This window comes from Bacillus sp. 5mfcol3.1 (assembly GCF_900114335.1).
Lineage (GTDB): Bacteria > Bacillota > Bacilli > Bacillales > Bacillaceae_G > Bacillus_A > Bacillus_A thuringiensis_S.
In genome coordinates, this window is sequence record NZ_FOST01000003.1 from 195014 (window position 1) to 310356 (window position 115343).

Below are 115343 nucleotides of genomic sequence, written 5' to 3' on the forward strand. Positions count from 1 at the left end.
CAAGAAATAGTAAAGCCTAAAGAAGAGGCAAAAGTCAAAGAAGAAGTAAAAGTTAAAGAAGAACCGAAAGCGCAAGAAATGGTAAAGCCTAAAGAAGAAGTAAAAGCTAAAGAAGAAGAAAAAGCGCAAGAAATAGCAAAAGCTAAAGAAGAAGAGAAAGCAAGAGAAATAGCAAGAGCTAAAGAAGAAGAGAAAGCAAAAGAAATAGCAAAAGCAAAAGAAATAGCAAAAGCAAAAGAAATAGCAAAAGCTAAAGAAGAAGAGAGAGCAAGAGAAATAGCAAAAGCAAAAGCTAAAGAAGAAGAAAAAGCAAGAGAAATAGCAAAAGCTAAGGAAGAAGAAAAAGCAAGAGAAATAGCAAAGGCTAAAGAAGAAGAGAGAGCGAAAGAAGTATCACAAAACAATATACAGTCTGCTAAACGTGAATTAACGGTAGTAGCGACAGCGTATACTGCTGATCCAAGTGAAAATGGTACATATGGTGGACGCGTTTTAACTGCGATGGGGCATGATTTAACGGCAAATCCGAATATGAGAATTATCGCAGTTGATCCGAAAGTAATCCCATTAGGATCTAAAGTATGGGTAGAAGGTTATGGAGAAGCTATCGCTGGTGATACTGGAAGCGCAATTAAAGGTAATCGTATTGATGTATTAATGGGGTCAAAAAGTAAAGCTATGAATTGGGGAAGAAAAACTGTTAAAGTAAAAATTTTATAGTAACTATAATGATCCAAATAGAAGTCAGTTCTCTTTATTGAGGCTGGCTTTTATTTTTTTAGTGGAAGTATAATAGGATTTTTAAATGACTTATTAATAAACCTGTAATAAAACATAAAAATTGTCTCATGTTTAGAAAAACTATTAAGAATGAGGTAAGGAAGTAGAACAGAAGGTTATTGAGAAGTAGAGAAGAATAGTATGTTGAAAACGAAGGGTTAACGTATAATGAAATATATAAATCGGATCAAATCGTTTACTAAACACTTTCACTCATAATAGTGTAATTAAGTTCAAAGGATAGGTGTATTTCATGAAAGAAGTAAGAGAATATATTGAAACAAAGAAACAAGGTGTATTGGAGTTGCAAATAAAAGAAACGGAAGAAAAGCTAGGTGCTGCTTTCCCAAATCAATATAGGGATCTTATTAAATTAGTTAATAATGCTGAAATAGGGGAATGGATACTATATCCGATTAAAGATAATAGAAATGTAACGAAAACTTGGGATGATATTGTTAGACAAAACATTGACATGAGAGATGAGTCTATACCAGAAAATCTTATCATAATTGGTGACGATGGTTCAGGGGATAAATTGTGCTTTAAAATAAATAATGGAAAAATGGATGATAAAATATATATTTGGTATCACGCGGATGACGAAATGGAAGAAATATCTCCGAGTTTAAAAGAATTTATTATGGAAACTATTCAGGAAGACGATGTTTTTTAGTCTTAATTATTATCATTTTGTGAATCATTCTTATAAAGGCGAGGATAGAATATGACAATAGAATTATATGGCGCACATTGTAATGAGCGGAAAGGGTATAGAGTAATTGAAGGAAGAGGTTCATATAATCATTACTTTGGCGGTCAAGATTGTAATTTGCCAGTATGTAAGTTATGCGGTGAGAAGATGCATCAAATTCTCTGTTTTGATTTAAAAGATGGGAGACTTGCTGAACTTAAAAGTAATGAACTAAATATTTTACCATTCGTTTCATGCTTGAACTGCGCGATGGTGTGGGAACCGCAATATTTTCAGTTAAGTGATGGAGGTAAAACAGTTCAAATCATAAAGCAGCAAAATACAGAAGAATGGATAATGGAAGAGGAAGATAAGTTACCAGTTTCATTACCAAAAACAACGGTAAAGCTTATAAATATGAAAAATGAAGATATACCTACAGATGAAGATAGTTACTGGGAAGCTTTTGACTTGTTCGGTTCTGAATATGTATGTAGATTATTAGGGGCACCATTATATGCGGATCTTCCAGAGCATTTGGCGTGTCCAACTTGTTCTAAAGAGATGAAGTATGTTGCTACAATTACACAAGATATCGAGGAACGTGAACTTATTTCAGTAGTTGATTTCCAGTTTGGGGAAATGAATATATACTATTATTTATGTAAAGATTGTTCAATTATAAAAACGGAAACACAAAGTACATAACAAGACTAACATATTATATTAGTCTTGTTTTTGTATCGCAACATCATTAAGAATCGCATCAAATATATCTTTTTGCGTAAAGTTATCTGTAAAAATAGTTTCTCTGGCAACCTCAATTGTATCGTGCGGATTATACCATTTTTGGAGGGAATCTTCACCAAATTCATATCGTTTGTCCCTTGTGTTATGTCGTCTAATAGTTTCCTCTAATGATAAATCAAAATAATATGTAAATGCATTTTCATCAAAATAACGAATTAATTCTTTTAACATCTCACCATACCTGCGACTGTCCAATATACCTTCTAAAATAACAAATTCACATTTTCCTTTTCCGTACTTTGTAATTTCAAATAGTAAATCATGTGATAAATTACCCATTGTGTCGTGTACTCTAAGCATATCTCTACGCACAACATCCTGTGATACTAAAAGTGTACCTTGTCCGAAATGTTCTTGTAGTTGCTTTGCAATCGTTGTTTTACCACTTGCGGAGTTTCCTCTAAGAATGATTAAAGTGGATGTAAGTATAGGTTTAGACATAATGTATTCCCCCAACGGTATTAATTATATAGAAAATTTTAACAAATAAAGTGAGGAAAGTGTATAATTAATATGATGGATATTTAAGGAGGGGATTAGATGGGGGATATATTAAAAAATGCACAACCTATATGGAAACGGACTTGGTTTCGTTATCTAGGGGCATTTTTTATTGTTCAGTTACTGTTTATTTTGTGTGAAATAACTGCGTGGGCACCAAACTTTAGGCCAGGCGGAGAGTTTTTTAATAGAATATTAAATTCTCAATTTTTCACTGAATGGTTCACACTCTATACAATCCCGCAATTTAACGTATTTACAGCATTTTTTGCGATTACATTACTACCATATGCATTAGTAGGTGCAATGAAAGATGTAACATCAAGAAAAAATATAAAGGAATAATAGAGGTATAATATGCTTTTTCAAAAAGAAGGTTTATTGATTAGATACGTAATGGAAAATGATGCAGCTATCATTTCTAAATGGTTAACGGACCCAGCAGTCCTGCGGTATTACGAAGGGCGAGATAATCCGCAATCTGTAGAAAAGGTGCTTGATCATTTTATGCATAATCCAAACAGTAATGAAAATAGATGTTTAATAGAATTTGATACCGTTCCGATTGGTTACATACAAATGTACCCAGTTGATTCAGAGTGGAAAGCGATATATGGCTATAAAGAATCACAAAATGTATGGGGAATGGATCAATTTATCGGTGAACCAGTCTATTGGGGAAAAGGAATTGGACAAAAACTCGTTCAGGCAGCAATTACATACATTATGGGTGAAATGGGAGCAGAAGCAATCGCAATGGATCCGAAAGTAAATAATGAACGAGCGATAAAGTGTTATGAAAAATGCGGATTTAAAAAAGTAAAGATTTTAAAGGAACATGAGCTGCATGAGGGGGAACTAGAAGATTGTTGGATGATGGAATACAAACAATTATAATGAATATGCAATGGCTTATATAAACGAAGGGAGCTGTGTGAAATGAAAAAAGCATTAATCGTAATTGATGTGCAAGCCGGTATGTATACAGCTGGAATGCCAGTACATAATGGGGAAAAATTTTTACAAACATTGCAAGAGCTTATTGGGGAATGTCGTTCAAATGATATTCCAGTTATTTATGTCCAACATAACGGTCCTAAAGACCATCCGTTAGAAAAAGGTACGGATGGATGGCGAATCCATGCAACAATCGCTCCGCAAGAAGGGGATGATATTGTTGAAAAGACGACGCCAGATTCATTCCATAAGACAAACTTAAGCGAAGTGTTACAAGAGAAAGGAATTGAACACGTTATTCTTTCGGGAATGCAAACAGAGTATTGTGTAGATACGACAACGCGCAGAGCATGTAGTGAAGGATATAAAGTAACGTTAGTTAGTGATGCGCATAGTACATTTGATGCAGAAGTGTTACGTGCTGAAGATATTGTGAAACATCATAACGCAGTATTGGGAGCGTTTGCGGATGTTGTTGCATTAAAAGACTTGAAAGTGGCTGCCTCTAAATAAGAGGCAGTTTTTTTATTAGAAAAATAGCGTCAAATATTGTTGGTAAGTCGATATTTTGAAATAATCGTTTATATAATTTCACGTACCATAATAAAAATATACAAAAAAGGAGCACCACATAATTAAAAAGGGCGCTCCTGCATTAAAATGTTACTTCTTCTTGTCTTTATCCAATATATTTTGTTCTTCAGCAAACTCCGTACCATATGCAAAGCGGCGATTAATACGAATGTTATCATTGTTGTGCCTTGTATGAGAGTTAGAGAAGCGATGAACGATTACTTCAGATAAAGTGAAGACGATGGCAGAAAGGATACTGCCCCATGCAATTTGCATATAGTTGTCTAATAAAATATTACCGAAAATCCATACGCTTAAATATGTTAATAAGAAATCCGACATAATGGCACCAGTATTGCCAATTCGATTTAAAATAATTTTATCAACGAACATGTAGGATACGATTGTAACAAAGAGACTGAATGAAATAATTTGAACAAACGTTGCAGGGAAAAATAAAGCAAGCCCAATGCTAAATGCGATAATGCACGATATAAACTTGATAAGCACTACTGTGAAATCATTCAAAATTTACACCTCCGATTTATACATAGTTTTGCAATAAATTCTGGAGTTCATACATTGTAACGGATTTATTTACATAAAACTTTTTCATGTTCGGAATTTAGTCTAAATATTATAAAAATAACGAAAAAATGTTATAGTAAAATGAGAGTGTATGACATTTTTAGGTAAGGGGGAATCCAGGATGTGGATTACTTCAGAAGTAGAAATTCCAGATGAGTTAATTGATCACATTGAGCAAGGAAAGTTAGTGTTATTTGTTGGAGCGGGAGTTTCTATGAAAGGGAAATCAAACTTACCAAATTTTGATGATTTAGTTGATGAAATTGCAAAAACGTTATATGTCGAAAAGCGTGAAATAACAGAACCACATGATTATTATCTTGGTAAAATTGCGAAAACAAAAGATGTACATCAAGTCGCAAGAGATCTTGTTCATATAGAGAAATCAAAACCGAATCCATTACATTATGCAATTCCAAGGTTATTTCCTTTAGATACAGATATCCGCATTGTAACAACAAATTTTGATCAACATTTTACAACTGCAATTAAAGAAATAAATAGAGATATCAATGTTTATTACGCTCCAGCTTTACCGACTGGGAGAGCTTTTAAAGGTCTTGCTTATATACATGGTAATGTAGAACAGGAGAAAGAGGCTTTAATTTTAACAGACGGTGATTTTGGAAGGGCTTACTTAACGGAAGGGTGGGCGAGAAGATTTTTAGTCGATCTATTCTCAAATTACACCGTTTTATTCGTTGGATATAGTCATAATGACCCAGTAATGAAATATTTAGCAACTGGTTTACCACCAAGTACAAGACGATTTGCTTTCGTCGCACAAGGAGAAAATACGTACCACTGGGAACATTTGGGGATAAGACCGATTGTGTATCCGAATAAAGTGAATAATCATCAATCCCTCGTAAAAGCGGTAAAACGCTGGGCGGAATTAATGGGTGATAATTATATTACGAAAAGAATGCGTATTCGGGATATTGTAACGGTTCCCCCGTCAGTAGAACAGGAACAATTATCATACATAAAGCAATCAATTAAAAAAATTGAAACAGTTCGTTACTTTGTGGAATTTGCTCACGATTATGAATGGGTCGAATGGTTAGAAGCAGAAGGTAAATTACAAAATTTGTTTATGCTTACGCCAAACTATAATGAAGTAGATGAATTACTTGCAGAATGGTTAGTGGAACAATTTCTTTTTAGTCATCAGATAGAATTATTTCAATTAATTTATAAAAACTATTCTAAAATATCACCGTTATTATGGAGAACAATTTGTAACTACTTAAACGAAACGAAGAGTAAGATGGACCCATTGTTGTTTGCCAGGTGGACACTCCTTTTATTAGAAACTGCTGAAAAAGATAGTAGCTCTATAGAAAAGATTTCTAAGTTACTGCAAAAATGTTCTTTTCCTGAGCATAAGGAAATTGCGTTATTGTTACTAACTTTTATTTTAGACGGAAAGCTGAAGTTGAAACGTGTAAGAAAATGGGGAAATGATACGCAAGAAGCAATAGAACTCGAGGAATCGAGTCGCTTACCAGTATCAACATTTTCTCATGTGGAGCAAATTTGGAATGAAAAGATGAGGCCATATATCGCCTATTATGCTGTTCCAATTATGATGATTGGATTAGAAAAATTGAGAATGTTGTCATTAAGACAAACGGCACTGAAAAAAAGAAATACGGAAGATGTAGAAAAAGAGTTTCATCAAAATGATCTTGCATTTTTAATACAAATTGTAAAAGAGTGTCTAACTTATTTATGTGAAAACAATGAGAAAAAAGCGGATTATTATATTACAGAAATGATAGAAGCGAATAGTGTACTTCAAAAGCGAATTGCAATTGATGCGATGAATAAAAATATTTTTGTTCGTGTAGATGACAAAATGAAATGGTTGTTACATGAAGGACTTCTTTTAGATTTCACTTATAAACACGAAGTTTTCCAACTTTTAAAAAGTTATTATGCAAATTGTTTGGAAAAAACAAAAGAAGAAGTCACTCGAACTGTAATAAAGCGTCTTACAGAAGAGAGAGTATTTGATGCATGTCTCGTATTAGACTTATTATTCAAGTGTGATTCAAATAGTCCATCTACGGCAAATGGGTATGAGTTAATGAAGCAAAAGCATCCTCATTTTCATTCTGAACAATACAGTGTACAAAAGAAAGAGGATACAGCGCAAAGCATTACTTGTAATGTAACAGCTGACGGATTATTGCAGCTGAAAGATGTTGAAATTATGAAGCAAGTTCGGCAATTTTCGCAAGATGGTGTTTTTGAACAACGCCATTTTTTAGAGATGTTATCAAAAGCATGTAAATTGAATACGGAGTGGAGTATTTCATTCGCATATCAATTAGTAGGAGTGCAAGAAATAAGTAATGAAGTATGGTTTGTTTGTATTAGAGAATGGCGAAATAACAGAGGATTGACAAATGATCAAATCCAAAAAATTATTCCGTTATTGCAGAAATTTGTTAGAAATACTGCTTTTCATTGGTTAATTAGTAGTTTTCTATATGAAATTAGTAATCGACTAGAAGAGTTAGAAGAGAATAGTATACGTGTTGTAAAACGCTTTGCTTTTTCAGTGTTTCCTCAAGTTATGAAGAGTGATACGGATTTTAAGCTTGGAAAACAAGATTTTTACAATGAATCAATTCAGCATCCTGTTGGAAAAATGACGGCTGTATTATTAAAGTTGTTATCATATGATCATTTATACGATCGTAATGTATATGAATATTTATTTTTATTTGAAGAACAAGTAAGAGTTAATTCAGTACGAACAAACTTTATGTTTGCTCGTTTAATAGCAGATATTACATTTCTATATCATATTGAAAAGCAATGGTGCCGAAAATATTTGTTACCATACTTAGATTTAAAAAAACAAAATGAAATTACGGAATATGCATGGGCTGGTTTATGTTACACGCAAATAAATTTACCTTTATTTACAGAAATGAAGCGTTTTATTAAGTATGCGATAGAACATTTGGAAGTATTACATCCGCATACGAGGGAAGCTTTCTTGAAGTGGCTTAGCTTTGTATTTATTAAATGTGTACTATATTGGGAGCAAAAAACAGATTGGTTATACCCTTTACTCGTATTAGAAAATGAAGAAAATAAAATTAAATTTATGCAGTTTTTATGCTATTACGTCAAAACATTAAGTGTAAAAGAACAACAAAAATTTTGGACAGCTTGGCTCAGTGTATTTTTGCGAGAACGACCAAAAATGGGTGAGATAACAGCGAGAGAATATGTAATGCTTTTACGTATTATTTTATACATGGATGAAATATTAGAAAAAGGATTATGTATTATGTCTCGTGCATTTTCAAGTGTAAATGGTAAATGTACAGGTGAGGAAATGAAGCAGTTATTGATTGAAATGCTTCATAAGAAAGAAAGTATGAAAGCGCATAAAGAAATGTTTGCAAATGTGTTTTTTATTTTACTACAAACATGTCAAGAAGCCGTTTTATTTGAAAAAGAAATCATAAAAATAAAAGAATTATTAGTTCAGTATGGAGTAGAGGAATATGTTTTACATTTACTAGAAAATGAAATAATTCGCATAGGAATTGTAATGGGTGATTTACAAGAAGAATTATAGGACGAAAGTGGAATTTTAAAAAATATATAAAAAGTTGTTGACAGTGTTTTGAAAAGCGTTCTATAATACGAATCATACTTATTCAATTTCAAAAACATTTGAATAAACAAAGTGCAATGAAGAGATCACAGTAGTGGTTAGTCTTACTGTAACAGAGAGCTGGTGGTTGGTGTGAACCAGTACAGGGATAATCATGAATTACAGTCTTGGAGCATCTTTTTCGTAATAAAGATAGTTTGTCTTTATGAGGAAAAAGCGGTCAATTGATCGTTAACAGTGAAGAGAGGTAGACAGAAAGTTAGTCTACAACTAGGGTGGTACCGCGATAAATATCGTCCCTACTGATTTATTCAGTAGGGACTTTTTGTATTTTAGTGGTCCAACTTGAAAATAAAATAGTCATGCATTGAAAGGAAAAGCAGTAGTTGTTGTTTCCCTGTAACAGAGAGCTGGTGGTTGGTGCGAACCAGTACAAAAACAAGAGCGAATTACAGTCCTGGAGCATCTTTTTCGTAGTAAAGATAGTATTGTCTTTATGAAGGGAAAGACGGTCAGATGATCGTTAACAATGAAGAGAGGTAGACGAAAGAAGTCTACAACTAGGGTGGTACCGCGATAAATATCGTCCCTACTGATTGGATCAGTAGGGCTTTTTTGTACAAAAAAGTGGCTTTTTAACTAGTAGTTCATGTCTTTGTACGAATTATTAGTTTAAAATAAGAAGAGGTATCGATTCCACTATAAATTTGTATAATTAACCAGTTCAGAAAATAGAGAATCTTTTATTCTCTTACTATACTTTTAAAACATTAGAGGAGGATTTCCAAATGGCAAATCATGAATTAGATCAATTACGTAAACAGGTAGATGAAATTAACTTACAACTATTACACCTTTTAAACAAACGTGGTGAAATCGTTCAAAAAATTGGAGAACAAAAGCAAGTACAAGGTACGAAACGCTTTGATCCAGTACGTGAGCGTGAAGTACTTGATATGATCGCAGAGCATAACGAAGGACCATTCGAAACATCAACAGTTCAACATATTTTCAAAACGATTTTCAAAGCAAGCTTAGAGTTACAAGAAGATGATAACCGTAAAGCGTTACTAGTATCACGTAAAAAGAAACAAGAAAATACAATCGTTGATGTAAAAGGTGAATTGATTGGAAACGGAACACAAACGTTCATCATGGGACCTTGTGCAGTAGAAAGCTTAGAGCAAGTTCGTCAAGTAGGGCAAGCGATGAAAGACCAAGGCTTAAAATTAATGCGCGGTGGTGCATTCAAACCGAGAACATCTCCATACGATTTCCAAGGTTTAGGAGTAGAAGGACTACAAATTTTACGCCAAGTAGCAGACGAGTTCGACTTAGCAATTATTAGTGAAATTTTAAATCCGAACGATGTTGAAATGGCATTAGACTACGTTGATGTAATTCAAGTTGGCGCACGTAACATGCAAAACTTCGATTTATTACGAGCTGTAGGTAAAGTTAACAAACCAGTATTATTAAAACGTGGATTAGCAGCAACAATTGATGAGTTCATTAATGCAGCGGAATACATCATTGCGCAAGGTAACGATCAAATTATTCTTTGTGAGCGTGGTATCCGCACATACGAAAGAGCAACACGTAACACATTAGACATTTCTGCAGTACCAATTTTAAAGAAAGAAACACATTTACCAGTTATCGTTGATGTAACACATTCAACTGGACGCAGAGATTTATTATTACCAACAGCGAAAGCGGCACTTGCAATTGGCGCAGATGCAGTAATGGCTGAAGTTCATCCAGATCCAGCAGTTGCATTGTCAGATTCTGCACAACAAATGGACATTCCAGAATTCCATAGATTCATGGATGAGTTAAAAGGTTTCAAAAATAAATTATCTTAATTCCATATTATATATGCGTTGAAGAGGAAACAGTAGTGCTTATCTCACTGTTAAAGAGAGCTGATGGCTGGTGTGAATCAGTACAAAGGTAAGCATGAATTACAGCCTTGGAGCATCTTTCTCGACAACTTATGGAGGGGAAGACGGTCAAACGATCGTTAAAGAAGAAGAGAGGTAGACGACAGTTGTCTACAACTAGGGTGGTACCGCGATAAACATCGTCCCTACTGAGCGCTCAGTAGGGACTTTTTTGTACAAAAAAATAGTAAAGGGGCAAGAGAAATGAGATACATTACAGCTGGAGAATCACATGGACCGCAGTTAACAGTTATTTTAGAAGGTGTACCAGCAGGTTTGACACTTACGGCGGAACATATTAATAAAGAATTATTAAGAAGACAAAAAGGTCATGGACGCGGAAGACGCATGCAAATTGAAACAGATACAGTTGAAATTGTAAGTGGTGTTCGTCACGGGATGACACTTGGATCACCGATTACGTTAATCGTAAAAAATGATGATTTCAAACATTGGACGAAAGTAATGGGTGCTGAGCCAATTTCTGAAAAAGAAAGTAAAGACATGAAACGTACAATTACAAAACCACGTCCAGGACATGCGGATTTAAATGGAGCAATTAAATATGGTCATCGTGATATAAGAAACGTATTAGAGCGCTCATCTGCAAGAGAAACGACAGTTCGTGTAGCTGCTGGTGCAGTTGCAAAACAAATTTTAAGCGAATTAGGCGTAAAAATTGCAGGACATGTTCTTGAAATTGGTGGAGTAAAAGCAAAACATATTTCAAACTTACCGATTGAAGAAATTCAAACGATAACTGAAAACTCACCAGTTCGATGTTTAGATAAAGAAGTAGAGCAAGAAATGATGGATGCGATTGACAACGCAAAAAGTAGCGGAGATTCAATCGGTGGTATTGTGGAAGTTATTGCAGAAGGTATGCCAATTGGCGTTGGTAGTTACGTTCATTACGATCGTAAATTAGATGCAAAACTTGCTGGTGCAATTATGAGTATAAATGCATTTAAAGGTGCTGAAATTGGCGTAGGTTTTGAAGCGGCAAGACAACCAGGAAGTAAAGTGCATGATGAAATTCTGTGGGATGAAGAAAAAGGATACACGAGAAAAACGAATAATGCCGGCGGTTTAGAAGGCGGTATGACAACAGGTATGCCAATTGTCGTAAGAGGCGTTATGAAGCCAATTCCTACATTATACAAACCGTTAGCAAGCGTTGATATTGATACGAAGGAAGCATTCCAAGCGAGTATTGAAAGATCTGATAGTTGCGCAGTACCAGCAGCGGGTGTAGTAGCTGAATCTGTTGTAGCATGGGAACTTGCAGATGCACTAGTCGAACAATTCGGAAAAGATCGTATGGAATTATTAAAACAAAACATTATGCAACACAATAACTACGCAAAAGAATTTTAATAAAAAGGTGGGTTTAACGTGCAAGTAAAAGATCAACTATCATCATTACAACCATATAAACCAGGTAAATCACCAGAACAAATGAAAGAAGTGTACGGAGATCATTCGTTTGTGAAATTAGCATCGAATGAAAATCCATTCGGTTGTTCACCGAAAGTTTTAGAAGAGTTGCAAAAATCTTGGTTGGAACATGCTTTATATCCTGACGGAGGTGCTACGACGCTCCGTCAAACAATCGCGGATAAGTTGCATGTGCAAATGGAACAAGTACTTTGTGGTAGTGGTTTAGATGAAATCATTCAAATAATAAGTCGCGCCGTATTACGAGCGGGAGATAACATTGTAACAGCAGGTGCAACATTCCCGCAATACCGTCATCATGCGATTATTGAAGGCTGTGAAGTGAAAGAAATTCCTTTAAATAATGGTGTATACGATTTAGACGAAATTTTGTCAGCGGTAAATAATAATACGAAAATCGTATGGATTTGTAATCCGAACAACCCGACGGGCACATATGTGAATGAGCAAAAATTAACTCAATTTATTGAAGGCATTAGTGAAAATACGTTAATTGTCATTGATGAAGCGTACTATGAATACGTAACAGCAAAAGATTTCCCTGAGACATTACCGCTTTTAGAAAAACATAAAAACATTCTTGTACTTAGAACGTTTTCTAAAGCATACGGATTAGCTTCTTTCCGCGTTGGATATACGATCGGACAGGAAGAGCTAATTGAGAAATTAAATGTCGTACGTTTACCATTTAACGTATCTTCATTAGCGCAAAAAGCAGCGACGATTGCTTTTGGTGATAACGAGTTTATTGAAGAAATAGTTCACGTGAATACAGAAGGATTACAGCAATACGAGAGTTTCTGTAAGGAAAACGAAATACCATTTTATTCGTCACAAACTAATTTCATCTTCTTACCGGTAGAGAATGCTGGAGAGATTTATGAAGCTTGTGCACATGCAGGGTTTATTATTCGTCCATTCCCAAATGGTGTCCGTATTACAGTTGGAACAAGGGAGCAAAATGAAGGAGTGATTTCAGTGTTAAAACAACACTTTGAAAACAAAAAAAGTAAGTCTCGAGATGAGACAAATGCGTAAAAAGGTAGTATTAATTGGAACAGGTTTAATAGGAGGCTCTCTCGCCTTAGCAATTAAGAAAGAGCACGATGTAACGATAACAGGGTACGATATATTTCAAGAGCAAGTAGAGCGTGCAAAAGAATTACACGTAGTAGATGAAATAGCAGTTGATTTACAGCGTGCATGTGAAGAGGCACATTTAATTGTTTTTGCTTCTCCAGTTGAAGAAACGAAGAAGCTATTACACAAACTTGCGTCATTCCGTTTACGAGAAGATGTTATAGTGACTGATGTTGGTAGTACAAAAGGGTCTATTATGAACGAAGCGGAAACTTTATTTTCAAAGGAAGTTTCTTTCATTGGGGGACATCCGATGGCGGGTTCTCATAAAACGGGAGTTGAAAGCGCAAAGGCGCATGTATTTGAAAATGCATTTTACATTTTAACACCGATGAATCATATACCAAATGAACAAGTGGAAGACCTTAAAGTATGGTTAAAAGGAACAGGATCTCATTTTCTTGTTTTAAATACAGAAGAACATGATTATGTAACAGGGATTGTTAGTCATTTCCCGCATCTTATCGCAGCAGGTTTAGTAAAGCAAGTTGAGAAACATGCAGGAGATAATCCGCTCATTCATCAACTCGCTGCTGGAGGTTTCAAAGACATTACACGTATCGCATCTAGTAGTCCTAAAATGTGGAGTGATATTGTAAAGCAAAATCGAGAGCATTTAATGGTATTATTAAAAGAGTGGATCTCTGAAATGGAAGGTTTATATAAGACAGTTTCTACCGGAGATGCAGGCGAGATTCAAAACTATTTTGCAGATGCGAAAGAATACCGTGATTCTTTACCAGTAAGAAAGAGTGGTGCAATTCCTGCCTATCACGACTTATACGTTGATGTATTAGATAAGGTGGGGGCATTGGCTCATATTACGAGTATTTTAGCGCGCGAGGAAATTAGTATTACGAACTTGCAAATATTAGAAGCGCGTGAAGGACTGCTTGGGGTATTACGTATTAGTTTCCAAAGGGAAGAAGATCGTATGAAAGCAAAGCTAGCGCTTGGAGAAGAAGAATACCAAACTTATGAAACAATTTAAATGAGAAGGTGAAAAACGTGAAAGAAAGAACAATACAACCTGTTAATAACGGATTGAATGGCAATATTACAATCCCAGGTGATAAATCCATTTCACACCGTGCTGTTATGTTCGGTTCGATTGCAGAAGGGAAAACAACAATTAAAGGTTTCTTGCCCGGTGCAGACTGTTTAAGTACGATTTCATGTTTTAAAGAAATGGGAGTAGAAATTACGCAAAACGGTGATGAAGTTACTGTAGTTGGTAAAGGATTAGAAGGTTTACAGGAACCGAAAGCTGTATTAGATGTTGGTAATTCTGGTACAACAATTCGATTAATGTCAGGTATATTAGCTAACACACCATTTTTCTCTTGCGTACAAGGTGATGAGTCAATCGCAAAAAGACCGATGAAGCGTGTAACAAACCCATTAAAACAAATGGGTGCAAACATTGACGGCAGAGAAGAAGGAACATTTACACCGCTAACAATACGTGGCGGAGATTTAAAAGCAATTGAATATATTTCTCCTGTTGCAAGTGCACAAGTAAAGTCAGCTATTTTACTTGCAGGTCTTCGTGCAGAAGGTGTAACAGCTGTTACAGAACCACATATTTCACGCGACCATACGGAAAGAATGCTTGAAGCATTTGGTGTTAAAGTAACTCGCGAAGGGAAAACAGTGAAGCTGTCAGGTGGACAAAAATTAACAGCAACAGACATTCAAGTGCCAGGTGACGTATCATCAGCAGCATTTTTCTTAGTAGCAGGTGCAATCATCCCAAATAGTAAACTAGTATTACAAAATGTAGGAATGAATCCAACTCGTACAGGTATTATTGATGTTTTAGAGAAAATGGGTGCTACGTTCACTGTAGATCTAATTAACGAAGGGGCATCAGAACCAGCTGCAAATATTACAATTGAAACATCTTCATTAAAAGGAATTGAAATTGGCGGAGATATTATCCCTAGATTAATCGATGAGATTCCTGTAATCGCATTAGCGGCAACGCAAGCGGAAGGAATTACAGTAATTAAAGATGCACACGAATTAAAAGTAAAAGAAACAAATCGTATTGATACAGTCGTTGCTGAGTTAACGAAACTAGGAGCTCGCATAGAAGCAACTGATGACGGCATGATCATTTACGGAAAATCAGCTCTAAAAGGCAATACAGTAAATAGTTATGGTGATCATCGCATCGGAATGATGCTTGCGATTGCTGGCTGCCTGGCAGAAGGAAAAACAATTATTGAAGATGCAGAAGCAGTAGGTGTATCATATCCTACATTCTTTGATGAACTTCAAAAGTTAGCTAAATAATAAGGATGGAAAGCAGATACGTGATGTATCTGCTTTTTTTGTTAAAACGTCTTTCTAATTTCACTTACCGAACTACAATAGAAAGAATTGTGATACAATTCAAACAGGGAATGGAGGAGAATTATATGAATGTCATACAATTAAAAGAAGATAAGTTCAGAGAAGCATTATGTTTATCAGAATACGCTTTTCAATATAAAGTAGATGAGGAACGATTACAGCAGCAACTTACAAAGATGAAGGAAAGTCATGAAATATACGGCATTATGGAAGGGGAAGACTTAGCAGCAAAACTACATCTTATTCCGTTTCATATTTACATAGGTAAAGAAAAATTTAAAATGGGTGGCGTTGCAGGGGTAGCGACGTATCCTGAGTATAGAAGAAGTGGGTATGTAAAAGAGCTACTTCAATATTCACTTCAAACGATGAAAAAAGATGGCTATACAGTCTCTATGTTACATCCATTTGCGGTTTCATTTTACCGTAAATACGGCTGGGAACTTTGTGCGAATTTAGTCACATGTCATATGACTAAGAGCGATTTAGTGATGAAAAAACAAGTAAATGGCACTGTGAAACGTTTCAATAAAGAAAATCATCCAGAAGAAGTCGAGAAGCTCTATGAAGCATTTGCAGAACGTTTTTCAGGTATGTTAGTTCGAGAGAAGAACTGGTGGTTTCAAGCGGTTTATGATGATTTAACATTAGCGATTTACTATGATGAAAATAAAAAGGCAGCCGGTTACATGTTATACAAAATAGAAAACTATAAAATGACAGTAGAAGAATTTGTACCACTGCATAATGAAGCACGAAATGGTCTGTGGAACTTTATTTGCCAGCATGATTCTATGATTAAAGAACTTGAAATGACAGTAAGTGAAAACGAACCGTTGCTATATTCATTGCAAGAGCCACGCGTGAAGACAGAAATAAAACCATATTTTATGGGAAGAATTGTAGATGTAGAGCAGTTCTTAAAACAATATGAGTTGAGCTGGAACAATGTACAGCAAGAAGTGATTCTACACATTACAGACGCATTTGCTCCGTGGAACAACGTATCAGTGAGGCTTGCGAATCATGAAATAACAATTATGAAAGAGGAAACAATAGATAAAGGAATTAAGCTGGATATTAACGCATTATCTACAATAATGTTTGGCTACAAGCGTCCGTTAGAACTTAATGAACTAGAATTCATTAGCGGAAGCGAAGAGGAAATACAAGCATTTGAGAATATAGTTCCAGTACGTAAAGCTTTTATTTATGATTTCTTTTAAGCTTTAAATAGGAAATGGGGCTGTCCCAAACAAAATTTGGGACGGTTTTCTCTTTGGTTCTCGTTTTTGTCGGTAAGTGGATGTATTCTAAAAACCGCTGATATAAATTGATTCACAAACAAGGGATTAAAATTGCAACTATACGTAGTTACGCACTTGACTTTTAGTCCTTGTAATTTATAATTAAAAACGGAATGAATTTTCATTCCTAAAAATAGAGGTGGAAAAAATGGCTAAAAACAAACAAGAGGATATTTTTGATGCTGCGATGCAACTTTTTGCAGAGCGTGGTTACGATGGTACGACAATTCCAATGATCGCTGAAAAGGCAAAAGTCGGTGCGGGTACTATTTATCGCTATTTTGAAAATAAAGAGGCACTAGTTAACTCATTATTTTCAAAAAGTATGTTAGAGCTTTCTGAAATGATAAAAACAGATTTTCCTGTTGAAGCAAATATTCGTGAACAGTTTAGTCATACGTACAACCGTTTATTTGAATTTGCGAGAAACAATGTGGACGCTTTTTTATTTACAAATTCTCACTGTGACAGTTATTTTCTTGATGAACAAAGTAAGAAAATATTTGACGATTTTATAGGCTTCTTTATGAATATTATTGAAGATGGAATCGCAAAAGGTTTTCTTCGTCCATTGCCTCCAGTTGCTTTAATTATTATTGTATATCAGCCGCTAGAAGCATTAACGAAAGTAATTGCAACAGGGCAATTAGAATACTCGAAAGAGTTAGTAAAAGAATTGGAAGAAAGCTCTTGGAATGCTATTAGAATCATTTGATTCTATAGCTTTATAAGGACAGGAATGAATATTCATTCCTAAATAGATTTAAAAAATGAAAGTAGGAGAGGGTATTTGTGCAACCAAAGGAATGAACATTCATTCCGGAAAAGATTAGTTTAATAGGGTCTATAGAATAAATCAATAGAATGATAGGAATGAACGTTCATTCCTAAAAATAGTTTCAAAATAATAGGAATGAATATTCATTCCGGAACTAACATTATACTTTCAAAACGGGAGATGATTAAAATGAGTAAGCTAAAAAATTGGAGAAGTTTATCTTTTCTATTATGGATAGTTATTACTATTACAATGATCGTAACGATGCCTAATATGGATAAATTAGTGAAAGAAAAAGGGCATATTACGATTCCGAATACAGAGCAAAGTAGTATCGCTGACAAAATGATAAGAGAGATGGATAAAGACGGGACAGAAAAATATGATGTTATAGCTGTTTTTAATAGTGGAAGTAAAGCAGCTTTAACAACTGAGCAAAAAGATGAAATAATAAAAACAATCAACGCTTTACAAAATGAAAAAGAGCAATTAGGAATTAAGGAAGTTGTTTCACATTTAGATAATAAAGACTTGGAAAAACAATTGATATCTAAAGACAATACGACCATTTTAACGCAAATTTCTGTAGATAAAAAACATGGTGAAATATCAAAAATTGCAAATGGGCTTCATAATAAAATTAAACCGAAGGGAGTTAAAACGTACTTAACAGGAAGTGATTTAATAGCGGGTGATTTTCTTACATCCTCTCAAGAGGGAGTGAAAAAGACAGAAGTTATTTCTATCATTTTCATTTTAGTTGTATTAATCATTGTATTTCGTTCACCAATTGTTCCAATCGTTTCTCTGCTTACAGTGGGTGTATCATATTTAGTTTCAATGGGGATTATTGCCCATCTAGTAGATCAATTTAATTTTCCGTTTTCTAACTTTACACAAGTGTTTGTAGTTGTTGTCCTGTTTGGGGTTGGAACAGACTATAACATTTTATTATATACAAGGTTTAAGGAAGAATTAAGTAAACAAGAAAATTCATTTTTAGCTACGAAAGAAACGTTTAAATCGGCAGGGAAAACCGTTTTATATAGTGGGATAGCAGTACTAATTGGTTTTGCATCTCTTGCTTTAGCGAGTTTTAAATTATATCAATCTACTTCAGCCGTAGCAATTGGTGTCGCAGTATTATTACTCGTATTAACTACGTTAAATACATTTTTTATGGTGCTTTTAGGAAAAGGAATGTTTTATCCAGTAAAAACATTTAAAGGTCATGAGGATAGTCGTTTATGGGGATTTCTTGCGAAAAACTCAGTAGTAAGACCATTCGCAGCTTTAATCATTGTATTTGTGATATCGATTCCTTTCCTAATGAAATATTCTAACACACTAAATTACAATGATTTATTTGAAGTAGATAATAAATATGAATCGAAAAAGGGGATTAACGTAATAGAAGAACATTTTCCACCTGGTTTTTCTTCACCAAGTACGTTAGTCATTCAATCGGATAACAAGTTAGACGAGGCGAGTTCTCTTCAAACTTTAGATGAACTAACTGATAAGATTTTGAAAGTGAAAGGTGTGTCAGAAGTATATTCACCGACGCGTCCAACTGGGGAAAGGATAAAAGAACTATATATAAATAAACAAGCTGGAGAACTAAATACGGGGTTAGGAGATGCCAATGGTGGTATAAAGGACATTAATGATGGGTTAACTGCTGCGAAAGATAAAATGGGTAGTAAAGACTCAAATAGTCTTGCAAACGTTCAAAAGTTAATTGATGGAACAAACGAAGCGAAAAACGGTGTAACGGCATTAGGAACAGCTTTACATCAACTATCAAGTGGTATAAATGACGGAGCACAAGGTGCGCAACAAATTGAGGGTGGATTAACTTCAGTAAATGAAAATATAAATGTTTTATCTAATGCAACTTCACAACTTCATGCTGGTTATGCACAGTTAGAAAAAGGTTTAAGCTCTTACGATCAATACTTTGGAAGTATTTCTCAAGCAATTGATGGTGCGAAAAAAGGTTATGAACAAATTGAAGTGTTAATGACCAATTTTATTCAAACGAAACCAGAATTAGCAAATGATCCGAACATACTACAAACGATAGGAATTGCTAAAGAGGCTCAGAAGCAATTAGGTGTGCTTTCAAATGAATTAAATCAATTAGCAACGCATCATAAAGCGGCGATGGGCTCATTTAAAGAAGCGAATCAATCGTTATTGAAAGTGGATAACGGTTTAAAAGAAATGAACAATGGAGTTACTAAATTACAAAAAGGAGCAGCTGATCTTAAAAATGGATTAGATGAAGGTGCTTCAGGTTCTAAACAAATTGCGAACAAGTCATCTGAGTTACAAACCGGATTAACAAAAATAAATGATGGGCAAGGCCAGTTATTAACCGGGCTGAAAGACTTGCAAGAACAGATGGGGCAATTACAATCAGGATTATCTAAAAGTACAGAAGGGCTCGAAAAGATAAGTAACGGACTAGGGGATGCTCAGAAATATTTAGGAGAATTGAATGAATCAAAAAGCTCTGAGAAATTTTATATTCCAAAAGAAGTTTTAGAGGGAGAAGATTTCCAAAAAGCATTGAATACGTACATGTCACATGATAGAAAGACTGCTAAAATGACAATCATTTTAGACGTAAATCCGTATTCAAAAGAAGCGATGCCAATCATTGAAGAAATTAATAAAACGATAGACGGTACATTAAATGGTACAGAATTAAAATCAACAAAAAAAGCGATCGGCGGTACAACAGCAAGAAACGTTGATTTAAAAGAAGTAACGGGCCAAGATTTCTTACGTACAGCTACAATTATGTTAATTGGAATTGCGGTTGTATTACTCGTTATTACACGGTCATTTTTAAATACAATCTTCATTATTGGATCTTTAATATTAGCTTATTTTGCATCACTTGGTATAAGTGAACAAATTAGTACACACATACTAAACGTAGAGTCATTGAGCTGGAATGTACCATTCTTTAGTTTTATAATGATAGTCGCTTTAGGTGTGGATTATAGCATTTTCGTAATGATGAGATACAATGAGCTAGAGGGGGACCCAGCAACGAAAATTGTAAATGCATCTCGTCACATAGGAGGAGTCGTATTATCAGCGGCACTTATTTTAGGTGGTACATTTGCTGCATTAATCCCTTCAGGTGTATTGACGCTTATACAAGTAGCATCTGTTGTTGGTGTTGCACTGTTATTATTAGCTATTATTGTGATGCCAATATTGATACCTGCGTTAATAGGGTTAACGAATAAAATGAAGAATTATACGAAAAAATTAAGTAAAAGAAAGTAAAGAATCCCCTTTTAAAAGGGGATTCTTCTTATTTAATAAATTTGTCCATCACATCTTTATATTTTGCGAATTTTTCATCTTTCATATCTCTGTTCATTATGAAATATGCTTCTATATAATATTATTTCGTTAAAAACGTACATTTTATTCAAGATAGAAAAGGGATGAATAGTAATCAACCGTTGCTATTCATCCAGCTTCTACTATATAATAGCTATAGTCTACAATAATTGAGTCGTAATATGCGATTTTTTAAGACAATCGGTGAGAAAACGCTGAAATAAGCGGTATTAGTAGGAGGACACAAATGATTACAGTAAGTAACGTTAGTTTGCGTTTCGCGGATCGCAAATTATTTGAAGATGTTAACATAAAATTCACGCCAGGTAACTGCTACGGTTTAATCGGAGCAAACGGTGCTGGTAAATCAACATTTCTAAAGATTTTATCTGGAGAAATTGAACCATCAACAGGTGATATACATATTACGCCAGGTGAGCGTCTAGCAGTATTAAAACAGAACCACTTCGAATATGAAGAGTTCCCAGTATTAGAAACAGTAATTATGGGTCACACGCAACTTTACAAAGTAATGCAAGAGAAAAATGCTATTTACATGAAAGAAGACTTTAGTGATGAAGATGGAATGCGTGCTGCAGAACTTGAAGGTGAGTTCGCTGAGCTTAACGGTTGGGAAGCTGAGTCAGAAGCTGCAATCCTTCTAAAAGGTCTTGGTATTGGTGAAGATCTTCATGACAAAAAATTATCAGAATTGACTGGTGCAGAGAAAGTAAAAGTATTACTTGCTCAAGCATTATTCGGTAAACCTGATATTCTATTACTAGATGAGCCTACCAACCACTTGGACTTAAAAGCGATTCAATGGTTAGAAAACTTCTTAATGAACTTTGAAAATACAGTAATCGTTGTATCCCATGACCGTCACTTCTTAAATAAAGTATGTACGCACATGGCTGATCTTGATTTCGGTAAAATTCAACTTTATGTTGGTAACTATGACTTCTGGTATGAGTCAAGCCAATTAGCTTTAAAATTAACACAAGATGCTAATAAGAAAAAAGAAGAGAAAGTAAAAGAGTTACAAAACTTCATTGCACGCTTTAGCTCAAACGCATCTAAAGCGAAACAAGCAACTTCTCGTAAAAAATTATTAGATAAAATTACATTAGATGATATTAGACCATCATCACGTCGTTACCCATTCGTTGGCTTCACACCTGAGCGTGAAATAGGAAATGACTTATTAACTGTTGAAGGCCTTTCTAAAACAATTGATGGCGAAAAAGTGTTAGATAATGTGTACTTCACTTTAAATAAAGGTGATAAAGTTGCATTTATCGGTCGTAACGATATCGCGATGACAACATTATTTAAAATCCTTATGGGTGAAATGGAGCCAGATAGCGGTTCATTCAAATGGGGTGTTACAACATCTCAATCTTACTTCCCAAGAGATAACTCTAAATACTTTGAGAACAGTGACTATAACTTAGTTGATTGGTTACGCCAATTCTCTCCACAAGATGAGTCAGAAAGCTTCTTACGTGGTTTCTTAGGCCGTATGTTATTCTCAGGTGAAGAAGTTAAGAAGAACGTTTCTGTATTATCTGGAGGCGAAAAAGTTCGTTGTATGTTATCTAAAATGATGTTAAGTGGTGCGAACGTAATCACACTTGACGATCCAACGAACCACTTAGACCTTGAGTCTATCACTGCATTAAACAACGGTTTAATTGCTTTCAAAGGTACAATGTTATTCACATCTCATGACCATCAGTTCGTACAAACAATTGCAAACCGCATTATCGAAGTAACACCAAACGGTGTAATCGATAAAGAGGCAACTTACGATGAGTACTTAGAAAATGAAGAACTTCAAAAACAAGTAGATGCAATGTACAAAGGTCAATAATATATCATGAAAAAACTCGCTCTTTTTAGAGCGAGTTTTTTTGTCGAGAAAACATAACACCACTGGTGGGGCAAATGAATAATTATTCAAATATAATATTAGTGAACATGAGGATTTTTCATGTACGGAAGAGATGTAATGACTTTAAGATTTAGTTGAAGCAGGGGAATGTAAGGTGAGCAATATAATTAAATAACATTATTTTGTCATGTGAAATATGTACCAAAATTGGAGATAGAATAGTTTGCGAATGAGTTTATAAAGGTATATAGTATGGGATGTCATAATTAGTGGATTAATCTTGGGAGAAAACAGGAAATGTTACAAATTTATTTTGTTAAATAGAAACCAAGGTCAAAATGTTTAAAAAGAAATAGTTGAATAAATACTAGCTTCAAATTATAATTACTAATATTCTTCATATAGTTAAATAAAGATAATCTATTTGAAGAAGAAAATTTGAATAGAGAGACAGACTTATAAAAAATAAGCCTTGGATGATTAAAAGAGGTGGAGAAATGAAACAGTTCTTATTAAAGAGCAAAAGTGTGTTAAGCAATCATTTTGGATTCTTTCTGTTTGCCGTTATTTTATTTTGGCTCAAAACATATGCCGCGTATGTAACGGAATTTAATTTAGGAATTTCAAACACAATCCAAAAATTCTTGCTGTTTTTCAACCCGCTTAGTTCAGCAGTTCTATTTTTAGGACTTGCATTATTTGCAAAAGGGAAACGATCTTATATTTGGTTAATCGTTATCAACTTGTTATTGTCGATTCTTTTATACGCAAACGTAGTATACTATCGCTTTTTCAGTGACTTTATTACGTTCCCGACATTAACACAAACGAATAACTTTGGAGATTTAGGTGGTAGTATTCTTGCGTTGCTACATCTTTATGATCCACTATACTTTTTAGACACGATTATATTAATTGTGTTAGTCGCAACAAAATTTGCAAATCCAAAACCAATTCGTGTTGCGAAGCATAAATTATCTCTAGTATTTGTAGCAGGTATTTTATTATTCAGTGTTAACTTAGGTCTTGCAGAGTCTGACCGTCCTGAATTATTAACAAGAACGTTTGACCGTAATTATATTGTAAAATATTTAGGGGCATACAACTACACAATTTATGATGGAATTCAAAGTGCGAAAGCATCGACAGAACGAGCATTAGCTGATGGCGATAATATGACAGAAGTACGAAATTATTTAACCTCAACTTATGCAAGTCCAAATCCTGAGTATTTCGGTAAAGGAAAGGGAATGAACGTAATTTATATTCATTTAGAGTCATTCCAAAACTTCTTAATTGATTACAAATTAAATGGTCAAGAAGTTACACCGTTCTTAAACTCATTTACAAAAGATGCGAATACACTATACTTTGATAACTTCTTCCATCAAACAGGACAAGGGAAAACATCTGATGCGGAGTTTATGTTAGAGAATTCAATGTTTGGTTTACCGCAAGGTTCTGTCTTTACAACGAAATCTCATAATACGTATCAATCAGCACCAGCTATTTTAGGACAACAAGGATACACATCAGCAGTATTCCACGGTAACTACAAAACATTCTGGAACCGTGACGATATTTATAAATCATTTGGTTTTAATAAATTCTTTGATGCGTCATACTACGATATGAATGAAAAAGATGTAGTAAACTACGGATTAAAAGATAAACCGTTCTTTAATGAATCTATTCCGTTATTACAAACGTTGAAACAGCCTTTCTATACGAAGTTTATTACGTTATCGAACCATTTCCCTTATCCAATCGATAAGGCAGAAGCAACGATTGAACCAGCAACAACAGGTGATTCATCAGTAGATACGTACTTCCAAACAGCACGCTATTTAGATGAATCTGTAAAAGGCTTCATCGATTACTTGAAACAATCTGGTTTATATGATAACTCAATTATCGTTATGTACGGAGACCATTACGGTATTTCAGATAATCATAATGCAGCAATGTCAAAAGTAATGGGTAAAGAAATGAACTCATTTGAAAATGCACAGTTACAACGTGTGCCTTTAATCGTTCGTGTACCAGGGGTGAAAGGTGGCGTACAACATCAATATGGCGGTGAAATTGACGTTCTTCCTACGTTATTACACTTACTAGGTACAGATACGAAAAACTATGTTCAATTCGGTTCAGATTTATTATCACCAGAGCATAAACAAGTCGTTGCGTTCCGTAACGGTAACTACGTAAGCCCAACTGTTACTGCACTAAACGGCAAATACTATGATACAACAACTGGAAAACCTGTAGAATTTACAGATGAAATAAAGAAAAATGAACAAATGGTTCAAAACTCACTAAAATACTCTGACCAAGTCGTAAATGGTGACTTATTACGATTCTACACACCGGAAGGATTCACTCCAGTAGATCGTTCGAAGTATAACTATAACAATCGTGATAAAAACAAAACGAAGGTAAAAACGACTCCGGAAGGGGAAGCTAAATAATAAAAGGCGCTATTCATATGAATAGCGCTTTTTATTTGTAAATATACCATCATTATTAGACAGAACTAGCTGTTGCTTTTTGTTTTGCTTTTCCGAAGAAAACTACACCGACGATGATAATAATGATAAATGCCCATTTAATGAAAGGGTTACTTTCGAAAAATCCAGCAAACCATTTCTCATCTACAATCATTTTTGCAGCAGTATAAGCTAAAACGGCTGCTCCAATCGTAATGATGACAGGAAAACGATCCACCCATTTTAAAATCAATGTGCTGCCCCATACGACTACAGGAATAGACACTAATAATCCAATGATTACTAAAGAAAAGTTACCATGGGCAGCTCCTGCAACAGCGAGTACATTATCAATGCCCATTAACGCATCAGCGATAATAATGGTTTTAATAGCAGACCAAAATCCTTCTTCGGCTTTAATATCATGATTTTTACCCTCAGCAATCAACTTGTAAGCGATCCATATAAGAAGTATACCGCCAATTAGGAGTAAACCAGGTATTTTTAATAACCAAACGACAACTAAGGTAGCGAGGGCTCTAATAGCAATCGCCCCGACAGTACCCCATATGATAACTTTTTTTTGTTGGTCTTTCGGTAATCTTCTTGCTGCTAATCCAATTACGATGGCATTATCTCCGGCTAACACTAAATCGATTACAATGATGGCAAGCAAGGCAGACAAATATTCAGATGAGAGAAACTCCATATACATATCACTCCTTATGGTTAATATGTGCTAAAGTGTTGATAATATAAAAAGGGTTGAAATTTTATATTCAATCCATAATTTCTTAATATATTTTGATAAATCTGTTTTAATTTCGTATAAGTCGCTTTTGCAATCTTTTTTGTTTTTCGATTCTTTTTCTTAATTTTCGATTCATCTTTTTAATACGGTTTTCTTTTCTACTATCCCAGTTATCACTTCTGATTTCATTAATAGATGTATCTTCCTTAGCGCGAAAACGCCTTACTTTTTTTACGAAGGAAAGGGAGATGTTGCCGATAACACCTTGTTTTTCTAACGAATCCTCTTTACCTAGACACCAATCAGGATGAGATAATAAATAATCGAAATCAAATATTATCTCGTATTTTTTATCCATATATGTATACCATTCATCTAAAGTACACTTATTTTTTGTATGTAAATATATTGATCCATCAGTCATAGCGCAGCACCAATAGTCAAAATAGCTCCATAGTACCCATTCTTTCGGTACATCTAGTGTTAAAATTACCATTTTTGAATTTGTTCTACCCCAAGCTTTATGATTTCGATTTGGGTGATTATTTGCTTCCCAGACCCAAATAGGATAGTTACCTTCGTAATGAGGCAATCTTGTTTTAGCAACGCGCACCATCCAGTCATATGAATATAAATCGTCTGGATCGATGAATTCTTTATTACCTTCTAAATAATCAAGTTTCTTAAATTGTTTCCAAGCTTCTTCAGTTTGTACTGTATATACGATCATATGGCACCTACTTATTTAAACTAAATTTTAGTATAACATGTGATTTTGAATTTTTATTGATATTAGAGAAGGGGGAATTTGAGTCGAATATACGAAGAGAAATTCCCAAAACGACAAAAAGACTTGATTCCCAGCTAAAGGGAATCAAGTCTTTTCATTACATACGATTATCATGCCAGAAGTTTAATGGGAAATGTTCGTTCTCATTATATGCTTCTAATTCATATCCTTTTTCTTTCAGTCCTTTAATAATTCCAGGTACTGCTTTTACTGATTGTGGATGAATATCATGCATAAGGATAACTTCTGTTGGATTTGTAGCACCATGTAACACGTTCTCTACAATTTTAGCAGATGCAGCATCAACTTGCATTTTGTTGTATTTCCAGTCTAAAGAATCAATTGTCCAATCCCAAACTTTTAAGCCATTTTCTACAACTTTGTTGCGAAGAGCTTCGTTTAATCCTGGCATAGAGCCGTAAGATGGACGAGTTAATACTGGTGATTTACCTAAAACACCAGCGATTAAGCCTTGGTCTTCCTTCATTTCATCTACGTAATGACCTTCTGTGTAAAGTTTCTTGTAGTTATGAGTCATACTGTGCATCCCAACGTAGTGGCCTTCAGCATCTTCGCGTTTTACAAGATCAGGGAAAGCTTTTACGTTTGAACCAATTAGGAAGAATGTTGCTTTTGCATTTTCTTTCTTTAACATATCTAAAAGCTCAGCTGTGTATTTTCCAGGACCATCATCAAATGTTAAATAAGCGACTTTTCTAACTTGCCCGTTATAATGTTTAGGAGCTTCTTTCGGAGCAAGAGATGTTTGAATCTCACTTACAAGTTGAACAGATTTTGCTTCATCCTCTGTACTAGCTAGAGCAGTATGTACTGATCCCAAAGCCGCTTCGTATGTGAATAATACCCCCGCACAAACTAACATAGCCCTTTTTACTAAAGTTGTCATTCGAATTCCATTGTGCATAATTTTCCTTCTCTCTATAAAAGTTCTACTCTACTATATTAGCAATTATAGGTAGGGAAATGCAAAAAAACTTTTTTACAAGTGTAAAAAAGTTTACTCAAAAGTATGCAAGATTGTATATCAATTGCAGTTTTGAAAAATAGGATGAATTTAAACTTTATTATTTAAACTTTCAATCATCAAATTTAAATCTTCTAATAAGGATGCATGCGCTTTTTTAGGAGAACCTGTATCAAAGGGAGGCTGAGGGTCGTATTCTAACATGAGTTGAACTGCTTTGCTTTTTTCATCTCCAAATTCCCAAGCTATTAACTGAAGGGCCATATCAATACCTGCAGATACACCAGCAGCTGTTATAATTTTTTCATGGCGCACGAATCTCTCTTCAGTTGGAACAGCTCCGAGAGAACGAAGTAAGTTAAAACAGCTCCAATGACTAGTAGCATTAACACCATTTAGTAGACCAGTAGCACCTAAGATTAAGGAGCCCGTACATACAGTTGTAGTCCACTTTGTCGTTTTATGTATTTGGAGAATCCAATTAAGAGTTTCTTCATCCTTCATAAGTTGTGTAAAGTTTGGTGGACGACATCCGGGAATAATAAGAATATCTGCTGAAGTAATTTCATTAAAATTGTAATCAGCATGTAAATAGCCCATTTTCGAATCTAATTTTATTAATCCCTTCGTTTTAGCAACAAATTTTATGTTGTTGTTGCTTTCTGCAGCAAATACTTCGTATGGACCAATAGCATCTAATGCAGTAATTCCATCATAGAGCATAATAACGATTTCCATTAAAACCTCTCCTTTATTTGTTACGAATTGAATCTAGTAACGATAAGGAAGATAAAATTATTGAATATTCTTTTATCGTTACTTTAAATATACTATACCCCTAATGTGTATCGCTTAGTGCAACTGTGTCAAAGGTGTGACGAAATCTATGAATAGGTTCATTTATTTTGAAAAGATGTATTCACTTATTTAATGGGTAAAAGTTTAATTTACTTGGAATTTCTATTAAAAACGATATGCAACTTTCACAGAAAGAAGAAATGAAAAATATAGTACTTAGGCTAAAGTCTTAAAACGAAAGGAGACTAATCATACTTTCGTATCATTTCATTTTCGTTCCAATTATTGATTCGAATATTTTTGTTTTTTATTAAAATATTGGTAAAGAAACAATTACATGAAAAAAGGAGTGGGAATATGGATAATTATATTTGCACTACATGTGGAGTACAGTATCCCGAAAATGAAGAAGCACCTTCTCGCTGTAAAATTTGTAATGAGGAAAGACAATATGTTAATCCAATTGGGCAGTCATGGACAACATTAGAAACGATGCAAAATAGCAATTTATACAAAAACGAAATAATAAAAGAAGAAAGCGGTTTGTATAGCATTACTACTAAACCTAAATTTGCGATTGGACAAACAGCATTTTTAATACAAAGTAAAACTCTAAATGTTATGTGGGATTGCATTAGTTATTTAGATGATAAAACGATACAACGTATATATGATTTAGGTGGTATTCAAGCAATAGCACTTTCTCATCCACATTATTACTCTACACAAGTTAAATGGGCGGAAACATTCAATGTACCTATTTATATTCATGAAGATGATAAAGAGTGGGTGGTTCGTCCGAGTAAGCAAATTAAATTTTGGTCTGGGGAGCATCTGATATTATCGGAAGAACTTACATTGCATCGCTTAGGAGGCCATTTTAAGGGGGGAACTGTTATACATTGGAAAGACGGTAATGAAGGGAAAGGCATTTTGTTATCAGGTGATATTATACAAGTAGTTTCGGATCGAAAATGGGTAAGTTTTATGTATAGTTATCCCAATCTCATTCCATTACCAGCGAATAAAGTTAGAGATATGGCAGAGAAGGTAAAAGATATCCAATTTAGTCGACTATATAATGCATTTCATGGTGTGGTGGAAGATGCGAATAAAGCTGTACAAAGATCTGCTGATCGGTATATAAAGGCCCTGCAAGGAGAACTATTTCATACGTAATAGCTTGTAATTCATCTCTACATTTATATAACTAACTTTATATGAATTTTATACTAAAGTCCTATTGTTTATTAACTAATAGGTCTTTCAACTTAGGAAGTTCACACTAATGAGGGATGTTAAAGGGAATATATGTAACCTATACTAATTACTATAAAGCTTTGGAAAATGAAAAGGAGGAGATTTGCATGAAGAATTGGGTTCAATTTAGAATTGCAAGACCAACAGATAAATTTGAAGAAGTGATAAATTTTTATGAAACAGGATTAGGTTTAAAACGTATAGGGGAATTTCACAATCATGAAGGATATGATGGGGTTATGTTTGGCTTACCAGATGAAGAGTATCATTTGGAGTTTACTACACATGTTAATGGAAGTCCATGTCCGGCACCGACAAAAGATAATTTACTAGTTTTTTATATGCCTAATAAAGATGAAATTGAAAAGATAGTGAATCGATTAAGTAATATGGGCTATCATGAGGTGGAACCAGAAAACCCGTATTGGATAGAGAAAGGAACCACAATAGAGGATCCAGATGGTTGGAGAATTGTGCTTATGAATGCATCTGAATAAAGAAACTATTTTCATATGAAATAGAGTGTAACAAAATGATTTAGACATAAATCCCTACAGTGTTTGTAGGGATTTTTATATAAGAAGATCTTATTGAGAGAGTTATTAAAATGTAGAAAGTATTTTGGCTAAGAACAAATGTAATAAACATAATTTATGAAGGAGGTATAAAAGTATGATAGTAAACCATTTTGAAGAGTTTTCTAAACATGTTGGAAATACACCTCTCATGAAATTAAAATGCGAAGAAACGAAGGATCTTTCTATCTATGCTAAATGTGAATGGCATAACCCTACAGGGTCAATTAAGGATAGGGCAGCACTTGGAATGATTAATAAATATTTACAAGAAGCGGACAAAAAACAAAATATTTTAGAGTATAGTGGTGGAAGCTTAGCGAGGTCAATTGGGTGTATTTGTAATTATTTAGGGATTCAATGCACGTTAGTTTTAAGTTCTGGAACCGGTAAATCTCTATTAAATGAACTTGATCGTTATGGTGCTAACGTAATCTTAGTTGATAAATGTAAAGGGTTCTACGCAGTAATTGAGAAAACAATAGAGATTAGCAAACAAAAGCCAGAATTATACTTTTTATTCCAACATTATAATAATGCAAATCTAGTAAGTCATATAGAAGGTACAGGGCGAGAAATTATTGCACAAATGAATGGAAAACCAATACATGCATGGGTAGCATCTGCTGGTACTGGTGGGACTCTAATGGGAGTCTATACAGCAATAAAGAATTATACAAAAAATGTTGAACTACATTTAGTAATGCCTGCTGAATTGCCTTATGGTTCGGAACAACCACCAAATGATTTAAAGAAATATGCTGGATCAGGTGGGTTCGGCTTAGGAAGGAAACAACATTTCATAGAACAGGAAGAAAATTTGATAGAAAAACAATGGACTTATTCATATGAAGATACCCTGTATGAAATGGCACGTTTTTACAAAGATACTGGTATAAAAATAGGAACTTCTGCGGCAGCGAATTTATTAGCAGCTAAACAAATTGGGAAAGAAAAAGGTGCGAATTTTAATGTAGTTACAGTTTTTCCGGACGCAGGGTCAATAGAAGAGTGGTCAGATGTAAAAAATTTAGTTGAAAAAATAGGTGATTGAGAGGACCATTAAAAGTTCTTTCGTAGTTTATATCTTATTCTACGCAAAATTGATACCATCAAAAAACTGTATGTTTAACATGTACAGTTTTTTAATGGTATAGCTGTGCAATGTTTAGAAATTTCACATACCGTATTTTAAAAATAAATATAGGAAAAACAAAAAGTAATGTAGAATATATCGTACATACATATATACAGTCAACATAAAAGATAAAGAGGTGGGTATATGTTACTTGAGGAAGTAATGCAGCAACTAGAGGAATATGGAACAGAACAAAATCGAAAAACGTATAAAAACCACGGAGCGAAAGAGCCATTATTCGGAGTTAGTTTTGCGAATCTAAAATTGTTAAAAAAGAAAATAAAAAAAGATCACGATTTAGCAGTTGAATTGTGGGAAACAAAAAATATGGACGCGATGACATTAGCAACTTATATTTTAGACCCGAAGAATATAACAGCAGAACAGCTTAATAGTTGGGTTCAGGATGTTGATTATTACTGTTTAATGGATGTTTTTATGACATCTATATGTACTTCGCCAATTGCAATAGAAAGAATGGAAGAGTGGACAAAGTCTAATGATGAATGGATTGGAAGAGCTGGCTGGTCTTTATTAGCAAATATATCGATTAAAAATAAAGCGTTACATGATGATTTCTTCTCTCCATACTTAGAAGAGATTAAAGAAAATATACATAATGAAAAAAATAGAAAAAAAGAAGCGATGAATAGTGCTTTAATCGCAATAGGAATTCGTAATGAAGACTTAGAGCGACAAGCGATTGAAATCGCACGTGAAATTGGAAAAGTAGAGGTTGATCACGGTACAACATCATGTAAAACACCAGATGCAGAAAGCTATATAAAAAAAGCGAGAGAAAGAGCTGAAAAAAGAAAATGAAATAAGAAAAGAGGAACGGCTATGAAACCCATTGAAGCAGCACAAGGCATAATTACATCACAATTTCCGAATTGTGATGTAGCTTTACTCGGCGGAAGCGTTGCACGAGGAGAAGCGACGAAAACATCTGACCTTGATATTGTAATAGTTGACCAAAGTTTAACTTCTTGTTATAGAGAATCTTTCTATAGTAATGGATGGCCTGTTGAGGTGTTTGTTCATAATTTTACAACATATAAAACCTTTTTCAAAATGGATTGTGATCGAGGGAGACCGTCGTTACCACAATTAGTTTCAGAAGGGGTTGTATTAAAAGGGGAAAAGGAAATTGTTGAGAAATTAAAAAAAGAAGCGAATGATTTACTACATAAAGGACCAGCTAAATGGACCGAAGAAACGATTAAGCAGAAGCGATATTTTATTACGGATACTTTAGATGACTTTATTGGTGCAACAAAAAGAGAAGAAGAATTGTTTATCGCTAATTTATTAGCGGATTTAGTACATGAATATGTATTAAGAGTAAATGGTAGGTGGCTTGGGAGTTCAAAATGGTTTATTAGAGTGCTAAGAAGATATGATGAGCAATATGCAAACAAATTTGTAGCGGCTTTTGATCATTTTTATAAAACGGGAGAGAAAAATGAATTAATTCATTTTATAGAAATGACGTTAGAACAGTATGGTGGAAGAGTGTTCGAAGGATTTTCTATTGGTAAATAAAAAGGGGAGAGAAAATGAATGTACCATATGTTCAATTAAGAGAATTGACACTAGATGATGTAGAAGATCGCTATCAATGGTCGTTAGATAGCGATGTAACAAAGCATTTAGTCGTACCAGACCAATATCCTCCGTTCACTCGTGGAGATACGAGAATCTGGATTGAAGCTTGCATAAGCCGAAAAAATGGTTATGAACAAAGGGCGATCGTTACTGAGAAAGGTATACATATTGGATGGGTAGACCTTAAAAATTTTGATAAAACAAATAAAAATGCAGAACTAGGAATTGCGATTGGAAATAAAGACTATTGGGGTAAAGGATTTGGAATGGCAGCTCTAAACAGCATGTTACAAATAGGTTTTTCCCAGTTTGAATTGGAGAAAATTTGGTTACGTGTAGATGAAGATAATACACAAGCTAAAAAGAGTTATGAAAATGCCGGATTTGTATGCGAAGGGTTAATGAGAAATGATCGATTGAGACAGGGAAAGTTCATTCATCGCTATCGTTACAGTATATTAAAAGAAGAGTATGAATTAAAAAATAATAACCTATAAAAATATTATGTCAATTAAAAAGGGGAAGATAAAATGATTCGATTACTTACAAAAGCGGATGCAAAACAATATTGGGAGTTACGTTTACAAGCACTACAAGTAAATCCAGAAGCATTTGTAACGACTTATGAAGAAGCAGTACGTCAAGAAAACCCTCTTGAACGCGTTGCTAGTAATCTTTCATCCAACAGTAGTTTTACATTTGGTGCTTTTAATAATGAAAATCGTTTAGTTGGGGTTGTTACTTTATTAACAGAAGAAAAGGACGCATATAAGCATAAAGGGCATATCGTTGCAATGTATGTAGATACTGAAAATCGAAGAAGTGGTCTTGCACGTGATTTAATACGTAAAGCAATTGAAAGGGCAAAAGAGATGAAGCTAGAGCAATTGAATTTAGGGGTTGTGTCAACGAACGAACCAGCCAAACGATTATATGAATCAATGGGATTTAAAACGTACGGAATTGAAAAAAGGGCTATAAAAATGAATGGTGTGTATAGTGATGATGAACATATGGTGTTGTTCTTTTAAGAGAGGAAGTTTTGTATGAAAGATCTCCATTTAGAAAGAAATCTGGACCCTCAAGTAGCGATTTTGTATGCGACGGTTGCTGATACGTTTAATAGATTGCAAAGGTTAGTAGAAGGTACTGAAGAGAACGAACTATCCTATAAAGGGTCTGAAAATAATGAAAATAGTATTGGGCAGTTACTTCAGCATTTAGCAGTTGTCGATTTACATTGGGTGTATCGTTTCAAGGGAGAAGATGTTCCAACAGCATTTGAAAATAAATATGGTCCTATGTTGAATGAAGTAGGAGAAATACCGAGTTTAAGAAAATACACGTTGCAAGAGTTAATGCAAGATTATGAAGCAGTGCAAAAATTGTTTTATGAAGAATGTATGAAACTAACAGAAACTGATTTAACGCGGGAAGTTTTGTATGAAAAAGGGGAAAATGCGACTATAAGATGGGGAATTTGGCATATAGCAGATCATAATCGGTATCATCAAGCACATATAAGTCGATTGAGGAAATTATATAGAGAATATAAACTACATATTCTTTAATTTTTGAATGAACAAACGCCCCTAAATAATAATTAAAGGAGGCGTTTATTTTTATTTGTTTGCTTTTCTTCCCAAGCTATCATTAAATTTTTATGATAATCTTTTGGTTTTTCAATAGAAAACCAGTAAATTGAATGTGCAATAGTTGGTAGTCATCTTTTATGGCGGATTCGTATATTTTCATGGTGAGTATAGTGGGTCGAGATTAAGGTAGATTTTGACCCTTAAAAATTTTGGTATGTAATATCCTTGATTTCATACCAATACACTTTATTCCCATGCAAATCTACTACAATTCTTTCATCATCCCAATAGGAACCTATATCGTTTGCACGTGTTTTCCATAAGGTTAGGGCATACTTTAGTAGCCATAAGGAGAAAAATATTGAAATAATTCCTAGTAAATCAAATTCTTCCATTAAAGATAAAACACTTATTAGAAGGAAAAAAACTCCGAAAGAAAGAACAAATAAAATAGATTGTATAGAGGCTCTGTATATTTTCAGTGTTATCACATCCATAGAAGTAACTTATTTTTAAAATTATTTCTGTTTAATGTTTTTATATTAAGTATAATAAATGAATGTATTATTATCTTTTTCATTGCAAGTGAATGGAAAGTGAAATGTAAGTTTGTATGTAGATTTTTCATCGCGTATACTAAAATATATGTTATAGAGATTAAAAATTAAATACAAGGGGTTTTACAATGAAAGCAATTGTTATAGGGATACTGGCATCATTTTTCTTTGCCTTTACCTTTGTTTTAAACCGGGCAATGGACTTAGAAGGTGGAAGCTGGATTTGGAGTGCATCATTACGGTATTATTTTATGGTTCCAATGCTATTACTTATTGTTATGTATAGAGGGAACTTAAAGCAACTCTTTCAATATATGAAAAACAATCCGAAAGAATGGTTAGTATGGAGTATCGTTGGATTTGGTCTCTTTTATGCACCGCTTAGTTTTGCTGGAGCGTTCGGACCAGGTTGGCTCGTTGCATCAACATGGCAAATTACAATCGTTGCAGGGATTTTGTTAACACCATTTTTTGCGGTGGATCCACTACATAAAAAACTTCCGATGAAGGAATTAGTTATGTCGGGCATTATTTTATTCGGTGTTGTTCTCATGCAAGTAGAACATGCTTCTTCATTAGGTATTCGTGAAACCGTTTTATGTGTAGTTCCTGTACTTATTGCAGCATTTGCGTATCCTCTTGGAAATCGAAAAATGATGCAAGTTTGTAAAGGGGAATTAGATGTATTTCAGCGAGTACTCGGTATGACATTAGCAAGTTTACCATTTTGGTTTTTATTATCTGGTTACGAAGTATTAACTGGCGGATTACCGTCAAGTAACCAAGTTTTTCAATGTTTTATTGTAGCAGTTAGTTCTGGGTTAATCGCGACAATATTATTTTTCTTTGCAACAGATCTTGTAAAAGATGATCCACAAAAACTAGCAACAGTGGAAGCGACGCAGTCTGGTGAAGTTTTATTTGCGCTAGTAGGAGAGCTGATATGGTTATCTGCACCAATTCCGTCATCTTTATCTTGGGTTGGTATGAGTCTCGTTATTATTGGAATGATACTTCATAGTTATGTGGCTGTCGTTGTAAAAAAAGAAGAAAAAATAACGGCGTAATGAGATTAGCTCTTTTTATTAAGAGTTAGTCTTTTTTCATAGAAAGGGATGAAAATATGAATTTACAGCGTGTTGAACAAATTGAAAAAGATTCAATATTAAATGTGCTACAATATGCGGTCGGTCCAAATGAAATAAGCTTAAAGAAGGCAGTAATATTTTATCAAAGTAATAAAGGGACTTTGTACAAATATGAAGAAAAAGCTTGTATAGGTATTGAAGTAATCGGAGCAACTAAAGCACGAGTATGTCATATAGCAGTGGCTTCAGATTATCGTCAAAAAGGAATTGCACTGCAAATGATTAAAGAAGTGGTAAGGATATATCAATTGACTTATATAGAAGCAGAGACAGACGATGGGGCGGTAGAATTTTATAAAAGAATTGGTTTTCAAGTTAAAAGTTTAGGAGAAAAATATATGGGAATCGAAAGATTTCATTGTTATTTGGAAAAATAGTATAAAAATATGCATATGGAGTATAGCTTGAAAAAATAAGATTTACATTTTTCTTCATTTAATAAAACTCTCGCTTATCATTCTCTACGATTTTAATAGAGTTTTGAGGCTTCAGTACACCCATATACATATTTTTGTAGTAATGAATATGATTAAGTTAAAAATTAAGAAAAATATGATAATATATTTATATAAAAGTTTAAATTTACGTGGCTAGTGAGGGAACCAATATGAAAATGAATGAAATAGTAGCAAGCACACAATTTCCAAATACAATCGAAACAATAACAAAAGATTTAAAAGCATTAGGAATCGAAAAAGGAATGACAATTATCGTTCATTCATCACTAAGTTCTATCGGATGGATATCTGGTGGTGCGGTTGCCGTAGTAGAAGCATTAATGAAAGTTGTTACGGAAGAAGGAACGATAATAATGCCAACGCAATCTTCGGATTTGTCCGATCCGAAACATTGGTCAAGACCACCTGTACCGGAAGACTGGTGGCAAATTATCCGAGATAACGTCCCTGCATTTGATTCACGTATAACCCCAACAAGGGGAATGGGTGAAATAGTTGAATGTTTTCGTACATATCCGAATGTAGTACGTAGTAATCATCCGTTAGGAAGTTTTGCTGCATGGGGAAAACATGCAGTAGAGATAACAATGAACCATTCATTATCAATGAGCTTTGGAGAAGAATCTCCATTAAGAAAAATATACGATTTAGACGGGTACGTATTATTAATTGGTGTTGGATATGATTCAAATACGTCTGTTCATTTATCCGAGGTGCGTACTGGTGCATGTGAGTTAATACAAGTAGGAGCACCTATTATAGAAAACGGTGAAAGAGTGTGGAAAGAGTTTGTTGAAATGGATTACGAATCTGAGAAGTTTGTAGAAATTGGTGTGGAGTTTGAGCGAAAAGGAACTGTAAAAAACGGGAAGATAGGTAATGCAACGTGTCGTCTAATGAAACAGCGTGATATAGTTGACTTTGGAACAGAATGGTTTCGTAAGAAAAATTAGTAAGGGATGGTTACAATGAAGGGGAAAAAGGTATTAATTACGAGCGGTGGTTGTCTAGAAAAATGGGATCAAGTACGCGGGCATACGAATATGGCTAAAGGTACAATCGGAAGGATAATCGCAGAAGAACTTCTAGCTAAAGGGGCACATGTTATATATTTACACGGTTATTTTGCGGAGAAACCGAGCGATGTACATAGAGGGTTAGAATTACATCCATTTGAAGGGATTGTTGATTTACAAGATAAAATGAAAAGTATCATCACACATGAAAAGGTTGATGCGGTTATTATGGCAGCGGCTGGATCAGATTGGATTGTGGAGAAGATCTGTGATCAAGATGGTAATGTTCTTAATATGAACGGAAAAATTTCAAGTGATATAGCACCGATTATTCACTTTCAAAAGGCTCCAAAAGTATTAAAACAAATAAAAGAATGGGACCCAGAAACAGTACTTATTGGTTTTAAACTTGAAAGTGATTTAAATGAAGAAGAACTGTTTGAAAGAGCGAAAAATAGAATGAAAGAAGCAAGGGCGAATGTAATGATTGCGAATTCACCACATTCTTTATATTCGCGCGGAGCTGTGCATTATGTAATTGGACAAGATGGTAAAGGGAAGTTGTGTAATGGGAAAGATGAAACAGCGAAAGAAATTGTCAAAAGCTTAGAGGTATTATGTAATCGTGTCACTGCTTTTTAAAATTAAGTTTTTAGATAAGAATGAATCCGCATAGTAATAAGTAAGCGAAACTTTAATTGGTGGGAATTTTACTTTTACACGAATGTGAAGCGTATATCAATCAAGAGCTATACACAGAATAATTGGTGAGGAGTGGATTCTATGGAACATTTATTAAAGCAAGCTATTAAACTTAGAAACGAAAAGAAATATGCGCAGTCTAAAGAGATGCTTATAGGATTAACAAACTTTACAAAGGATGCAGAAGTACTGTATCAGTGTGCGTGGATACATGATGTAATGGGGCTAGAAACAGAAGCAGTTCCGTATTATGAGCAGGCAATCGCAAATGGACTTGATGGCGAATCCCTTTGCGGTGCTTATATTGGTCTAGGAAGTACATATCGTTGTATAGGGGAATATGAAAAGGCAATTACAGTATTAGAAGCTGGGGTGAAAAAATTCCCAGAGAACGATCCGATGAAAGTATTTTTATCATTAGCAAAATATAACGTAAACGATCACGAGTCAGCGATGAAATTATTACTTGAAACTGTCGTGAAAGTAGAGGAAGTAAAAGAATTTGAACGTGCCATTTCATTTTATAAAGACCACTTAAATGAGGTTTTTAAATAAAGGAGTGAACGTATGAATGTTACACTATCGCGAAGGCGAAAAGGTATTTGGATTGGACTCGTCTCTTTAATTATGCTATCAAACTATTTATTGTATGCTCTTCCAATAGTACCAGCTGCGCCGAAAGAAGTTGTACTTGGGTCATTATTAGATTGCATGTTTGTCATTCCAATCATCACGTATTTCTTCATTATTCGAAAAAGGTACTCGTTAACGTATATAGTTCCTGTTGTAATAGCTGGTTATATTTTTGCAAGATTTATTATTCCAAGTGACTATTTACAAGATTTTTCATACGTTTCTTATATTATAGTTGCAGGAGAAATTGCTTTTGTATGTTTAGAGTTATTCCTTCTATATAAAATTGTTAGAAAGCTTCCTACCATAATAAAAAAATATAAAGAATATAAAAGTGAGTACTCTTCATTTTCTTATGCAATTGATGCTGCGTTTGACGCTACTATGAAAAGAAATAAATTAATAGATATCATTGTAACGGAGTGTAAGTTAATCTATTATGCATTTTTATCGTGGCGTGAAAAAGTACCAGAAGGTGAATACGTATACTCATATCACAAAAAGACTGGTGCAATAGGTGTATATATCATGATCATCCATGCGACCTTAATAGAAAGTATTGGTTTTCATTATTTGCTACACCAGTGGAATCCAGTAATAGCATGGATTTTACTTATTTTAAATGTATACGCGATGATTTATTTTATAGCTGAAATACAAGCGATGCGTAAAAATCCACTTATCGTAACAGAAGAACAAGTAATCATTCAAATTGGATTAGGAAAGAAAATTGTTATACCATTTACACAAATTGATAATATTGCGTTTTACAAGGATGAATTGCTAACGGCAAAAGAAGGGAAACAGGTATTGGATGCAACTGTTATGGAGTTCATAAAAGAACCTGCTACTTTTGAAATAACATTAAAAGAGCCAGTGAAAGCACAGTTGTTATATGGATTTTCTAAAACAGTAAGTCGTGTGCACTTAAATGTTGATGAAGAACGAAAATTTTATGATGCGGTTAAGGAAAAGTTAAAACATGAGTAATAGTGCTGTTAGTTACATAAAAACAAATGAGTTTCCGTTAGAAGTGAAAAAATATGAAACATGGATAGTGAAAAACTCTTTCTAAATAAGAAGGAGTTTTTCTTGTGTACTTGTATAAATCATTATATAAAGAAGTATGTAATTGAGGATAGAACTAGTATGAGGGGAAACAAAATAATGAATAAGTTACTTACATCGAAAAGTGAAATTATAGAAAGAAAAATCCGGTATAACTCAACAATAGTAGATCACAATTGTTTATTACTTGAAAAGCAATCACAAAGTATCGTTTTATTTCACGAGGTGCAGTATTCATTTACAATGACTGCAAAAGATACTAAGTTAACAATCCCAAAAGGAAGTTATACAATCGCATATTATTGGAAAGATCGTCCGTACAATTTATACGTATGGAGAGATATAAAAGGGAAGTATTTAGGTTCCTATTTTAATATCGTAAAAAACACACAAATAAAAGACGAAGTGGTTTCCTTCGAAGATTTAATCATCGATATTATGGTACTTCCAAATGGAGAATACTTCCTATTAGATAAGGATGAATTACCAGAACCATTAGGAAATTTCGAAGGTGGTTATGTGAACGAAGCTCTTCATTTATTAACGGATACAATTAAAACGTTCCTTCCAAAAATAATAAAAGGGACTGCTGATATCTTTAAAAATAAATAATGTTCGCTAAAACCTAGTTGACTTATCGGAAATATTTGTATAATATGTACTTAATTCCATAACGTATTGCTGATTGGAGAAACCAAAGGCATTTTATCTGTTGATAAAATGCCTTTGGTTTTTTTATTGCACAAATACTGAATCTGTTCATTTATATGAATCATTTTAAGGAGGAGAAGAAATGACTGTTTCAATTGATGGGGTATCAAAATATTTTTTGAAACAAACTGGTACTGTTCAAGTATTAGAGAATATTAATTTTCAATTAGAGAAAGGGGATTTTGTTACAGTAATTGGTCCGAGTGGGTGCGGAAAAAGTACATTACTAAAAATTGTTGCAGGTCTAGATAATGATTTTGAAGGTGAAGTTATTATTGACGGGGAGCCTATCTTAAAAACGAGCAAGAAACAAGGTTTTATTTTTCAAGAGCATAGGCTTTTTCCATGGTTAACAGTTGAAGAAAATATAGCGGCAGATTTGTCGTTAAAAGATAAGTATGTGAAAGATAAGGTGAGAGAATGGGTTGAAATCGTTCGGTTAGATGGCTTTGAAAAATCGTATCCGAAAGAAATTTCAGGCGGGATGTCACAACGTGTTGCGATAGCGAGAGCGTTATTAAGAGATCCGAATGTATTATTACTTGATGAACCTTTTGGAGCGCTGGATGCTTTTACTCGAAGTCATTTACAAGAAGTATTGCTGAATATTTGGGAGCAGAAGAAAACAACAATGATATTCGTTACACATGATATAGACGAAGCGATATATCTTTCAAACCGAATTATCATTATGAGTGCAAAACCAGGGAAAATACATAAAGTGATTGAAAATAATTTGCCTTATCCGCGAAATAAAACTTCTCAATCGTTCCAACAACTTCGAACGAAAGTATTACAGCAGTTTGAATATGGAGGGTTGATTCAAACAAGTATATAGGAAAAGGGTGATTTTATATGTATAAAAAATTTAAAATTCTTTCTTTTGCTTTAGCTATATCAGTATTTTTATTAGGATGTGAAAAAAGTACAGTAAGTAGTAAGAAAGAAGATGTAACAATACAAATTGGTATACAACAAGGATTAAGCCCGCTATTACTAGCAAAGAAAAAGGGGTGGTTTGAAGAGGAGTTTAAAAAAGAAGGAGTTAAAGTGAAATGGACAGAGTTCCAAAGTGGACCTCCTTATTTTGAAGCAATCGCATCAAACCGATTAGACTTTGGTGAAGTAGGGAATTCTCCAGTCATTTCAGCGCAAGCAGCAGGTATTGGATTTACCGAAATCGCCAATACAAGTTATGCGAGAAAAGGAACTGGAATTCTCGTTCAAAAAGATAGCAAAATTGCGAGTGTAAAAGAGTTAAAAGGTAAAAAAATTGCAGTAGCAAAAGGAAGTAGTGCTTTTAATTTATTGTATCGAGCACTTGATAAAGAAGGTATTGATGCAAAAGATGTAAATGTCATTCAATTACAACCAGATGAAGCTCAGCCTGCATTCGAATCAGGATCAGTAGATGCATGGGCGATTTGGGACCCTTTCATATCATTACATACGTTAAATAAAGGTGCGAAGGTGATTGCAGACGGTGAAACATTAAATGTCTCTTCACCAGAATTTTTAATTACGAGAACAAAATTTGCGAAAGAACATCCAGAATTAGTTGAGAAATTCCTCAAAGTTTATGAGAAAGCACGTGTATGGCAAGATGCTAACTTAGATGAAGCAATAAAAGTATATACTTCTGTAAAAAAGATAGATGCGAAGATCGTAAAAGAAGTGTTTAATCACGACAAACCAATTTTAGTTCCAGTAACGAAGGAAATAATAGCAGAACAACAAAAGACAGCGGATTTTCAATATAAGCTCGGTTCTATAAAGAAAGAAATTAAGACGGAAAAAGTTGTAGATAATTCTTTCGTAGAAAAAGCATTGAAAGCGAAGTGAAAAGAGGTTTTGTAAAGTGGAAAATACGAAAGCTGTTATGAAACCAGCGAGTATAACGATTAAGAAAAATGACATAAAGAAGGTACGAAAGTTAAATGTAAAAGTTTTAGTAAGGGCGATTACTATACCGGTTATTATATTAATAATTTGGCAGTTGGCTGGCGTATTCGGTCTTGTTTCTAAAACAGTTTTACCAACACCATTAGATATTTTTCTAGCTTTCCAAGAGCTTATTAAAACAGGAGAGTTATTCGGCCATTTAAGTATTAGTGTATTCAGGGCTGCGGCTGGTTTCTTTATTGGTGGGGGCTTAGGAATCATTTTAGGAACAATTGTTGGATTTTCAACGAGAAGTGAGCAATATTTAGACCCATCTGTGCAAATGTTAAGAACTGTACCTCATTTAGCTGTTGCGCCGCTTTTTGTATTATGGTTCGGTTTTGGTGAAACATCGAAAGTGTTATTAATTGCAGATGGTGCATTTTTTCCTTTATACGTAAACGCATTTTTAGGTATTAGAGGTGTGGATTCAAAGTTATTTGATGTTGCGAGAGTGTTAGAGTTTAGCAAAAGAAAACTAATTACGAAACTAATTTTACCATCTGCATTGCCTAACCTTTTACTAGGAGCAAGGTTATCGTTAGGTGTTGCATGGGTGAGTTTAGTAGTAGCAGAACTTATGGGATCTACAGAAGGTATTGGTTATATGATTATGGATGCAAGGCAATTTTCAAATACAGATATCGTATTTGTCGGCATAATTATCTTTGCATTTGTTGGGAAGTTTTCTGACTCTCTAGTACGTTTACTAGAAGTGAAGTTTTTAAGATGGCGAGATAATTTTAAAGGTGAGACTGGGAATTAACATATAAATTATTAGGGGTAATTTATATAGAATTTGTTAGTATACGTTTCAAAATAAATAAGGGGTGTGTAAAGGTATGGAATTATTATGGTTTATTCCGGCTTATGGAGATGGTCGATATTTAGGAACGACAAAACGAGGAAGAGCAGCTGAATATGGTTATTATAAGCAAGTTGCTGCGGCAGCTGATTATTTAGGATATACGGGTGTTTTACTTCCAACTGGTCAAGGATGTGAAGACCCTTGGGTGTTAGCTTCAGCTCTTGCTGCTGAAACAGAAAAACTAAAATTTTTAGTAGCAGTGAGACCAGGACTAATGTCACCTACAGTTGCAGCGAGGATGGCATCTACATTTGATAGAATTTCAGATGGGAGACTACTTATTAATGTAGTAGCTGGAGGAGATCCAGTTGAACTACAAGGAGATGGATTATATCTTGAGCATGATGAAAGATATGAAGCAGCGGATGAATTTTTAAAGGTTTGGAAATCGACATTGCAAGGTGAAACGATCTCTTTAGAAGGAAAACATATTCAAGTTACAGATAGTAAAGTTGTATTCCCGCCAGTTCAAACACCATATCCTCCTATATATTTCGGAGGATCATCAGCTGCTGGAAAAGAAGTAGCAGCTGAACATAGTGATGTATATTTAACGTGGGGAGAGCCACCAGAGCAAGTGAAAGAGAAAATAGAAGAAGTAAGAAAACTTGCAGAAGAGAAGGGAAGTACAGTACGATTTGGCATTAGATTACACGTAATTGTAAGAGAAACAGAAGAAGAAGCGTGGGAAGAGGCAGAACGTTTAATTCAATATGTGGATAATGAAACAATTGAGCTTGCTCAAAAGACATTTGCAAGATATGATTCGGTTGGTCAAAAGAGGATGACACATTTAAATAAAGGTACGAGAGAGTCGTTAGAGATAAGCCCTAATTTATGGGCTGGAATCGGACTTGTAAGAGGTGGGGCAGGTACTGCACTTGTAGGCAATCCACATACAGTAGCAGAAAGGATAAAAGAATATGAATCGTTAGGAATTGATACGTTTGTTTTATCAGGATATCCGCATTTAGAAGAAGCGTATGAGGTCGCAGAATTGTTATTCCCATTATTGAAAGACGAGAAGAAAGAAGAAAATAAAATTGTTGGTGAAATGATTGCTGATGCATATGCATTAAAAAAATAGTGAGAAATAAAGTTTCACATATTTATTGCTTTATTTTGTTCACTGCCTGTTAATACGGGATAAAAAACCCGCAAGTTATTCGCTTGCGGGTTTTCATCGTAAATTATTAGAAAATATGGTAAAATTAAAGGGTAACTTAAGGTGCGGTTGGTTGTTCAATTATCACTTCTCCGAGTAGGAGGGGGGTGATAATACGTGAGTGAAATAGCGTTGCTACTGCAAGGTGGACTGTTTCTCGTTGCATTGTTAACGTTCGTCGTCGTTTTAATAGACAAGCTCAAAAAATAACAACCCACCTATGCTTATAGAATGTGGGTTGTTTTGTTTGTAAGAAACAAATAGGATAAATGAACAATCCAATCTGCTAAGTTACGTGGACTAGTGTGTAGCCGCACACTAGTCTTTTTTATTTATATACAATTTATAATTGGTTTATGTGATTGTATTGTTCTTTTCATACTCATTATAACACAGTGTCTTTTCATCAAGAAAGGAGACCGTATGTTCTGGTTCCTGTTATATAGTAGGTGCTTTTTCTTTAAACAGCCCATCCATATACTGTTTTAAACTTTGGACATAAAATTTCTGCGTATTCACATTATTTACACCGACAATCGGCGATGGAAGGTCAAATCTTTTTTCTGATAAATGAACGACAACATCAAAGATGTCAAACAAACGAATGAAGCAAAACAGGCCGTCTTTATCGCTAAGTAAAATAAAGTAATGATTTTCACTACTTGTATTTAGCGTATTCCATAAAGAACTTTTGCTTAAATCACGTACAATGCTTTTTTCTTTTAGTTCCACGAAATCTGCATTTGAGAGAATGGTAGAAATATCAATTGCATCTTGATCTTCAAAGTAGCCATCAACTGTTTGTACAGCGAATGTATAAGCCATTTTTAATACACTCATTTTATATTTACGGTTATCTAATAGTAATTCACGTTGAATAGAACTCGCTACTTTCGTTACACGTTCCTCCTTCCAAATTTCATTATGTAAGGAAATATCGTGCTTTTTACATAGTTTCATAATTAATGCATTAGAATAAAGAATCTCGTCGCTTACTTCGACAACATCAGTCTCAGCAGCCGCAAGTTCCTCACCGTGCTCATTCGTATAGAGTGGGGAATCAATTTGTCTTTTCATTTGTTCAATCTTAAATTGACTCAATTTATGCCTAATTAAAGGACGATCAATATCTGTTGTCATTTGTTCATGACAAGTATCACAAATTGAGTTTGTGAAATAATATCCACATAATATTTCTGGAATGACATATTGTTCACTAAGTTCTTTCGTATCTTTTCTGCAAATGATGCATTGTGTCATTTTTATCACCTTTACCTGCAAATTTGTATGTAATCTCATTGTAGTGTATTTATTGGTATTTTGGAATATTGTAAAGGAAAATATTATGTGAAATTCATACTTATTTTGGTACAATGAAGAGAAGTGCTAGTTTAAAGGAGGCCGTTTTTTTGAAATCAAAAGTGCACTTTTGGACATTAGAAGTGCTAATGGTTGTAGGAATCATATTTATTTGCACAAAAATATCATTTTTATTTCAACCGATTGGTATCTTCATATCAACATTGTTTTTCCCAATCTTAATCGCGCTTTTTTTATACTTCATATTTAATCCTGTATTAATCTTTTTGGAGAATAAAAAAGTACCTAGAAATTTAGCGATATTACTGTTATATCTTTTTATCATAACATTAACTGCGGTTGGCGTTGGAGTAGTTGTTCCTACGATTTCACAACAGCTAATGGACTTAGTAAAAAATATGCCAGGCTACATAAAAGAGGGGAAAGTATACATACAAGAATTATCACATCATAGGTTGTTTGAATGGTTATCTACACAAAACTACGTTTCCATTGAAACAATTGAAAAAAATGCGATTGAATACTTAAAAGATATTCCAAATACAATTACGTCGAGTGCAACGGCTTTATTTGGTATTATCACGAACGTTGCATTAGTTGTATTTACAGTACCGTTCATTTTATTTTACATGTTTAAAGATGGACATGCCTTTCCAGGAAAAGCGGTAAGTTTATTACCTGAGTCTTACCGTGAAGAGGGGCTTCGTATCATTAAGGAAACGAACGAAACATTATCTGCATATATTCAAGGGCAAGCGCTCGTTTGTATATTTGTAGGTGCGTTTACTTTTATCGGTTATTTAATTATCGATTTACCGTATGCTTTTGTTTTAGGAATTATTGCAGCATTTACAAACATCATTCCTAACTTAGGGCCATTTATTGGGGCAGCACCAGCTGTTATTGTAGGACTGTTCGTTTCTCCGATGCAAGCCTTATACGTAATTATTATCGTAACAATTGTACAACAGTTTGAAAGTAATATTATTTCACCGCGTATTATGAGCTCGAAATTAAACATTCACCCATTAACAATTATTATCCTAATTTTAGGGGTAGGTAATTTTGCTGGAATCCTCGGAATGATTTTAGCAGTACCAGTTTATGCAGTAACAAAAACTGTTGTTTCGAACTTAGTGAGATTGTTTAAGACAAAGAGAAGTAATCGGAAATAGTGAAACCTGAGAAAGATACACCGCTTTTTAAGTGGTGTATCTTTTGTTTATAAATAAATAATTAAAAGTGGGTTGATTTGATTTTATTATATATTTTTTATACATCAAATTCAGTGATAAACTTGTGTGATATAAGCTCTATAAAACTATGTGGAATCCCTCTGAACTATCCAAATCATTTCCTTACAGCGTGCTATCAACATCATAATCGACTCCTTTCAATTCTATATAGTTAAACGATTAAAGGTGAGTGTAGTATTTGCTTCTACGATCTCGAATTTCATCAATAACTTGTTTATATTGTCTTTCTTGTTTTAATTCATTTTGAGATATTGTTTCTTTTTGAATTGTAATCGTTAAAAAGAAAAGGTGAAACTTCATATGTGAATTCCTCCTTTCGAATTGGAATTACAGATGACTACAGTAATGACTTTGTCTTTCTTTTACATGATCTATAGCCTGATTAATTTGTCGTTCATGAAACATTTCAGACTCAGAAAATGTATTTTTTTGAATGGTAATGGTTAAAAAGAATACTTTAAATTTCATTAGATAATTGCCCCTTTATAAGTGATTTAGAAAAAACGAGTGTAATAAGAAATTACAGATGACTACAGTAATGACTTTGTCTTTCTTTTACATGATCCATAGCCTGATTAATTTGTCGCTCATGAAACATTTCAGACTCGGAAAATGTATTTTTTTGAATGGTAATGGTTAAAAAGAATACTTTAAATTTCATTGGATAATGACCCCTTTATAAGTGATTTAGAAAAGACGAGTGTAATAAGAAGATTGGCGCTCTTTTACTTCGTCCATAATGTTTTGAATGTGTTGCTCACGTAAAATCTCTTTCTGTGAAAGTTTACGTTTTTGAATAGTGATAGTTAAAAAGAATGCTTTAAATTTCATTAGATTTATGACCCCTTTATAAGTGATTTAGAAAAGACGAGTGTAATAAGAAGATTGGCGCTCTTTTACTTCGTCCATAATGCTTTGGATGTGTTGCTCACGTAAAATCTCTTTCTGTGAAAGCTTACGTTTTTGAATGGTGATTGTTAAAAAGAATGCTTTAAATTTCATGAATATATTGCCCCTTTAAAATATATTTTTAATACATTTGAGTGTAGTATGAACTTTTAATGTCAGTTATTTTATCAGTCAGTTGTTTTAACTGTTGTTTACGATTGATTTCAGTTTCAGATAAAGTATTTTTTTGAAGCACAGTCGTAAAAAAGAAAATATGAAAAGTCATAAATGAATTCCTCCTTTCGAAAAGGAATTACAGGTGATCACAGTAAAGTGCTTGGCGCTCCTTAACATCATTCATAGCTTTTTCAATTTGCTCATTATGAAGAATTTCCCCTTTGGAAATTGTATTTCTTTGAATCGTAATACTTAAAAACAATACGCTAATAGTCATTGAATGTTGCTCCTTTCTTAGAAAAATAATGTAAGAGACTAAAAAACCGCGCAAAAAAACCACAGGAAGATACAGTTCTCCTATGGCTGGGCGTGAAAAAGCCACAGGAAAGTATACGACCTCCTGTGGCGAATTTATGAATTAAATGAAATAAAGTACGATTTTCAATTCTCCATTAGGGTGGTCGAATTCATATTTAATTGTCCAGAAAACACAGGTGCAGTTAACGCTAAAGTTAATGCATGTAATTGTAATTTCATCATTTCCTTCGACCTCCTTTTAGAATTTTTTTCTTACGTTAGTAAGTATATACAATTAATGGATAATTGTAAACATAAAAAATGAAAATTTTTAATTTTGATTAAAATGCGTATATTTAAAAAGGGATTTGAAAGTAAATATTGTAATTAACGAAATATCGATAAAAATGGGGGATGCTAAATGAAATATATGCATCATAACATAATCGTTATGCTAACAATTTTTTTATTTATTACGGCTTGTTCTAATGGAGAAAGAATAAAAGATATATATGATGTTAGTTCAGATGATTTTAAGAAATATACTGGGACATACGTTGGTAATAATTCAGATGTGGTTGCAATTATTAATCATTTACCCGGTGGTGGAACAGTTCAAAGTATAAGTTTAGAAAATGAAAATATAAAAGTGAACTATGGCGCAAAAGAGAGTGGGGCTCTTACAGAAGAAATGATTGAGACGTATTGGTTTGATGAGAAAGATACGATGAAGAAGAATTTTCTCTTTAACATTATTTATCTTGTAGTTTTAGTGCCAAATGCAAACAGTTACGAGTTTCAGGTAGAGAATATAAAATTTATGATGAAAAGGGAGGAAATCCTATCAATCTTGCATGGAAAATTTGATGATTTTCCAAAAGAAGATGATATATGGGATAAAAAGAAAGTAGTAAAGTTTCTTAACGATAATAATGAAAAAATTAAAATGCTTGTGGAAGATAAAGATTTTCGGAAATCTTTATTTGCTAAATATCCAGTGAGCCAGTTGAAATAATGGAGGGGAGAAGATGGAGTTAGTATACAAAATTTCTTATCATAGAATACAGGACCTTTATTACAATTTTTGAAAGAAGACATTCCGTACATCCCGCATGTAACAGTTGGAAGAAAAGAAAGTGTCGCGTTAGCTGCTGAAGTAGTGAAGGAGATTCCTAGTTTTCATGGGAAGTTAAATTGTGTGATTGATAGAATAAGCGTGGAGCGAATTGGAGAGAACGGGGAATCAATTATTGAATTTGAAGTGCCATTTCTAAAAAGCTGACAAAAGTCAGCTTTTTATTTCGTAGCATGAAGTAATGCACCAATTGCACCGCTATTACCACCATCTTGTAAAAAGATTGGTGTTTTATTTTGATATTCGGTGTAGCTACTAATAATATGTTGAAGTTGTACGTTATTACATAAAGTCGAACCAATATAAATAATATGTTCAATGTTTTTTGTTTCAGCGAATTGAAGGCTTAATGCAGTAACGACTTCACCGACAAGTCCTTGTACAGTAGCTAGTATATCGGAGCTACTATTATTTGATTCTGTAATGGCTGCTTTTCCGAAGTTACTAGCAGTTAAGTTATTATCGATAGGGGAAAGAATACCACCATAAATATCTCCAACCGTAATATCTAGTTCTTTTCTAGATCCTACTTTTGTTAGAGGGATTACATCTTCAAAATGATCTATATTTGTTAACAATTTTGAAAGTCCCATAATAGTCCCACCGCCAACTCCGGTTCCACCAGCGCGAATATATTGTTCATTATAAACGTAATGGATAGAAGTACCTGTACCGATATTGGTTAAAATAAAATTGCGTATAGCATGTTTTTCTTCTTTTAATATGTATTGGACACCTGCAAGAGTAGCTTCAAATTCGTTTAGCTCTATTATTTTATATGAACTTGTAAGCAGTTGCTGTAATAGTTTCGATTTACCACCCGTAATACATATTTGTTTTATGCCATTGTTGTTTTTAATCCAATCTATTATTTTATGTTGTTCATGCGAATAAAATTTTTCAAAAGTTAATAGCCTTTTTTCGTTAAAATAAGCTATTTTAGTTAATGTGCCTCCAGCATCGATACCGATAGTACGTTCCATTTTCCTGCTCCTAACTACGTAATATGTTTTCCTATTTATTTTTAATTGGTTGAGAATAGATATTCCCAACTGATATAAGGAACAATTTAATCTGCTTGATATATTAATAGTTTTTCTATAGTTACAATAGGCTGGTCGTTTACAGTTGCAATACCTTTACCAAGAACAAAACCTCGGCGATTGCGCGTTAGTTCATAATGTAAATCAAGTTTATCACCGGGATATGCTTTTCCTTGGAATTCAACTCCATCTAAAGAGGAGAGGAATCCTAGTCCTTCAGAATCACTTGTATGTACAAATGCACTAAGCTGAGCAAGTGCTTCTACAATTAACATATGAGGCATATGTTTTTGATTATCATTTATAAACCATTCGTTATTTGTAATGAGTTTATATCCTGTAACGGATTCACCTTGTTTTACATTTGTTACTTTATCAGTCATTAAAAATGGATAACGATGGGGAAGAGTGTCTTTAATATGCATATGAAAGTACCTCCAATTAATAATACCCCTGCTAAATTTAAGCAGGGGAGTGGGAACTAATTTTTAACTAATTCATTTACTTTTTCAAGAGTGAAAATGCCGCTATTTCTAATGTTTTCAACAACTTGTTGCAACACTTCTTTATCTTGAACGAGTGCAATACGTACGAAGCCTTCTCCGTGAGGTCCAAATGCATGACCAGGTGTAACAACGACATTCGCACGATCCATTAATGCATAAGCGAAGTCTAGAGAAGTCCATCCTTGTGGAATTTCAGCCCAGACAAACATACTACCAGCTGGCTTATCGACATTCCAGCCAAATGTTCGGAATCCATCGACTAAAGTATCTCTCCGTTCTTGATAAATATCGCGGTTTTTCTCACAAAATACAGCGCCATTTCTTAGTGCTGCAGATGCCGCTTTTTGAATTGGTAAAAATACACCGTAATCGGTATTAGATTTAAATTGAGTAAGTGCACGAACAATTTCTTCGTTTCCAATCATATATCCAATACGGCTACCTGCTAAACTATAACTTTTTGACAAAGAATTGATTTCTACACCAACTTCTTTAGCACCATGTACAGAGAGGAAGCTAATTGGCTTATTACCATCGAAATAAAATTCAGCATAAGCAAAATCATGGACAACGATAATATTATGCTTTTTCGCGAATGCGATTACTTCTTTAAAGAAATCTTCATGAGCCATTGCTGGAACGGGATTCCCTGGGAAGTTTAAAATCATCATCTTCGCTTGATCGGCAATTTCTTCAGGGATGACTCCTAAGTCTGGTAAGAAATCATTCTCTTTCTTTAAAGGCATGTAGTAAGATGTTGCACCAGCCATTTGAATACCTGTTTCATAAGCTGTATATCCTGGATCAGGAACTAATATAATATCACCTGGATTTGCATAAACCATAGGTAAATGAACGAGCCCGTCTTGTGAACCCATTAATAATAAAACTTCTTTATCCGCATTTAATAAAACGTTATGAGTGTTGTTGTAATATTCAGTTACAGCTTCGTGAAATTCTTGAATACCTGATAATGTATACCCGTAGCTCTCTTTCTCACTCGCTGTATGTACCATTGTTTCTCTTACAAAATCAGCGGGCGGCATATCAGGATTTCCGATGCTCAAATCAATCATGTTATGACCTGCTGCAATTTTTTCTTTTTTATAGGCTCCTAATTCACTAAATATAGAAGATTGGAATGCTTTCATTCTAGTTGCTAACGTGTAAGTCATCAAAACCCCTCCTAAAACAGTGCTTTCATTCTGCGTTTTTAATTATTCTGAAAACACATGTTTATATTTTATCATTTTTTTATGAAAATTAAAACGATTGACAAATTTAGAGGAAGGATTAGCCTATTTTGAAAAGTATCGATGTAAATAACGTAGACGTGTTAATTGAAATGTCTATTATAGGATTCATTTTATATAACTTAAGTTATTTTATAGTTTTTATTAAGTATTTGTGGAAGATTTCTAAAGTGAAATAACGCAGAAAATATTTTCTGCGTTTCCTCTGAAATGTAATCATTTCTTTTTATACGTGCATAATTTTTCAGCTGTCAAAAAGTATACATTTAATGTACCGTCGGCAACTTTTAAAGTTTGCTCTGATGTAAATGAATTACCATAATCAATGTGATATACATTAGAATTTTTGACAAATGAGCCTTTATATAAATCGTCTTTATTCTTTGTGGTTTGCATTTCTACTAAATTTTGCACAATTTCCTCTTTATTTTCTTTTTTGACAACTGTTTCAAATTTATAATATACAGGGCATTCACCATTTTTATTGTCAACGACTTCCCAAGAACCGTATATATCGTTATTGCTGCATCCACTAAGTAGGATGATTAGTATAGGAATTGTAAGTAGAACCTTTTTCATTTTGTGCTCCTTTCTTTTAAATTTGAATAAACGTGCGAATACGATAGGGATATTATAATAAATAAAGTTTAAATTTTTTTAAAGAATTATTTAATTTCATATAAAAATTTAGGAGAAATTAAATAAGCATGAATCTAGTGTAAAGTCAGATTCATGCTAGTACTATAGCCTATGTTATGTCTTTTTTGAGGATATATAAAGAGGAAAGCAGAAGCACTATTCCATTTATTATATATACGCTTGCGATCATAAAGGCTAACGTACCTGCGCCAAATCCTGCTTTATCGAATATAGAAGCAAATGTTGCGATAGTCAAAAAGATAATGGGAGTCAGTAGTAAAAATATGAAACCTGCCACGATTCTTTTTTTAAAACTATGTCCAGATAAGGAAATGGCTAAAAAGTTTAGGATGCTAAACAGAGCAATTGCAAAGAGCAGGACAATAAATACTTGGATGCCATCAGACATTTTACCACTCCTTTTATAAAGAGTACTCTTTATAATCTATTCGAAATAAAAGAGGGCTACTCCTTTAGATAATTTCAATAAACGTAATAAATAGGCGTATTATAAAACAAAGAAGTATGGATTCAATATTATATCCATACTTCTTTGTTTATTTTATAAATTCGCAGATTGCGAATGCTGTTTTTCATAATGTTTCTGCTTAGAAAGGGAAATAGAAATAATCAATAATGAAACGACTCCGAAGATGAGAACCATATATTGTAACCCAATTGTATCTAAGAAGAACCCTGTGCCAAGTAAGACGATTTGGAACATAACCCTCTCAAACATATTACGGAATGAGAAGAGGCGACCGTGATAACTTTTTTCAACTTTCGTTTGGAAAATTGTCGACATAATAGGGAAGAAGCAGCCAACGCTAAACCCAAACAAACCAAATGATGTAAGAGCCATCCATTTTATATCGCTAAAGAACAATGAAAGGTGTGCAAAAGCAGTACAAACTGCGAAGAAATATAGTAATTTTTCAGGTTTGAAATGATCAGATAGACGTTTAATTACGAAGGCACCTAACATAAATGCGACACCTTCAATTGTATATATGAACCCTTTAATCGTAGGATCATGTTGCATTTCGCTAATGTTAATAACCATTAAATTAAACCCAGCTATAAATAATAGAGGGATAATACTTAATATAAGTGCTGTAAAAGCAATAGGAATTCCTTTTAAAATACGAAATACTTCCATAAAGCTATTATCTTTTGCAGCTTGTTTACTTGGTGTTGTTGATTTCTTGTCTTCGAATTGTAGGAAGAAAGTCGAGAGGAATAATAAGGCGTATGCTGCCATTGAGAAGGCATACATGTACTGTAAACTCATCACAACTAAAAGAATTCCACCTAGTGAAGTACCTGCAATACGAGCGATTGTACCAACATTCATATGTACACCATTCATTTGTAATAACTCATGCTCACGTACGATGAGTGGAATTACAGATTGTAATGCAGGGAAATAAAATGCTGCTGAAATTTGAAGAGCAACCATAAATGCAATCATAAATGCGATACTTTCAAATTGAATAGCAAAAAACATGAAAATAACACTTAAAACTCGACCAAACCCAGCGTAAAGAAGAACTTTTTTCTTTTCATACTGATCGATGACACGGCCAGCCATAGGTCCAACTAGAACACCGGCTAATAGTCCGATAAATAATATAACTGATTTCATGAAATCAGAAGGGACATATTTTTGCATAAATTCAAGGTTGCCAAGAATACCAAGCCATAATCCTAGACCTGCAATAAACTCCCCAATTAAAACAATCCAAACGTTTTTATTACGCCACATAACATAAAACCTCTCCGTCTTTTAAAATGAAAAACTCGTATATAAAACCTCCTTATTTATGTAGTATTTTTATACGAACTTTTTTAGAGTCAGAGTCTATATTACGTGTTTCATAATTGGATTTCAATCTTTTTGATTTGTCAAAAATTTGATGCGTTAATTGATGAAATAAGTGAATTAAAACATAAAAAATTTATGATTAAAGCTAATAGAAAGTAAGGGTACATATAAAAAAGCAAGAACGTATAACTACGCCTCGCTTTTCTCAAGTACAAACTTAAATATTAGATTCACTTAGCAACATTTACGCTCTTGTCCAATAGCTAAAGCGCTAAAAGATAGTGGGCCAACAACTTCTGCGCTTGCACCACTAGTAAGGTTTTCTACAGTTAATGAATATTCGTGTGTTCCACTGCTAACGTTTTGATCTATAGCTTGAAATGTTTGTACGTAGAATTGTTCAGAATCTGTAGATTCAATACCTACTTGTGCATTAAAAATTTCAATATTATCACGGAAAATTCGGAATAAAACTTGTGAAGTCTCAGTTATACCTTCTACACCAATTGTAGCGATTAATTCTACTCGATTATTACGTGAATCTCTACTTGAAATTCGCAATTTCAAATTTGCTAAAATTGCTTTATTTGGAGAAGCTGGGATTGCAAAAGTTGTTTCACCAGTTTTACTTATAGGCTGAGTAGCTTGGTAATCAATGATATGAGTCATATTCTTCACCTCCTCATATACTAGAATATGAAAATAGTGAATAATTAGTTTGGACAAATACTAGATTATTTAATAGAGTCAACAATAATTATTGAAAAGAAGAAATTCACATAAAAGCATTAAGAATATATCACAATAAGATGATATTTTTCTTAATGCTTTTTGTAATTAAGCAGAATATTCTTCTTTACGTACTTCAAAAAATTCATTACGTCGTAAGTAATTATAAATTTTCTCTGAAACCTCTTCTTCTTCAGACACTAAGAAACGATGATCAAAAGCGTAGAAAGATTGACCTTTAATTAATTTTACGTAATACATATTAAACGCCTCCTGACACTAGATTATTACTTGCTTCATATTATGATGGCCTATATGTCTGCTAAAAATACTTGGAGTTTCAAAGGGGATAAGTAAAGGGATGAAAGAGCTTACAATTCTGTAAGGTTTATGTCACCTTTTTCGATAGTTTGTATTTACCAGTTTCTTCTATAATGCAAATAGGTTACATAAAATAAGGGGGTAAAAAGATGGATCAAATAATTGGAGAAGTTGTAGCTGGTATTTGTGAATTTGTAGTGGAAGTAACAGCGGATGCTATAGGAAATTTAGTTTCTGGAAATGATGAGGAAAAAGAAACATTATAATAATTTGTAAAAGAATAAAGTTGATCAAATTATAAAGGCTGATTTCTAAAGGGAAATCAGCTTTTTTATTTTTTACATTATATTAATTTAATTTGAATATTCATTTGTTATCATATTTAAGAAGCCTATATAAGGAGGTGAATAAACAAATATGTCGAATTCAGGGCCTGATTTATCTGTTTCTCGTTTGATTGTGGTAAATATAGAGGAAAAAGAATATCATTTTATTGTTCGTGAACATCCGATTGTAGGGAAATTTATATCGCTATTTGAAAATGGGAAAGAATACGGTTTAATAGATAAACAAATCGCTAATAAAGATAAATTTATTACAGCGGAGCTTACTAAGTTAGATTATTTTAATATAGATGTTTTATATCTTACACCTGGGTGGATATGGATTGGTATGGATCAATTTGGTTTACATGCTCGTGAGGCTACTTATAACGAAGTAGATGTTATTATGAAGTTGAAAGAGGATTTATATTATATAGATATATACGAAGAAATAAAAATGTAGTAAATATTTATTCAGGTTAGGGGGGAAGTTCCCATAGTCTTTTTTTTGTTTAATAATAAAGTGAAAAATTATATTATTTTAATGAAAGGTAAATATGATAAGAAGTGAGATGAAAAGAGGATTTGAAAATACATTAAGAGAATTGTAGTAATTATATGAGTCGTATATGTAAATAACAATAGAAAGAAGATGATAATATGAGTAAAGAAGAGCTTGTGAAAAAACAGTTTGGCAGCAATGCAGATAAATATGTAAATAGTAAAATACATGCTAAAGGACTGGATTTACAATATGTAGTTCAACAAGTTGAGTCTCGTCATAATAATCGTCTTCTTGATGTTGCTACTGGTGGCGGGCATGTGGCAAATATGTTAGCACCTATGTTTGAAGAAGTAGTTACACTTGATTTAACAGAACAGATGTTAGAAAAAGCAAAAGTTTTTATAAAGCAGAATGGTCATGAAAATGTATCTTTTGTAGCAGGAAATGCAGAGAATTTACCATTTGCAGACCATTTTTTTGATACAATTACATGCCGGATTGCAGCCCATCATTTTACGAATCCGGCTCAATTTATTTATGAAGTAAATCGTACGTTGGAGGATAATGGATTATTCATCTTAATAGATAATGTTTCGCCAGAAAATAATGAATATGATACATTTTATAATTTTATAGAAAAGAAGCGGGACCCAAGTCATGAACGAGCTCTAAAAAAGACAGAATGGCTTACTTTATTAGAAAAAAACGGTTTGCAAATGCAGTCATGTCTTACTTTTGATAAGAAGTTTGATTTTGACTGGTGGTGTAATATGATGGATGTCCCTGTACAAAAGCGTGAAAAATTAACAGAATGTATGATGAAAGCACCAAACGAAATGAAGGAATATTTTAATATTCAACTTAAAAATAATAAAGTAGATTCGTTCTATACTGAAATGGCTATGTTTATATGTAAAAAAAGTACAACATTAAAAAGATAAATGTGTTGCAGTCTTTCTGAAGTACGATATACTTAGTACAGAGAAACTGTGAATTGAGGAATAGTTATTATGATTCGTGTACGCATTGAAGGTACTGAGGAAGAAATGCTTGAATTTATGGGGAAAATGCCAGACATTCCTGGATTTGAAAAGACACATATGAGAGAGCCAAGAAAAGGAAATAACCCGAAATACGATTCAAGTAAAAATGTACTAGCATATTTGTCTTATAAAAAGATTGAAGTCGCCAATAAATAGGCGGCTTTTTTAGTTTGCACTGTTTCACCGCCTTGTCTTTTTCACATAATAATAATAGTAGATTATGCTGAAGAGGGGTGAGAATAGTTAATAAGAAAATCATCTTTTTTGGAGACTTTGGTATTGATGACGCCGTAGCGTTAATTTATGCAAATAAAACATGTAAATTAGATATTCTAGGTATTGTTGCAGAGTACGGGAATGTATCACGAGATATCGTTACGGAAAATGTTTATTTTTTAGAAAGGTACTATGCTACACAAGTGAAAATTATTGAAGGTGCGAGTAGGCCGATGACAGCTGAAGAACCTTTGTTTTTCCCTGAAATCCATGGGGATCATGGTTTAGGTCCTATTATTCCACCTGAAATGAGAATTTGTAAACGAGAAAATTTTTGTGAATTAATCAAATTAATCGAACCTTGTCCAGAAGATATTATAATTGTGGCGACAGGAAGACTAACGACGCTTGCTACGTTATTTTTATTGTATCCAAATATAATGGATCGTATTTGTTCGTATTATATAATGGGCGGCGCTTTCCTATTTCCAGGTAATGTTACACCAGTATCTGAAGCGAATTTTTATGGTGATCCAATTGCAGCAAATATTGTTATGAAATATGCGAAAAACGCTACTATATACCCGTTAAATGTAACACAGGGTGCGCTTATTACGCCTGAAATGGCCAATATAATAGATAAACAAGGAACTGGACAGGCGAAACTCATTAAACCAATGATTGATTTTTATTATGAGAATTTTTATAAAAAAGAATATCCAGGTATTGGTGGAAGTCCCATACACGATTTACTACCGTTTGTCTCGTTTATAAACGATAGTATTTTCGAATATAAAAAATCGGCAGTGTGGATTAGTACGACAAATGATGTGACTAGGGGCCAAAGTGTAGCAGACTTTAGAAAAATAGCTGAACCAACAAGGTTTGATGATCGGCCGATTCAAAGAATTGCTGTTGGTTTTAACTATCCTGCTTTTAAAGAAGAGTTTATGCGAACAATATTGAAGCCAGATTGTCCTTAATGTGTGTAATAAAAAGTCGGATAAATCGTTAGTTCGAAAAATAGTTTATCGGTGTGTATTATTCTCAAAAATCTTATAGTTGAGCAGTATGAATAACTTATGAAAAATGTCACATAACTAATGGTAAGCAATTGTTTCTAATTATATTTTGATTGGTTAAATATAAAGGAGGTTATTATATGATTTGGTCTTTAATCGTTGGTGGTTTATTAGGATGGTTTGCAAGCTTAATTACTGGAAGGGATGTACCAGGTGGTGTAATTGGTAATATTATTGCTGGTATTATCGGTTCTTGGGTTGGTTCGAAATTACTTGGTAGTTTTGGTCCAGTCATTGGCGGATATGCAATTATTCCAGCTTTAATCGGTGCGATCATTTTAATTTTCATCGTAAGCTTCTTATTACGAGCAATGCGAAAATGAATGTAAGGACTGTTTACATTTGTAAGCAGTCCTTTTTATATGTTATGCTAGTATTATACAATCAGGAGGTGTCAGCATTGAAAACATTCACAGTAAATTTCCATCAAGAAGATAATGCTAAAGCGACAACAGTACATAAATTAAGTGAAGAGGACTTCAATAAAGCAACTGAAAAAGGTACTCGTCATTTATTTGATTTAGATACAAACGTTGGCTTCTTCGTATTCTTTGATGCAGAAGATGCAGAAGGAAATGATCAATACTTAATGTTACAATATGAAGGAGATCATGAAGAACCAACTGCGTGTTATGGATTTGATTTAAAACTATACTATCAATTTTTAGCACTATACTTAAATGATCTGGAATACCAAGGTGAAACAGATGAGGAAGAGGAAGAATATGGTCCAATTCATCATTTAGCTCACTTACTTTATCATATTGTTGAAGACGGTAAGTCAATCGAAGTGTAATATACATATTTAAAGCTGTCCTTTTGGGGCAGCTTTTTTATATGACATTGAAATGGTGTACTTTGAGCTAAATAAAGTGAAGCTTTAATCAGTGGGTGGTTCATCCCCACTGATTATTAGCCCTACCAATCGGGCTTTTACGGGCAGCCCTTACCCCCATCTAACTTCTTTGCTTCGAAGTGGGGATCTTACTGCCCGGCAAATAGCGGGATAAATTAATAATAGAAATTTATTTATTACTTTCATGTTAGCATCGTAAAACACCTGTTATAATGATTGTAATTAAATTCATGGAGGCTAATTTTATGCTTGTAGATGTAAAAGCTTTTATTAAAGCTGCAGGTTTAACATGTATTTTATCATTAAGTGGAGATAACACGTTTGCTTATAATTTTGAAACTGTAAAAAATACTATCGCTACATTTTTTAAGAAGCTAAGATTTACCGTATAATTTTATTTTAACCAGTAGGAAAAGAGTAATCACTTCCTACTGTTTTTTTTGTTTCAAGGAGTTGTTGTGACGGCATATTTTCAGCTATAGATAGAGGATATTATCATTGAGAAGAGAAGGTTTAAATAAGGAGATGAATACAGTGTTTAACAATATAATTCCAAGTTTTTTGAAATTATGGGAAAGTGACGATTTAGAATTAGAACTCCTTAATCGATACTTTACTTCGCATTCAAGAGATATTTGAAGAATACTTTAAGTATCATTGTCCTAAAACGAAAGAACGTCTTTCTAATGCCATTAAACAATATCCCGCAAAAATAGAAGATATTCATATTATTGCAGAATCATTACCAATCATTATTCAAGAGGTAACAAATGAATATCGTAATAAATATAACTTTGATGTAAATATGAAATTCCATGTATTCGTTGGAGGATTTGGTTCAAATGCATTTGTAGAAAGGGAAATCATTGGAGACATATTTTTTGCGGCAGAAAAATTATCTCCAGATTTGAATCATCTTCGTGTTATTGCTGCTCACGAAATAGGTCATATATATCATAATGTTATGCTACAAAATACTGGAATGGATTGGACTAGGGCTGAATGGACCGATGCGTCGGTAAGTTTGTATCGTGAAGGTGTTGCAACTTATTTATCAAAAAAAATCGTTAAAGATTTAAATGAGTCTGTTTACTACTCATATAATAGTGACGGTGATCTATGGCTACAATATTATAAAGAAAATGAAGAGAAAATAAAGAAACGTTTTTTAAAAGATTATGTTGAAGGATGGACAGATGAAAAAGAGAAAGAATGGTTCCGTTTATCAGGAGGTAGTTACTTCGGATATAACAGACTTGGTTACTTTTTAGGAACAGCTTTTGTAACATATTTTGTACAAGCCTTTGGAGAGAATGAAGCACTGACTTTTTGGAACAAACATAATTTGAAAAGTAGTGTAATGGGTTGGTTATCGAAATGAATAAGATGCAATAGGGGGGTAAAATGATGAAAGGGTATTTGAAAATAGTTATGTTGTTTTTGGCTATAGCATGTATGTTTGCGCTAGCAGCATGTAATGGGACAGACGAAAAAAAGGAAACAAATCCAACCTTGGAAAATAATAAAAATGAACAAAGCAATTCTTCAGAAGAACAGAAAAATCCTGAAGCAAAACCAAGTAATGAAAAAACAACAAAACCATCACCTGAGCCAGATTCGAAAAATAGAACACTTAATCAAAAATCAATTAACCACGTTAAAGATTTGTTTGAACTAGCAAAAGAAGGAAAGGTACCTAATGTGCCATTTGGAGCCCATACAGGGGATATTGAAGAAATTGAAAAAGCGTGGGGGCAAGCAAATAAAACCGAATATGCAGGGAATGGAATGTACGCAACTTTTACAAATAAAAATGTTGTTTTCGGATTTAATAAAGGGTCACAAGTTTTTGATGTACGCTCATATCATGCAGAACTAAAATTGATTACATTACAAGAAATTGAAAAAGCATTAGGAAAACCATCTTCAGTTAAAGAGAATGGTGAAGATAAAATATATGTATACAAAGTAAATAACCAGTATGAGCTGAAATTTGACATTCCAAAATCGACTGGTAAGGTAGATCATATTTCTGTATTTTCACCAGAGGATAGTATTAATAAAATGGCAGGATAAGAAATTAAGTGATTTCAAAAACACCTCACTTTATTGAAGTGAGGTGTTTTTAGTTGTAAATAAGGAACGTCTCCTGCCATATAAAACATACTTTCATATGCGAAATACTTCACTTTTGTTTTTTAATATTCATCCAATAAGAAATATTGATCTACTGAAAAAGTAGTAACCTATAAATTATGTGTAGGCTGGTTCATGATTTTTTTACGTTCTAAATTTTGAACAAACAGTGCTTGAACAATACCTCCAATTAATAAGAAACTAGCACAAATATAAAACAGCATACTTCCATTTAATTTACTTAATAAAACTGCACCAATAACAGGTCCACACGTTCGAGATATATCCCAGTGTATACCGTAAATTGAAAAATATAAACCACGTTTATCATGAGGTGCAATTTCTGAAACGAATCGTAATAAATGGTTTAGAGCAATACTTTCCCCAATGACTAAAAAGAGTAAGGTGAAGAACAACGACAATATCGTCGTTGAATAACTAAAGCCAACTGCAGCTATCGTATAGCAGGCGTAAGAAATAAGGATGATTTTCGCCATAGAAAATCGTTCAGACCATTTTACGAGGAAGATTTGTAGAATGATTTCCAAAATGGCTTTGCATGTTGAAATGAATGCGAGTATGAATACGAGATTAGGAAATACATGTTCTGCAAAAATACGATAATTCGTCTCAGTTTGTGCATAAAAAAAGCTAATAGGAAGTGTAGAAAGCATAAGACCGAATATGGCGTAATGTTTAAAAACAAATTGCTTTGGTGAACTTGCCTCAACTGTTTGTTTTGACTTACTTATAGGTGGAACGGTTTCTGGGAGCTGGGTCCAAACAACAACGGCATATATCGTAAGGGTTACACTTTGCACGATAAATAAATATTCTGGGTGAGTATTATAAAAACTTGCACCGATTAAAGGGCCGATTACGGATCCAATTGCTCCCATCGTTTGTAGAAGAGCAAAAATTTCTGCTTGCTGCTCTTTTTTTGTTAAATCAGCAATTTGTGCACGTTGAGCCGGAATATATAAGGAACGGCCAATGCCATTAATGACATATAACAGTGCAAATATAAAAACGGATTGAGCGAAAACGAAACTACCGATTGCAACACTTTGTAGCAATAAGCCGAGTAACATAATCTTTTTCCGGCCATATTTATCAGTAATTCCTCCAGCAATAAGTGTAAATAAAATGTCTGAAAGTGGCTGTAATCCGAAAATTAGCATAGTTATTATTACATTGCCGTTTAACATTTTATTAACGTAAATAATCATAATGATAGCTAGCATAGATTCAGTCGTTCGGGTTAATAATTCACCACACAGTCTAATAAAAATAGGTTTATTGTAACGAAGTAAGAGATAATTCAATATTAATTCCTCCTTTCTATATTGAAATGATAAGATGAAAGAAGAATTGGAAAAAGGGTAGAAACAATAGGGAGTATTTTTCACCTTTTAGGGGGATTATGATGTTTATTTTAGATCAATATATTGAACTATGGATTGCTTATGGAAAAGGGAAAAAAGAGGGAGAACGATTGGAAGTAACAGTGCAAAATATATCTGAAACATTATTTTGTACAGAGCGTAATAGTAAATTAATTATAAAAAAATTAGATGAGTTAAATTGGATCAAGTGGTTTCCAGGTCGCGGCAGGGGAAATCGTTCTAAGTTAATATTTCAAAAGCACCCGATGTCTTTAATTTTAGATAGAGGAAAAGAAATAACGAAAAAAGGGGATGTGAAAAGCGGAAGCATATTTGTGGAACGCTATAGCTCACATTTTCCGTCAGTAAAGGGAGAATATCACTGCTGGGTAGATTCAATATTTGGTCATAAGATTGAAATGACATCTGAAGGGAGAAGAGATGTACTCCGGTTGCAATTACAAATGAATTTAGATATCACATTAGATCCTGTATACGCTACAATGCGTTCAGAATGTCATATGGTAAAACATATATTCGACACACTCGTGTATGTAGACGGTAATACAAACATTATAGAGCCAAGACTTGCATTTCACTGGGAATATAATGACGCTGAAAAAATATGGACGTTTTATTTACGAAAAGGAGTTCACTTTCATAATGGAAAACAACTTACTGCACATGATGTTATATACTCATTGAATCGATTTATGAATCTGGAAAATAATGCACACGCATGGATGTTACAACACGTTGAAAGTATCCGTTCAGTGGATGACTACGTTGTCGAAATTCAATTACAAACGGAAAATAAAATGTTTTTACATATGATAAGTGCAGAACAGTGTTCTATCGTGAGTGAAGATGAAGCAGGAGAGCTAATTGGAACAGGGTCTTTTCAATTATATAAAAGTAATGAAAATCTGTTCATTTTAGAAGGTCATCCTTTATATTTTCGTGAAAGACCTTTTTTAGATCGTGTTGAGTTGTGGAATGTAGAACAAGGTGTAAGTACATACGATATTTTAGTAAAGGCGCAGTATAAAGATAAAGAAAAACATAATAAAGAATTGTCTCGGCTTGAGTCGAACGTGACATATATAACATGTAATCTTACGAAAGAAGGACCAATGCAAGATGAGTTATTTCGGAAAGCGTTATATAAAATCATTCATGGTTATACAATCGTTCAAGAACTCGGCGGAGAACGTGGAGAAGTGGCAAAGAAACTAATATTAGCAGGTGAAAGCATTGTAGAGATTGAGGAAGATGTAGAAAGTTTAATTAAAAGGAGTACTTATCATAATGAAGTGCTACAGCTCTACACATTTACAGGACGAGATCATGTTGAAGATGCACAATGGATACAAAAAGAGTGTGCGAAGTACGGGATTCGTGTAGAAAATAATTTTCTTGATATAGAAGAGCTATTGGAAGTAAGTACGATACAAAAGGCTGATATGATGCATGATAGTGCCACAATAAGCGAACGAATAGAAGATAGTCTATTATATATGTTTCTTACAAAAAATAGTTTTATTCATGGACAAAGCAACATGGACTTTTATGAAAAGTTGTCTATTTATTTTAAACAAGAAGAATTAGAGAAAAGAGTTACATTGTTACGCGATATTGAGGATACTTTGTTACGTCAAATTCATATTATTCCTTTGTATCGTAATAAACAAGAGGTAAGTACACATGAAAAAGTCCAAAATATAATGATTAATTCACAAGGTTGGATTGATTTTTATAATATTTGGTTTAAATCTTGATATATAAGGGCTTTTGCGCATTTTCATAAGATGTGTAAGAGTCTTTTTTGTATGTAGGAATAGGTTTGTTTTACACATTGTTACGCTACTTGTGATAAAAGTCTATTTACAGCGTAACAGTGTTATGTTACATTGTTATCAGGAAGGAGTGTTATACAGTTGAGTACAGATTTGATTTCAAAAAAAGATTTATTAGAACTAACTGGCATTTCATACGGACAGTTATATAGGTGGAAAAGAAAAAATTTAATACCGGAAGATTGGTTTGTACGAAAGTCAACATTCACGGGTCAAGAGACATTTTTTCCGAAAGAAAAGATATTAGAGCGTATTGATAAAATCCAAACGATGAAAGAGGATTTATCACTTGATGAACTAGCGAATATGTTTTCACCGAGTGTGAGAGAAATTCTTTTAACAAAGGAAGACATTTTACGTAAGGGGATTGCATCAGAACCAGTTTTACAATTTTTCATAGAACAAACGAATAAAACAGCAGAGTTTCAATTTGTAGATATTCTTTATGTGTACATGTTAGAAGAATTATTACAATCGGGAGATATTAGTTTAGAAGAAGGAAAAATGGTCTTGCAAGTTTTACGTGAAAATTATGAAGCAATTAAACATAAAAATTGTGATTTAATCATTGTACGAAAGTTAGGGATTTCTACATGTTTATTAGTTTCAAACGTGGAAGATTTAATTTTTGAAAAAGGCACTAAAATCGTTTTACGCGAAGCGATTATGAAATATACCGAAGCATTAAAAACGAAATTGTTGTAGTGGAGGAGAAAGTATGCGTACAGATAATTTGATTATAAATGGTTACGGTTCATCGAATGGTGGCGAGTTTCATAAAGTGCAACTAAACGGAAAAGGTACTGTGAATGGAAATGTTGAATGTGACCAATTTGAATGTAACGGTTACGGTGCCGTTACTGGAAATTTGAAAAGTAGCAATGCAAGAATTAGTGGATCAGGTAAAATCGACGGTACAGTTCATGCTGAAACGATGCGAATTGATGGAAAAGCAACAATTACGCAAGATGTGAAGGCAAACAGTTTGAAAATTGCAGGAAAAGGTACGGTAGGTGGAAATGTCACTGGTGAAGAATTTAAAGTCAATGGTCAAGCGACAATTGATGGTAATTGTGAAGTGGATACGTTTTCTTCAGAAGGACAATTTACAATTGGTGGATTACTAAGCGCTGATGAAATAAATATTAATATTCACGGTACATGTCGAGCGAAAGAAATTGGTGGTCAAACGATTAAAGTAAAACATAGACTAAGTACTTTTAGTAGGCTGTTTAAATCAGTATTTGGTATGCAATTAGAGGCTGAACTATTAGAAGGTGACAATATCGATATTGATTATGCTCACATAAGAACGGTAAGAGGAAATAATGTTACGGTAGGACCGAACTGTGAGATTGAACTGATCGAATATACGGGTGTTCTTACTGTTGATAAAAGCGCAAATGTAAAAGAAATGAAGCAGATTTAATGGAAGGGAGAAAATGATATGGAACATCAACATAGTCTTACTGTTAATGGTTCTGGTAGTTCAGCAGGCGGAGATTATAATAAAGTGAAGATTCGCGGTGAAGGAACGATTTCTAATGACATGAGCTGTAATGAATTTAAAACGTACGGCACGAGTGAAGTGTGCGGTAATATGAAAGTGAAAAGTTATATCGTGTATGGAGATAGTGAAGTACAAGGAAATGTAGATGCGGAATATGTAAAAGTATACGGAAATACACAAATGCATAGTGATGCTCATATTGAAAAAATAAAAGTAAGAGGTATGATAGAAGTTAAAGGGAAATTAACTGGTGATTTCGTAGATGTGAAAGGCGCTTTAAATGTAAAAGGAGATATTGAAGTTGAAGAACTGTCACTAACTGGTGGCCTTGAAAGTGATGGATTACTTAATGCTGAAAATATTGAAATTTCACTTCGTTATGAAGGTAGCAAAGTAAGAGAAATTGGCGGTAAGAAGATTACCGTTCGTAAAAAAGCGAGATTTATTCCATTTACAAATCATGCTGGAAGCCTCAAAACGTCTATCATTGAAGGAGATGAGATTTATTTAGAGCATACGATTGCTGAAGTAGTAAGGGGAAATAATGTTACAATTGGTCCCGGATGTGAAATTAGTGTTGTAGAATATCATACTAGTTTTAATCAAAAAGGTAATGCAGTCGTAAAGGAACATAAACAAATATAAGTAGTACGAGGGAGAGCAAGGTTATGGTTGAAAAGAATAATAAGCTCGGCTTTGTTGTAGCGGGCTTATTGCTAGGTATTTTAATGGCATCAATGGATAATACCATTGTCGTAACAGCGATGGGAACAATCGTTGGTGATGTAGGAGGCCTTGAAAACTTTGTATGGGTCGTTTCTGCCTATATGGTCGCAGAAATGGCAGGTATGCCGATATTCGGAAAACTATCAGATATGTATGGTAGAAAGAGGTTCTTTATTTTCGGTTTAATCGTCTTTATGATTGGTTCGGCGCTTTGTGGTACTGCTGAAAATATTACACAGTTAGGGATTTATCGTGCCATTCAAGGTATTGGCGGCGGGGCATTAGTGCCGATCGCGTTTACTATCGTTTTTGATATTTTCCCTCCTGAAAAGCGCGGGAAAATGGGTGGTTTATTCGGAGCAGTATTTGGTTTATCGAGTATTTTTGGTCCGTTGCTTGGTGCGTATATTACAGATTACATAAGCTGGCACTGGGTATTTTATATTAACTTACCGCTTGGCGTTTTAGCACTTATTTTTATTACATTCTTTTATAAAGAGTCACGAGTTCATAGAAAGCAAAAAATTGATTGGTTTGGCGCAATTACTTTAGTTGGTGCAGTAGTTTCTTTAATGTTTGCGCTTGAACTTGGCGGACAAAAGTATGATTGGGATTCTAACTTTATTTTAAGTTTATTTGGTGGATTCGTTATTTTAATTATTGCATTCATTTTTATTGAACGTAAAGTAGAAGAACCGATCATTTCATTTGAGATGTTTAAACAACGTTTGTTCGGAATGAGTACAATTATTGCTTTATGTTACGGAGCTGCATTTATGTCAGCAACTGTATACATTCCATTATTCATTCAAGGTGTATACGGTGGCACTGCAACAAACTCAGGATTATTACTTTTACCAATGATGTTAGGCTCAGTCGTAACAGCGCAGTTAGGTGGTTTTTTAACGACAAAGCTTAGCTACCGAAACATTATGATCATTTCTGCGGTTATTATGCTAATTGGACTATTTTTATTAAGCACATTAACGCCAGAAACAAGTCGTGCATTATTAACAGTGTATATGATCATTATCGGATTTGGAGTCGGTTTCTCATTCTCTGTACTAAGTATGGCAGCTATTCACAACTTCGGTATGGAACAGCGCGGATCTGCGACTTCGACGAGTAATTTCATTCGTTCATTAGGTATGACACTTGGTATTACAATCTTCGGAATGATTCAAAGAACAGGTTTCCAAGATCAATTAGAAGAAGCATTTAAAGGTATGAGCGGGGGAATGAATACAAACACATTAGGGGATTCAAGAGCCATTTTATCAGAATCGGCAAGATCTCAAATCCCTCCGCAAATATTAGATAAGATTATTGATGCTCTTTCTAGTTCAATTGTTCAAACATTCATGTGGGCATTGGTACCAGCTGGATTAGCATTCATATTCATTTTCTTTATGGGAAATGAGCGCATGGTAATTAAGAAACAACAAAAGAATAAAAAGAGCGAAACATCAAAAGCGTAATGAAAAAGCTCCTTTCCAATTGGAAAGGAGCTTTTTCATATGTATGGTGTTAGATTAGCCTTCGATAATTTCGTATTCTTCGTCTGCAAGTAATAAAATTTGTGTTTTCTTACCTTTGTTTTGAACTTCGATTACATCGTATGCACCTAAGTCTCTTACTTTGCTTTGAGAAGCGTTAACCATAACTTCCATAGAATCAATTAAGATATCTTCTTCAATGTATGATTCAGGCAATGCCATATCTTCAGTTTCTAATACACATGCGTATAGATTTTGTAAGTTTTCAGCAGTTGGGTTTTGTTCCTCAACATCAATGATGTTTTTTACTGCTTCCATATTTTCTTCTTTTACTTGGTATACTTTAATTTTAGCCATTGTTTTAATCTCCTTTATAACGTAATCGTAGAGGCTACACTTCATTATAACGTTTTTTTCACGAAAGATGAAATTGTTATATGTATTTATAGTAAAAATTATGTGTTATTACTCATTATTGGTGTAATTCCCTTACTAATATTATGAATAGGTAACGATATTCCTACGTTAAAGTTATATTGTCCAAGCTTTTTTGTTTTCCTTTCATATATATGTATTAGCTATTCTATATAAAGAAGGGATGGAGTGTAAGTGGATTGTGAGCCGAAACGTGATTGTGGATGTTGCCAAAATAGTATATGTGAATTTTTACAAAGTCTAGAACCGTATACTAAAGTTGAAAGTATTGTAATAGCAGGAAACGAAATCGTTGTATCCTATTTTCTTTCGTTTAATGTGATGAAAGGGATTGTATCATTTGTACAAGAAGACAGTGAGGTTATATTTGTAGATTGCTCAAAAATTGATGCAATCCGAATAGGAAAAGTTTGTAGTTGCAAATCGAAAGTTAAATATATTGAAGAGGACTTTAGCTTGCTAGGAAATGTGTGCCCGCAATGTTTAACAGAGGGGAGCACAATCTTTTTCGATTTTCATAATCCAGAATTAAATTTATCTTTACAAGCGAAAACAATTGATGCACCTATATGTACTGAATTTACAGATGAACTTGGGAATATAGTAAAGCAATTTGCAATCGTAGGTGAAGCAATTGTTTCTAAGGATTTTGTTCAAGTACCTGAACTGTTAGATTTTCGATTAGTTTTATCGGATACTGCTGCGAACCCATTGAAGTTTGGAATACTATTCATTAATTTTCCTGATATTACATTCATTATTCTTTTCGCATCTAGTGGATACTTAAACATTTCAAATTGTTTAAAAGTAGAGAGTGGAACTGGTAATATCGAAATAGAAGAGCTGAAAAAAATGATAAAGTATGACGATAACACGTACAAATCGGTTGTTAAATTGACTAAGGTATATAAGAACGGTGAGACGGAATCTTTTATTTCTAAGAAGGAGTTATAACGCATTTTTTGATAAATCCTCATACATTATGTTGAGGGTTTATACATACACGATGTATATTCTAAAGTTTAAAAAGTGAGATACTCTTTTTTTATTAGATGTTATAATAATTTTATATTTGTGAATAATTTATAATTATATAAAATTTTAGTTTAATAGGTGTTTGCTTATATGGTAAGTGGTTGATTGAAAAATTATATAAGTTGATTCTTAAAGATTTAGAATACGATTGATTTTAAAGAAGGCGGGAATGTAAATGATATATGAAGCGAATATACGTACAAGAAAAAAACTAGTTTCTATGTTTGATGATTTCAATAACGTTGTTTTACTTTCTTATTTACAAGGGCATATGGGTACTGCTTGGGTAAATGATCTTGAAAATCCAACAGTAGCACAAGTTACGGTAGGAATTTTCACATTTTACGCTGGAGACCCAAATGTGCAAGAAATAGAAGAGTTATTACGTAATATTCCAGAAAGAATTTTAGTTATCGTAAATAGTGAAGAGTGGAAACAACGCCTAGAAACATTCCATGAAAGAAAAATAGATAAGTTTTTACGTTATAAATTCAAACGAAATCCAGAAGTTTTTAATCGTTCAAAATTACAATCTTTTATATCAACACTTCCAAAAGGATATGAGTTAAAAAGAATAGATGAGCATATCGCAAATAGCCCTACATTACATAAAATCTCCGAAGATTTTACAAGTCAATTTCAGTCGTTAGAAGATTATATAAACCGTGGTATAGGTTATAGCATTTTATATAACGGAGAAGTTGTATGCGGTGCATCCTCGTATAGTATTTATAATGATGGCATTGAAATTGAAGTTGCGACTGATCATAATCATAGAAGAAAAGGTTTGGCAACTGTAGTTAGTGCAGCTCTTATATTGGATTGCTTAGAAAATGGAAAGTATCCAAACTGGGACGCAGCGAATACTACATCTGCTAACCTAGCAGAAAAGTTAGGATATGAATTTGATAAGGCATATGATACTTATTTTGTGGATAATAGATGAGTGAAGGAATTACATACTAAAAAACAAATGCGCCCTAGTACGTAAGTCTAGGGCGCATTTATTAGTTGGTAAATATCTTCATAACAATCTTATCACATTTCATCTTTTGAATGTTTGGAATTAAAGATATTTATGTGACTTTTTGAAAAAATAAAAGAGCAGCTAGCAAAAGCTAACTGCTCCTCTCCAAGGGAGAATGGAGAAATACAATCATGTTATCTATAGTATTGACGGAACATAGAGTTTTAATCAAAGCCCCACTGATTAAAGTTTCACTTTATTACATTTAAAATTTAAATAGTAGAACGTGTTTTTCGTAGTTCTCCAAACACCAATTATATTTTTTTAGAATAATTGGATGGACTGCTTCTTTCGTAGTATCGACTTCAGTATAGCCATATTTCTTATAAAAGTTTTCTAATTCCTCAAAAGGAAGACAATATACATCTTGTATTTGTGATTTTCTCGCAGTTTCCACTAAAAATGAAACAAGCTCACCAGCTAATTGTAGCCCTCTAAATTGAGGCAGAATAAAAATTCCACCCATTTCTAAAGTATCTGCATCTATTTGGACTAATCGCCCAACACCTGCATACTCATTGTTATATGTAATAATTGCAACTTTATCTCTCTTTAAATCACTTCTTACAAATCCTATTGAGTCATATTGATTATTAACCCATTCTAAATCGTTAGATGTGGCCAATTGAATACTCATATACATCCTCCTTGGAAATACTAGCGCTCTCTTCATTATATAGAACATAACATACTATATCAAAAGAACCTTGAGATAGCACATTTGTTTAAGTTATTAGTTAAAAGTGTGGGATTGCTGGCATTGAAATGTAGGCTTCACCAAACATAGGATAATAATCTTGTGAATTTAGTGTTACATAGTCAAAATAAAAAATAGTTCATGTGTTCGATAACGCACGATTGTTTAAGTGTAGAGAAAATCATAGGGGTATTTTAATTAGTAGCTACTGTATTCATTGAAGCTATTAAGGAAATGTGGTAATCGCCAGCCTTATTGATACAAATCATATTAGGATTTAGTAAAAAACTCTTCCTGAAAAAGAGGGAGATTAAAGATAAGAGCACTTCGAAAAGTGCCCTTCAGTAACGACTACTCATTCTAAAAAGAAAGGATGCAATATATCATATGAAGTTTAGTGTATTTAATTATGGGCCTTTTATATAAAAGTTTTATTTTGTTCCGAATAAAAAGGCGGTTGTTTTCGCAACCACCTTTCAGTAAAACAAAGCACTTTTTATGAAATAAATTATGGATGATCCCTAAAAAAGGTTATAGGATATACCCACATTTTTATAACTAAAGTGACGAACTCAGGTTATAAGGAAGGAACAATTATATTGTATGAAATCTATTCTAGAGTAGTCACAAAGAAAGTTGTCTTCTTATTAGAAGGCAGCTTTTTTTATTAGAAAAAGAAGTAGAAGATTAAGTTACTTGTCCAAACAAATTTTAAAAAAATACATAAAATGCTATTAGTTAGTCAATATTTTAATATTGCTAATTTTTAAGACTAAAAGGGGTGATTTTATGTGTGAATGTGAAGTTTGTAGACGAAAGAAAAATCGGGATCCATTAAACCGGGAGTTTGAGCCGAAAAAACGAGTTCCTGAGCCAAAAGAAGAGGATTGTGAGCCGAAAAAACGAGTTCCTGAGCCAAAAGAAGAGGATTGTGAGCCAAAAAAAGAGGACTGTGAACCAAAAAAAGAAGATTGCGAATCATTAAATTATTATTCATTTAGTAAAAATGCAAATTTTTTAGAAGAAGCTATACAAACAGATGAAATCGATCAAATTTCTGAGGAATATATTGAAATAGTAGATTCAGCAGATGTACAAGTTACTACTACAGATACAAAAGCTGCGCTATCTATCCAAGCTGCATTACAAGCAGCTATTGTGGTTGTGGTAAGTATTTCTATAGCAGATAGTGAAAAGGCAGATAAAATAACACAAGAATTGTTTCAAAAATCATCTATTAAACAAATTAATAGACAAAAAACATTTATTAAAAATTCCAGAAACGTAACCGTAACAACTACTGATACAGATATTGCAGTGAATATTCAAATTCTCCTTCAAATTTTATTAGCGTTACTAGTTAAATTAAATATTTTATAAAGTGTCTATCCCATTTATATTTAGCTATAAGGGTTCACTCTAAGTAAATATTTTTTTGTTGTAATATGTGGTACAAGCTTGGACTTCTCATTATGACTGAATTAATATTCAAGATTAATGGGAAATTAAGTGTGGAAAACTACACAATAACAAAGGTGAACTTATAATTTAACATTGAATAAAACTTATATATGTGAAGTAAAGGAAGGCTGTCTTCGTATTAGAAGACAGCTTTTTGATTTTATTAGTAAAAAGAAGTGAAAATAGAAGATTAAGTTACTTGTCCAAGCAATTTTTATTTAAATGCATATAATGCTGGTAGTTATTTGAAATTTTTATAGGAAACTGATAGGAGTGAACATTGTAAATGGATGATTTAAATAAATTTTCTTCCTTTAAGTTTGATAAGGATCAAAAGAATATAATTATAGACCTTTTACTCTCAGATATTTTTAATAGGCATGGAATCAATGAAGAAAAACTAAAAAATTTATCACCAGAAAAAAAGCAGCAAATTAAAAGTATTGTTTCTGAAATACAATCACAAGTTAATAATTATTTAGATTGAAAGGGGGTGAACGTATGGACAAAACATGTCATTCAGATGAAAATAAAAAGTGGAGTGCATTAGATTCCTCAAATCCTCATCCGTCTTTTAAAAATGCTAGCGTTTCAGAAGCAGCTGCGCAAGAAAGTAAAACGTACCAAATTTCTGAAGAATCTATTACAATTGTAGATTCAGCAGATGTAGAAGTTACTACTACAGATACAAAAGCTGCTTTATCTATTCAAGCAGCATTACAAGCAGCTATTGTGGTTATAATAAGTGTTTCTATAGCAGACAGTGAAAAAGCTGACCGTGTAGCACAAGAATTGTTTCAAAAATCATCTATTAAACAAATTAATAAACAAGAAACTGTTATTAGAAATTCTAGAAATGTTACAGTTACGACTACGGATACAGACATAGCAGTAAATGTTCAAATTCTTCTCCAAATTTTATTAGCTTTACTAGTAAAATTAAATATTTTATAAAATGATTAACTTGTTTTTTATCTAGTGATTCTTACAGGTGAATATTCACTGTTTTAATTATAGTACAGGCTATAAATATTAATCATAACTGGACTAATATTTAACATCGCCAAAATAATAATGAGAACAATGTGATGGAAAATAAATTTTGGTTATTTTATGAAAATTTAAAAGCCATTTCCTTTATTGGATTTGGCTTTTAAATTTTAAACAGTATGAATTTGAAAAGATTATATTAAGATAAAGAATCAAAATATAATGATACAAAATACTTATAAAATTATTCGTGTTATAGAAAAATAATAAGAAAAAGGTGTTTAAAATAGAATCATTTTCATTAATAGTTCAAGTTTTGAAGAATAGTGCATACAATATAAAGTGTTTTCCTTTCTTCATTTAAGTTTTACGTATATAATTTAAAAGTACTATTTTTATTTTATTATTTTATATTTATAACAGAATAGAGGTTTAAAAATGGGTGTTAAAATCATTACGGATAGTGCGGCGGATTTACCAGTAGAATTGCTGCAAGCATATGATATTGATTTAATTCCACTCCGTGTATATGATGAAGCAGAAACAGAGTATTTAGATGGAGTAACATTAGAGTCAGTTACATTATTGCAAAAAATGAGAGAAGGCGCTGTTTATAGAACGTCATTGCCTTCACTTGAAACTTTCCAAGAAAAATTTGTTTCTTATGCAAAAGAAGGTAATCCTTGTATATATTTAGCTTTTTCATCTGAACTGTCTGGTACATATCAATCATCAGTTGTCATTAAAGAGGAAGTAAAAGAAACATATGTAGATTTAGATTTAGAAATTATTGATACGAAATGTGCTTCGCTTGGTCAAGGTCTTGTCGTTTTAGAAGCTGCTAAAATGGCAAAAGATGGCGCATCAAAAGAAGATATTTTAAACCGTGTCGCTTTTCTAATGAACCATATGGAGCACATCTTCACTGTAGCTGACTTACAGTACCTTGTTAGAGGTGGACGTTTAAGTAAAGTAGCTGGTTTTATCGGTGGTTTACTAAACATTAAGCCGATCTTAAACGTGGAAGAAGGAAAACTTGTACCACTTGAAAAGGTACGAGGGAAAAAGAAAGTATTAAGCCGTATTGTTGATATTATGGAAGAGCGTGGTAAAGACCTTAAAGGTCAAACAATCGGTATGACTCACGGTGACGATTTAGAAACAGCTGAAGCATTAAAAGCATTAATTACGGAAAGATTTGGCTGTGAAGTATTTATCGTAAATACAATTGGTGCAGCAATCGGAGCACATACAGGACCTGGCGTTATAACGTTATTTTTCTTAAATGGAGTAGAGTAAAGGATTGATCTTTTGATCAATCCTTTTTTATTTTTTAATCTGTGATAATCGGTCGTTATGGTATTGATGAAGATAAAATCTTTGAAGTTTTCCTATATCAAATGCAATCTTGTAGAGGGAGTATTTTTTATATGTGGAATGATACTTAATGGTAGAAGAAAAGAGTATAAATAAGAATGTATTTATAGTAAACTGAATATTTAATGATATCGAAATTTTGTCATTTCATATATAATTGTGTAGGGAGAAATATCTGTAACTATTTGTAAAAATAGGAGGCGGCTATAAAAATGCAAGAAATTGCTAGATGGGATTTAAATCGACTGTATTTGAATGAGGATATTCTATTTCCGATTTTGGAGTTGAAAGAGCAATATTTTGTAACAAAAGATGTAGAGATTCTTTCAAAGCTTATACAAGCTATTGAAAAAGCAGAATACTATTTGTACTGTCAATCGGTTGAAGAAAGTGTTTCATCTGACCTTACTAAATTGACTGTGAAAGTGAAGGAACTAAAAAGTGAAGTACAGCAAGTAATAAAACATAATGAAGTGGAAACTTCAGATAATACTAAGTTAATAAAAGATGAACTTAATGCGTGGGAAAATATGTACATACAATTACGGGATAGGATAGAAATAGAGCACAATAACAAACAATTATCATTTGGACAAGCAAATAACATTGCAATGAATAGTGATAATGAAAAGGAAAGATTAGAAGTATTCGAGTTACTTACAAGTACTTTACATAAGGAAAAAGAAATCTTTGCTACCGTATTAAATCAAATAGGGAGATTGCGTAATATAAAGAGTAATGAAATAGAAGATAGAGAGATTTTAGCACAATCTTTTCATGCGAATGGCATTTCAGAAACTGTATTATTACAAATGTGGAATGTGACAGAAGAAAACCTTGATAAATTAGTAAGTGCTTTAAACGTGTATAAGAAAGGGAAAGCTTCGATTACATGGCATGAACTTATGACAGTAAAGGAAAGTAATGAGGTTACTATTCCTTTTTCAGTAGCAGTACAAAACGTTTATAATGCATGTAAGAATATTGATGAAGAATTAGCAGTATTTGCACGTAATGCGATAGAAAGTGGATGGATAGATGCTGAACCGAGAGAGAATAAACTACCAGGTGGGTTTTGTGCTCCATTTTTCAGTGAGAAAGAATCGAGAATCTCCATGCGTTATGATGGGAGTATAGATAGTGTAAGAGTGCTCGCTCATGAATTAGGACATGCTTGGCATTTTTATAATATGAGTTTTGAACAATCTACATCTTTTTTAGATGATTATTTGCCGATGAGTACGGCTGAATCAGCATCTATTTTCTTTGAAACGGTACTCTTAAATTATCTAATTGAAACAACTGATAGTAAAGATATGAAAAAGGCATTGCTTAGCTGGAAAATAAGAAATAGTTTTAATTATGTAATGGCAATACGAGCATCGTATCAGTTTGAAAAAACACTTTATGAAAAATGTAAAGAGGGTCCATTAAGTGCTGATGAAATTGAGAAATTATCTATAATGGCACAAAAAGAAGCATATGGAAATTCTTTAAGTGAATACCAGCCGTTTGTATGGATGAAATATATTCAATTTTATATAGCAGATGTTCCTTTTTACAATTATCCATACACATTTGGATATTTAGTAAGTTTTAGTTTATTAGAAATAGCTCAAGAAAGTAAAAGTACTTTTCATCCGAAATATAAAGAGTTTTTAAGAGAAACAGGAAAGGCTCCAGTAGAGGAGCTTATGAAAAAATATTTTGAAATAGATATAAGAAATTATGAATTTTGGAATAAGGCTTTTATTCAAATTTCTAAAGACATTGATGAATATTTGCAGCTTATGTAAGGGGAGAGTATAGTGGATCAACAGTTTATAAAAGGTATACCTTTTTCAACTTTAGAATATGCAAAAGCTATAAGTTTATTAAAAGGTTGGATACATGAACAACAAGAGAAACCAAGGTTTGTAGTAACTGCAAATCCTGAAATTGTTATGTCTGCAAAGGAAAATACGGAAAAATCAAAGCAGTTTAAAAAGATGTTACTATCTGCGGATTTAATAACAGCGGACGGGATTGGTGTCATAATTGGCTCGAAAATATTAAAAGGAACTTTGAAAGAACGTGTTACTGGGGCGGATTTAACTCACGATTTAATAAAATATTGTAACGACAATGAATATCGTGTCTTTCTTTTTGGAGCCGCTCCAGAAAGTAATAAAAAGGCATTAGAAAAATTAAATGAGCAGTTCCCAGGAGCACAGTTTAAAGGACAGCATGGATTTGTAAATGGTGAAGAAATAGAAAAAATAAAAATAAAAATTAAGCAATTCAAGCCCCATTTACTACTCGTAGGACTAGGTTCACCAAAACAAGAAGAGTTCATCTATGAAAACATACAAACATTAAACGTTCCGCTATCTATTGGCATCGGAGGCATGATTGATATAATATCTGGTACTGTAAAAAGAGCACCGAAAATGATGAGGGATACTGGAACTGAATGGCTGTATAGGTTACTCTCACAGCCGAAAAGATTGAAGAGGCAACTTGTACTTCCGAAATTTTTATTGTCGGTTATGTTAGAGAGAGTGAAAGGAATGCCAAGCTAAGAAAGGATAAGTAAGATGATAGAGCCGTTATCTAATGAAAAAGCTACAATGATTTTTCAAGAGCTGAAAGTAGAATGTGAAACTTTATTTGAATTTAAAATTCGAAATGCAATACCTATTCACCGTGGTTGGCTAAATTTGAAGTGGAAACTCGAAACGGATGCAGGGGATTTTGTATTAAAGCAATATAATCAAGAACGGTACAAAATGTATAACTCAGCCCTTTTAATACAAGCATTACAACAACAGCAAAGATTACATAATAATGGTGTAAGTTGTCCAAGGGTATTAATTTATAAAAATAATGTAATGCATATATCAAAAAGTGATGAAAGATTTATAGTATTAGAACATAAGGAAGGTAGCTTAGTTTCACCAGGAAAAGTGAATCAAAAGGAAATTCACTCTCTTGGTCAGACGATAGGTTATATGCATAACTTGTTAAATGATGGCTCTTTAATAAAAGGAGAAAATCCTAAATTTGTTCCACCTACTAAAGAGGCGAGATTGAAACATTGGGAAGAAAAAATGAGAGAAGTAGAGAAGCTAGGAAAAGAGCACATTCTCCCTTATATAAAATTACAGCAAGAAGCAACACAATTGGTAAATACAGAACAATTTCATAATAGCCAACGGGGATGGGTGCACCGTGATTTATGGGTAGATAATTTCTTGTTTCATAATGATAAAGTATCAGCGATTCTTGATTTTGATCGCATGGATTACGATTATGTAGAGTTAGATATTGGCCGTGTAGTTATATCGTGCGCATTAAGTGACGGAGTATTAAATAAGAGTCTTGTTGCATCATTTTTAGAAGGGTACCGCAATGAAGTAGACTTTCCAGTAGGGAATATTGTTCAGGCAATTCAAATGCTTTGGTACATGGAGAGTACTTGGTGGATCCATGCCAATATGGATCAGCATAGTGTACCACCTTCACGCTTTGCAGATGAAATGAATTGGATAGCTGAAAATTATGGTGTATTACATAATATATTGGCCGACTTATAAATAAAGAGGAGACTACATACATGAACAGAATCGGCATTATTGGAGCAATGCAAATTGAAATAGATTTACTTTTAGAAAAACTAGTTATACAAGAGGAACAGACAATAGCGGGAATGCCTTTTTATATTGGAGAATTCATGGGAATAGAAGTAATTATTACACGTTCTGGTGTAGGGAAAGTAAATGCAGCTGCATGCGCGCAAACATTAATTCATAAATTTGATGTAGACTCTATCATTAATACGGGCGTTGCTGGCGGATTACATTCAGATGTAAAAGTCGGCGATATAGTTATTTCAACGAATGTTACTCATCATGATGTAAGTAAAACTCAAATGAAAAACTTATTTCCGTTCCAAGAGGAATTTATTGCAAGTAAGGAATTGGTAGAGTTAGCACGTAAAGCTTGTATTAGTAGTAGTTTACAGATTGCAGTTCATGAAGGAAGAATTGTCAGCGGTGAATGTTTTGTTGAAGATTCAAAGTTAAAGGCGAAATTAATAGACGAATACGCACCTCATTGTACAGAAATGGAAGGGGCAGCAATTGGACATGTTGCCTATATAAATGATATACCGTTTCTCATTATAAGATGTATTTCTGACAGCGCAGATGATGAAGCTCAAATTTCTTATGATGACTTCGCGCAAACTGCTGCGAATTATTGCTCAGAAATTATTATTGAGATGCTTAAAAATATAAAGAGTAAAACTGTACTATAGTTCAAAAGGAGAGAATGAGATGTTACAAGCATTAATTTTTGATATGGACGGAACGTTATTTCAAACAGATAAAATTTTAGAATTATCTTTAGATGATACTTTTAATCACTTAAGATCATTACAATTATGGGATACAGTAACACCAATTGATAAATATAGAGAAATTATGGGTGTGCCGTTACCGAAAGTTTGGGAAGCTTTATTACCAGACCATTCTATTGAAATAAGAGAACAAACAGATGCATATTTTTTAGATAGACTTATTGAAAACATAAAAAGCGGAAAAGGCGCTTTATATCCAAATGTAAAAGAAATATTTACATATATAAAAGAAAATAATTGTTCCATTTACATTGCTAGTAATGGTTTGAAAGAATATTTACGAGCAATCGTAACTTATTATGCTTTAGACAAGTGGGTGACTGAAACGTTTAGTATTGAACAAATACAATCGCTAAATAAAGGTGACTTAGTTAAAAGTATTATGAACAAATATGATATAAAAGAGGCAGCCGTAGTTGGTGACCGGCTATCTGATATAAATGCAGCGAAAGACAACCGTTTACTGGCAATTGGGTGCAGTTTTGATTTTGCGCAAGAAGATGAACTTGCTCAGGCTGATATAGTAATAGATGATTTAATGGGGTTGAAGGGAATATTATCTGAAGTGAAGAATACGCACGCTATGAATTAAATAAAGTAACAACCATAAAAATGCTCAGAATAAATGATTCTCGAGCATTTTTATATATTTTCGTACTTAGGGGGAATGGACTTGAAAGATATACATATTCAACAAATAGAAAATTTAATGGAATATGAATTCAGTCATCTCGTTCAAGAGAGTGAAGAAGAAGGTTTTAATTTCCTTATAAGGATAATAAATGAATATAAAAACAAAATAAATGTATTCAATAAAACTGGAGAATGTTTATATGGTGTTTTCCGAGGTGATATGTTAATTGGAGTTGGAGGTTTAAATGAGGATCCGTACACAAAAGACAATAAGATTGGGCGGTTAAGGAGATTTTATATTTCAAAGGATTTTCGGCGTATAGGGTTAGGGAACTTATTATTAAACCAACTATTATGTCATGCGGAAAAGTATTTTGAAGTGATTGTATTATATGCTGACACGAAGCAAGGAGATGCGTTTTATACTGCAAATGGATTTGTAAAAGAGGGATTATATAAGGGATCTAGTCACTACAAAGTATTATCGAGGTGGCTACCAAAAGAATAGACGGACAGGTATTTTAGTTGGTAAATCGATATATCTTAAAAATCGCTGATATATGAAGTTGCGATCCTTATATTAAAAAACAACTTTTATAATTTCATTTACTAAATTGTTATTATAAAAAAGAGCACCTTAGCTTTTAAAATTTAGCTTATAAGGTGACTCCTTTTCAGTCAATTACGTTTTAACGTTCATTTGTTTCAATAATAATCCTGGTTTACCTTTTACATAATAAAAATGCGGATTATTTTCATCATCATAAAGCATAATATAAGGCTTTTCATTTAGTGGGAGCAGTATAAGTACTTCGTCTATTGTAGTGTGTAACCATTGATTAGTAATAGAAACCGGCTTAGATAATGGGATTTTTATCATATAGCCATCTTTTGGAACGACATTTAAGTTTTTAAATGGACCAGTAATTGCTTTAGCGTATTGAACTGCTTCTTTTTGGACTATTGGATCTAAAGATTGTTTTTGAATGACCATTTCTTTTTGACAATCAAACACTTCAATTTGTTGATTTGTATTTGCTAATGCATTTGTTGATAATAGAAATAAAAGAAGAGAAATGACCCCGATTTTTTTTATCATAATACAACACCTCACCATTACTATCCCCTCAAAAGCTTTAAATATTTTTCTGTCACATTCATGTAACAAAGATGTTGTATGATACAATTGGTTTTTGTTTAAAAGCAATGGAGGAAAAAATATGAAAGTTTTAATTGCAGATGACGAACAAGATATGTTAAGAATTTTAAAAGCTTATTTTGAAAAAGAAGGCTTCGAAGTTTTATTAGCAAAAGACGGAGAGGAAGCACTTCAAATATTTTATGATAAAAAAATTGATTTAGCTATTTTGGATTGGATGATGCCAAAACATAGTGGTATTACTGTCTGTCAGGAAATAAAAAAGAATTCAAGCGTAAAAGTATTAATGCTTACGGCGAAAAGTGAAAGCGAAGATGAATTAGCTGCGCTTCAAAGCGGGGCAGATGAGTACGTGAAAAAACCATTTCATCCAGGAGTACTAATTACGCGAGCGAAAAAACTTATTCAGCATGATGATATTATTCAAGTACAAGATGTAAAGATAAATTTCGCCAAAAATAAAGTATATAAAAATGATATAGAGTTAGAAATTACAAAAACAGAGCTCGAATTAATAAAATGCTTTTTAAATCATAAAGGAACGATTTTAACTCGTAAAAAATTGCTAGATATTGTATGGGGATTTGACTATTTTGGAGAAGAGAGAACGGTTGATACACATGTAAGAAGGCTGCGTAAAAAAATTGGAGAAAATATTATTAAGACGCATCGCGGGTTGGGCTATAGTTTGGAGGAACAAAGTGAATAAACTTGGGAAAAAGTTATTTTTAAGTATTTCTGCAACTGTTATTCTCATCTTTATGATTTCATTATTATTCATTAACAATCTCTTACCGAACTATAATATTTATAAAACACGTGAAAACTTAAATAAATTTACAACACAAATACAAAATACAACAGTGGAAAATATAGAGGATGTTATTCATACAATTGAAAGTGAAAACAACGTTACAATTGCGTATACGCCAATTAATCAGTCAGAAGATGCTATGAACGAAGCGTTACGCATGCAACTTACGAAAAAGAAAGTAACTTTAAATAAGCTTTGGATTACGAAAGACGAAGTTATGAAAGTGAAGACGGAAGGGCAATCGAATAAACTGTACGATCAAGGAAAGGTAAAAGCGAGTTTTTTTGCTAAATATATTGCGAAAGATGATACGATAATTTTAATTGGGACTTCCATTGCGAATTCAAATGAAATTATAAATACGTTAAATACATTTTACTTATACATCGTATGTTTCTCGCTCCTTCTTATTATTTTACTTGTGTGGATACTTTCAAAAATAATAACGACGCCACTGAAGGAGCTAAGTGATGTGGCTCAGGATATTTCACATTTGCAGTTTAAAAGAACGAAAGTGAAAACGAATGATGAAATAGGAGAGTTGGCCAATAGTATTAATATCATGAGTGAAAAACTACATGAAGCACATCAAGACTTAACTGATCGTAATGAACATTTAAAACGATTTATGGGTGATGTAACGCATGAATTAAAGACACCGATTGCATTAGTAAAAGCATACTCTATGGGGATTAAAGATGGATTAGATGATGGGACTTACGTAGATACAATTATTAAACAAACAGATCAAATATCAAACTTAATTGAAGAACTATTACGATTTTCTAAACTAGAAAGAGATATTGTACAAAAAGAAGAATTCCCCATTGAACCACTGGTCCAGAGTATATTAGATAAGCATCAGATTGACCTGGATTCGAAAGCAATTGACTTACAAGTAAACTGTAATACGGGTGATACAAGCGTTTATGCAGATTTAAATAAAATGAGAATGGTATTTCAAAATTTAATTTCTAATGCAATAAAATATACAGCAAATCAAAGCATAATAATTACTTTAGAAGATAGAAATAAAAGTATATATTTTCAAATAAAAAATGGCATTCATACGGATAAAATTAAAGATATCGAGAAAATTTGGGAGCCTTTTTACGTACTAGAATCTTCTCGTAGTAAAGAAAAATCAGGTACAGGATTAGGACTAGCGATAGTGAAAAGTATTTTAGAAAGACATGGTTTTGAATATGGAGTTTCCTCTATAAATGGGGAAATTCAATTTTATATAAATGTGAAAAAGGACTAATGAAAATTTAGTCCTTTTTGCAGCTTTAGAGGTTAGCGATACAGGATGAATCACCATAATTTTCAAAATTGATGTATTAAATGGAGAATTAGCAAATGTTCTACTTTCATTAAATTCACGTGAAGTTCACAGGGAAACGTTATATTTACATAGTTACATTTGAATTTAATGAAGTGAGGTATTCGGATTTGAAAAGAAAGAAATTAGTAATTGGTAGCATTTTAATGGGGATGACGTTATCTTTATCTGCATGTGGTTCATCAGATAATATTGTAACTACAAAATCAGGAAGCATTTCAGAAAGTGATTTTAACAAAAAATTAAAAGAAAACTATGGTAAACAGAATTTATCTGAAATGGTAGTAGAGAAAGTATTAAATGATAAATATAAAGTTACGGATGAAGAGGTAACGAAACAACTGAAAGAATTAAAAGACAAGATGGGCGATAATTTTAATACATATATGGAATCTAATGGTGTGAAAAATGAAGATCAGTTGAAAGAGAAATTAAAGCTTACTTTCGCTTTTGAAAAAGCTATTAAAGCAACCGTAACGGAAAAAGATATTAAAGATTACTATAAGCCAAAGCTTCAAGTTAGCCATATTTTAGTGAAAGATGAAAAGACAGCAAAAGAAATTAAAGAAAAATTAAATAGTGGCGAAGATTTCGCGGCATTGGCTAAACAATACTCAGAGGATCCAGGTTCTAAAGAAAAAGGTGGAGAACTATCTGAATTTGGACCAGGTATGATGGTGAAAGAATTTGAGGATGCTGCATATAAGCTAGAAGTTGGTCAATTGAGTGAACCTGTTAAATCTTCTTTCGGATATCATATTATTAAGCTAACGGATAAAAAAGAGCTTAAACCATATGAGGAAGAGAAAGAGAATATTCGTAAAGAATTAGAACAGCAACGTATACAAGATCCTCAATTCCATCAACAAGTTACTAGAGATCTGCTTAAAAATGCAGATATAAAAGTATCTGATAAAGACTTGAAAGATACCTTTAAAGAGTTAGAAAAATAATAAATGGAATGTAAGACAATCGATAGAAATATCGGTTGTCTTTTTCTCTATTTTTCCGGCTATTTGCCGGGCAGTAAGACCCCAAAACTCAAAATTCAGCGGAAGCAAAGAAGTTAGGTGGGGCCCCGCTGCCCGTAAACGCCCGATTGGTGAGGGCTCACTTTATATAGAAGCTGGGAGTGGGAAAATACTTTCACACCTGTATTGAATTTTACTTAATAAGAAATCTTTGAGTTTCTCAACTATTATATAAAAATAAAACTGAATTTTCAGTTATTTTGTTATATAGTAAAAGAGAACGAATAAGGGGAGGGAACATTTTGAGTAAAAAGAAAATGGCAATTACACTGTCAGCAATGCTATCTGCAACAATTATACCTAGCTTTACTATGGATGTGCATGCAGAGAAGAAAGAAGAGACTAAAAATACGAAAATTGAATTAGAAAATGGGATGACAAAGCCGATTTATTCTCTCGATGAAGCCATTATCGAAAATTTATATGTAGAGACAGAAGTTGATAGTGATCGCGACGGTAAGAAAGACAGAGTATCGATAAAAGTTATGCGTCCAAAGACAGATTCGAATGTGAAGGTTCCTGTTATTTATGAAATGAGTCCATATCGATCAGGATTAAAAGATGTTCCTGTATATAATGTAGATGAAGAATTGTATGCGTATGAAGGAAAACCGTATGGAGCGGTTAATCTTGGTTCGTATGGGAACTATTACGTGCCAAGGGGTTATGCAGTTATTCTAGGCGAAAGTATCGGTACTGGAAAATCAGATGGATGCCCTACAACTGGAGATGAACAAGAAATACTCGGTACAAAGTCTGTTATTGATTGGGTAAACGGTCGCGCGAAAGCATTTACAGAACAGGGTGAGGAAGTTCAGGCAAATTGGTCTACAGGAAATGTAGGTATGACTGGAGTTTCTTATAATGGTACACTACCAAATGCTGTTGCGACTACTGGAGTTGAAGGTTTAAAAACAATTATTCCAATCGCAGCAATTAGTAGTTGGTATGATTATTATCGTGCAAATGGTGCAGTAATTGCGCCAGGCGGATATCAAGGAGAAGATACAGATAATATGGCAGAAGCAGTACTGACAAGGGAAAATCCTGAAGTTTGCGGACAAGTTATAAAAGAGTTAACGGCTGGACAAGACCGAAAAACAGGTAATTATAATGATTTTTGGGATAAACGCAATTATGTAAAAGATGCTAAAAATGTAAAAGCAAGCGTATTTGTTGTTCATGGTTTAAATGATTGGAATGTTAAGACGAAGCAGTTCGCGCAATGGTGGGATGCACTCGGAGAAAATAATGTTCCTCGTAAAATGTGGCTACACCAAGGTGGTCATGGTGGGACATCAAGTAATAACTGGCAGCAAACACAAAATAAATGGTTAGATTATTGGTTGTACGGAATTGAAAATGGAATTATGGATGAACCAATGGTTGATGTGCAAAGAGAAAATAAATCGTGGCAAAAGATAAAAAATTGGCCAGATCCAGCGGCTGTACCTTCAAAAATCCGTATGTATTTAAGTAATAAATCAGTCAATTTGCCACTAAGTATGGGATCGGTTAATAAAGTTTTCTCATTCGTAGATGATGCACAAATAAAATCAAATCAATTAGTAGCAAACCCAGAATTAGAAGTAGCCAATCGATTAGTATATACAATGCCTGTACTGCAAAAAGATACACGCATAAGTGGTACACCAAAGATTTCAATTACAGGAAATATTGATCGATCTGTATCAAATTTAACAGCATTACTTGTTGACTATGGAGGAACGAAGCCGGAAATCGTAACACGAGGCTGGATGGATCCACAAAACTTAAAGAGTATAGAAAATTCAACAGTGATTCAACCGGGCAAAGATTATACATTCACATGGGACATGCAGCCAGATGATTATGTCTTTAAAGCTGGACATCAAATAGGGGTCGTTTTAATTGCTAGCGACTATGATTATACAATTAGACCGAAAGCGGGCACGAAACTTACAGTGAAATTAAGTGAAGTGACATTGCCGATTGTGAAATAAATATTTTTTCCAAAGAGCTTACTAAAGTAAGCTTTTTGTTTTATAGTCTGAATTTTTAATTTTATATTTCAAATTGGAAGGTTATGTAATACAATATCATTATATTCTATGGAAAGTGAGTGATATATTATGACAGTCAGCTCTTTCGAAAGCGCATTAAATTTAGAGGTACAGGAAGATTAGTTGAATTGGAATCTTCCGTACGTAAAAACGGAGGAGAAAATAAATGTTTAGTTTTTATAGTACACTTTGTACGGAACTGTATGATTACACAAAACCAGTCGGTTATTCTTTAAATGGTGATATTGAGTATTACAAAGAACGTTTAAAAGATTGTAGAGGTAGAATTCTCGAAGCTGCAGTAGGTTCAGGGCGTGTCATCATTCCGCTTCTAGAGGCTGGTTTTAAAGTGGATGGGATAGATTATTCACCTGAAATGCTTGATTCTTGCCGTAAGCGGTGTAAAGAGAGAGGCTTACATCCTAATTTGTATGAAGGAAGCTTGCAACAATTTTCAATTCCGCATAAATATGAGGCAATTATCATTCCTACTGGATCTTTTTGTTTAATTGAAAATCGTGTGGATTCTATAAACGCATTGAAATGTTTTTATGAACATCTTAATCCAGGCGGACGATTAATCGTAGATATTATGCTTCCGCATGACTGGAAGACTGGGGAAATTCATACATCGACTTTTTCTTTGCCGAGTGGAGACGGAATCACATTAGAAAATAAATCAATTGGAATAGATTGGCTGAACCAAGTTACTGTATCATATTTGAAATATGAAAAGTGGAGTAAAGGACAGCTAGTACAAACAGAGTTACAACGTTTTGCGCTGCGCTGGTATGGAATAGTAGAGTTTAAACTCCTTTTAGAAAGTATAGGTTTCTCTAACATTACTTGCTCTGCTGAATATGTTTATGAAAAAGAACCGTCAAATGCAAATCAAATGATTACTTTTGAAGCTGTGCGAAACGAGAAATAAAAGAACTATCTATGAAAATAAGGCAATTGATATAATATCGATTGCCTTATTTTAATTGTATATCGCTTACATGTTATTAGGTTTTCATTGTCCAAGCATTCTGCTACTTACTACATATACTATTTATGTTAAAGTCAGCTACTATTTTATATAGGGCTGCTATTTTCCTATAAATGCTATTTTAGTGAAGTGGGAGGAATCAATTTGGAAAATATAGAACAAGATAGAATTGAAAATCAAGTGTATTCAAATCGTGTAGTAAGATCAGAATTTGATGCGAATTGGGAAACTTGTATATCAAAGAGTGGTTATGTAATTTATGTAGCAACAAGTAATAATGCTGAAGTAATAGTACTTCTTGCAGATGGTTCAAGTAAATTATTAATTTTCGAAAAAGGCGGTAAAGTAGTAGTAGGTGGCGGTGGAACAAGTCATTACAGTAAGCCACATATTGCAAGAAATATTTAAGGTAAAACATGTAATTGAGAAGAAGCTGGAAAACGGTTAGTCATTCATATTTAGAGAATGACCAACCGTTTTTAAATGTAGTTTTTGAAGAATTATATAAGCAATATAAAAAGCATTTCCTATTTCGGCAAATGCTTTTTATATGTTATAGTATAATAGTGTCTTAAAGTAATGTTATTTTAATATATTTCAAAGTTTGTTGTGTATTATTTTTATATTAAATTAGCACTTAAAGTATTTTTTTATATAAGGAGTAATAATTAGAGAAATGAAAAATATAGACTTTATACTAGAAAGTGATGAGGCATTAAAACCGTCTGAACGATTAGTACTATTACTATTAGAGAAGCATAGAATGTTATATACGAACGATCTATTGGCATTATCAAATTTATCATATAAAACATTAACAGATTCATTAACGGCGCTAGTTTTAAAATCGTATGTGTTAAAGGAAACAGGTAAGGGAAGAAGACAGAATTGCTATAGATTAATATGATAAGGCGGCTGTTTTAGAAGCTTTTACATATGTTTTTTCAATCGTAAGGCGAAAATGTGTTTTTGTTTTCAAACGAAAATCTTACTATAAGAGTGGTTAAAATAGTAGCATTTCATTTTTGTAAGTGTAATTATTTCGTCATTGAAAATACTAAAATAAAATAAACCGCATAAAACAGAAATAAAAAAACAATCCATTTTAAAAATGGATTGTTTTTTTTATTGGAATAATATTATTTGATATGTTGAAAGCATGAATAGCAGAATAAACATTACCTGTTTTAGTTCATGCAACTGAACAAATATGATGAAAACTATGTGTATAGTTTTTTTAATTGCTTTTTTCAGTAACTCTAATGAAATCATAGTCTTTATTGTTTAAAGGTATTATTTTTAACATTATTGCTATTCAACATTTAGTACAAAAGTGATTTATAATATTATTATGTAAACTTAAGTTTTTAAAAGGAAAATGTAATAATTAATAGAACATGTAGAAGGGGATGCTTAAATATTTTGAAGGATAGGAGATTATTATGGAGCATTTACAATCAATAGCACAAGCTGTTTTAAGTGGTCATAAGGAAAAAGTAGTGGAGTTTATAAAGGCGAGTCCAAGTATTGTTAACGAATGTAGTGAAGATGGATGGACACCACTTCATTTAGCAGCTTATTTTGGACAGAAAGAAATAGCGAGTTTTCTTTTAGAAAGCGGTGCAGATATACATAGTAGAGCGAAAAACGAAAATGAAAATACGCCTTTGCAAGCAGCAATTGCGAACAAGCAAAGTGAACTTGTTGCTTTCTTAATTGAAAAAGGATCAGATGTAAATATTATGCAAAGTGGTGGCTGGACAGGACTTCACGAAGCGGCATTATTAGGAAATGAAGAAATAATTATGTTACTCCTTAAAAATGGAGCTAATAAGATGATAAAGAAATATGATGGGAAAACAGCGTATGATATTGCATTAGAAAAAGGATATGATCATCTATTACATCATTTGAAACAGGAAGTGAACTTATGATGAATAAATGGAGTGTTGGTATATTTTTATTTAATGAAGTAGAAGTGTTAGACTTTGCAGGGCCATTTGAAGTTTTTTCTGTAACTGAGGTGAATGAAGAAAAACCATTTACTGTTTATACCGTTAGCGAGAATGGGGAAATGATTACAGCAAGGAACGGATTGAAGGTACAGCCAGATTATAGTATTGAAAATTTACCACCAGTGGATATTTTAATAATTCCCGGTGGGCTAGGTGCTAGAGAATATGAAATAAAAAATGAAATAGTAATAAAATGGATTCGCCAACAAATGAAAGAAGTAAAGCTGATGACTTCAGTTTGTACAGGAGCGGTATTACTGGCGAAAGCAGGTTTACTGGAAGGTTTAAAAGCAACAACACATTGGGCTAGTATTGAAAAGTTTAAAAATGAGTTTCAAAATGTTGAAGTTATAGAAAATGTAAAGTTTGTAGATGAAGGACATATTATAACATCTGCCGGAATTTCAGCTGGAATTAATATGGCATTTCATATTGTGAAAAACTTGTTAGGCATGCATGTTGCGGAGGACACAGCGAAGGGAATGGAGTATGATATTAGTTTGCCAAATTAAAAAGCCCGGATTGGGCTTTTTATATTGAATGAATATAGTTAAGCTCTTCATCACTCAAAATAGGGCGAACAGATGCATTTGCATTTTCTTGTGCTTGCATTCCGGTTTTGGCACCAGGAATTACAACACTTACTGCCGGATGAGAGAGTACATAGCGAAGTGCAAGTTGCCCTAGGGTCTGATTTTTATTTGAGAGCAATCGAAGTTTTTCTACGGTTTGTAAGTCTTCTTGAAACCAAGTTTCATTTGGCCATTCTTTGCGTAAATCTCCATCTGGAAAAATTGTTTTATTTGTGAATTTTCCAGTTAAAATGCCCATTTTTAATGGACCACGAATAATAGCTCCTAGATTTTTCTCTTGTAAGAATGGTAATATATCTTTTTCAGGTTTTCGATTTAATATATTGTAATCAAGTTGTACGATATCAATTTCGTTGTTGTTATTGAAATGATGAATGTATTGTAAATCATGAGTCGAAACACCGACTGCCCTTACTTTTCCATCACGTTTTAATATGTCAAATGCACGTAGAAATGCTTCTGTTTCTCTACGATTATGCCACCAAATATGACAAAAATAAAGATCAATATAATCTGTTTGAAGACGTTGTAAACTTGTTTCAAATACGGCGATGATTTTTTCGGGAGTATCATATACAGGAACTCCATTAGGGTCGTAGTGGTGTCCGATTAAACCACCTTTCGTTGATAGGATAATATCATTACGATGTCCTTTAATCGCGGTAGCCACCAACTTTTCACTATGTCCTAAACCATATACATCCGCAGTATCAATAAAATTCACACCACACTCAATTGCTTTTTTTATAGCAGTTATAGATTGTTTATCGTTAACAGGTCCCCATTCATCACCACCGATTGCCCATGCCCCAAAACCTATTTCAGAAACAGTTATTCCAGTTTTACCTAATGTGCGGTAATGCATATTTCCCCTCCTTGTAAGCATGTTATAACATGGATATGTGAGGTAAGAATTTTGTGTGTGAAAAAACTCTTCTACAATAGTAGAAAAAGAATTACAGAAACTACTATTTTATAGCAGCATGTATAAAAAAAAACGGTGTAAATGTAGAAATGTCGTCGAATGCTATCTTTAATTGGTTAATTTATGGGATATTTTTGTGAAGGAGTTTATTTTATAAGAATAGAATTTAGTTTAGTAAGAAAACGTGCCGATGATAGTGAAAAATATGGGTTAGGGGGATTTGAATGAGGAAACTCAAACGAGTAAATGTTCCTAATATACCAGAACAATCATCACAACCTAGTGACAAGCGTAAGATAAATAAAAAGAAGTTAAGGCGTCTTATTTTAATGGTCCTTTTTATTGCGGCAACTACTCTGTACGTTCAATATATTTTAACGAAACAACAAGAAGTAATTGATAAAAAGAAAGATACGATTACGGATCAAAAGAAACAATTAGTATCTTTAAAGAAAGATAAAGGTTCTTTAAAGACTAACATAGAAAATTTAACAGACGATGAAGAAGAAATTTTGAAGTTTGCGAGAAAAGAGTATCAATTTTCTAAGTCAAATGAAACTATATTTGTGATGCCAAAGTAATAAAAAACAGCTAGCCATTGAACTGCACCTCCAATTGTTAGACACCGTCTAACAATTGGAGGTGCAGTTTTTTATGTATGAATGTCATGGTACAAGGAACAATCACATATTGTAAAAATGAAGAGTTTAAGCTATTTGCATAAATATGGAATATGCACTAAAATAAATGTTGTTAAAATTCTGTTAATTATATTATAATACAAGGTAAGCGGATACATTTTTTAATCAACGTTGAGTTCCTCGCTCATACGACTATTAAGAAACCCGTTATCCTCGTATAAGAAAGGAAGATAGCTGTGTACGCTTCAAATACAATTTATATCGTAGGGGATGCGAAAGCACCTCAAAATAATCCCATTACTGAAAAGTTTAAAAGCTATTTCGTAGCATTTGTACTTGTTAAGGATACAGGGGAAATTGTAGATGCAGACTGCTCAGCGACAATTGAATTAACATCTCAATTTGTTAAATATTTATTTCTACATAAAAATATAAATGACCCGGCGTTAGTAATGGAAGTAAAGAACCGATATTTCGGCTCTTCTCAAAAAGCGTTACTTGTAGCGCTAAAAGATGCACAGAAAAAATATAATCAGATTGCTGCTTTGTCTACTCAATCATAGACAAAATCCAGCCGTAAGAATCATTCTTATGGCTGGATTTTTTTATTTCACATTATCATCCTACACCAAAAGTAAACGAAAACAAAGTAGAGAGATAGGAGAGTAAATGCTCAATAGGTTTACCTAATAATCTGTGGGTATAAATTTCCAGTGGATTAAGATTTCACTTCATTGGAAGAAGAAAGGATGAACAAAATGAAAATTACAGACGTAAAAGTAAATCGTAGACGTATAAAACTGCATACACCGTTTAAAACCGCACTTCGTACTGTAACAGAAATTGAAAGTATAGATGTTTATATTCATACAGACGAAGGATTGATTGGTAAGGGGGCTGCAGCCGCAACGCCAGTTATTACGGGTGATTTCACCAGTGGAATGGAAGAAGCGATTTTAGGACCGATGCGTTCATGTTTAATTGGTCAAGATATCATTCAGTTTCAGCAGTTACTACAGCGCATTCAAATGAGTTGTATTGGAAATTCAAGTGCGAAAGCAGCGGTAGATATCGCTTTATATGATGTATATTGCCAATATCAAAATGTGCCGTTATATGCATTGTTAGGCGGGAAGAAAGAAATTTATACCGATATTACAGTGAGTGTGGATGAGCCTGTATTAATGGCAAAAGAAGCGAAGAAACATATAGAAAAAGGATTTCAAACATTAAAGATTAAAGTGGGTAAAGAGGCGCATTTAGATTTGGAACGTATTGAGGCAATTCGAAATGTGGTACCAAGAAATACGACATTACGTTTAGATGCGAATCAAGGTTGGAGTCCAAAAGAAGCGATCTCTATCATTCAAGAGATGGAAAATCGTAATTTAAATATAGAATTTATTGAACAACCAGTACACGCGAAAGATTGGGATGGGTTAAAGTACGTCAAAGATCGTGTGCAAACGCCAATTATGGCCGATGAAAGTATATTTTCAGCAAGTGATGCATTAAAGCTCGTTCAAGGAAGATACGCAGACTTAATTAATATTAAATTAATGAAATGTGGTGGCATACGTGAAGCATGGCGTATTGCAGATATCGCAGAAACGGCTGGTGTGAAGTGTATGGTGGGAAGCATGATGGAATCTTCACTTTCCGTTAGCGCTGTTGCACATTTAGCGGCAGCACATCCTAATATACATTATTTTGATCTTGATGCACCGCTTTGGTTAATGGAAGAGCCAGAAGGAATGACTTATTCTGGATCAAAGGTAAACCTTCAATCGACAGTGAATAGTAAGTCTTAGGAAAAGAGACTAGTAAATTATTTTTTTAAGGGGGATATATATGAAAAAAGTAGGAACTGCATTTTTAACAACTTTATTTATATTTTCATCGTTTACATCGGCAAATGCTGAAGAAAAGAAGGATAATAAAGCATTTATAGATGTATCTGCTGCAACGTTATGGACAGCACCTGATTCATTAAGGTCAATCGATACACCGAGTGCAACAAATCCAGTGGATCTATGGAAATGGACGAAATCAATGACACTTGGCGAGAAACTATGGTTAACAAATGCAAATAAATTAGAAACACAAGCGTTACTCGGTCAAGAAGTAACCGTTATTGATAAGAAAGGCGAGTGGGTGAAGGTATTAGTGCATGGACAGCCAACACCACGAAATGAAGAAGGTTATCCGGGCTGGATGCCTGAAAAGCAATTAACATATAATCAAGAATTTGCAGATAAAACAAATGAACCTTTTGTGTTAATAACAAAGCCAACTGCGATTTTATATATAAATCCTTCTGAAAAACATAAATCACTTGAAGTCAGTTATAATACAAGACTGCCGCTATTAAGTGAAGACACAATTTCATACCGTGTATTGTTGCCAAATGGTCAGAAAGCATGGCTACGAAAAAATGATGGAACAGTTTACCGTTCTCAAACTGATATTCCAAAACCGACAGCTGATGATTTAATTAACACAGGGAAAATGTTTTTAGGTTTACCGTATATATGGGCTGGTACAAGTGGTTTTGGATTTGATTGCTCTGGCTTCACGCATACGATCTATAAATCGCACGGCATTACAATTCCGCGAGATTCTGGACCGCAATCAAGAGCAGGAATTGCAGTTGATAAAGAAAACTTACAAAAGGGAGATTTAATCTTCTTTGCACATGATCAAGGGAAAGGTAGTGTCCATCACGTTGCAATGTATATTGGTGATGGCAATATGATTCACTCACCAAGAGCTGAAAGGTCGGTAGAGATTATACCACTAAATACACCAGGATATATAGAAGAATACGCTGGTGCTCGTCGTTACTTACCTTAAAAATAGAGGGGGTTTTTAAATGAAAAAAGTTGTTCGTTACTCATTAGTTAGTACTCTATTAGTTTCTTCATTTTTAGTTGGCTGCGCAAAAGAAAAAACTACAACAAAGCCGAAAGATGAAAAGAAAGTATTACAGTTACTAGAAACGGGTGAAATTCCGTCGTTAAACTCAGTGAAAGTCACAGATGCAGTCTCGTTTAACGTTTTGAATAACGTAATGGAAGGACTATTCCGTCTATCGAAAAATGATGAAGTAATTGAGGCAGGCGCACAAAAATATGAAGTGAGTAAAGATGGAAAGATATATACATTTCATTTGCGTGATGCGAAATGGTCAAACGGAGATCCAGTAACCGCTCATGATTACGTATACGCTTGGAAGCAATTGATTAATCCAGATACCGCTTCTCAATATGCATACATTGCGTACGATGTGAAAAACGCTGAGAAGATAAATAAAAAACAACTAGGTCTAGATGAATTAGGAGTAAAAGCGAAGGATGATAAAACGTTCGTCGTAGAGCTAGAACATCCTGTACCGTATTTTACGAAATTATTAATTTTACCATCCTTCTATCCAATTAACGAAAAATATGCGAAAGAGCAAGGTGATAAATACGGATTAGAAGCAAATAAAGCGGTATATAATGGACCATTTACATTATCAGAGTGGAAGCATGAAGCTAGCTTTACAATGAAGAAAAACGATAAGTATTGGGATAAAAAAGAAGTGAAGTTAGATGAAGTAAACTATCAAATTGTAAAAGAAATTTCAACTGCGGTAAATTTATATGAAACAGATAAAGTTGATAGAGCTGTTATTTCTACAGAATTCGTGGATAAATATAAAAATAATAAAGAGCTAAAACAATATACAGATCCAGTTATGTACTTCTTCCGATTTAATGAAAATGTACCGATTCTTAAAAATAAAAATGCACGTCTTGCGCTAAGTACAGTTTTTGATAAGAAAGGACTTGCGGATTCATTTTTAAATGATGGTTCGGTTGCTGCAAACTATTACGTACCAAAAGGATTTTTAAAGGGACCAGATAAAAAAGATTTTAGAAGTACGGCAGGTGAGTTTAATAAAACTGATGTAAAAAAAGCGAAAGAATATTGGGAAAAGGCAAAGCAAGAAACAGGTACAGATGAAGTGACGTTAGAACTATTAAATTATGACTTAGAAAACTTTAAAAAAGTTGGAGAGTACATTAAAGAGCAGCTTGAGAAAAATTTACCAGGTTTAAAAGTGAATGTGAAATTGCAACCACATACGCAAAAATTAGCACTAGAGAAGAAGAAAGAATATGAAATGTCGTTATCACGCTGGTTACCGGATTATCCAGATCCAATGACTTACTTAGAAGTATTCCTTTCTGGAAGCAGTGTTAATAATACAGAATATGCAAACCCAGAATATGATGCGTTAATTAAGAAGATTAAAACAGAATTAGGTAATGATGAAAAAGCTCGCTGGAAAGCAATGCAAGAAGCTGAAAAAATGCTACTTGATGATGCAGTAATTGCACCGGTATTCCAGCGCGGATTATCTTACTTACAAAAACCATATGTGAAAGATTTATATGTACATCAATTTGGTCCAGCTACAAGTTTAAAAGGGGCAGATGTACAAAAATAAAAGAATGGAGAAACAGACTTCACGTATGTGATAGTCTGTTTTTTTGTACAGTTCCGAATGAAATATAGACATTTCATATGTTTTTTTACGACTTAAAAATAAAATTATTACTAAAATTCCAGTGTGAAATTTATGTAGAATCTTGTATAATTAACGTGTTTCTATGGAAACATTTTCTTGCGCTATTTCTATAGGATTTAATAGAACAAGGAAGGAAATACATACATGTATATAATAGACAAATAGAATGGAACATGTATAGAGAAAAAGGAGAGAAAAGATGGCGTGTCAAAGACAAGGGTTACAATTTAATAACGATAGAAAGAGGGACAGAAGATGAAAATGAAGCATGCTTTTGGTCCTATAATTTTAGCGTGTGTGCTTTTTTTCATTATCATTCTAATCCCATCGAAAAGTTTAGTATCGCTTATTAGTGATAAGAAGGTAGAAGATGCGGCTACTTCTTTACAAAAAGAGAAATTACAAAGTGTTTTCTTACAGCAAAAAATGTTAGAGAATTCACAGTATTTACCGATGTACGGTTCATCAGAATTTTTACGAATGGATGCATATCATCCGTCTAATTATTTCAAAGTAAATCCAGCTGGTTTTACACCGTTTTTAATTGGAACTGGCGGTACACAAAGCTTAGCTCATATTTTAAATATGACATCTACTATGGATGAATTAGAAGGTAAAAAAGTAGTCTTTGTTCTTTCACCACAATGGTTTACAAAGACTGGTGTATCACAAGGGGATTTCACTAATAATTTCTCCAAACAACAAGCATATCATTTTATTTTTAATGATGAGATAAATCCAGAAATGAAGAAGCAAATCGCGAAACGGCTATTAGATTATAAAGTTGTTCAAGAAGATGATATATTAAAAAATTCATTAGAAGGTATTGTATATAATGATACGAAACATAACATAAAAGCAGGTTTAGTTAAACCACTTGCTTATATGTATCGAAATATTTTAGATCATAGAGATTTATTTAACTCTTTATTTAAAATCGAACCGATGAAAGAGAAAACCAATAGCGGGCTTCGTTCAATTTCTTGGGAAGACGCACGTAAACACGCAGAACAAGAAGGGAAAGCTGAGTCTACTACAAATACATTCGGAATTGAAAATCCGTATTATCATAAGAATAATCTGAAGAAAAAACTAAAAGGTTTAAAAAACTTTAGAGCAAATGAAACATATGATGAATCACCAGAATATGATGATTTACAAATTATTTTAGATTTATTTAAAGAGAAAAATGTCAAACCACTCTTTATTTCTGTACCTGTAAATGGGCCTTGGTATGATTATACTGGCTTCCCGAAAGAACGCCGTGAAGTGTATTATAATAAAGTTCGAGAACAGGTTGAGAAAGCAGGATATCCAGTAGTTGATTTCTCTGGTCATGAATATGATAAGTATTTCTTAAAAGATACGATTCATTTAGGCTGGAAAGGTTGGATTTATTTTGATGAAGCAGTGCAGAAATTTTATTCTGAGAAATAAAGTATAGAAATCGGAATGGCTATGAGCCGTTCCGATTTTTTTAGTATAGAGGATTTTGGTGAGGACAATTTGGGAATGCATGTATATCTTGAACCTGTCTATAATCATAATGTTTCATTGCGAACTGGGCTTGATAAAGGTATTCATACACATATAATTGCCCATCATGCGCTGAACATAATACACCTGAAGTTCCTTGCCCATTTATGAAGGAAATACCGATAGGGCGTCCGATTAAGTATGGTATTTTTTGCTGCCAATGCATAGGGGAATCACTCCTTTTTGAGATAATATACGAAAGGAATGATCGAATGGTTGCTTATCCATGTAAATGTAGATGGAAAGGTGTTATATAATTCCTGGAGATTAATTCATATATAAATAGAAAACCGCTATAATTCCGAATGAATTTATAGCGGTTTTTATTATATTCTTAAGCAAGATTTTTGCGCTTTTTTGTCCATTTTTTTATAACGAAGTATAAAAGTATAAGTACGACGCCACCAATTGCAAATGATTTCACATACGGACCAGCAATATCGTTTATATTCTCCCAGTTTTCGCCTAGTTTTTCACCTAGATAAATGAAAATGATGGACCAAGGGATGATTGCGAGTGCTGTTAATGTAGTGAAACGTAGTAAAGGCATTTTTGTAATACCAGCAGGAATTGAAATCGCATGACGCACTACTGGAATGAAGCGTGCTGTAAAAATGACGCCAGTTCCGTAACGATTAAACCAATCTTCTGCAGCATCTATTTGTTTTTTATGTATGAAAATATATTTTCCATAACGTTCTAATATAGGTCGTCCGCCGTATCGTCCAAGCCAATAAATAAAGATTTGGGCAATAACACCGCCAATTGTACCGAATACAACAGCACCTATAAATGAGATACTTCCATTGAATACTAAGTATCCTGCATAAGCAAGGACAATTTCACTTGGGATAATCTCAATCATAAGTCCAAGCATAATGCCCCAATAACCTAATCCTTCAAAAAACGTTAATACTGAATGAATAAAACTACTTAACATTGTTGCACCTTCTAGTTTATGAATTTTTGAGTATAAGAACCATTTATTTAATGACATAAAAGGTTCACTATATGTAGATTATACCTTATTTACATAGGGGATTGCTATTTCAATTCTTTTATGTCTCTTATAAGTATTATAGTAAAGGATATAAGCCGCGTTTTCATGAAGGGTTAATGAAAAGGTTATTAAAAATTTCTCATAAAAAAATAGAAGCATTTCTGCTCCTATTTTTTTAAGGCTTCACATCTAAGTTCTGTAAAAATAAAGTTGCTGTTACGTAACGTTTTGCTAACATTTGTACATATGCGGTATGTACAGAAAGGGTCGCAATAATAATAGCGTTACGAATTGCTTCGCGTTGTTCGTTATTAATTTGATCGAACTTGCTTGCGATTTTATCAGCTTTTTCTTTTACGATGTTTTCAATTGTATGAACGGTATCTGTTGCATTTAATTGTAAGCAATTCCCTTGATTGAGTTCTTCAAATAGAGAAGAGTATGCTACATATAAATGAACAGGATTGATTAAATCATCACTTCGATCGGCTGGGTCATTTACAATAAGGCGTAATAGCTTACGAATGGATTCAAAATCAAGTGCTGTTTTTAAATCTTCGACAATAAATAGTAAGGCTGCTTGTTCAATTGAATATTTTTTCCCTTTTTGAGGAGAGCCAATCATTTCTTTTATATCTCGTTTCACCCAGTTTTGCATAGCAGTTACAGAGAAACTTGTGTTTTCAATCTGATTGCCAAGCGCAACTATTTCATTTAAAGAAAAACCGACATCAGTATCGTCAATTTTAATCAGCTTTTCAAAAATAGGTGAAAGTGCGGTAGTAATAAAAGCTGTAACGCTTTGTCCGCTTTCAATATCTTTTTTATGTGACTTTGCCCAAGCTTCTTGTAAAATACCGAGAGGCTTTTTCGTATTCCATCCTCTTAGTGATAGAAGAAGGGTGGCCATTTCGTTTCGTGTGAGATGAAATGTTTCCATCTTTTCACCTCCAAAATAATAAAAAGTTCTTATGAACTTATAATATGTTTTGTTTCATTTAAAGTCAATTCTGTTTTGCTTAATTTTTCCTTTGTCACCAAACTGTTGAAAGTAAATAATACTTGCATATTTCGACAAAAGTTCATATAATAAGTTCATAAGAACCTTTAAAATGTTCTTAAAAACAAATCTATCATTCTGAATTTACTAGAAAGATAGATTTCACATATATCTATATAAAAGGAGAATGGATATAATATGTTGAAAAAACTTGTAGCAGTAATGACAGCATTCATGGTTATCTTTGGGGCTAGCAGCTTTATGTTCGTAGATCATGCAGCAGCGAAAAGTTACAAATCTGGTAAAAAATCATTTACACCAAGTTCAGGTCAAAAGTCAAAAGTTGATTTAAACAAAAAAGACTCAAATGTAAATTCTCAAAAAACGACTCCAGATTCAAAAACGAAAGCAACAAACACAGCACCAAAAAGTAATAAAGGAAGCTTTATGAAAGGTTTATTACTAGGTGGTCTTGGTGGTTTACTAATGGGTAGCTTATTTGCAAATATGGGAGCTCTTGGTTCTGTATTAGCATTTATGGTAAATATGTTAGTAATGGCTGGTATCGTAATGTTAGCAGTTCGTGCATTTAAATACTTCAAAGACCAACGTAAAAAGAAGGCAGATGAAGTAGCATGGAAACAATAAAAATTTCTGAACAAGAATTAATAAATGCGCTTTGCGTATATATAGCTGAAAAAAGACAAGTGAGTCCAGAAGAAGTGTTAGTTGAACTCATGTATGACGATGACTACGGTTTCTCTGCGGAAGTAGAGGTAAATGGTCGCCAGCAAATTTTAATTCAAGCAAACTTAATCGAAGCATTACGCTTATTGCTTGACAGAGAATATAATGTCAATTCATTCGCAGCGAGATTACAACTTGAATTAGATGATGAAGAAGGTATTTACGCATTAGCGAAATTTAATAGTGATGAACAATAAGACTGTTAGGGCTTTATGCTCTAGCAGTTTTTTATTTTAATTTCTATTTTTAGTATGTTTCCTATTTTAGGATAAAATTCAATTTTTAATAAACTGATGAATTGGTAAAAATATGTTATTCTTATTAAGAATGTTTTATATTAATAGGAGGATATTATGAAAAAGAAATTATTAGCAACAATTGCTGCGGTATGTTTATCTTTAACTGCTTGTAATTCAACAGAAGAAACAAAGAATGTAAAGGCGAAAGAGAAAACGGAGAAGAGTGTAGAACAAAAAACTGACACAGCAAATCAAAAAGTTAAGGAAGTAAAATCAGCAAGTACAGTAGAACAGTTATCACAAGACCATAATGTGTCAATAGAAGGAGATGGTAAAAATTCATCAGATTTCTTTGAGTTGAAATCTGGTTTTGTAATTGCTGATGTAGAACATACAGGGAAAAGTAATGCAATCCTTCATTTGAAAGATGAACAGGGAAATGATGCGGGAACACTTTCTAACTTTATTGGAAATGGTAAACAAAAAAAATTAGTTGTTATAAAAGAGAGTGGAAAGTATTTCATTGATGCACTAGCAGACGGACACTGGAATGCTAATATGTCTCAATCTATTCCGATGGATAAAGTAGTGACGACTCCAGGGGTAGCAAGTGGGCATGGTAGTGATGTTATATTTGTAAAATTAGAAAAAGGTTTAAAAGAATTTCATGGGGTACATAATAATGGGAAAAGTAATTTTATCGTTCATCTAAATGATAACACTTTATTTAACGAAATCGGAAACGCTGATACTACAAAAAAAATGCCTGTAAAAGAAAACGGTATACATATATTCACTATTCAAGCTGATGGTGATTGGACAATTGAAGTGAAATAATTTGAAAAGCTCTCCTTATGTTTTTGATAAGGGGAGCTTTTTGACAAATAAGTCTTATTAAATAATTTCTTGTTGTTTATAGAAATCTTTATCATTTGTTTGGAATTTATGCCATAAATCATTCATCTTTCGTCTACCGATATCTACCATCGGATTAAACTGAATTGCAGCTTTCTGACGAACAGAGTGAACGTTTTGAATGGCGTGATATAATTGTTGGTCGACTATATCATGTTGTTCACCTGCATATTTAGCAATAGATAGACCTGCAACAGTTCCTTGCGCCATCGCAATTTTTCCGCTTTCAATGCCTGTAATATTGCCAGCTACAAATAAACCAGGAAGAGGGGTTTCCATTGTTTCGGAATGGAGAGGAACGTGTCCACCTAATTCTGAAATGTAATGGAAGGGACAACCAGCTACAGCTGCAAGTTCGGCAAGTGGGTATAATCCCCCAGCAATACAAACAAAATCTGCTTCATATATTTTCTCTGATCCATTAATAACATTTCCTTTAGAGTCAATATTAGCAATGCGTACACCTTCAACTTGATCTGTTCCGATAATTTCAAGAGCTGCTTTCCGAAGGTGAAGTGGCGTTCCGTTTATTTTCATTCCGCTGTTTGGATAGAATGTTAATCCAGCTTTTCGAATCCAATCATATTTCATAAAGTGGCTACCTATTCGTAAAATAGCAGAAGGAGCGAGATGTGCTGCATTTAAAAGAGAGTTTAAAACTTCTTCAGGTTCACCAGCTTTTTGACTTAACTCGCTTTTTTCAGGGAGTACAATATGATCTACTTTAATTCCCGCTAATTGCAATTCACTTAAAATGGCGAAAGACAAAATGTTAGCACCAATAATGATTCCTTTTTTTCCAACTTGCACGCGATGAACATTTGTCATAACTTGAGCTGCTCCAATTGACATCACTCCTGGAAGTGTCCAGCCTGGAAGGGGAATAGAATATTCCGCAGCACCAGTAGCAAGTAGTACGAAAGGTGCTTCTAACGTACCGATATTAGTATGTACAAACCAATTGTTTTCATCTTTATCTAAATTATAGACCGAAACACCGCACCTGATATGTACTGAAAGTGATTCTGCTTCTTCATGAAGTCGCTTCGATTCCTCTATTCCGTTCCACCATTCTCCAGTAGGCTCTTGATGCAACTGCCCTAACAATCTCCCACCCGGCTTCATAAATTCATCAATAACGAGCACTTTTAGTCCGAAACGAGCACAAGAGATAGAAGCAGATAATCCCGCTGGTCCTGCACCAATGATAATTACATCACTCATCGTTTTTTCACCATCTCTCTCACGATATTCGGATGCTGTTTCCCGCTTTCAACAACCATGTTTTCTTCTACAACAGTTAAGCATGCGCGTACATTTGTTTGATTATTTACTGTCACGCGGCATTCAGAACAGTGCCCAATATTACAATAAATACCTCGCGGTGTCCCGCTATCTTCATGAACTCTTAATGTCCGTATTTCATTTGCTAACAGGGCAGCAGCTATCGTTTCATGTTCATATGCTTCGTATTGATGACCGTTAAATTGAAAAGTAATACGCTCACTACTTTGTAAAGTACCTAAAATAGGGTGATGTGTAATTCTACTCATTTACTTTCACCTACCGATCCAAAAGTAACTGCACGTATTGGTGGTTGATATTTTAACGGTAGTTCATTAAGAGTTACGTCAGGATTCGCATTTTCAATCATTCGATCTATCATTATTCTGCATGTACGACCACCGCAAAATCCCATGCCAGCACGTGTTCTTAGTTTTAATTCTCTTGCCGAGCAGTTATATTCAGCAATTGTCGATTGAAGTTGTCCGTATGTAACCTCTTCACAACGACAAACGATTAAGTTGTTTTTATTGGTCATGTGTATTCCTCCTCTAGTTCGGTTTGCACAAATTATATATGCAAAAATCATGCCAATATAGAGGGAGGAGAGAGAGCTACCTGTAAACGCCTAATCGGTGCATACTGCTTCTTTATTGAAGTCCAAGTTTTTTTAAACGGTTATATAAAGTAGCCCTTGTTACGCCAAGTTGTTTTGCACATTCTAATTTATTCCCATTTAAAATTCGTAAAGCCCTTTCAATAACTTTTTTCTCATGCTCATCCATCTCTTCTTGTAAAGAAAGGATTGTATTATTGTTGCTGAGTAATAGGGAATGAGCTGTATGATTGTCTAAATTTTCGGTTGTATGAAATGGTAAATATTCTTGTTTTATAATTCCGTCTGTCGCAAATACCACAAGTCGTTCAACAACGTTTCGAAGTTCGCGAATATTACCTGGCCAATTGTAATGAAGCAGTTCATGCATAATGCTTGAAGGTAAGTCACGAATTGGTCTGTTATAGTTGATTGAAAAATCGTTTAAGAATGAGTATGTGAGTTCGATAATATCCTCTCGTCTTTCACGCAGCGGTGGAATATGCAGGCTAACTACATTTAAACGATAATATAAATCTTCTCGGAAAGTTCCTTTTCTCATTTCTTCTTGTAAATCCCGATTTGTAGCAGCGATAATGCGGAAATCAATATTAATTTCTTTTTCTCCGCCAACTCGGTAATACTTTCGTTCTTGTAGTACACGTAACAGTTTTACTTGCATATCGAGCGGCATTTCGCCAATCTCATCGAGGAATAAAGTACCGCCTTGTGCGAGTTCAATTTTACCTTTTTTCCCTTTACTATTAGCTCCAGAAAACGCCCCACGCTCGTAACCGAATAATTCACTTTCAAATAACGCTTCTGGAATTGCCCCGCAGTTAATCGAAATAAAAGGTGCCTTCGCTGCTTCACTTGCTTCATGAATTGCTTTCGCAAATACTTCTTTTCCAACTCCGCTTTCCCCAAGTATTAAAACAGTTGATTTCACCGAACAAACTTTTCTAGCTAATTGTATCGTTCTTTGTATAACAGGACTTTTTCCATTCATCGCAAGGAAAGGATCAGATTCATCTTTATACTTTGCCACTTCTTGTTCTAAACGGTGCATTTCATGTGACATATTAAATAGTTTTTCATTTAAAGCGACTTGATTTGTAACATCTGTTTCTGAAACGACTGCTCCTATAATTTCATCATTACAATAAACTGGATTTGAATTAATTAATACGAATAAATCGGGACGAGGCTGATGGAACTGAGCGACTATGCTTTTTCCATCATGTAAAGATTGTAAAATTTCCAAGTCTTTATAATCAAAAAAACGAGTAATCGGTTGCCCAATAATTTCATTATGGTTGACTGAAAATATTTTTTCAGCACCATCTGTCCAAGTTCGAACGCATTCTTTACTATCAATGACTGTAACAGAAGAGTCAGTTGTTTGTATTACGGTGTCATAAAATGCCTGTAGCTGATTGTAGGACTTATAAAGAAATGGAATCATTTGCTGAGAAGTTATACAGCATATCGGCTCATCGTTTTCGTTAAGGATGATAACAGCTAATTCATAAGAAAAAGCGTCAATTAGTGCAGTGAATGAGTCATCTACATAAATAATGGCGCAATTATATTCATCTGTAGTAGAAGGGAGATAATAAAACCTTTCGTTTACTTGCTTAATGTGATTAAGGCTACATGTATGATCGATTAAAACACGTTCAAAAAACTCTTGTATAGTCGGAAATGAAAATGCCATAATGCCCTCCTGTTATGTATAAAAATTTTGACAGTGATAAAAAAATAATACACCTATTTACTGTAAATTTAAATTATTTTTACAAATAAAAATATTGTTTATGGAAATTGTATATATGAAGAATTGGCACGTCAATTGCATAAAAGAAAGTGAGAGGTTTAGGGAAAGGAGGAGTATAGTGTGAGGCACTGCGACGTTTTAATTATAGGTGGTGGAATAATAGGGTGTTCTATCGCTTATTACACTTCAAAATACGGAAGAGACGTAACAATCATTGAAAAAGGAGAATTTGTCAGCGGGACGTCTTCACGGTGTGATGGGAATATTTTGGCCATTGATAAAGACCCAGGGTTTGATAGTCAAATGTCTTTAGTAAGTCAAAAATTAGTAACTGATTTAAGTGAAGAATTAGAGCATTCATTTGAATATAGGGCACCAGGAAGTATTCTCGTATGTGAGTCAGACGAAGAGATGGAGGCTGCACAGCAATGGGTAAATCGGCAAAAAAAAGCTGGATTACCGTTTCGAATGCTTGATAGGCAAGATATAAGAGAAGAGTCGCCTTTTTTTGCTGATGATTTATTAGGCGGTTTAGAATGTGCGACGGATTCAACTGTGAATCCATATCTCCTTGCTTTCTCGCTTCTGTCAGAGGCACAAAAGTTTGGCGCAAAAGCCTTTAAGCAGACCGAAGTAAAGAGTATGAAAATAGAGACGAATGGTTCATTTGTTGTAGAAACTACGAATGGTACTTTTACAGCAAAACAAGTTGTAAATGCAGCCGGTGTGTGGGCTCCTAAGATTGGTCAGATGTTAAATGTAAATATACCAATTGAACCGAGAAAAGGGCATATTATAGTAGCATCAAGGCAACAACATGTAGGATGCCGTAAAGTAATGGAATTCGGTTATTTAATTTCTAAATTTGGCGGAAAAAGAAAAGTAGATGTTTTAACTGAAAAATACGGGGTTGCGCTCGTATTTGAGCCTACTGAAAGTCAAAATTTCTTAATTGGAAGTAGTCGTGAATTTGTAGGGTTTCATACGAGAATAAACAATGAAGTCATTAAATGTATCGCAAATAGAGCGATTCGCTTTTATCCGAAAATGGCAGATATGATGGTAATTCGTTCTTACGCTGGTTTACGTCCGTGGACAGAAGATCATTTGCCGATTATTTCACGAGTGGAACATATTCCGAATTATTTCATTGCCGCTGGACATGAAGGGGATGGGATTAGTCTTGCAGCAGTTACTGGGAAAGTAATTGAAGAGTTATTAAATGAAAAAGAGACAATTATTCCTATTGAACCACTTCGTTTGAGTCGTTTTACAGAAAGGGTGTTAAACGGATGAGGTCACAAAGAGTCTTTACGACTATTGATACACATACGGGCGGGAATCCAACGAGGACATTAATTAGCGGACTTCCAAAGTTGATTGGAGAGACGATGGCAGAGAAGATGTTACATATGAAAAAGGAATATGATTGGATTCGAAAATTGTTAATGAATGAACCGCGTGGTCATGATGTAATGTCAGGGGCATTATTAACAGACCCATGTCATCCTGAGGCTGATATAGGTGTTATATACATAGAGACAGGTGGATACTTACCGATGTGCGGTCACGATACAATCGGTGTATGTACAGCGTTAGTTGAATCAGGTTTAATTCCAGTAGTTGAACCGATTACTTCTTTAAAACTAGATACCCCGGCTGGCTTAGTGGAAGTAGATATTGCTGTTCAAGATGGAAAAGCAAAAGAGGTATCTTTCTGTAACATACCAGCTTTTTTATTGAAAAATATTACTGTACACGTCAAAGACATTGGAACTGTAGAGGCTGATATTGCGTATGGAGGGAATTTTTATGCCATTATTGATGCGAAGTCAGTAGGCCTAGAATTAGTACCAGAAAATGCATCTACAATCATCGATAAGGCGATTCATATAAGAAACACAATTAATGAGAAGTTTGAAATCATTCATCCAGAGTATTCGTTTATTAGAGGATTAACACATGTTGAATTTTATACAGATGCTACTCATGAATGTGCGCATGTGAAAAATACAGTTGTTGTACCACCAGGCGGAATAGATCGATCCCCATGCGGTACAGGAACATCTGCGAAGCTAGCTGTATTATACGCTCAGAAAGAAATCAAAATTGGTGAAGAGTTCATTCATGAGAGTATCGTTGGTTCTTTATTTAAAGGATATGTCGTGAATACGACACATGTTGAAAATATTGAAGCTGTCATAACGAAAATTACGGGATCAGCTTGGCTTATGGGTATGCATAAATTTTTTTACAATGAAATGGATCCACTCAAAGAAGGATTTTTGCTAATTCCGCCGATGGAACATGAAACGGAGGATATAAAATGAACATTCAAAAAATGTATACAGCAGTAGACGTACATGTAAATGGCGAGGCATTTCGTGTAATGAAAGACGTACCATGCAAATACTACTACAGTTTGGAGCAATTAAATGAACAATTTTCAGGTGAATTAGCAGAAGAGATGAAGCTTTTATTAAATGAACCACGTGGTTTTATCGGTTTGAATGGGTGTATTGTCGTTCCATCTATCCATAATGAAGTGGATGCAGCTGTATTATTTTTTAATCATGAAGGTTCGATTCCGCTTCATTATGGGGGCATTGTTGCGGTAATAACGATGTTACTCGAAAGTGGGTATTTAAAAAAGAGAGAGTCCAATCAATACAAAATTGAAACGTTATCTGGAATATTTTTAGTTCATGCGTATGTAGAGAATGATGAAGTTATATCTGTTTCGTTTGAAAGCAAACTTTGCTATTTGATTGAGGAAAATTTACAGGTTGGTAATGTAAGTTATTCTCTCATACAAGCAGATAAAGTATATGCAGTTGTAGAAAAAGGTGCGTATTCGCCAGAAATTCGTGTTGAAAACATTTCAGAATTGAAAAGATGGGGAGAAGCTACACTGCAGGCTATACAAAAACAGTCGCTAATAAAAAGGCTTATTTTAGTAGATCCTTCGCAAAAAGAAAAGAACCATATAAAGTCGATTACATTTCATGAAGATAACTTTATCGTACGTTCGCCAGGTTTTGTTTCTACTATCGTTTCCTATGTTCATGCATTATTTAAAAATGATTATATGGCGGATAAACCTTTTAAAAATGAAAGTATATTTAATAGTTTTATAACTGTGGAAAAAGTGAAGAAGGAGGAACTAGGATACATTTTCCGTTTTGAAAGTAGAGGATTTATTACAGGGATGCAGACGTTTCTATTAGACCCTACGGATCCGTTTCCGGCAGGATTCTTATTAAAATAAAATGTGATAGGGAGAGATAAATATGCAAAAAATTAAAGGGGCATTTCCAGTATTAATAACACCGATGGATGAATTTCAGGAAATTAATTGGGATGGGGTAAAACAAAATGTAAATTACTTTATCGAACAAAAGGTTGCAGGTATTATCATTAATGGAAGTACAGGAGAGTTTGTAAGTTTATCAAAAGAAGAACGATTTAAAATGGTAGAAACTGTGTTGAAAGAAATTGATGGCCGTATTCCAGTCATTGTTGGAACTGCAGCAGAGACCACAAAAGAAACAATTGAATATACGAAACATGCAGAAGCGCACGGAGCGGATTGTACATTAATTATAAACTCTTACTATTGTAAACCGAAGGAAGAGGAGATTTATTTTCATTTTAAAGAAATCTCAAACTCTGTAAATATACCAATTATGCTATACAATAACCCATTTACTTCTGGTGTCGATATGAGTACAGAGCTAATGCTCCGTATTGGAAAAGAGTGTGAAAATGTTACGCATATTAAAGAATCTAGCGGAGATATTCGAAAAGCGAGAGATTTAGTAAGACAAAGTGAAGGGGCTTTCCAAGTCTTCTGTGGTTCTGAAGATTTAGTTATGGAATCATATTTAGTTGGTGCTTCGGGATGGGTTTCAGTAGCAGGAAATATCGTTCCCGGTCTCGTTACAAAAATGTATGAGCATTTTCAAAATGGTGAATTAGAAAAGGCGTGGGAAATAAACGATGCTATTTTACCACTTTGCGAGTTTCTTGAAGGATCAGGGAAATATGTTCAAATCGTTAAACGTTCCATGGAATTACATGGGCAAGCGGGAGGACCTTCTCGCTATCCAAGACTAGGATTAACTGTTGACGAAGATCAAAAGCTTCAAACGATTTTATCAAATATTGCAGCTCATGCAGCTGTTTAAATAAGGAGGAGAACATAATGTTAAAGACAAATATTGAGCTGAAACCAAAAGTGGAAGCGTTTTTAAATGAAGAAATTAAAATGTTTATTAATGGCGAATTTGTTTCTGCTATTGGCGGAAAGACGTTTGAAACATACAATCCAGCAACAGAAGATGTTCTAGCAGTCGTATGTGAAGCGCAAGAAGAGGATATTGATGCTGCAGTAAAAGCAGCAAGATCTGCATTTAAATCTGGTCCGTGGGCAGAAATGACTACTGCTGAAAGAGCGCATCTTATTTATAAGTTAGCAGATTTAATTGAAGAACATAGAGAAGAATTAGCGCAACTAGAAGCTTTAGATAATGGAAAGCCATATCAAGTAGCACTTGATGATGATATTTCAGCGACTGTAGAAAATTATCGTTATTACGCAGGATGGGCTACAAAAATTATTGGGCAAACAATCCCAATTTCAAAAGATTACTTAAATTACACGAGACATGAACCTGTAGGTGTTGTAGGTCAGATTATTCCGTGGAACTTTCCGCTCGTTATGTCTTCTTGGAAAATGGGAGCTGCACTGGCGACAGGTTGTACGATCGTATTAAAACCAGCAGAGCAAACACCTTTATCCTTACTATATACAGCAAAACTCTTTAAAGAGGCTGGATTTCCAAACGGTGTTGTAAACTTTGTACCAGGCTTTGGTCCTGAAGCAGGAGCAGCAATTGTAAATCATCATGACATTGATAAAGTTGCTTTTACAGGATCTACTGTTACAGGAAAGTATATTATGCGTCAGTCTGCAGAAATGATTAAGCATGTAACGTTAGAGCTTGGCGGCAAATCACCAAATATCATTTTAGAAGATGCGGACTTGGAAGAAGCAATTAATGGTGCATTCCAAGGTATTATGTATAATCATGGTCAAAATTGTAGCGCAGGATCACGTGTATTTGTTCATCGTAAACATTATGAAACTGTAGTAGATGCACTTGTGAAAATGGCGAACAACGTAAAACTTGGAGCAGGTATGGAGAAAGGAACGGAAATGGGTCCACTCATATCTAAGAAACAACAAGAGCGTGTGTTACATTACATTGAGCAAGGGAAGAAAGAAGGTGCTACAGTTGCGGCTGGTGGTGAACGTGCGCTTGAAAAAGGTTATTTCGTTAAACCAACTGTATTCACAGATGTTACAGACGATATGACAATCGTTAAGGAAGAAATATTTGGACCAGTTGTTGTTGTACTTCCATTTGATTCGACAGAAGAAGTAATTGAACGAGCGAACAACTCATCCTATGGCCTTGCTGCGGGTGTATGGACGCAAAATATCAAAACGGGTCATCAAGTGGCAAATAAATTAAAAGCAGGAACAGTGTGGATTAATGATTATAACTTAGAAAATGCAGCTGCACCATTTGGTGGATACAAACAATCTGGTATTGGCCGCGAATTAGGTTCATATGCGCTTGATAATTATACAGAAGTGAAAAGTGTTTGGGTAAATATAAAGTAATAGGGTGTTTTACTGACAAAAATTGAGGGATGAAATAATGAAAGATGCGGACAACTAGAAAGTTTGATAATAGTTGTCCGTTTTCTTATATACAAAATTGCTTTTCCAAAGAATGATAAGGGGGATTTGGATGGAGAATTTAGTAGAATGGTTAGTAGGGCAAGTGTGGAGTATCGGTTTAGTTGTTTTTGCATTAGGGGCAGGCGTATATTTCACGATTGCAACACGTTTTTTGCAAATTCGTTATTTTAAAGAGATGATTAAACTATTATTTGAAGGAAAGAGTTCCGAGACGGGAATATCATCTTTTCAGGCATTTTGTTTAGCCTTATCAGGAAGAGTTGGAATTGGTAATATTGCAGGGGTAGCGACAGCGATCGCTTTCGGCGGGCCTGGAGCTGTATTTTGGATGTGGGTAATGGCTTTGTTAGGGGCAGCGAGTGCGTTTGTTGAATCAACATTATCTCAAGTATACAAAAGTAAAGTAGGGAATGAATATCGCGGCGGTACTCCATATTTCATTGAGAAAGGTTTAAAAATGAAATGGTTTGCAGTCATTGTAGCGGTAGTTGTAACACTTTCATATGGCATGTTATTACCAGGTATTCAATCTAGTAGTATCGCAGTTGGATTCGAAAACTCTAATGGTATTAACAAATATATAACTGGTATATTTTTAGTCGTGTTACTAGCGGCAATTATTTTTGGTGGTGTAAAGAGAATTGCTGGCGTTTCTCAAATGCTTGTTCCATTTATGGCAATTGGTTATGTAATTGTTACATGTATCATATTAATTGCGAATGTAACGGAGATTCCAAGTATGTTTGCTTTAATTTTCTCTAGCGCATTTGGTGTAAATGAAATGTTTGGTGGAATTGTTGGTGCAGCTATTGCATGGGGTGTAAAACGTGCTGTATTTTCAAACGTTGCTGGTGTCGGAGAAGCGACGTATAGTTCGGCTGCTGCTGAAGTATCGCATCCTGCAAAACAAGGATTAGTTCAAGCGTTTTCCGTATATATCGATACAATTGTCGTATGTACAGCGACAGCTCTTATGATATTAATTACAGGTATGTATAATGTTATACCTGAAGGGAAAAGCGCTATTGTAAAAAACATAGGAAATGTGGAAGCAGGTCCAATTTATACGCAACAAGCAGTTGAAACTGTGATGACAGGGTTTGGTCCAATATTTATTTCAATTGCAATTTTCTTTTTTGCATTTACAACGTTACTCGCTTATTACTATATCGCTGAAACGACACTTACTTATTTAGATCGTCAATTGAAGTATGGCTGGTTAAAACCAGTTTTAAAATTTGGATTTTTAATTATGGTTTACATCGGTAGTGTTGAATCAGCGTCGCTTTTATGGAATTTCGGAGATTTAGGAATCGGTAGTATGGCATGGTTAAACTTAATCGCGATTCTATTATTAAGTAAAATCGCATTAAAAGTGTTAAAAGACTATGAAACGCAGAAAAAAGAAGGGAAAGATCCAGTATTTAATCCTAAAAATGTGGGGATTGAAGGATTAACATTTTGGGAAGAAAGAAGTAAAGAGGTTGAAAGAAAAAGTTCTAGAGGAAAAGTTATTGTAGATGATAATTTAAAATTATAACGTAAATTAACTGAAAATTCTTAATTTAAAAGAAGGTATATTGCCTCCATTTCATCGCATACTACAATAGGTATGGATAATATGACTGGAGGGAATAAGATGGAACATGAGCAACATAGTTCGATAAATGATATTCTACATCATTATAAAGAAGGTATAGGTAGTTTTACAAATCAAATTCCTGAAATCGCTGAGACATATAATGCGTTCACGCAAGCTTGTTTTCAAGAGGGTGCTTTAACAAAAAGAGAAAAACAACTTATTGCATTAGGAATTAGTTTAGCAACGCAAGATGAGTATTGTACAATTTATCATACAAAAGGTTGTCTTGATCAAGGATGTTCGGATAAAGAGATTCTGGAAGCATGTGGTGTTTCAGCAGCATTTGCTGGCGGAGCTGCGATGAGTCAAGCGGTAACTTTAGTGCAAGAGTGTTTAACAGAACTGAAAAATCAAAAGCATTGAATAAAAAACGTTTTAAACTTTATGTTTAAAACGTTTTTTATGTGAAATTAAATTTGAGTATAAAAATTATCTAGGATGGGTTCAATTTTTATCGTTTTCAATTTGTATTCAATTTAATATTCTATATCTTCATAAATAGATTTTTCTACATCAGGAAGAACTGTGTATATACTCTTACCGATTAAAGCTTCTAATTCTTTCTTAATCGCATAAAACCCTTTCCAATGTAAAGATGTATGAGATGTTGTACCATGACGCAAACCAACAGAAATTAATCTTCTTTCCAGCGTAGTAAAGCCATCCGCATCAGCAAGAGCGTCACAAAGAGTAATTACTTTATTATATAAGTCGTAGTTACTATGTTCATTCAATATTGCAACTAATCGGCTTTTCATATGGTCAGGAACGAGACTCCATTCCGCTGCGATATCTATATGTTCATTTTTACAGGGAAATGAGTGTGTCACACAAATAATGGCGTTTCCTGTATATCCTAAATCATTCATATACATATAACCATCATAGGAATGAATGACCGATTTGGTAAAACCTTTGTATCTTCCGATATCATGCAAAAGGGCAGCGTTATATGCTATGTCAGCATCTAGCTTGTACCCTTTTTTTATAAGTTCTATAATTATGTTTTCAGTTGCATGAGCAACATGTAGTGAATGTTCAAACCAAGGGCCCGGGTTTTGTTCATATGCCCATTCGAGTAATTCT

General features: G+C 33.7%; 125 protein-coding genes, 2 pseudogenes and 3 other annotated features (1 of these 130 cut by a window edge). Of the genes and pseudogenes, 91 read left to right on the forward strand and 36 right to left on the reverse strand.

From position 1 onward, the window contains the following. The 3 genes from BM089_RS19125 to BM089_RS30690 form a co-directional block, all read left to right on the forward strand. Positions 1–720: 3D domain-containing protein (locus BM089_RS19125; RefSeq protein ID WP_175495695.1), on the forward strand; the 720-nt coding region annotated here is incomplete at its 5' end. Between the two features lie 313 nt (positions 721–1033). After that, a complete protein-coding gene (locus tag BM089_RS19130) occupies positions 1034–1456 on the forward strand; it encodes an SMI1/KNR4 family protein (protein WP_000665935.1) in 423 nt (140 codons plus the stop codon). Between the two features lie 51 nt (positions 1457–1507). Further along, entirely contained in the window at positions 1508–2182 is a 675-nt protein-coding gene (locus BM089_RS30690) for a hypothetical protein (protein ID WP_000151352.1), read from the forward strand. An 18-nt stretch (positions 2183–2200) separates the two neighbouring features. Here the strand turns inward: BM089_RS30690 and BM089_RS19140 are convergent, their stop codons facing one another. Further along, positions 2201–2725 carry a kinase gene (locus BM089_RS19140; protein ID WP_074625439.1) on the reverse strand — a complete coding sequence of 175 codons (525 nt, stop codon included), beginning with the start codon at positions 2723–2725 and terminating at the stop codon, positions 2201–2203. A 99-nt stretch (positions 2726–2824) separates the two neighbouring features. Here BM089_RS19140 and BM089_RS19145 point away from each other — a divergent pair, with 99 nt between their 5' ends. From BM089_RS19145 to BM089_RS19155, 3 genes are read left to right on the forward strand one after another with little or no spacing between them, the layout of a single operon-like run. Further along, a complete protein-coding gene (locus BM089_RS19145; RefSeq protein WP_000502339.1) occupies positions 2825–3130 on the forward strand; it encodes a YfzA family protein in 306 nt (101 codons plus the stop codon). A 12-nt stretch (positions 3131–3142) separates the two neighbouring features. Next, a complete protein-coding gene (locus tag BM089_RS19150) occupies positions 3143–3682 on the forward strand; it encodes a GNAT family N-acetyltransferase (protein ID WP_000898784.1) in 540 nt (179 codons plus the stop codon). Positions 3683–3724: 42 nt separating this feature from the next. Next, positions 3725–4255 (forward strand): cysteine hydrolase family protein, encoded by a 531-nt coding sequence (locus BM089_RS19155; protein ID WP_016081173.1) that lies wholly within the window; start codon positions 3725–3727, stop codon positions 4253–4255. Between the two features lie 150 nt (positions 4256–4405). Here the strand turns inward: BM089_RS19155 and BM089_RS19165 are convergent, their stop codons facing one another. Continuing rightward, entirely contained in the window at positions 4406–4843 is a 438-nt protein-coding gene (locus tag BM089_RS19165; RefSeq protein ID WP_000997702.1) for a YndM family protein, read from the reverse strand. A 181-nt stretch (positions 4844–5024) separates the two neighbouring features. Here BM089_RS19165 and BM089_RS19170 point away from each other — a divergent pair, with 181 nt between their 5' ends. From BM089_RS19170 to BM089_RS19225, 11 genes are all read left to right on the forward strand, one after another. Further along, on the forward strand, positions 5025–8507 hold the full coding sequence (locus BM089_RS19170) for a DUF4020 domain-containing protein (RefSeq protein WP_139213294.1): 3483 nt from the start codon (positions 5025–5027) through the stop codon (positions 8505–8507). A 107-nt stretch (positions 8508–8614) separates the two neighbouring features. Further along, positions 8615–8850: a binding site (T-box leader), on the forward strand. Between the two features lie 54 nt (positions 8851–8904). Then, positions 8905–9140 (forward strand) — a binding site (T-box leader). Between the two features lie 194 nt (positions 9141–9334). Beyond that, positions 9335–10411: a bifunctional 3-deoxy-7-phosphoheptulonate synthase/chorismate mutase gene (locus BM089_RS19175; protein WP_001273575.1), complete on the forward strand. Its 1077-nt coding sequence runs from the start codon at positions 9335–9337 to the stop codon at positions 10409–10411. 9 nt (positions 10412–10420) lie between these two features. Next, positions 10421–10640: a binding site (T-box leader), on the forward strand. Between the two features lie 53 nt (positions 10641–10693). Beyond that, entirely contained in the window at positions 10694–11866 is a 1173-nt protein-coding gene (aroC, locus tag BM089_RS19185; protein ID WP_001269431.1) for a chorismate synthase, read from the forward strand. A gap of 18 nt (positions 11867–11884) precedes the next feature. Then, the gene (gene hisC, locus BM089_RS19190; RefSeq protein ID WP_090977742.1) at positions 11885–12985 is read left to right on the forward strand and encodes a histidinol-phosphate transaminase; all 1101 of its coding nucleotides are present in this window, start codon (positions 11885–11887) and stop codon (positions 12983–12985) included. Further along, positions 12978–14078: a prephenate dehydrogenase gene (gene tyrA, locus BM089_RS19195; RefSeq protein ID WP_090977744.1), complete on the forward strand. Its 1101-nt coding sequence runs from the start codon at positions 12978–12980 to the stop codon at positions 14076–14078. The genes hisC and tyrA overlap by 8 nt, the downstream gene beginning before the upstream one ends. Positions 14079–14095: 17 nt before the next feature. After that, positions 14096–15385 carry a 3-phosphoshikimate 1-carboxyvinyltransferase gene (gene aroA / locus BM089_RS19200; protein ID WP_000664630.1) on the forward strand — a complete coding sequence of 430 codons (1290 nt, stop codon included), beginning with the start codon at positions 14096–14098 and terminating at the stop codon, positions 15383–15385. 125 nt (positions 15386–15510) lie between these two features. After that, complete coding sequence (locus tag BM089_RS19205) at positions 15511–16671, forward strand: GNAT family N-acetyltransferase (RefSeq protein WP_001100911.1); 1161 nt, start codon at positions 15511–15513, stop codon at positions 16669–16671. A gap of 229 nt (positions 16672–16900) precedes the next feature. Then, the gene (locus BM089_RS19210; protein WP_001107300.1) at positions 16901–17467 is read left to right on the forward strand and encodes a TetR/AcrR family transcriptional regulator; all 567 of its coding nucleotides are present in this window, start codon (positions 16901–16903) and stop codon (positions 17465–17467) included. Positions 17468–17719: 252 nt separating this feature from the next. Next, the gene (locus BM089_RS19215) at positions 17720–20836 is read left to right on the forward strand and encodes an MMPL family transporter (protein ID WP_139213295.1); all 3117 of its coding nucleotides are present in this window, start codon (positions 17720–17722) and stop codon (positions 20834–20836) included. 307 nt (positions 20837–21143) lie between these two features. Beyond that, entirely contained in the window at positions 21144–22769 is a 1626-nt protein-coding gene (locus tag BM089_RS19220) for an ABC-F family ATP-binding cassette domain-containing protein (protein ID WP_000633860.1), read from the forward strand. Between the two features lie 518 nt (positions 22770–23287). Beyond that, positions 23288–25261 (forward strand): lipoteichoic acid synthase, encoded by a 1974-nt coding sequence (locus BM089_RS19225; RefSeq protein ID WP_000808748.1) that lies wholly within the window; start codon positions 23288–23290, stop codon positions 25259–25261. A gap of 55 nt (positions 25262–25316) precedes the next feature. Here BM089_RS19225 and BM089_RS19230 read toward each other — a convergent pair whose 3' ends face one another. The 4 genes from BM089_RS19230 to BM089_RS19245 form a co-directional block, all read right to left on the reverse strand. Then, positions 25317–25988 carry a TerC family protein gene (locus tag BM089_RS19230; RefSeq protein ID WP_000395169.1) on the reverse strand — a complete coding sequence of 224 codons (672 nt, stop codon included), beginning with the start codon at positions 25986–25988 and terminating at the stop codon, positions 25317–25319. Between the two features lie 109 nt (positions 25989–26097). After that, a complete protein-coding gene (locus BM089_RS19235) occupies positions 26098–26760 on the reverse strand; it encodes a DUF3841 domain-containing protein (protein ID WP_090977748.1) in 663 nt (220 codons plus the stop codon). Positions 26761–26917: 157 nt separating this feature from the next. Further along, entirely contained in the window at positions 26918–27745 is an 828-nt protein-coding gene (locus BM089_RS19240) for a peptidoglycan-N-acetylglucosamine deacetylase (protein WP_000551449.1), read from the reverse strand. Positions 27746–27895: 150 nt separating this feature from the next. Then, on the reverse strand, positions 27896–28543 hold the full coding sequence (locus BM089_RS19245) for a DJ-1/PfpI family protein (protein ID WP_075717741.1): 648 nt from the start codon (positions 28541–28543) through the stop codon (positions 27896–27898). Positions 28544–28960: 417 nt separating this feature from the next. On the opposite strand from BM089_RS19245, the gene BM089_RS19250 reads away from it, so the two are divergent. From BM089_RS19250 to BM089_RS19285, 8 genes are all read left to right on the forward strand, one after another. Then, the gene (locus BM089_RS19250; RefSeq protein WP_000371021.1) at positions 28961–29782 is read left to right on the forward strand and encodes an MBL fold metallo-hydrolase; all 822 of its coding nucleotides are present in this window, start codon (positions 28961–28963) and stop codon (positions 29780–29782) included. Between the two features lie 188 nt (positions 29783–29970). Further along, positions 29971–30360 carry a VOC family protein gene (locus BM089_RS19255; protein ID WP_000800663.1) on the forward strand — a complete coding sequence of 130 codons (390 nt, stop codon included), beginning with the start codon at positions 29971–29973 and terminating at the stop codon, positions 30358–30360. A gap of 175 nt (positions 30361–30535) precedes the next feature. Next, entirely contained in the window at positions 30536–31492 is a 957-nt protein-coding gene (locus BM089_RS19260) for a PLP-dependent cysteine synthase family protein (RefSeq protein WP_075720272.1), read from the forward strand. 228 nt (positions 31493–31720) lie between these two features. After that, complete coding sequence (locus BM089_RS19265; protein WP_075720274.1) at positions 31721–32398, forward strand: DNA alkylation repair protein; 678 nt, start codon at positions 31721–31723, stop codon at positions 32396–32398. A gap of 21 nt (positions 32399–32419) precedes the next feature. Beyond that, positions 32420–33121, forward strand: coding sequence for a nucleotidyltransferase domain-containing protein (locus tag BM089_RS19270; RefSeq protein WP_075720276.1), 702 nt, complete (start codon positions 32420–32422; stop codon positions 33119–33121). Between the two features lie 14 nt (positions 33122–33135). After that, positions 33136–33681 carry a GNAT family N-acetyltransferase gene (locus BM089_RS19275; RefSeq protein ID WP_075720278.1) on the forward strand — a complete coding sequence of 182 codons (546 nt, stop codon included), beginning with the start codon at positions 33136–33138 and terminating at the stop codon, positions 33679–33681. Positions 33682–33714: 33 nt separating this feature from the next. Then, complete coding sequence (locus tag BM089_RS19280; RefSeq protein WP_000620322.1) at positions 33715–34215, forward strand: GNAT family N-acetyltransferase; 501 nt, start codon at positions 33715–33717, stop codon at positions 34213–34215. Between the two features lie 15 nt (positions 34216–34230). Further along, positions 34231–34755 (forward strand): DinB family protein, encoded by a 525-nt coding sequence (locus tag BM089_RS19285; protein ID WP_000653846.1) that lies wholly within the window; start codon positions 34231–34233, stop codon positions 34753–34755. Positions 34756–34979: 224 nt separating this feature from the next. Here the strand turns inward: BM089_RS19285 and BM089_RS31560 are convergent, their stop codons facing one another. Next, positions 34980–35174: a hypothetical protein gene (locus BM089_RS31560; protein ID WP_225988572.1), complete on the reverse strand. Its 195-nt coding sequence runs from the start codon at positions 35172–35174 to the stop codon at positions 34980–34982. Between the two features lie 290 nt (positions 35175–35464). On the opposite strand from BM089_RS31560, the gene BM089_RS19295 reads away from it, so the two are divergent. From BM089_RS19295 to BM089_RS31565, 12 genes are all read left to right on the forward strand, one after another. Beyond that, the gene (locus BM089_RS19295) at positions 35465–36403 is read left to right on the forward strand and encodes a DMT family transporter (protein WP_090977749.1); all 939 of its coding nucleotides are present in this window, start codon (positions 35465–35467) and stop codon (positions 36401–36403) included. Between the two features lie 56 nt (positions 36404–36459). Beyond that, positions 36460–36861, forward strand: a complete 402-nt coding sequence (locus BM089_RS19300; protein ID WP_023522256.1) for a GNAT family N-acetyltransferase — start codon at positions 36460–36462, stop codon at positions 36859–36861. Between the two features lie 230 nt (positions 36862–37091). After that, positions 37092–37895 carry an AAC(3) family N-acetyltransferase gene (locus tag BM089_RS19305; protein WP_000783341.1) on the forward strand — a complete coding sequence of 268 codons (804 nt, stop codon included), beginning with the start codon at positions 37092–37094 and terminating at the stop codon, positions 37893–37895. A 15-nt stretch (positions 37896–37910) separates the two neighbouring features. After that, positions 37911–38600, forward strand: a complete 690-nt coding sequence (locus tag BM089_RS19310; protein ID WP_000676727.1) for a phosphopantothenoylcysteine decarboxylase domain-containing protein — start codon at positions 37911–37913, stop codon at positions 38598–38600. Between the two features lie 141 nt (positions 38601–38741). Continuing rightward, positions 38742–39215, forward strand: coding sequence for a tetratricopeptide repeat protein (locus tag BM089_RS19315; RefSeq protein ID WP_000400637.1), 474 nt, complete (start codon positions 38742–38744; stop codon positions 39213–39215). Between the two features lie 12 nt (positions 39216–39227). After that, entirely contained in the window at positions 39228–40283 is a 1056-nt protein-coding gene (locus BM089_RS19320; RefSeq protein ID WP_001103387.1) for a hypothetical protein, read from the forward strand. Positions 40284–40460: 177 nt separating this feature from the next. Next, complete coding sequence (locus BM089_RS19325; protein WP_090978008.1) at positions 40461–40973, forward strand: ribonuclease FAU-1 family protein; 513 nt, start codon at positions 40461–40463, stop codon at positions 40971–40973. 181 nt (positions 40974–41154) lie between these two features. After that, the gene (locus BM089_RS19330) at positions 41155–41910 is read left to right on the forward strand and encodes an ABC transporter ATP-binding protein (protein WP_000218578.1); all 756 of its coding nucleotides are present in this window, start codon (positions 41155–41157) and stop codon (positions 41908–41910) included. A gap of 17 nt (positions 41911–41927) precedes the next feature. After that, positions 41928–42914 carry an aliphatic sulfonate ABC transporter substrate-binding protein gene (locus BM089_RS19335; RefSeq protein WP_090977750.1) on the forward strand — a complete coding sequence of 329 codons (987 nt, stop codon included), beginning with the start codon at positions 41928–41930 and terminating at the stop codon, positions 42912–42914. 16 nt (positions 42915–42930) lie between these two features. Continuing rightward, on the forward strand, positions 42931–43779 hold the full coding sequence (locus tag BM089_RS19340; protein WP_090977753.1) for an ABC transporter permease: 849 nt from the start codon (positions 42931–42933) through the stop codon (positions 43777–43779). 76 nt (positions 43780–43855) lie between these two features. Next, positions 43856–44968: an FMNH2-dependent alkanesulfonate monooxygenase gene (gene ssuD / locus BM089_RS19345; protein ID WP_090977755.1), complete on the forward strand. Its 1113-nt coding sequence runs from the start codon at positions 43856–43858 to the stop codon at positions 44966–44968. Between the two features lie 195 nt (positions 44969–45163). Continuing rightward, positions 45164–45256, forward strand: a complete 93-nt coding sequence (locus BM089_RS31565; protein ID WP_001289320.1) for a putative holin-like toxin — start codon at positions 45164–45166, stop codon at positions 45254–45256. Positions 45257–45484: 228 nt separating this feature from the next. On the opposite strand, the gene BM089_RS19355 is transcribed toward BM089_RS31565, so the two are convergent. Then, on the reverse strand, positions 45485–46306 hold the full coding sequence (locus tag BM089_RS19355) for an HNH endonuclease (protein WP_000189684.1): 822 nt from the start codon (positions 46304–46306) through the stop codon (positions 45485–45487). A 149-nt stretch (positions 46307–46455) separates the two neighbouring features. Here BM089_RS19355 and BM089_RS19360 point away from each other — a divergent pair, with 149 nt between their 5' ends. After that, entirely contained in the window at positions 46456–47541 is a 1086-nt protein-coding gene (locus tag BM089_RS19360; protein ID WP_090977757.1) for an AI-2E family transporter, read from the forward strand. A gap of 240 nt (positions 47542–47781) precedes the next feature. Here BM089_RS19360 and BM089_RS19365 read toward each other — a convergent pair whose 3' ends face one another. From BM089_RS19365 to BM089_RS19395, 7 genes are read right to left on the reverse strand one after another with little or no spacing between them, the layout of a single operon-like run. Then, positions 47782–47922, reverse strand: a complete 141-nt coding sequence (locus tag BM089_RS19365; protein ID WP_000668497.1) for a YrzI family small protein — start codon at positions 47920–47922, stop codon at positions 47782–47784. A gap of 27 nt (positions 47923–47949) precedes the next feature. Beyond that, positions 47950–48090: a YrzI family small protein gene (locus tag BM089_RS19370; protein ID WP_090977759.1), complete on the reverse strand. Its 141-nt coding sequence runs from the start codon at positions 48088–48090 to the stop codon at positions 47950–47952. A 52-nt stretch (positions 48091–48142) separates the two neighbouring features. Beyond that, the gene (locus BM089_RS19375) at positions 48143–48283 is read right to left on the reverse strand and encodes a YrzI family small protein (RefSeq protein WP_063547616.1); all 141 of its coding nucleotides are present in this window, start codon (positions 48281–48283) and stop codon (positions 48143–48145) included. A 26-nt stretch (positions 48284–48309) separates the two neighbouring features. Beyond that, positions 48310–48453, reverse strand: a complete 144-nt coding sequence (locus BM089_RS19380; RefSeq protein WP_000668963.1) for a YrzI family small protein — start codon at positions 48451–48453, stop codon at positions 48310–48312. Positions 48454–48480: 27 nt separating this feature from the next. Beyond that, positions 48481–48624 carry a YrzI family small protein gene (locus tag BM089_RS19385; protein ID WP_000668965.1) on the reverse strand — a complete coding sequence of 48 codons (144 nt, stop codon included), beginning with the start codon at positions 48622–48624 and terminating at the stop codon, positions 48481–48483. 28 nt (positions 48625–48652) lie between these two features. Then, positions 48653–48796, reverse strand: coding sequence for a YrzI family small protein (locus BM089_RS19390; RefSeq protein WP_000142729.1), 144 nt, complete (start codon positions 48794–48796; stop codon positions 48653–48655). A 27-nt stretch (positions 48797–48823) separates the two neighbouring features. Beyond that, complete coding sequence (locus BM089_RS19395; protein ID WP_000156197.1) at positions 48824–48964, reverse strand: YrzI family small protein; 141 nt, start codon at positions 48962–48964, stop codon at positions 48824–48826. 441 nt (positions 48965–49405) lie between these two features. Between BM089_RS19395 and BM089_RS19405 the strand changes: the two genes are divergently transcribed. Both BM089_RS19405 and BM089_RS19410 read left to right on the forward strand, forming a co-directional pair. Further along, the gene (locus tag BM089_RS19405) at positions 49406–49999 is read left to right on the forward strand and encodes a DUF4825 domain-containing protein (RefSeq protein ID WP_086409237.1); all 594 of its coding nucleotides are present in this window, start codon (positions 49406–49408) and stop codon (positions 49997–49999) included. 48 nt (positions 50000–50047) lie between these two features. Next, positions 50048–50266 (forward strand): annotated as a pseudogene (locus BM089_RS19410) (2'-5' RNA ligase family protein); the annotation flags it as partial. 14 nt (positions 50267–50280) lie between these two features. Here the strand turns inward: BM089_RS19410 and coaW are convergent. From coaW to BM089_RS19450, 8 genes are all read right to left on the reverse strand, one after another. Continuing rightward, positions 50281–51102: a type II pantothenate kinase gene (gene coaW, locus BM089_RS19415; protein ID WP_090977761.1), complete on the reverse strand. Its 822-nt coding sequence runs from the start codon at positions 51100–51102 to the stop codon at positions 50281–50283. 86 nt (positions 51103–51188) lie between these two features. Then, positions 51189–51587, reverse strand: a complete 399-nt coding sequence (locus BM089_RS19420) for a 3-hydroxyacyl-ACP dehydratase FabZ family protein (protein WP_000547673.1) — start codon at positions 51585–51587, stop codon at positions 51189–51191. 56 nt (positions 51588–51643) lie between these two features. After that, on the reverse strand, positions 51644–52843 hold the full coding sequence (locus BM089_RS19425) for an LL-diaminopimelate aminotransferase (RefSeq protein WP_000222704.1): 1200 nt from the start codon (positions 52841–52843) through the stop codon (positions 51644–51646). A gap of 294 nt (positions 52844–53137) precedes the next feature. Further along, on the reverse strand, positions 53138–53500 hold the full coding sequence (locus BM089_RS19430) for a hypothetical protein (RefSeq protein ID WP_000757024.1): 363 nt from the start codon (positions 53498–53500) through the stop codon (positions 53138–53140). 169 nt (positions 53501–53669) lie between these two features. Next, the gene (locus BM089_RS19435) at positions 53670–53969 is read right to left on the reverse strand and encodes a hypothetical protein (RefSeq protein WP_001279472.1); all 300 of its coding nucleotides are present in this window, start codon (positions 53967–53969) and stop codon (positions 53670–53672) included. Positions 53970–54122: 153 nt separating this feature from the next. Then, entirely contained in the window at positions 54123–55325 is a 1203-nt protein-coding gene (locus BM089_RS19440; RefSeq protein WP_000269261.1) for an MFS transporter, read from the reverse strand. Between the two features lie 294 nt (positions 55326–55619). Continuing rightward, positions 55620–56054, reverse strand: coding sequence for an exosporium protein ExsC (gene exsC / locus BM089_RS19445; protein ID WP_000148797.1), 435 nt, complete (start codon positions 56052–56054; stop codon positions 55620–55622). A gap of 168 nt (positions 56055–56222) precedes the next feature. Beyond that, on the reverse strand, positions 56223–56375 hold the full coding sequence (locus tag BM089_RS19450; RefSeq protein ID WP_000291905.1) for a YqbF domain-containing protein: 153 nt from the start codon (positions 56373–56375) through the stop codon (positions 56223–56225). A 477-nt stretch (positions 56376–56852) separates the two neighbouring features. Here BM089_RS19450 and BM089_RS19460 point away from each other — a divergent pair, with 477 nt between their 5' ends. The 9 genes and pseudogenes from BM089_RS19460 (at position 56853) to BM089_RS19500 (ending at position 62536) form a co-directional block, all read left to right on the forward strand. Beyond that, a complete protein-coding gene (locus BM089_RS19460; protein ID WP_000071476.1) occupies positions 56853–57221 on the forward strand; it encodes a hypothetical protein in 369 nt (122 codons plus the stop codon). Positions 57222–57418: 197 nt separating this feature from the next. Continuing rightward, complete coding sequence (locus BM089_RS19465) at positions 57419–58204, forward strand: class I SAM-dependent methyltransferase (protein WP_090977764.1); 786 nt, start codon at positions 57419–57421, stop codon at positions 58202–58204. A gap of 69 nt (positions 58205–58273) precedes the next feature. Continuing rightward, positions 58274–58462, forward strand: a complete 189-nt coding sequence (locus BM089_RS19470; protein WP_000621885.1) for a DUF3970 family protein — start codon at positions 58274–58276, stop codon at positions 58460–58462. A gap of 77 nt (positions 58463–58539) precedes the next feature. Further along, on the forward strand, positions 58540–59505 hold the full coding sequence (locus BM089_RS19475; RefSeq protein WP_001223685.1) for a nucleoside hydrolase: 966 nt from the start codon (positions 58540–58542) through the stop codon (positions 59503–59505). Positions 59506–59684: 179 nt separating this feature from the next. After that, a complete protein-coding gene (locus BM089_RS19480) occupies positions 59685–59927 on the forward strand; it encodes a GlsB/YeaQ/YmgE family stress response membrane protein (protein WP_025118015.1) in 243 nt (80 codons plus the stop codon). Between the two features lie 77 nt (positions 59928–60004). Further along, positions 60005–60400: a hypothetical protein gene (locus BM089_RS19485; RefSeq protein ID WP_025118014.1), complete on the forward strand. Its 396-nt coding sequence runs from the start codon at positions 60005–60007 to the stop codon at positions 60398–60400. A gap of 305 nt (positions 60401–60705) precedes the next feature. After that, positions 60706–60852 (forward strand): chorismate mutase, encoded by a 147-nt coding sequence (locus tag BM089_RS19490; protein WP_090977767.1) that lies wholly within the window; start codon positions 60706–60708, stop codon positions 60850–60852. Positions 60853–60985: 133 nt separating this feature from the next. Further along, positions 60986–61841: pseudogene (locus tag BM089_RS19495) on the forward strand (aminopeptidase). A gap of 23 nt (positions 61842–61864) precedes the next feature. After that, positions 61865–62536: a YjgB family protein gene (locus tag BM089_RS19500; RefSeq protein WP_139213296.1), complete on the forward strand. Its 672-nt coding sequence runs from the start codon at positions 61865–61867 to the stop codon at positions 62534–62536. Between the two features lie 170 nt (positions 62537–62706). On the opposite strand, the gene BM089_RS19505 is transcribed toward BM089_RS19500, so the two are convergent. Further along, positions 62707–63921, reverse strand: coding sequence for an MDR family MFS transporter (locus BM089_RS19505; protein ID WP_090977774.1), 1215 nt, complete (start codon positions 63919–63921; stop codon positions 62707–62709). Between the two features lie 101 nt (positions 63922–64022). Here BM089_RS19505 and BM089_RS19510 point away from each other — a divergent pair, with 101 nt between their 5' ends. The 5 genes from BM089_RS19510 to BM089_RS19530 all read left to right on the forward strand — a co-directional run bounded on the left by BM089_RS19510 (position 64023) and on the right by BM089_RS19530 (position 69551). Beyond that, the gene (locus BM089_RS19510) at positions 64023–65759 is read left to right on the forward strand and encodes an ABC transporter substrate-binding protein (protein WP_090977776.1); all 1737 of its coding nucleotides are present in this window, start codon (positions 64023–64025) and stop codon (positions 65757–65759) included. Between the two features lie 159 nt (positions 65760–65918). After that, positions 65919–66542, forward strand: coding sequence for a YhbD family protein (locus BM089_RS19515; protein WP_000102245.1), 624 nt, complete (start codon positions 65919–65921; stop codon positions 66540–66542). Between the two features lie 13 nt (positions 66543–66555). Next, positions 66556–67266: a bactofilin family protein gene (locus tag BM089_RS19520; RefSeq protein ID WP_001258371.1), complete on the forward strand. Its 711-nt coding sequence runs from the start codon at positions 66556–66558 to the stop codon at positions 67264–67266. A gap of 18 nt (positions 67267–67284) precedes the next feature. Then, on the forward strand, positions 67285–67992 hold the full coding sequence (locus tag BM089_RS19525) for a cytoplasmic protein (RefSeq protein WP_090977778.1): 708 nt from the start codon (positions 67285–67287) through the stop codon (positions 67990–67992). Positions 67993–68015: 23 nt separating this feature from the next. After that, complete coding sequence (locus BM089_RS19530) at positions 68016–69551, forward strand: MDR family MFS transporter (protein WP_090977780.1); 1536 nt, start codon at positions 68016–68018, stop codon at positions 69549–69551. Between the two features lie 54 nt (positions 69552–69605). On the opposite strand, the gene BM089_RS19535 is transcribed toward BM089_RS19530, so the two are convergent. Beyond that, complete coding sequence (locus BM089_RS19535) at positions 69606–69926, reverse strand: hypothetical protein (RefSeq protein ID WP_001062742.1); 321 nt, start codon at positions 69924–69926, stop codon at positions 69606–69608. Positions 69927–70178: 252 nt separating this feature from the next. On the opposite strand from BM089_RS19535, the gene BM089_RS19540 reads away from it, so the two are divergent. Together BM089_RS19540 and BM089_RS19545 are read left to right on the forward strand one after the other, a co-directional pair. Beyond that, a complete protein-coding gene (locus BM089_RS19540; protein WP_090977782.1) occupies positions 70179–70958 on the forward strand; it encodes a BC_2878 family exosporium-associated protein in 780 nt (259 codons plus the stop codon). A gap of 256 nt (positions 70959–71214) precedes the next feature. Beyond that, positions 71215–71985, forward strand: a complete 771-nt coding sequence (locus tag BM089_RS19545; protein ID WP_090977784.1) for a GNAT family N-acetyltransferase — start codon at positions 71215–71217, stop codon at positions 71983–71985. Positions 71986–72271: 286 nt separating this feature from the next. Here the strand turns inward: BM089_RS19545 and BM089_RS19550 are convergent, their stop codons facing one another. Beyond that, the gene (locus tag BM089_RS19550; RefSeq protein ID WP_090977786.1) at positions 72272–72703 is read right to left on the reverse strand and encodes a GNAT family N-acetyltransferase; all 432 of its coding nucleotides are present in this window, start codon (positions 72701–72703) and stop codon (positions 72272–72274) included. An 849-nt stretch (positions 72704–73552) separates the two neighbouring features. On the opposite strand from BM089_RS19550, the gene BM089_RS19555 reads away from it, so the two are divergent. The 10 genes from BM089_RS19555 (at position 73553) to BM089_RS19600 (ending at position 82131) form a co-directional block, all read left to right on the forward strand. Then, positions 73553–74143, forward strand: a complete 591-nt coding sequence (locus BM089_RS19555; protein WP_090977788.1) for a spore coat protein — start codon at positions 73553–73555, stop codon at positions 74141–74143. A gap of 367 nt (positions 74144–74510) precedes the next feature. After that, entirely contained in the window at positions 74511–74711 is a 201-nt protein-coding gene (locus BM089_RS19560; RefSeq protein ID WP_000342253.1) for a spore coat protein W, read from the forward strand. Positions 74712–74725: 14 nt separating this feature from the next. Further along, positions 74726–75178, forward strand: a complete 453-nt coding sequence (locus BM089_RS19565) for a spore coat protein (protein ID WP_000361677.1) — start codon at positions 74726–74728, stop codon at positions 75176–75178. 474 nt (positions 75179–75652) lie between these two features. Continuing rightward, entirely contained in the window at positions 75653–76513 is an 861-nt protein-coding gene (locus tag BM089_RS19570; protein ID WP_090977790.1) for a DegV family protein, read from the forward strand. A gap of 290 nt (positions 76514–76803) precedes the next feature. Continuing rightward, entirely contained in the window at positions 76804–78387 is a 1584-nt protein-coding gene (locus tag BM089_RS19575; protein ID WP_090977792.1) for a M3 family metallopeptidase, read from the forward strand. A gap of 12 nt (positions 78388–78399) precedes the next feature. Then, positions 78400–79152: a WecB/TagA/CpsF family glycosyltransferase gene (locus tag BM089_RS19580; RefSeq protein WP_000372649.1), complete on the forward strand. Its 753-nt coding sequence runs from the start codon at positions 78400–78402 to the stop codon at positions 79150–79152. A 15-nt stretch (positions 79153–79167) separates the two neighbouring features. After that, the gene (locus BM089_RS19585; protein WP_090977794.1) at positions 79168–80166 is read left to right on the forward strand and encodes a phosphotransferase; all 999 of its coding nucleotides are present in this window, start codon (positions 79168–79170) and stop codon (positions 80164–80166) included. A 20-nt stretch (positions 80167–80186) separates the two neighbouring features. Next, the gene (locus BM089_RS19590; RefSeq protein ID WP_090977796.1) at positions 80187–80888 is read left to right on the forward strand and encodes a 5'-methylthioadenosine/adenosylhomocysteine nucleosidase; all 702 of its coding nucleotides are present in this window, start codon (positions 80187–80189) and stop codon (positions 80886–80888) included. 19 nt (positions 80889–80907) lie between these two features. After that, the gene (locus tag BM089_RS19595; protein WP_090977798.1) at positions 80908–81582 is read left to right on the forward strand and encodes an HAD family hydrolase; all 675 of its coding nucleotides are present in this window, start codon (positions 80908–80910) and stop codon (positions 81580–81582) included. 33 nt (positions 81583–81615) lie between these two features. Next, complete coding sequence (locus tag BM089_RS19600) at positions 81616–82131, forward strand: GNAT family N-acetyltransferase (RefSeq protein WP_139213297.1); 516 nt, start codon at positions 81616–81618, stop codon at positions 82129–82131. 174 nt (positions 82132–82305) lie between these two features. Here the strand turns inward: BM089_RS19600 and BM089_RS19605 are convergent, their stop codons facing one another. Continuing rightward, the gene (locus BM089_RS19605) at positions 82306–82722 is read right to left on the reverse strand and encodes a hypothetical protein (protein WP_000591776.1); all 417 of its coding nucleotides are present in this window, start codon (positions 82720–82722) and stop codon (positions 82306–82308) included. Positions 82723–82843: 121 nt separating this feature from the next. On the opposite strand from BM089_RS19605, the gene BM089_RS19610 reads away from it, so the two are divergent. From BM089_RS19610 to BM089_RS19650, 9 genes are all read left to right on the forward strand, one after another. Next, a complete protein-coding gene (locus tag BM089_RS19610) occupies positions 82844–83491 on the forward strand; it encodes a response regulator transcription factor (protein WP_090977802.1) in 648 nt (215 codons plus the stop codon). Then, positions 83484–84860, forward strand: a complete 1377-nt coding sequence (locus tag BM089_RS19615) for a sensor histidine kinase (protein ID WP_090977804.1) — start codon at positions 83484–83486, stop codon at positions 84858–84860. The genes BM089_RS19610 and BM089_RS19615 overlap by 8 nt, the downstream gene beginning before the upstream one ends. 188 nt (positions 84861–85048) lie before the next feature. Continuing rightward, on the forward strand, positions 85049–85891 hold the full coding sequence (locus BM089_RS19620) for a peptidylprolyl isomerase PrsA (RefSeq protein WP_090977806.1): 843 nt from the start codon (positions 85049–85051) through the stop codon (positions 85889–85891). Between the two features lie 320 nt (positions 85892–86211). Next, positions 86212–87951, forward strand: a complete 1740-nt coding sequence (locus BM089_RS19625; RefSeq protein WP_090977808.1) for a Xaa-Pro dipeptidyl-peptidase — start codon at positions 86212–86214, stop codon at positions 87949–87951. A 226-nt stretch (positions 87952–88177) separates the two neighbouring features. After that, positions 88178–88942 carry a class I SAM-dependent methyltransferase gene (locus BM089_RS19630; protein WP_090977810.1) on the forward strand — a complete coding sequence of 255 codons (765 nt, stop codon included), beginning with the start codon at positions 88178–88180 and terminating at the stop codon, positions 88940–88942. A 204-nt stretch (positions 88943–89146) separates the two neighbouring features. Then, the gene (locus BM089_RS19635; protein ID WP_016081250.1) at positions 89147–89410 is read left to right on the forward strand and encodes a hypothetical protein; all 264 of its coding nucleotides are present in this window, start codon (positions 89147–89149) and stop codon (positions 89408–89410) included. 268 nt (positions 89411–89678) lie between these two features. After that, complete coding sequence (locus tag BM089_RS19640) at positions 89679–89909, forward strand: hypothetical protein (RefSeq protein WP_000789030.1); 231 nt, start codon at positions 89679–89681, stop codon at positions 89907–89909. A 535-nt stretch (positions 89910–90444) separates the two neighbouring features. Beyond that, entirely contained in the window at positions 90445–90936 is a 492-nt protein-coding gene (locus BM089_RS19645) for an ankyrin repeat domain-containing protein (RefSeq protein ID WP_000400688.1), read from the forward strand. Then, positions 90933–91529, forward strand: coding sequence for a DJ-1/PfpI family protein (locus BM089_RS19650; protein ID WP_090977814.1), 597 nt, complete (start codon positions 90933–90935; stop codon positions 91527–91529). The genes BM089_RS19645 and BM089_RS19650 overlap by 4 nt, the downstream gene beginning before the upstream one ends. A 19-nt stretch (positions 91530–91548) precedes the next feature. On the opposite strand, the gene BM089_RS19655 is transcribed toward BM089_RS19650, so the two are convergent. After that, positions 91549–92475 (reverse strand): aldo/keto reductase, encoded by a 927-nt coding sequence (locus BM089_RS19655; RefSeq protein WP_000559354.1) that lies wholly within the window; start codon positions 92473–92475, stop codon positions 91549–91551. 284 nt (positions 92476–92759) lie between these two features. Here BM089_RS19655 and BM089_RS19660 point away from each other — a divergent pair, with 284 nt between their 5' ends. From BM089_RS19660 to dltD, 6 genes are all read left to right on the forward strand, one after another. After that, positions 92760–93116 (forward strand): FtsB family cell division protein, encoded by a 357-nt coding sequence (locus tag BM089_RS19660; protein ID WP_001228739.1) that lies wholly within the window; start codon positions 92760–92762, stop codon positions 93114–93116. Between the two features lie 296 nt (positions 93117–93412). Next, on the forward strand, positions 93413–93739 hold the full coding sequence (locus BM089_RS19665) for a DUF3870 domain-containing protein (RefSeq protein ID WP_000271315.1): 327 nt from the start codon (positions 93413–93415) through the stop codon (positions 93737–93739). A 186-nt stretch (positions 93740–93925) separates the two neighbouring features. Then, positions 93926–94987, forward strand: a complete 1062-nt coding sequence (locus tag BM089_RS19670) for a dipeptide epimerase (protein ID WP_025118374.1) — start codon at positions 93926–93928, stop codon at positions 94985–94987. A 40-nt stretch (positions 94988–95027) separates the two neighbouring features. Then, the gene (locus BM089_RS19675) at positions 95028–96029 is read left to right on the forward strand and encodes a C40 family peptidase (RefSeq protein ID WP_090977816.1); all 1002 of its coding nucleotides are present in this window, start codon (positions 95028–95030) and stop codon (positions 96027–96029) included. 19 nt (positions 96030–96048) lie between these two features. Beyond that, positions 96049–97671 carry a peptide ABC transporter substrate-binding protein gene (locus BM089_RS19680; protein WP_000758268.1) on the forward strand — a complete coding sequence of 541 codons (1623 nt, stop codon included), beginning with the start codon at positions 96049–96051 and terminating at the stop codon, positions 97669–97671. 336 nt (positions 97672–98007) lie between these two features. Next, positions 98008–99189 carry a D-alanyl-lipoteichoic acid biosynthesis protein DltD gene (dltD, locus tag BM089_RS19685; RefSeq protein WP_000782302.1) on the forward strand — a complete coding sequence of 394 codons (1182 nt, stop codon included), beginning with the start codon at positions 98008–98010 and terminating at the stop codon, positions 99187–99189. 40 nt (positions 99190–99229) lie between these two features. Here dltD and BM089_RS19690 read toward each other — a convergent pair whose 3' ends face one another. From BM089_RS19690 to BM089_RS19700, 3 genes are all read right to left on the reverse strand, one after another. Continuing rightward, positions 99230–99454 (reverse strand): hypothetical protein, encoded by a 225-nt coding sequence (locus BM089_RS19690; RefSeq protein ID WP_000558692.1) that lies wholly within the window; start codon positions 99452–99454, stop codon positions 99230–99232. A 168-nt stretch (positions 99455–99622) separates the two neighbouring features. Then, a complete protein-coding gene (locus tag BM089_RS19695; RefSeq protein WP_000952913.1) occupies positions 99623–100228 on the reverse strand; it encodes an undecaprenyl phosphate transporter UptA in 606 nt (201 codons plus the stop codon). A 235-nt stretch (positions 100229–100463) separates the two neighbouring features. Then, the gene (locus BM089_RS19700) at positions 100464–101228 is read right to left on the reverse strand and encodes a DUF1836 domain-containing protein (RefSeq protein ID WP_000447231.1); all 765 of its coding nucleotides are present in this window, start codon (positions 101226–101228) and stop codon (positions 100464–100466) included. Positions 101229–101486: 258 nt separating this feature from the next. Here BM089_RS19700 and BM089_RS19705 point away from each other — a divergent pair, with 258 nt between their 5' ends. The 3 genes from BM089_RS19705 to BM089_RS19715 all read left to right on the forward strand — a co-directional run bounded on the left by BM089_RS19705 (position 101487) and on the right by BM089_RS19715 (position 103111). Beyond that, complete coding sequence (locus tag BM089_RS19705; protein ID WP_000914478.1) at positions 101487–101936, forward strand: hypothetical protein; 450 nt, start codon at positions 101487–101489, stop codon at positions 101934–101936. Then, positions 101924–102232: a YxcD family protein gene (locus BM089_RS19710; protein WP_090977818.1), complete on the forward strand. Its 309-nt coding sequence runs from the start codon at positions 101924–101926 to the stop codon at positions 102230–102232. The genes BM089_RS19705 and BM089_RS19710 overlap by 13 nt, the downstream gene beginning before the upstream one ends. 156 nt (positions 102233–102388) lie before the next feature. Further along, positions 102389–103111, forward strand: a complete 723-nt coding sequence (locus tag BM089_RS19715) for a hypothetical protein (protein WP_090977820.1) — start codon at positions 102389–102391, stop codon at positions 103109–103111. A gap of 57 nt (positions 103112–103168) precedes the next feature. Here the strand turns inward: BM089_RS19715 and BM089_RS19720 are convergent, their stop codons facing one another. The 4 genes from BM089_RS19720 to BM089_RS19735 form a co-directional block, all read right to left on the reverse strand. Continuing rightward, the gene (locus BM089_RS19720) at positions 103169–104413 is read right to left on the reverse strand and encodes an NAD(P)/FAD-dependent oxidoreductase (protein WP_001286084.1); all 1245 of its coding nucleotides are present in this window, start codon (positions 104411–104413) and stop codon (positions 103169–103171) included. Next, a complete protein-coding gene (locus BM089_RS19725) occupies positions 104410–104742 on the reverse strand; it encodes a (2Fe-2S)-binding protein (RefSeq protein ID WP_000087063.1) in 333 nt (110 codons plus the stop codon). Before BM089_RS19725 ends, BM089_RS19720 begins: the two co-directional genes overlap by 4 nt. Next, positions 104739–105011, reverse strand: coding sequence for a (2Fe-2S)-binding protein (locus BM089_RS19730; RefSeq protein WP_000182619.1), 273 nt, complete (start codon positions 105009–105011; stop codon positions 104739–104741). Before BM089_RS19730 ends, BM089_RS19725 begins: the two co-directional genes overlap by 4 nt. Before the next feature lie 112 nt (positions 105012–105123). Then, complete coding sequence (locus BM089_RS19735) at positions 105124–106785, reverse strand: sigma-54 interaction domain-containing protein (protein ID WP_090977822.1); 1662 nt, start codon at positions 106783–106785, stop codon at positions 105124–105126. Between the two features lie 180 nt (positions 106786–106965). Between BM089_RS19735 and BM089_RS19740 the strand changes: the two genes are divergently transcribed. The 7 genes from BM089_RS19740 to BM089_RS19770 all read left to right on the forward strand — a co-directional run bounded on the left by BM089_RS19740 (position 106966) and on the right by BM089_RS19770 (position 114620). Beyond that, positions 106966–108141 carry an NAD(P)/FAD-dependent oxidoreductase gene (locus BM089_RS19740; RefSeq protein ID WP_090977825.1) on the forward strand — a complete coding sequence of 392 codons (1176 nt, stop codon included), beginning with the start codon at positions 106966–106968 and terminating at the stop codon, positions 108139–108141. Continuing rightward, on the forward strand, positions 108138–109175 hold the full coding sequence (locus BM089_RS19745) for a proline racemase family protein (protein ID WP_001257537.1): 1038 nt from the start codon (positions 108138–108140) through the stop codon (positions 109173–109175). Before BM089_RS19740 ends, BM089_RS19745 begins: the two co-directional genes overlap by 4 nt. Next, a complete protein-coding gene (locus tag BM089_RS19750; RefSeq protein WP_001025560.1) occupies positions 109172–110113 on the forward strand; it encodes a proline racemase family protein in 942 nt (313 codons plus the stop codon). The genes BM089_RS19745 and BM089_RS19750 overlap by 4 nt, the downstream gene beginning before the upstream one ends. Before the next feature lie 22 nt (positions 110114–110135). Continuing rightward, on the forward strand, positions 110136–111032 hold the full coding sequence (gene dapA, locus BM089_RS19755) for a 4-hydroxy-tetrahydrodipicolinate synthase (RefSeq protein WP_086387401.1): 897 nt from the start codon (positions 110136–110138) through the stop codon (positions 111030–111032). A 17-nt stretch (positions 111033–111049) separates the two neighbouring features. Next, a complete protein-coding gene (locus BM089_RS19760) occupies positions 111050–112534 on the forward strand; it encodes an aldehyde dehydrogenase family protein (protein ID WP_090977827.1) in 1485 nt (494 codons plus the stop codon). Between the two features lie 130 nt (positions 112535–112664). Continuing rightward, entirely contained in the window at positions 112665–114155 is a 1491-nt protein-coding gene (locus tag BM089_RS19765; RefSeq protein ID WP_000429514.1) for an alanine/glycine:cation symporter family protein, read from the forward strand. Positions 114156–114227: 72 nt separating this feature from the next. Then, positions 114228–114620 carry a carboxymuconolactone decarboxylase family protein gene (locus tag BM089_RS19770; protein ID WP_001999958.1) on the forward strand — a complete coding sequence of 131 codons (393 nt, stop codon included), beginning with the start codon at positions 114228–114230 and terminating at the stop codon, positions 114618–114620. A 113-nt stretch (positions 114621–114733) separates the two neighbouring features. On the opposite strand, the gene BM089_RS19775 is transcribed toward BM089_RS19770, so the two are convergent. Continuing rightward, positions 114734–115343: the 3' portion of an HD domain-containing protein gene (locus tag BM089_RS19775; protein ID WP_090977829.1), read on the reverse strand. It continues 32 nt past the right edge of the window; the window shows 610 of its 642 coding nt (coding positions 33–642); its start codon lies beyond the right edge, outside the window; it ends in the stop codon at positions 114734–114736.

Bases quoted from the DNA above. Each gene is read 5' to 3' on its own strand.
- BM089_RS19130 (WP_000665935.1), top strand. From the start codon at position 1,034: ATGAAAGAAGTAAGAGAATATATTGAAACAAAGAAACAAGGTGTATTG.
- BM089_RS30690 (WP_000151352.1), top strand. From the start codon at position 1,508: ATGACAATAGAATTATATGGCGCACATTGTAATGAGCGGAAAGGGTAT.
- BM089_RS19140 (WP_074625439.1), bottom strand. From the start codon at position 2,725: ATGTCTAAACCTATACTTACATCCACTTTAATCATTCTTAGAGGAAAC.
- BM089_RS19145 (WP_000502339.1), top strand. From the start codon at position 2,825: ATGGGGGATATATTAAAAAATGCACAACCTATATGGAAACGGACTTGG.
- BM089_RS19150 (WP_000898784.1), top strand. From the start codon at position 3,143: ATGCTTTTTCAAAAAGAAGGTTTATTGATTAGATACGTAATGGAAAAT.
- BM089_RS19155 (WP_016081173.1), top strand. From the start codon at position 3,725: ATGAAAAAAGCATTAATCGTAATTGATGTGCAAGCCGGTATGTATACA.
- BM089_RS19170 (WP_139213294.1), top strand. From the start codon at position 5,025: ATGTGGATTACTTCAGAAGTAGAAATTCCAGATGAGTTAATTGATCAC.
- BM089_RS19175 (WP_001273575.1), top strand. From the start codon at position 9,335: ATGGCAAATCATGAATTAGATCAATTACGTAAACAGGTAGATGAAATT.
- aroC (WP_001269431.1), top strand. From the start codon at position 10,694: ATGAGATACATTACAGCTGGAGAATCACATGGACCGCAGTTAACAGTT.
- tyrA (WP_090977744.1), top strand. From the start codon at position 12,978: ATGCGTAAAAAGGTAGTATTAATTGGAACAGGTTTAATAGGAGGCTCT.
- BM089_RS19205 (WP_001100911.1), top strand. From the start codon at position 15,511: ATGAATGTCATACAATTAAAAGAAGATAAGTTCAGAGAAGCATTATGT.
- BM089_RS19210 (WP_001107300.1), top strand. From the start codon at position 16,901: ATGGCTAAAAACAAACAAGAGGATATTTTTGATGCTGCGATGCAACTT.
- BM089_RS19215 (WP_139213295.1), top strand. From the start codon at position 17,720: ATGAGTAAGCTAAAAAATTGGAGAAGTTTATCTTTTCTATTATGGATA.
- BM089_RS19220 (WP_000633860.1), top strand. From the start codon at position 21,144: ATGATTACAGTAAGTAACGTTAGTTTGCGTTTCGCGGATCGCAAATTA.
- BM089_RS19225 (WP_000808748.1), top strand. From the start codon at position 23,288: ATGAAACAGTTCTTATTAAAGAGCAAAAGTGTGTTAAGCAATCATTTT.
- BM089_RS19230 (WP_000395169.1), bottom strand. From the start codon at position 25,988: ATGGAGTTTCTCTCATCTGAATATTTGTCTGCCTTGCTTGCCATCATT.
- BM089_RS19235 (WP_090977748.1), bottom strand. From the start codon at position 26,760: ATGATCGTATATACAGTACAAACTGAAGAAGCTTGGAAACAATTTAAG.
- BM089_RS19240 (WP_000551449.1), bottom strand. From the start codon at position 27,745: ATGCACAATGGAATTCGAATGACAACTTTAGTAAAAAGGGCTATGTTA.
- BM089_RS19245 (WP_075717741.1), bottom strand. From the start codon at position 28,543: ATGGAAATCGTTATTATGCTCTATGATGGAATTACTGCATTAGATGCT.
- BM089_RS19250 (WP_000371021.1), top strand. From the start codon at position 28,961: ATGGATAATTATATTTGCACTACATGTGGAGTACAGTATCCCGAAAAT.
- BM089_RS19255 (WP_000800663.1), top strand. From the start codon at position 29,971: ATGAAGAATTGGGTTCAATTTAGAATTGCAAGACCAACAGATAAATTT.
- BM089_RS19260 (WP_075720272.1), top strand. From the start codon at position 30,536: ATGATAGTAAACCATTTTGAAGAGTTTTCTAAACATGTTGGAAATACA.
- BM089_RS19265 (WP_075720274.1), top strand. From the start codon at position 31,721: ATGTTACTTGAGGAAGTAATGCAGCAACTAGAGGAATATGGAACAGAA.
- BM089_RS19270 (WP_075720276.1), top strand. From the start codon at position 32,420: ATGAAACCCATTGAAGCAGCACAAGGCATAATTACATCACAATTTCCG.
- BM089_RS19275 (WP_075720278.1), top strand. From the start codon at position 33,136: ATGAATGTACCATATGTTCAATTAAGAGAATTGACACTAGATGATGTA.
- BM089_RS19280 (WP_000620322.1), top strand. From the start codon at position 33,715: ATGATTCGATTACTTACAAAAGCGGATGCAAAACAATATTGGGAGTTA.
- BM089_RS19285 (WP_000653846.1), top strand. From the start codon at position 34,231: ATGAAAGATCTCCATTTAGAAAGAAATCTGGACCCTCAAGTAGCGATT.
- BM089_RS31560 (WP_225988572.1), bottom strand. From the start codon at position 35,174: ATGGAAGAATTTGATTTACTAGGAATTATTTCAATATTTTTCTCCTTA.
- BM089_RS19295 (WP_090977749.1), top strand. From the start codon at position 35,465: ATGAAAGCAATTGTTATAGGGATACTGGCATCATTTTTCTTTGCCTTT.
- BM089_RS19300 (WP_023522256.1), top strand. From the start codon at position 36,460: ATGAATTTACAGCGTGTTGAACAAATTGAAAAAGATTCAATATTAAAT.
- BM089_RS19305 (WP_000783341.1), top strand. From the start codon at position 37,092: ATGAAAATGAATGAAATAGTAGCAAGCACACAATTTCCAAATACAATC.
- BM089_RS19310 (WP_000676727.1), top strand. From the start codon at position 37,911: ATGAAGGGGAAAAAGGTATTAATTACGAGCGGTGGTTGTCTAGAAAAA.
- BM089_RS19315 (WP_000400637.1), top strand. From the start codon at position 38,742: ATGGAACATTTATTAAAGCAAGCTATTAAACTTAGAAACGAAAAGAAA.
- BM089_RS19320 (WP_001103387.1), top strand. From the start codon at position 39,228: ATGAATGTTACACTATCGCGAAGGCGAAAAGGTATTTGGATTGGACTC.
- BM089_RS19325 (WP_090978008.1), top strand. From the start codon at position 40,461: ATGAATAAGTTACTTACATCGAAAAGTGAAATTATAGAAAGAAAAATC.
- BM089_RS19330 (WP_000218578.1), top strand. From the start codon at position 41,155: ATGACTGTTTCAATTGATGGGGTATCAAAATATTTTTTGAAACAAACT.
- BM089_RS19335 (WP_090977750.1), top strand. From the start codon at position 41,928: ATGTATAAAAAATTTAAAATTCTTTCTTTTGCTTTAGCTATATCAGTA.
- ssuD (WP_090977755.1), top strand. From the start codon at position 43,856: ATGGAATTATTATGGTTTATTCCGGCTTATGGAGATGGTCGATATTTA.
- BM089_RS19355 (WP_000189684.1), bottom strand. From the start codon at position 46,306: ATGACACAATGCATCATTTGCAGAAAAGATACGAAAGAACTTAGTGAA.
- BM089_RS19365 (WP_000668497.1), bottom strand. From the start codon at position 47,922: ATGAAGTTTCACCTTTTCTTTTTAACGATTACAATTCAAAAAGAAACA.
- BM089_RS19370 (WP_090977759.1), bottom strand. From the start codon at position 48,090: ATGAAATTTAAAGTATTCTTTTTAACCATTACCATTCAAAAAAATACA.
- BM089_RS19375 (WP_063547616.1), bottom strand. From the start codon at position 48,283: ATGAAATTTAAAGTATTCTTTTTAACCATTACCATTCAAAAAAATACA.
- BM089_RS19380 (WP_000668963.1), bottom strand. From the start codon at position 48,453: ATGAAATTTAAAGCATTCTTTTTAACTATCACTATTCAAAAACGTAAA.
- BM089_RS19385 (WP_000668965.1), bottom strand. From the start codon at position 48,624: ATGAAATTTAAAGCATTCTTTTTAACAATCACCATTCAAAAACGTAAG.
- BM089_RS19390 (WP_000142729.1), bottom strand. From the start codon at position 48,796: ATGACTTTTCATATTTTCTTTTTTACGACTGTGCTTCAAAAAAATACT.
- BM089_RS19395 (WP_000156197.1), bottom strand. From the start codon at position 48,964: ATGACTATTAGCGTATTGTTTTTAAGTATTACGATTCAAAGAAATACA.
- BM089_RS19405 (WP_086409237.1), top strand. From the start codon at position 49,406: ATGAAATATATGCATCATAACATAATCGTTATGCTAACAATTTTTTTA.
- coaW (WP_090977761.1), bottom strand. From the start codon at position 51,102: ATGGAACGTACTATCGGTATCGATGCTGGAGGCACATTAACTAAAATA.
- BM089_RS19420 (WP_000547673.1), bottom strand. From the start codon at position 51,587: ATGCATATTAAAGACACTCTTCCCCATCGTTATCCATTTTTAATGACT.
- BM089_RS19425 (WP_000222704.1), bottom strand. From the start codon at position 52,843: ATGACTTACACGTTAGCAACTAGAATGAAAGCATTCCAATCTTCTATA.
- BM089_RS19430 (WP_000757024.1), bottom strand. From the start codon at position 53,500: ATGAAAAAGGTTCTACTTACAATTCCTATACTAATCATCCTACTTAGT.
- BM089_RS19435 (WP_001279472.1), bottom strand. From the start codon at position 53,969: ATGTCTGATGGCATCCAAGTATTTATTGTCCTGCTCTTTGCAATTGCT.
- BM089_RS19440 (WP_000269261.1), bottom strand. From the start codon at position 55,325: ATGTGGCGTAATAAAAACGTTTGGATTGTTTTAATTGGGGAGTTTATT.
- exsC (WP_000148797.1), bottom strand. From the start codon at position 56,054: ATGACTCATATCATTGATTACCAAGCTACTCAGCCTATAAGTAAAACT.
- BM089_RS19450 (WP_000291905.1), bottom strand. From the start codon at position 56,375: ATGTATTACGTAAAATTAATTAAAGGTCAATCTTTCTACGCTTTTGAT.
- BM089_RS19460 (WP_000071476.1), top strand. From the start codon at position 56,853: ATGTCGAATTCAGGGCCTGATTTATCTGTTTCTCGTTTGATTGTGGTA.
- BM089_RS19465 (WP_090977764.1), top strand. From the start codon at position 57,419: ATGAGTAAAGAAGAGCTTGTGAAAAAACAGTTTGGCAGCAATGCAGAT.
- BM089_RS19470 (WP_000621885.1), top strand. From the start codon at position 58,274: ATGATTCGTGTACGCATTGAAGGTACTGAGGAAGAAATGCTTGAATTT.
- BM089_RS19480 (WP_025118015.1), top strand. From the start codon at position 59,685: ATGATTTGGTCTTTAATCGTTGGTGGTTTATTAGGATGGTTTGCAAGC.
- BM089_RS19490 (WP_090977767.1), top strand. From the start codon at position 60,706: ATGCTTGTAGATGTAAAAGCTTTTATTAAAGCTGCAGGTTTAACATGT.
- BM089_RS19500 (WP_139213296.1), top strand. From the start codon at position 61,865: ATGATGAAAGGGTATTTGAAAATAGTTATGTTGTTTTTGGCTATAGCA.
- BM089_RS19510 (WP_090977776.1), top strand. From the start codon at position 64,023: ATGTTTATTTTAGATCAATATATTGAACTATGGATTGCTTATGGAAAA.
- BM089_RS19520 (WP_001258371.1), top strand. From the start codon at position 66,556: ATGCGTACAGATAATTTGATTATAAATGGTTACGGTTCATCGAATGGT.
- BM089_RS19525 (WP_090977778.1), top strand. From the start codon at position 67,285: ATGGAACATCAACATAGTCTTACTGTTAATGGTTCTGGTAGTTCAGCA.
- BM089_RS19530 (WP_090977780.1), top strand. From the start codon at position 68,016: ATGGTTGAAAAGAATAATAAGCTCGGCTTTGTTGTAGCGGGCTTATTG.
- BM089_RS19535 (WP_001062742.1), bottom strand. From the start codon at position 69,926: ATGGCTAAAATTAAAGTATACCAAGTAAAAGAAGAAAATATGGAAGCA.
- BM089_RS19545 (WP_090977784.1), top strand. From the start codon at position 71,215: ATGATATATGAAGCGAATATACGTACAAGAAAAAAACTAGTTTCTATG.
- BM089_RS19550 (WP_090977786.1), bottom strand. From the start codon at position 72,703: ATGAGTATTCAATTGGCCACATCTAACGATTTAGAATGGGTTAATAAT.
- BM089_RS19555 (WP_090977788.1), top strand. From the start codon at position 73,553: ATGTGTGAATGTGAAGTTTGTAGACGAAAGAAAAATCGGGATCCATTA.
- BM089_RS19560 (WP_000342253.1), top strand. From the start codon at position 74,511: ATGGATGATTTAAATAAATTTTCTTCCTTTAAGTTTGATAAGGATCAA.
- BM089_RS19565 (WP_000361677.1), top strand. From the start codon at position 74,726: ATGGACAAAACATGTCATTCAGATGAAAATAAAAAGTGGAGTGCATTA.
- BM089_RS19570 (WP_090977790.1), top strand. From the start codon at position 75,653: ATGGGTGTTAAAATCATTACGGATAGTGCGGCGGATTTACCAGTAGAA.
- BM089_RS19575 (WP_090977792.1), top strand. From the start codon at position 76,804: ATGCAAGAAATTGCTAGATGGGATTTAAATCGACTGTATTTGAATGAG.
- BM089_RS19585 (WP_090977794.1), top strand. From the start codon at position 79,168: ATGATAGAGCCGTTATCTAATGAAAAAGCTACAATGATTTTTCAAGAG.
- BM089_RS19590 (WP_090977796.1), top strand. From the start codon at position 80,187: ATGAACAGAATCGGCATTATTGGAGCAATGCAAATTGAAATAGATTTA.
- BM089_RS19595 (WP_090977798.1), top strand. From the start codon at position 80,908: ATGTTACAAGCATTAATTTTTGATATGGACGGAACGTTATTTCAAACA.
- BM089_RS19600 (WP_139213297.1), top strand. From the start codon at position 81,616: ATGATTCTCGAGCATTTTTATATATTTTCGTACTTAGGGGGAATGGAC.
- BM089_RS19605 (WP_000591776.1), bottom strand. From the start codon at position 82,722: ATGATAAAAAAAATCGGGGTCATTTCTCTTCTTTTATTTCTATTATCA.
- BM089_RS19610 (WP_090977802.1), top strand. From the start codon at position 82,844: ATGAAAGTTTTAATTGCAGATGACGAACAAGATATGTTAAGAATTTTA.
- BM089_RS19630 (WP_090977810.1), top strand. From the start codon at position 88,178: ATGTTTAGTTTTTATAGTACACTTTGTACGGAACTGTATGATTACACA.
- BM089_RS19640 (WP_000789030.1), top strand. From the start codon at position 89,679: ATGAAAAATATAGACTTTATACTAGAAAGTGATGAGGCATTAAAACCG.
- BM089_RS19645 (WP_000400688.1), top strand. From the start codon at position 90,445: ATGGAGCATTTACAATCAATAGCACAAGCTGTTTTAAGTGGTCATAAG.
- BM089_RS19650 (WP_090977814.1), top strand. From the start codon at position 90,933: ATGATGAATAAATGGAGTGTTGGTATATTTTTATTTAATGAAGTAGAA.
- BM089_RS19655 (WP_000559354.1), bottom strand. From the start codon at position 92,475: ATGCATTACCGCACATTAGGTAAAACTGGAATAACTGTTTCTGAAATA.
- BM089_RS19660 (WP_001228739.1), top strand. From the start codon at position 92,760: ATGAGGAAACTCAAACGAGTAAATGTTCCTAATATACCAGAACAATCA.
- BM089_RS19670 (WP_025118374.1), top strand. From the start codon at position 93,926: ATGAACAAAATGAAAATTACAGACGTAAAAGTAAATCGTAGACGTATA.
- BM089_RS19675 (WP_090977816.1), top strand. From the start codon at position 95,028: ATGAAAAAAGTAGGAACTGCATTTTTAACAACTTTATTTATATTTTCA.
- BM089_RS19680 (WP_000758268.1), top strand. From the start codon at position 96,049: ATGAAAAAAGTTGTTCGTTACTCATTAGTTAGTACTCTATTAGTTTCT.
- dltD (WP_000782302.1), top strand. From the start codon at position 98,008: ATGAAAATGAAGCATGCTTTTGGTCCTATAATTTTAGCGTGTGTGCTT.
- BM089_RS19690 (WP_000558692.1), bottom strand. From the start codon at position 99,454: ATGCATTGGCAGCAAAAAATACCATACTTAATCGGACGCCCTATCGGT.
- BM089_RS19695 (WP_000952913.1), bottom strand. From the start codon at position 100,228: ATGTTAAGTAGTTTTATTCATTCAGTATTAACGTTTTTTGAAGGATTA.
- BM089_RS19700 (WP_000447231.1), bottom strand. From the start codon at position 101,228: ATGGAAACATTTCATCTCACACGAAACGAAATGGCCACCCTTCTTCTA.
- BM089_RS19705 (WP_000914478.1), top strand. From the start codon at position 101,487: ATGTTGAAAAAACTTGTAGCAGTAATGACAGCATTCATGGTTATCTTT.
- BM089_RS19710 (WP_090977818.1), top strand. From the start codon at position 101,924: ATGGAAACAATAAAAATTTCTGAACAAGAATTAATAAATGCGCTTTGC.
- BM089_RS19715 (WP_090977820.1), top strand. From the start codon at position 102,389: ATGAAAAAGAAATTATTAGCAACAATTGCTGCGGTATGTTTATCTTTA.
- BM089_RS19720 (WP_001286084.1), bottom strand. From the start codon at position 104,413: ATGAGTGATGTAATTATCATTGGTGCAGGACCAGCGGGATTATCTGCT.
- BM089_RS19725 (WP_000087063.1), bottom strand. From the start codon at position 104,742: ATGAGTAGAATTACACATCACCCTATTTTAGGTACTTTACAAAGTAGT.
- BM089_RS19730 (WP_000182619.1), bottom strand. From the start codon at position 105,011: ATGACCAATAAAAACAACTTAATCGTTTGTCGTTGTGAAGAGGTTACA.
- BM089_RS19735 (WP_090977822.1), bottom strand. From the start codon at position 106,785: ATGGCATTTTCATTTCCGACTATACAAGAGTTTTTTGAACGTGTTTTA.
- BM089_RS19745 (WP_001257537.1), top strand. From the start codon at position 108,138: ATGAGGTCACAAAGAGTCTTTACGACTATTGATACACATACGGGCGGG.
- BM089_RS19750 (WP_001025560.1), top strand. From the start codon at position 109,172: ATGAACATTCAAAAAATGTATACAGCAGTAGACGTACATGTAAATGGC.
- dapA (WP_086387401.1), top strand. From the start codon at position 110,136: ATGCAAAAAATTAAAGGGGCATTTCCAGTATTAATAACACCGATGGAT.
- BM089_RS19760 (WP_090977827.1), top strand. From the start codon at position 111,050: ATGTTAAAGACAAATATTGAGCTGAAACCAAAAGTGGAAGCGTTTTTA.
- BM089_RS19765 (WP_000429514.1), top strand. From the start codon at position 112,665: ATGGAGAATTTAGTAGAATGGTTAGTAGGGCAAGTGTGGAGTATCGGT.
- BM089_RS19770 (WP_001999958.1), top strand. From the start codon at position 114,228: ATGGATAATATGACTGGAGGGAATAAGATGGAACATGAGCAACATAGT.